At 38.7% G+C, this 115,343-nt stretch carries 106 protein-coding genes and 1 tRNA gene (2 of these 107 running past the window's edge); 49 read left to right on the forward strand and 58 right to left on the reverse strand.

Going from position 1 to position 115,343, the window contains the following annotated elements; translation table 11 throughout:
• The 5 genes in view from EHQ70_RS02105 to gshAB are tightly spaced (at most 3 nt apart) and all read left to right on the forward strand, a layout consistent with a single transcriptional unit that may run on beyond the window.
• On the forward strand, positions 1-80 hold the final stretch of the coding sequence (locus tag EHQ70_RS02105; RefSeq protein ID WP_135583299.1) for an iron-sulfur cluster assembly scaffold protein. 343 nt of this gene lie to the left of the window's left edge; 80 of the gene's 423 nt are visible here — the last part of the coding sequence; its start codon lies beyond the left edge, outside the window; its stop codon occupies positions 78-80.
• Positions 77-400 (forward strand): metal-sulfur cluster assembly factor, encoded by a 324-nt coding sequence (locus EHQ70_RS02110; protein WP_015679894.1) that lies wholly within the window; start codon positions 77-79, stop codon positions 398-400. Before EHQ70_RS02105 ends, EHQ70_RS02110 begins: the two co-directional genes overlap by 4 nt.
• Complete coding sequence (gene ggt / locus EHQ70_RS02115; RefSeq protein ID WP_135583300.1) at positions 397-2,154, forward strand: gamma-glutamyltransferase; 1,758 nt, start codon at positions 397-399, stop codon at positions 2,152-2,154. Before EHQ70_RS02110 ends, ggt begins: the two co-directional genes overlap by 4 nt.
• Before the next feature lie 3 nt (positions 2,155-2,157).
• Positions 2,158-3,750 (forward strand): glutamate--cysteine ligase, encoded by a 1,593-nt coding sequence (gshA, locus tag EHQ70_RS02120; protein WP_135583301.1) that lies wholly within the window; start codon positions 2,158-2,160, stop codon positions 3,748-3,750.
• Position 3,751: 1 nt separating this feature from the next.
• Positions 3,752-4,759: a bifunctional glutamate--cysteine ligase GshA/glutathione synthetase GshB gene (gene gshAB / locus EHQ70_RS02125; RefSeq protein WP_135583302.1), complete on the forward strand. Its 1,008-nt coding sequence runs from the start codon at positions 3,752-3,754 to the stop codon at positions 4,757-4,759.
• Positions 4,760-4,891: 132 nt separating this feature from the next.
• Here gshAB and EHQ70_RS02130 read toward each other — a convergent pair whose 3' ends face one another.
• The 12 genes from EHQ70_RS02130 to EHQ70_RS02185 form a co-directional block, all read right to left on the reverse strand.
• Complete coding sequence (locus EHQ70_RS02130; RefSeq protein ID WP_135583303.1) at positions 4,892-5,134, reverse strand: glutathione S-transferase N-terminal domain-containing protein; 243 nt, start codon at positions 5,132-5,134, stop codon at positions 4,892-4,894.
• A gap of 6 nt (positions 5,135-5,140) precedes the next feature.
• Positions 5,141-5,449, reverse strand: a complete 309-nt coding sequence (grxD, locus tag EHQ70_RS02135) for a Grx4 family monothiol glutaredoxin (protein ID WP_002982746.1) — start codon at positions 5,447-5,449, stop codon at positions 5,141-5,143.
• 2 nt (positions 5,450-5,451) lie between these two features.
• A complete protein-coding gene (locus EHQ70_RS02140; RefSeq protein ID WP_100743087.1) occupies positions 5,452-5,676 on the reverse strand; it encodes a BolA/IbaG family iron-sulfur metabolism protein in 225 nt (74 codons plus the stop codon).
• A 1-nt stretch (position 5,677) separates the two neighbouring features.
• The gene (locus tag EHQ70_RS02145) at positions 5,678-6,349 is read right to left on the reverse strand and encodes a glutathione S-transferase family protein (RefSeq protein WP_135583304.1); all 672 of its coding nucleotides are present in this window, start codon (positions 6,347-6,349) and stop codon (positions 5,678-5,680) included.
• 15 nt (positions 6,350-6,364) lie between these two features.
• Positions 6,365-6,646 carry a BolA family protein gene (locus EHQ70_RS02150; protein WP_135583305.1) on the reverse strand — a complete coding sequence of 94 codons (282 nt, stop codon included), beginning with the start codon at positions 6,644-6,646 and terminating at the stop codon, positions 6,365-6,367.
• Entirely contained in the window at positions 6,630-7,400 is a 771-nt protein-coding gene (locus EHQ70_RS02155; protein WP_135583306.1) for an ABC transporter permease, read from the reverse strand. Before EHQ70_RS02155 ends, EHQ70_RS02150 begins: the two co-directional genes overlap by 17 nt.
• Before the next feature lie 2 nt (positions 7,401-7,402).
• Positions 7,403-8,320, reverse strand: a complete 918-nt coding sequence (locus EHQ70_RS02160) for an ABC transporter ATP-binding protein (protein ID WP_135583307.1) — start codon at positions 8,318-8,320, stop codon at positions 7,403-7,405.
• On the reverse strand, positions 8,321-9,352 hold the full coding sequence (trhO, locus tag EHQ70_RS02165) for an oxygen-dependent tRNA uridine(34) hydroxylase TrhO (RefSeq protein WP_135583308.1): 1,032 nt from the start codon (positions 9,350-9,352) through the stop codon (positions 8,321-8,323). It lies immediately after the preceding gene.
• The gene (locus tag EHQ70_RS02170; protein WP_135583309.1) at positions 9,349-10,731 is read right to left on the reverse strand and encodes a dihydrolipoyl dehydrogenase; all 1,383 of its coding nucleotides are present in this window, start codon (positions 10,729-10,731) and stop codon (positions 9,349-9,351) included. The genes trhO and EHQ70_RS02170 overlap by 4 nt, the downstream gene beginning before the upstream one ends.
• Positions 10,732-10,823: 92 nt before the next feature.
• Complete coding sequence (locus EHQ70_RS02175; protein ID WP_135583310.1) at positions 10,824-11,615, reverse strand: SDR family NAD(P)-dependent oxidoreductase; 792 nt, start codon at positions 11,613-11,615, stop codon at positions 10,824-10,826.
• Entirely contained in the window at positions 11,612-12,622 is a 1,011-nt protein-coding gene (locus EHQ70_RS02180) for a zinc-binding alcohol dehydrogenase family protein (RefSeq protein WP_135583311.1), read from the reverse strand. Before EHQ70_RS02180 ends, EHQ70_RS02175 begins: the two co-directional genes overlap by 4 nt.
• Positions 12,619-13,044, reverse strand: a complete 426-nt coding sequence (locus tag EHQ70_RS02185) for a MauE/DoxX family redox-associated membrane protein (protein WP_135583312.1) — start codon at positions 13,042-13,044, stop codon at positions 12,619-12,621. The genes EHQ70_RS02180 and EHQ70_RS02185 overlap by 4 nt, the downstream gene beginning before the upstream one ends.
• A 97-nt stretch (positions 13,045-13,141) precedes the next feature.
• On the opposite strand from EHQ70_RS02185, the gene EHQ70_RS02190 reads away from it, so the two are divergent.
• Complete coding sequence (locus tag EHQ70_RS02190) at positions 13,142-14,044, forward strand: LysR family transcriptional regulator (RefSeq protein WP_135583313.1); 903 nt, start codon at positions 13,142-13,144, stop codon at positions 14,042-14,044.
• Here EHQ70_RS02190 and EHQ70_RS02195 read toward each other — a convergent pair.
• From EHQ70_RS02195 to serA, 3 genes are read right to left on the reverse strand one after another with little or no spacing between them, the layout of a single operon-like run.
• A complete protein-coding gene (locus EHQ70_RS02195) occupies positions 14,034-14,834 on the reverse strand; it encodes an endonuclease (protein WP_135583314.1) in 801 nt (266 codons plus the stop codon). The two genes, EHQ70_RS02190 and EHQ70_RS02195, sit on opposite strands and share 11 nt — an antisense overlap.
• A gap of 7 nt (positions 14,835-14,841) precedes the next feature.
• Positions 14,842-15,618 (reverse strand): hydroxyacylglutathione hydrolase, encoded by a 777-nt coding sequence (locus tag EHQ70_RS02200; protein WP_135583315.1) that lies wholly within the window; start codon positions 15,616-15,618, stop codon positions 14,842-14,844.
• A 22-nt stretch (positions 15,619-15,640) separates the two neighbouring features.
• Positions 15,641-16,864, reverse strand: coding sequence for a phosphoglycerate dehydrogenase (serA, locus tag EHQ70_RS02205; RefSeq protein ID WP_135583316.1), 1,224 nt, complete (start codon positions 16,862-16,864; stop codon positions 15,641-15,643).
• 57 nt (positions 16,865-16,921) lie between these two features.
• Between serA and EHQ70_RS02210 the strand changes: the two genes are divergently transcribed.
• On the forward strand, positions 16,922-17,470 hold the full coding sequence (locus EHQ70_RS02210) for a hypothetical protein (RefSeq protein ID WP_135583317.1): 549 nt from the start codon (positions 16,922-16,924) through the stop codon (positions 17,468-17,470).
• Between the two features lie 134 nt (positions 17,471-17,604).
• On the opposite strand, the gene lysS is transcribed toward EHQ70_RS02210, so the two are convergent.
• Positions 17,605-19,089 carry a lysine--tRNA ligase gene (gene lysS / locus EHQ70_RS02215; RefSeq protein WP_208729499.1) on the reverse strand — a complete coding sequence of 495 codons (1,485 nt, stop codon included), beginning with the start codon at positions 19,087-19,089 and terminating at the stop codon, positions 17,605-17,607.
• A gap of 9 nt (positions 19,090-19,098) precedes the next feature.
• Complete coding sequence (locus EHQ70_RS02220) at positions 19,099-19,737, reverse strand: hypothetical protein (protein WP_135583319.1); 639 nt, start codon at positions 19,735-19,737, stop codon at positions 19,099-19,101.
• Positions 19,738-19,843: 106 nt separating this feature from the next.
• On the opposite strand from EHQ70_RS02220, the gene EHQ70_RS02225 reads away from it, so the two are divergent.
• Positions 19,844-19,925 (forward strand) — tRNA-Leu (locus EHQ70_RS02225).
• Between the two features lie 291 nt (positions 19,926-20,216).
• Here EHQ70_RS02225 and EHQ70_RS02230 read toward each other — a convergent pair.
• Both EHQ70_RS02230 and EHQ70_RS02235 read right to left on the reverse strand, forming a co-directional pair.
• Positions 20,217-20,915, reverse strand: coding sequence for a hypothetical protein (locus EHQ70_RS02230; protein WP_135583320.1), 699 nt, complete (start codon positions 20,913-20,915; stop codon positions 20,217-20,219).
• A gap of 162 nt (positions 20,916-21,077) precedes the next feature.
• Positions 21,078-21,962: an alpha/beta hydrolase gene (locus EHQ70_RS02235; protein WP_135583321.1), complete on the reverse strand. Its 885-nt coding sequence runs from the start codon at positions 21,960-21,962 to the stop codon at positions 21,078-21,080.
• 70 nt (positions 21,963-22,032) lie between these two features.
• Here EHQ70_RS02235 and EHQ70_RS02240 point away from each other — a divergent pair, with 70 nt between their 5' ends.
• Entirely contained in the window at positions 22,033-22,473 is a 441-nt protein-coding gene (locus EHQ70_RS02240; RefSeq protein ID WP_135583322.1) for a DUF1499 domain-containing protein, read from the forward strand.
• On the opposite strand, the gene EHQ70_RS02245 is transcribed toward EHQ70_RS02240, so the two are convergent.
• Positions 22,465-23,559, reverse strand: coding sequence for an FAD-dependent oxidoreductase (locus EHQ70_RS02245; RefSeq protein ID WP_244288192.1), 1,095 nt, complete (start codon positions 23,557-23,559; stop codon positions 22,465-22,467). The genes EHQ70_RS02240 and EHQ70_RS02245 overlap by 9 nt on opposite strands.
• Before the next feature lie 30 nt (positions 23,560-23,589).
• Positions 23,590-23,829: a hypothetical protein gene (locus EHQ70_RS02250; protein ID WP_135583323.1), complete on the reverse strand. Its 240-nt coding sequence runs from the start codon at positions 23,827-23,829 to the stop codon at positions 23,590-23,592.
• 11 nt (positions 23,830-23,840) lie between these two features.
• Between EHQ70_RS02250 and EHQ70_RS02255 the strand changes: the two genes are divergently transcribed.
• The gene (locus EHQ70_RS02255) at positions 23,841-24,464 is read left to right on the forward strand and encodes a methyltransferase (protein ID WP_135583324.1); all 624 of its coding nucleotides are present in this window, start codon (positions 23,841-23,843) and stop codon (positions 24,462-24,464) included.
• Between the two features lie 61 nt (positions 24,465-24,525).
• Here EHQ70_RS02255 and EHQ70_RS02260 read toward each other — a convergent pair whose 3' ends face one another.
• Entirely contained in the window at positions 24,526-25,962 is a 1,437-nt protein-coding gene (locus EHQ70_RS02260; protein WP_135583325.1) for an APC family permease, read from the reverse strand.
• 136 nt (positions 25,963-26,098) lie between these two features.
• On the opposite strand from EHQ70_RS02260, the gene EHQ70_RS02265 reads away from it, so the two are divergent.
• Positions 26,099-26,353: a hypothetical protein gene (locus tag EHQ70_RS02265; RefSeq protein ID WP_135583326.1), complete on the forward strand. Its 255-nt coding sequence runs from the start codon at positions 26,099-26,101 to the stop codon at positions 26,351-26,353.
• Positions 26,354-26,476: 123 nt separating this feature from the next.
• Here EHQ70_RS02265 and EHQ70_RS02270 read toward each other — a convergent pair whose 3' ends face one another.
• Positions 26,477-28,147 carry an EAL domain-containing response regulator gene (locus EHQ70_RS02270; protein ID WP_135583327.1) on the reverse strand — a complete coding sequence of 557 codons (1,671 nt, stop codon included), beginning with the start codon at positions 28,145-28,147 and terminating at the stop codon, positions 26,477-26,479.
• Positions 28,148-28,291: 144 nt separating this feature from the next.
• On the opposite strand from EHQ70_RS02270, the gene EHQ70_RS02275 reads away from it, so the two are divergent.
• Both EHQ70_RS02275 and pepN read left to right on the forward strand, forming a co-directional pair.
• Positions 28,292-28,561 (forward strand): RNA recognition motif domain-containing protein, encoded by a 270-nt coding sequence (locus EHQ70_RS02275; RefSeq protein WP_135583328.1) that lies wholly within the window; start codon positions 28,292-28,294, stop codon positions 28,559-28,561.
• Between the two features lie 41 nt (positions 28,562-28,602).
• Entirely contained in the window at positions 28,603-31,179 is a 2,577-nt protein-coding gene (gene pepN, locus EHQ70_RS02280) for an aminopeptidase N (RefSeq protein ID WP_135583329.1), read from the forward strand.
• Here pepN and EHQ70_RS02285 read toward each other — a convergent pair.
• From EHQ70_RS02285 to EHQ70_RS02295, 3 genes are read right to left on the reverse strand one after another with little or no spacing between them, the layout of a single operon-like run.
• Positions 31,176-33,050 (reverse strand): AMP-dependent synthetase/ligase, encoded by a 1,875-nt coding sequence (locus EHQ70_RS02285; RefSeq protein WP_135583330.1) that lies wholly within the window; start codon positions 33,048-33,050, stop codon positions 31,176-31,178. The two genes, pepN and EHQ70_RS02285, sit on opposite strands and share 4 nt — an antisense overlap.
• A 31-nt stretch (positions 33,051-33,081) precedes the next feature.
• A complete protein-coding gene (locus EHQ70_RS02290) occupies positions 33,082-34,560 on the reverse strand; it encodes a tetratricopeptide repeat protein (protein WP_135583331.1) in 1,479 nt (492 codons plus the stop codon).
• Positions 34,557-34,937, reverse strand: a complete 381-nt coding sequence (locus EHQ70_RS02295) for a YopX family protein (protein WP_135583332.1) — start codon at positions 34,935-34,937, stop codon at positions 34,557-34,559. The genes EHQ70_RS02290 and EHQ70_RS02295 overlap by 4 nt, the downstream gene beginning before the upstream one ends.
• Before the next feature lie 95 nt (positions 34,938-35,032).
• Here EHQ70_RS02295 and EHQ70_RS02300 point away from each other — a divergent pair, with 95 nt between their 5' ends.
• Positions 35,033-35,806: a ParA family protein gene (locus EHQ70_RS02300; protein WP_135584297.1), complete on the forward strand. Its 774-nt coding sequence runs from the start codon at positions 35,033-35,035 to the stop codon at positions 35,804-35,806.
• Between the two features lie 16 nt (positions 35,807-35,822).
• On the opposite strand, the gene EHQ70_RS02305 is transcribed toward EHQ70_RS02300, so the two are convergent.
• Positions 35,823-37,211, reverse strand: a complete 1,389-nt coding sequence (locus EHQ70_RS02305; RefSeq protein ID WP_135583333.1) for a cyclic nucleotide-binding domain-containing protein — start codon at positions 37,209-37,211, stop codon at positions 35,823-35,825.
• A 79-nt stretch (positions 37,212-37,290) separates the two neighbouring features.
• Between EHQ70_RS02305 and EHQ70_RS02310 the strand changes: the two genes are divergently transcribed.
• On the forward strand, positions 37,291-37,611 hold the full coding sequence (locus EHQ70_RS02310) for a YbaB/EbfC family nucleoid-associated protein (protein ID WP_002982683.1): 321 nt from the start codon (positions 37,291-37,293) through the stop codon (positions 37,609-37,611).
• A gap of 104 nt (positions 37,612-37,715) precedes the next feature.
• Here EHQ70_RS02310 and EHQ70_RS02315 read toward each other — a convergent pair whose 3' ends face one another.
• Both EHQ70_RS02315 and EHQ70_RS02320 read right to left on the reverse strand, forming a co-directional pair.
• Positions 37,716-38,447 (reverse strand): OmpA family protein, encoded by a 732-nt coding sequence (locus EHQ70_RS02315; protein WP_135583334.1) that lies wholly within the window; start codon positions 38,445-38,447, stop codon positions 37,716-37,718.
• Between the two features lie 99 nt (positions 38,448-38,546).
• A complete protein-coding gene (locus tag EHQ70_RS02320; protein WP_135584299.1) occupies positions 38,547-39,395 on the reverse strand; it encodes a flagellin N-terminal helical domain-containing protein in 849 nt (282 codons plus the stop codon).
• A 203-nt stretch (positions 39,396-39,598) separates the two neighbouring features.
• Between EHQ70_RS02320 and EHQ70_RS02325 the strand changes: the two genes are divergently transcribed.
• Both EHQ70_RS02325 and EHQ70_RS02330 read left to right on the forward strand, forming a co-directional pair.
• Complete coding sequence (locus EHQ70_RS02325) at positions 39,599-40,165, forward strand: cob(I)yrinic acid a,c-diamide adenosyltransferase (protein WP_135583335.1); 567 nt, start codon at positions 39,599-39,601, stop codon at positions 40,163-40,165.
• Positions 40,144-41,484 carry a peptide MFS transporter gene (locus tag EHQ70_RS02330; protein ID WP_135583336.1) on the forward strand — a complete coding sequence of 447 codons (1,341 nt, stop codon included), beginning with the start codon at positions 40,144-40,146 and terminating at the stop codon, positions 41,482-41,484. Before EHQ70_RS02325 ends, EHQ70_RS02330 begins: the two co-directional genes overlap by 22 nt.
• A gap of 93 nt (positions 41,485-41,577) precedes the next feature.
• On the opposite strand, the gene ptsP is transcribed toward EHQ70_RS02330, so the two are convergent.
• From ptsP to EHQ70_RS02360, 6 genes are all read right to left on the reverse strand, one after another.
• The gene (gene ptsP / locus EHQ70_RS02335; protein WP_135583337.1) at positions 41,578-43,305 is read right to left on the reverse strand and encodes a phosphoenolpyruvate--protein phosphotransferase; all 1,728 of its coding nucleotides are present in this window, start codon (positions 43,303-43,305) and stop codon (positions 41,578-41,580) included.
• A gap of 62 nt (positions 43,306-43,367) precedes the next feature.
• A complete protein-coding gene (lpxC, locus tag EHQ70_RS02340; RefSeq protein WP_135583338.1) occupies positions 43,368-44,276 on the reverse strand; it encodes a UDP-3-O-acyl-N-acetylglucosamine deacetylase in 909 nt (302 codons plus the stop codon).
• A 178-nt stretch (positions 44,277-44,454) separates the two neighbouring features.
• Positions 44,455-45,228, reverse strand: a complete 774-nt coding sequence (gene mce / locus EHQ70_RS02345) for a mammalian cell entry protein Mce (RefSeq protein WP_135583339.1) — start codon at positions 45,226-45,228, stop codon at positions 44,455-44,457.
• A 32-nt stretch (positions 45,229-45,260) separates the two neighbouring features.
• Positions 45,261-46,049 carry an ABC transporter ATP-binding protein gene (locus EHQ70_RS02350; RefSeq protein WP_135583340.1) on the reverse strand — a complete coding sequence of 263 codons (789 nt, stop codon included), beginning with the start codon at positions 46,047-46,049 and terminating at the stop codon, positions 45,261-45,263.
• Between the two features lie 8 nt (positions 46,050-46,057).
• Entirely contained in the window at positions 46,058-46,834 is a 777-nt protein-coding gene (locus EHQ70_RS02355; RefSeq protein WP_135583341.1) for an MlaE family ABC transporter permease, read from the reverse strand.
• Positions 46,831-48,240, reverse strand: coding sequence for a hypothetical protein (locus tag EHQ70_RS02360; RefSeq protein WP_135583342.1), 1,410 nt, complete (start codon positions 48,238-48,240; stop codon positions 46,831-46,833). Before EHQ70_RS02360 ends, EHQ70_RS02355 begins: the two co-directional genes overlap by 4 nt.
• A gap of 47 nt (positions 48,241-48,287) precedes the next feature.
• On the opposite strand from EHQ70_RS02360, the gene EHQ70_RS02365 reads away from it, so the two are divergent.
• Positions 48,288-49,337 (forward strand): D-alanine--D-alanine ligase, encoded by a 1,050-nt coding sequence (locus EHQ70_RS02365; protein WP_135583343.1) that lies wholly within the window; start codon positions 48,288-48,290, stop codon positions 49,335-49,337.
• Here the strand turns inward: EHQ70_RS02365 and EHQ70_RS02370 are convergent.
• Genes EHQ70_RS02370 through EHQ70_RS02390 form a run of 5 tightly spaced genes read right to left on the reverse strand, consistent with a single transcriptional unit; the run spans position 49,306 to position 53,814 of the window.
• A complete protein-coding gene (locus EHQ70_RS02370; protein WP_135583344.1) occupies positions 49,306-50,706 on the reverse strand; it encodes a high affinity choline transporter 1 in 1,401 nt (466 codons plus the stop codon). The two genes, EHQ70_RS02365 and EHQ70_RS02370, sit on opposite strands and share 32 nt — an antisense overlap.
• A 3-nt stretch (positions 50,707-50,709) precedes the next feature.
• Entirely contained in the window at positions 50,710-50,985 is a 276-nt protein-coding gene (locus tag EHQ70_RS02375) for an exodeoxyribonuclease VII small subunit (protein WP_135583345.1), read from the reverse strand.
• 8 nt (positions 50,986-50,993) lie between these two features.
• The gene (gene xseA, locus EHQ70_RS02380) at positions 50,994-52,271 is read right to left on the reverse strand and encodes an exodeoxyribonuclease VII large subunit (protein WP_135583346.1); all 1,278 of its coding nucleotides are present in this window, start codon (positions 52,269-52,271) and stop codon (positions 50,994-50,996) included.
• Entirely contained in the window at positions 52,271-53,380 is a 1,110-nt protein-coding gene (locus tag EHQ70_RS02385; RefSeq protein ID WP_135583347.1) for an AI-2E family transporter, read from the reverse strand. The genes xseA and EHQ70_RS02385 overlap by 1 nt, the downstream gene beginning before the upstream one ends.
• 2 nt (positions 53,381-53,382) lie before the next feature.
• Positions 53,383-53,814 carry a hypothetical protein gene (locus EHQ70_RS02390; RefSeq protein WP_135584301.1) on the reverse strand — a complete coding sequence of 144 codons (432 nt, stop codon included), beginning with the start codon at positions 53,812-53,814 and terminating at the stop codon, positions 53,383-53,385.
• 91 nt (positions 53,815-53,905) lie between these two features.
• On the opposite strand from EHQ70_RS02390, the gene EHQ70_RS02395 reads away from it, so the two are divergent.
• From EHQ70_RS02395 to clpA, 5 genes are read left to right on the forward strand one after another with little or no spacing between them, the layout of a single operon-like run.
• A complete protein-coding gene (locus EHQ70_RS02395) occupies positions 53,906-54,547 on the forward strand; it encodes a DedA family protein (RefSeq protein WP_135583348.1) in 642 nt (213 codons plus the stop codon).
• A gap of 27 nt (positions 54,548-54,574) precedes the next feature.
• Positions 54,575-57,724: a SpoIIE family protein phosphatase gene (locus tag EHQ70_RS02400; RefSeq protein ID WP_135583349.1), complete on the forward strand. Its 3,150-nt coding sequence runs from the start codon at positions 54,575-54,577 to the stop codon at positions 57,722-57,724.
• Positions 57,725-57,739: 15 nt separating this feature from the next.
• Positions 57,740-58,903 carry a GNAT family N-acetyltransferase gene (locus tag EHQ70_RS02405; RefSeq protein WP_135583350.1) on the forward strand — a complete coding sequence of 388 codons (1,164 nt, stop codon included), beginning with the start codon at positions 57,740-57,742 and terminating at the stop codon, positions 58,901-58,903.
• A complete protein-coding gene (gene clpS, locus EHQ70_RS02410) occupies positions 58,903-59,244 on the forward strand; it encodes an ATP-dependent Clp protease adapter ClpS (protein ID WP_004788539.1) in 342 nt (113 codons plus the stop codon). The genes EHQ70_RS02405 and clpS overlap by 1 nt, the downstream gene beginning before the upstream one ends.
• Positions 59,241-61,508 carry an ATP-dependent Clp protease ATP-binding subunit ClpA gene (gene clpA / locus EHQ70_RS02415; RefSeq protein ID WP_135583351.1) on the forward strand — a complete coding sequence of 756 codons (2,268 nt, stop codon included), beginning with the start codon at positions 59,241-59,243 and terminating at the stop codon, positions 61,506-61,508. The genes clpS and clpA overlap by 4 nt, the downstream gene beginning before the upstream one ends.
• A 105-nt stretch (positions 61,509-61,613) precedes the next feature.
• Here the strand turns inward: clpA and EHQ70_RS02420 are convergent, their stop codons facing one another.
• Complete coding sequence (locus EHQ70_RS02420) at positions 61,614-62,162, reverse strand: hypothetical protein (protein WP_135583352.1); 549 nt, start codon at positions 62,160-62,162, stop codon at positions 61,614-61,616.
• Positions 62,159-62,617 carry a RidA family protein gene (locus EHQ70_RS02425; protein WP_135583353.1) on the reverse strand — a complete coding sequence of 153 codons (459 nt, stop codon included), beginning with the start codon at positions 62,615-62,617 and terminating at the stop codon, positions 62,159-62,161. The genes EHQ70_RS02420 and EHQ70_RS02425 overlap by 4 nt, the downstream gene beginning before the upstream one ends.
• 155 nt (positions 62,618-62,772) lie before the next feature.
• On the opposite strand from EHQ70_RS02425, the gene EHQ70_RS02430 reads away from it, so the two are divergent.
• Together EHQ70_RS02430 and EHQ70_RS02435 are read left to right on the forward strand one after the other, a co-directional pair.
• Positions 62,773-63,216 (forward strand): Hsp20/alpha crystallin family protein, encoded by a 444-nt coding sequence (locus EHQ70_RS02430; RefSeq protein WP_135584303.1) that lies wholly within the window; start codon positions 62,773-62,775, stop codon positions 63,214-63,216.
• Positions 63,217-63,226: 10 nt separating this feature from the next.
• Positions 63,227-63,625, forward strand: coding sequence for an Hsp20/alpha crystallin family protein (locus EHQ70_RS02435; RefSeq protein ID WP_135583354.1), 399 nt, complete (start codon positions 63,227-63,229; stop codon positions 63,623-63,625).
• Between the two features lie 82 nt (positions 63,626-63,707).
• On the opposite strand, the gene hisC is transcribed toward EHQ70_RS02435, so the two are convergent.
• The 3 genes from hisC to EHQ70_RS02450 are packed head-to-tail and all read right to left on the reverse strand — an operon-like array spanning position 63,708 to position 67,695.
• A complete protein-coding gene (gene hisC / locus EHQ70_RS02440) occupies positions 63,708-64,802 on the reverse strand; it encodes a histidinol-phosphate transaminase (protein ID WP_135583355.1) in 1,095 nt (364 codons plus the stop codon).
• Positions 64,803-64,806: 4 nt separating this feature from the next.
• A complete protein-coding gene (locus tag EHQ70_RS02445) occupies positions 64,807-66,309 on the reverse strand; it encodes a 2-isopropylmalate synthase (RefSeq protein WP_135583356.1) in 1,503 nt (500 codons plus the stop codon).
• A gap of 24 nt (positions 66,310-66,333) precedes the next feature.
• Positions 66,334-67,695: a hypothetical protein gene (locus EHQ70_RS02450; protein WP_135583357.1), complete on the reverse strand. Its 1,362-nt coding sequence runs from the start codon at positions 67,693-67,695 to the stop codon at positions 66,334-66,336.
• Here EHQ70_RS02450 and EHQ70_RS02455 point away from each other — a divergent pair.
• Positions 67,677-68,033 (forward strand): VOC family protein, encoded by a 357-nt coding sequence (locus EHQ70_RS02455; protein WP_135583358.1) that lies wholly within the window; start codon positions 67,677-67,679, stop codon positions 68,031-68,033. The genes EHQ70_RS02450 and EHQ70_RS02455 overlap by 19 nt on opposite strands.
• On the opposite strand, the gene EHQ70_RS02460 is transcribed toward EHQ70_RS02455, so the two are convergent.
• Both EHQ70_RS02460 and EHQ70_RS02465 read right to left on the reverse strand, forming a co-directional pair.
• Positions 68,012-68,782, reverse strand: a complete 771-nt coding sequence (locus tag EHQ70_RS02460) for a glycerophosphodiester phosphodiesterase (RefSeq protein WP_135583359.1) — start codon at positions 68,780-68,782, stop codon at positions 68,012-68,014. The genes EHQ70_RS02455 and EHQ70_RS02460 overlap by 22 nt on opposite strands.
• 9 nt (positions 68,783-68,791) lie before the next feature.
• The gene (locus tag EHQ70_RS02465; protein WP_135583360.1) at positions 68,792-69,502 is read right to left on the reverse strand and encodes a queuosine precursor transporter; all 711 of its coding nucleotides are present in this window, start codon (positions 69,500-69,502) and stop codon (positions 68,792-68,794) included.
• Between the two features lie 144 nt (positions 69,503-69,646).
• Here EHQ70_RS02465 and EHQ70_RS02470 point away from each other — a divergent pair, with 144 nt between their 5' ends.
• Together EHQ70_RS02470 and EHQ70_RS02475 are read left to right on the forward strand one after the other, a co-directional pair.
• Complete coding sequence (locus EHQ70_RS02470) at positions 69,647-71,209, forward strand: glycosyl hydrolase family 18 protein (RefSeq protein WP_135583361.1); 1,563 nt, start codon at positions 69,647-69,649, stop codon at positions 71,207-71,209.
• Between the two features lies 1 nt (position 71,210).
• The gene (locus EHQ70_RS02475; RefSeq protein WP_135583362.1) at positions 71,211-72,242 is read left to right on the forward strand and encodes an L-threonylcarbamoyladenylate synthase; all 1,032 of its coding nucleotides are present in this window, start codon (positions 71,211-71,213) and stop codon (positions 72,240-72,242) included.
• A gap of 8 nt (positions 72,243-72,250) precedes the next feature.
• On the opposite strand, the gene EHQ70_RS02480 is transcribed toward EHQ70_RS02475, so the two are convergent.
• Positions 72,251-73,885 carry a S49 family peptidase gene (locus EHQ70_RS02480; RefSeq protein WP_135583363.1) on the reverse strand — a complete coding sequence of 545 codons (1,635 nt, stop codon included), beginning with the start codon at positions 73,883-73,885 and terminating at the stop codon, positions 72,251-72,253.
• A gap of 40 nt (positions 73,886-73,925) precedes the next feature.
• Here EHQ70_RS02480 and uvrA point away from each other — a divergent pair, with 40 nt between their 5' ends.
• Positions 73,926-76,817 (forward strand): excinuclease ABC subunit UvrA, encoded by a 2,892-nt coding sequence (uvrA, locus tag EHQ70_RS02485; protein WP_135583364.1) that lies wholly within the window; start codon positions 73,926-73,928, stop codon positions 76,815-76,817.
• A 6-nt stretch (positions 76,818-76,823) separates the two neighbouring features.
• The gene (locus EHQ70_RS02490; RefSeq protein WP_135583365.1) at positions 76,824-77,897 is read left to right on the forward strand and encodes an acyl-CoA dehydrogenase family protein; all 1,074 of its coding nucleotides are present in this window, start codon (positions 76,824-76,826) and stop codon (positions 77,895-77,897) included.
• 1 nt (position 77,898) lies between these two features.
• On the opposite strand, the gene EHQ70_RS02495 is transcribed toward EHQ70_RS02490, so the two are convergent.
• From EHQ70_RS02495 to EHQ70_RS02505, 3 genes are read right to left on the reverse strand one after another with little or no spacing between them, the layout of a single operon-like run.
• Complete coding sequence (locus EHQ70_RS02495; protein ID WP_135583366.1) at positions 77,899-78,858, reverse strand: cation diffusion facilitator family transporter; 960 nt, start codon at positions 78,856-78,858, stop codon at positions 77,899-77,901.
• Positions 78,851-79,900 carry an OmpA/MotB family protein gene (locus EHQ70_RS02500; protein WP_135583367.1) on the reverse strand — a complete coding sequence of 350 codons (1,050 nt, stop codon included), beginning with the start codon at positions 79,898-79,900 and terminating at the stop codon, positions 78,851-78,853. The genes EHQ70_RS02495 and EHQ70_RS02500 overlap by 8 nt, the downstream gene beginning before the upstream one ends.
• Entirely contained in the window at positions 79,890-80,582 is a 693-nt protein-coding gene (locus EHQ70_RS02505; RefSeq protein WP_135583368.1) for a hypothetical protein, read from the reverse strand. Before EHQ70_RS02505 ends, EHQ70_RS02500 begins: the two co-directional genes overlap by 11 nt.
• A gap of 65 nt (positions 80,583-80,647) precedes the next feature.
• Between EHQ70_RS02505 and mgtE the strand changes: the two genes are divergently transcribed.
• Together mgtE and EHQ70_RS02515 are read left to right on the forward strand one after the other, a co-directional pair.
• Positions 80,648-82,051 (forward strand): magnesium transporter, encoded by a 1,404-nt coding sequence (gene mgtE, locus EHQ70_RS02510; protein WP_135583369.1) that lies wholly within the window; start codon positions 80,648-80,650, stop codon positions 82,049-82,051.
• Between the two features lie 62 nt (positions 82,052-82,113).
• Positions 82,114-82,749 carry a hypothetical protein gene (locus EHQ70_RS02515; RefSeq protein WP_135583370.1) on the forward strand — a complete coding sequence of 212 codons (636 nt, stop codon included), beginning with the start codon at positions 82,114-82,116 and terminating at the stop codon, positions 82,747-82,749.
• 46 nt (positions 82,750-82,795) lie between these two features.
• Here EHQ70_RS02515 and EHQ70_RS02520 read toward each other — a convergent pair whose 3' ends face one another.
• Entirely contained in the window at positions 82,796-83,767 is a 972-nt protein-coding gene (locus tag EHQ70_RS02520; protein WP_135583371.1) for an LEA/WHy family protein, read from the reverse strand.
• Positions 83,768-83,798: 31 nt separating this feature from the next.
• Entirely contained in the window at positions 83,799-84,569 is a 771-nt protein-coding gene (locus EHQ70_RS02525; RefSeq protein WP_135583372.1) for an exodeoxyribonuclease III, read from the reverse strand.
• A 50-nt stretch (positions 84,570-84,619) separates the two neighbouring features.
• Between EHQ70_RS02525 and EHQ70_RS02530 the strand changes: the two genes are divergently transcribed.
• The 8 genes from EHQ70_RS02530 (at position 84,620) to EHQ70_RS02565 (ending at position 97,896) form a co-directional block, all read left to right on the forward strand.
• On the forward strand, positions 84,620-87,361 hold the full coding sequence (locus EHQ70_RS02530) for an adenylate/guanylate cyclase domain-containing protein (RefSeq protein ID WP_135583373.1): 2,742 nt from the start codon (positions 84,620-84,622) through the stop codon (positions 87,359-87,361).
• A 5-nt stretch (positions 87,362-87,366) separates the two neighbouring features.
• Positions 87,367-89,490: a FecR domain-containing protein gene (locus tag EHQ70_RS02535; RefSeq protein WP_135583374.1), complete on the forward strand. Its 2,124-nt coding sequence runs from the start codon at positions 87,367-87,369 to the stop codon at positions 89,488-89,490.
• Positions 89,480-90,661, forward strand: a complete 1,182-nt coding sequence (locus EHQ70_RS02540) for an LIC11435 family protein (RefSeq protein ID WP_135583375.1) — start codon at positions 89,480-89,482, stop codon at positions 90,659-90,661. The genes EHQ70_RS02535 and EHQ70_RS02540 overlap by 11 nt, the downstream gene beginning before the upstream one ends.
• 43 nt (positions 90,662-90,704) lie before the next feature.
• A complete protein-coding gene (hisD, locus tag EHQ70_RS02545; RefSeq protein ID WP_135583376.1) occupies positions 90,705-91,997 on the forward strand; it encodes a histidinol dehydrogenase in 1,293 nt (430 codons plus the stop codon).
• On the forward strand, positions 91,994-92,848 hold the full coding sequence (panC, locus tag EHQ70_RS02550; RefSeq protein ID WP_135583377.1) for a pantoate--beta-alanine ligase: 855 nt from the start codon (positions 91,994-91,996) through the stop codon (positions 92,846-92,848). Before hisD ends, panC begins: the two co-directional genes overlap by 4 nt.
• Positions 92,849-92,854: 6 nt before the next feature.
• Positions 92,855-96,277: a transcription-repair coupling factor gene (gene mfd, locus EHQ70_RS02555; RefSeq protein ID WP_135583378.1), complete on the forward strand. Its 3,423-nt coding sequence runs from the start codon at positions 92,855-92,857 to the stop codon at positions 96,275-96,277.
• Between the two features lie 101 nt (positions 96,278-96,378).
• A complete protein-coding gene (locus EHQ70_RS02560; RefSeq protein ID WP_135583379.1) occupies positions 96,379-97,050 on the forward strand; it encodes a lipoprotein LipL31 in 672 nt (223 codons plus the stop codon).
• A 6-nt stretch (positions 97,051-97,056) separates the two neighbouring features.
• Entirely contained in the window at positions 97,057-97,896 is an 840-nt protein-coding gene (locus tag EHQ70_RS02565; protein ID WP_135583380.1) for an undecaprenyl-diphosphate phosphatase, read from the forward strand.
• Here the strand turns inward: EHQ70_RS02565 and EHQ70_RS02570 are convergent.
• Positions 97,876-100,395, reverse strand: coding sequence for a SpoIIE family protein phosphatase (locus tag EHQ70_RS02570; protein WP_208729487.1), 2,520 nt, complete (start codon positions 100,393-100,395; stop codon positions 97,876-97,878). The two genes, EHQ70_RS02565 and EHQ70_RS02570, sit on opposite strands and share 21 nt — an antisense overlap.
• Before the next feature lie 54 nt (positions 100,396-100,449).
• Between EHQ70_RS02570 and EHQ70_RS02575 the strand changes: the two genes are divergently transcribed.
• The 3 genes from EHQ70_RS02575 to EHQ70_RS02585 are packed head-to-tail and all read left to right on the forward strand — an operon-like array spanning position 100,450 to position 104,219.
• Positions 100,450-101,631, forward strand: coding sequence for a class I SAM-dependent rRNA methyltransferase (locus tag EHQ70_RS02575; RefSeq protein ID WP_135583382.1), 1,182 nt, complete (start codon positions 100,450-100,452; stop codon positions 101,629-101,631).
• 25 nt (positions 101,632-101,656) lie between these two features.
• Entirely contained in the window at positions 101,657-103,081 is a 1,425-nt protein-coding gene (locus EHQ70_RS02580; protein ID WP_135583383.1) for an MBOAT family O-acyltransferase, read from the forward strand.
• Between the two features lies 1 nt (position 103,082).
• Positions 103,083-104,219 (forward strand): DUF1574 domain-containing protein, encoded by a 1,137-nt coding sequence (locus tag EHQ70_RS02585; protein WP_135583384.1) that lies wholly within the window; start codon positions 103,083-103,085, stop codon positions 104,217-104,219.
• Here EHQ70_RS02585 and EHQ70_RS02590 read toward each other — a convergent pair.
• Positions 104,216-104,815 carry a J domain-containing protein gene (locus tag EHQ70_RS02590; RefSeq protein ID WP_135583385.1) on the reverse strand — a complete coding sequence of 200 codons (600 nt, stop codon included), beginning with the start codon at positions 104,813-104,815 and terminating at the stop codon, positions 104,216-104,218. The two genes, EHQ70_RS02585 and EHQ70_RS02590, sit on opposite strands and share 4 nt — an antisense overlap.
• A gap of 63 nt (positions 104,816-104,878) precedes the next feature.
• Between EHQ70_RS02590 and miaB the strand changes: the two genes are divergently transcribed.
• The 3 genes from miaB (at position 104,879) to EHQ70_RS02605 (ending at position 108,741) form a co-directional block, all read left to right on the forward strand.
• A complete protein-coding gene (gene miaB, locus EHQ70_RS02595) occupies positions 104,879-106,255 on the forward strand; it encodes a tRNA (N6-isopentenyl adenosine(37)-C2)-methylthiotransferase MiaB (protein ID WP_135583386.1) in 1,377 nt (458 codons plus the stop codon).
• Positions 106,248-107,840, forward strand: a complete 1,593-nt coding sequence (locus tag EHQ70_RS02600; RefSeq protein ID WP_135583387.1) for an LptF/LptG family permease — start codon at positions 106,248-106,250, stop codon at positions 107,838-107,840. Before miaB ends, EHQ70_RS02600 begins: the two co-directional genes overlap by 8 nt.
• Before the next feature lie 70 nt (positions 107,841-107,910).
• Positions 107,911-108,741: a hypothetical protein gene (locus tag EHQ70_RS02605; RefSeq protein ID WP_135583388.1), complete on the forward strand. Its 831-nt coding sequence runs from the start codon at positions 107,911-107,913 to the stop codon at positions 108,739-108,741.
• Here EHQ70_RS02605 and EHQ70_RS02610 read toward each other — a convergent pair.
• Positions 108,738-109,544 (reverse strand): FcpA-related putative periplasmic flagellar protein, encoded by an 807-nt coding sequence (locus tag EHQ70_RS02610; protein ID WP_135583389.1) that lies wholly within the window; start codon positions 109,542-109,544, stop codon positions 108,738-108,740. The genes EHQ70_RS02605 and EHQ70_RS02610 overlap by 4 nt on opposite strands.
• Before the next feature lie 72 nt (positions 109,545-109,616).
• Here EHQ70_RS02610 and EHQ70_RS02615 point away from each other — a divergent pair, with 72 nt between their 5' ends.
• Positions 109,617-110,051, forward strand: coding sequence for a methylglyoxal synthase (locus EHQ70_RS02615; RefSeq protein ID WP_135584305.1), 435 nt, complete (start codon positions 109,617-109,619; stop codon positions 110,049-110,051).
• 16 nt (positions 110,052-110,067) lie between these two features.
• Positions 110,068-110,628, forward strand: a complete 561-nt coding sequence (locus EHQ70_RS02620; protein ID WP_135583390.1) for a hypothetical protein — start codon at positions 110,068-110,070, stop codon at positions 110,626-110,628.
• On the opposite strand, the gene EHQ70_RS02625 is transcribed toward EHQ70_RS02620, so the two are convergent.
• Both EHQ70_RS02625 and EHQ70_RS02630 read right to left on the reverse strand, forming a co-directional pair.
• The gene (locus EHQ70_RS02625) at positions 110,585-112,621 is read right to left on the reverse strand and encodes a tetratricopeptide repeat protein (protein WP_135583391.1); all 2,037 of its coding nucleotides are present in this window, start codon (positions 112,619-112,621) and stop codon (positions 110,585-110,587) included. The two genes, EHQ70_RS02620 and EHQ70_RS02625, sit on opposite strands and share 44 nt — an antisense overlap.
• Positions 112,602-114,635 (reverse strand): 6-bladed beta-propeller, encoded by a 2,034-nt coding sequence (locus EHQ70_RS02630; RefSeq protein WP_135583392.1) that lies wholly within the window; start codon positions 114,633-114,635, stop codon positions 112,602-112,604. Before EHQ70_RS02630 ends, EHQ70_RS02625 begins: the two co-directional genes overlap by 20 nt.
• 129 nt (positions 114,636-114,764) lie before the next feature.
• On the opposite strand from EHQ70_RS02630, the gene EHQ70_RS02635 reads away from it, so the two are divergent.
• Positions 114,765-115,343, forward strand: partial view of a peptide chain release factor 3 gene (locus EHQ70_RS02635; protein WP_135583393.1) — the start only. Its footprint extends 1,011 nt past the window's final position; the window shows 579 of its 1,590 coding nt (coding positions 1-579); it begins with the start codon at positions 114,765-114,767; its stop codon lies off the right edge, out of view.

Raw genomic sequence — 115,343 nt, forward strand, 5'->3', positions numbered from 1 at the left:
TTCGCAATCATCCCGGTCGTTATCGTTGTGGTCTTTTGCCTTGGCAGACCTTAGTAAAATTAAGTGAGGAAATTTTATGATTCGTGATCCTGAAACAGAAAAGGAATGGGAAGTGTTCCATAGTGTACGTATGGTGGAGGATCCCGAAATTGGAATTTCACTCATCGAACTTGGTTTGATTTATGATATCAAAGTGGAAGGGGAAAAGGCAGACATTACCATGACCTACACTTCACTTGCTTGCCCTGCAGGTCCGCAAATGAAACAGGACATTGAAAATCACGCACTTCGTGTGGACGGAATTAGTGAAGCCGTTGTTCATGTCGTTTGGAATCCGAAATGGGAACCTCGTGCCATGGCGAGCGAAGAAGCCAAAATGCAAATGGGGATCTTCGATTGAAGTTTCTTTTGAAAACTCGGTTTTTATTTCTCCTTCTGATATTTAACGGTTGTGAGACGATCCCATTTTTACAAGATTCCTTTCGCGGGAAAGGGGAAATATTTGTAAACCTCCCACAAATCGAAGGTTCGGCCGACAAACGAAGTCGGTATGAATTTTCAGGGAAAGAGATTATCATTTCTTCTGACCATCCCTTAGCTTCGCAAGCCGGAATGGAAGTTTGGAAACAAGGTGGGAATGTGGTGGATGTTTTTACTGCTTCCAGTTTTGCCATTTCCGTGCTTCGTCCTCAGTCGACCGGTTTATTCGGAGGTGGATTTGCTGTAGTTCATCTTCCTTCCAAAGGGAAATGGGCTTATGACTTTCGGGAACGTTCTCCTAAAAAAGGTATTGCTTCTGTTTATAAAAACTCCGATGGTTCCGTCATTCCAGAGAAAACATTAAAGGGTGCCTTTAGCGCTGGAGTTCCTGGAACCGTGCAAGGGATTTTGCAAATCCAAAAACAACATGGAAAACTACCCCTCAGTGTGATAGTAGCGCCAGCACTGCGTTATGCGAGAAATGGATACTCTGTGTATGGTGATTTAGCAAATGCCGTCACAAAAACTTGGACCCAGATGAATCCAACCATGAAAAAGGCATTTGGAATTGATAACCGAGCGATTCGGGAAGGGGAACTTCTCATCCAAGAAGATTTTGCTAAAACTTTGGAGAGAATCGTTGAAAATGCAGAGAAAGAGTTTTTGGATGGGGAAACTGTTCAACTTGTTTCAAAGTATTATTCGGAATATGAAAACTTCATCACGGAAGAGGATTTTAAAAACTATAAAGTAAAGGTCAGCGATCCTTTGGTTAGTTCCGTTTGGGGACATACCATTCTCACCATGCCACCTCCTAGTTCTGGAGTTCATTTAATCACTATGATGAATTTGTATTCGGAAATGCAAAAACGAAATACATTTCCAAAAGGAGACGTTGGAGAGATTGTTCGCATTACAGAAGCTATGCGAGTTTCTTACAGGGACCGCGCGGAGTTTGGGGGAGATCCTGAGTTTACGAATGTTCCTGTATCTAAATTGATTTCGGCAGATTATACTAAAGAAGAAACAAATGAAATTGAGAGAAAAGTAGTTTCAGGAAGTTGGCCCGTTCCGAAAGACGAAACCAAAAAACAAGAATCATACAATACCACCCATATTTCCATTATGGATAAGGATGGAAATGCAGTCTCCACAACCCAATCGGTGAACGGAATTTTTGGAGCAGGCCAGATGGTTCCGGGAACTGGCCTTGTTCTAAACAATACCATGGACGACTTTGCTGTAGCACCAGGTGTTCCGAATCTCTATGGACTTGTGGGTTCCAAGGCCAATGCCATAGAACCTGGGAAAACTCCACTTTCTAGTATGAGCCCGACCATCCTTCTGGACGGTGCAGGCAAAACCAAAATGGTGATTGGGGCCCCCGGTGGTTCCCAAATCCCAACCTCTATTTTTAATACTCTTTACCGGTATTTGATTCAGAAAGAAAGCCTCTACGAAAGTGTAGCTTATCCTAGGATCCACCACCAATTCCAACCCGATCGGATTTTTTTAGATCCAGAAATAAAAGACTCCTTTCCGCAATCGGAATTACCATTTTATCAAGTCCAATATATTAGGCATCGTGCGAAAGTATTTGCCGTTGTGAGAGAGGGTGACCGTCTTATAGGCGTGTCAGATCCCAAAGGGGAAGGAGTCCCTTTAGGTTTTTAAACCATGAAATCAAAGTTATTAACATCGACTAAAAAAAATTCAACACGTGCATTATTATCAGAAGAATACAGAGCTTGTTTACTAAGCGCCAAACATGGGTTAGAAAGAGAAAGTGCCAGGGTGGATGGAAAGTCGCAGCTTGCGTCCACTCCTCATCCCAAATCACTTGGAGCAAGTCTGACCCACCCTTTGATTAAAACAGATTTTGCCGAAGCACAAATTGAATATGCCACGAATGTGCATAAATCCATTCCTGATGCTTTACGAGAGCTGACTGAGTTACATGCCTTTACGGCAAGCCGCTTGGGTTCTGAATACCTTTGGCCTTTTAGTATGCCGCCGGTTTTGCCAGCAGAGAACAAAATTGAAGTAGGAAACTATGGAACGTCAATAGAAGGTCGAAAAAAAACCATCTATCGAAATGGACTGGGCCATAGGTATGGAAAAAAGATGCAAACCATTTCGGGAGTGCATTACAATGTTTCCTTCGACACTTGTATGTTGTCTGTCGTCTCTGAAAAACGTTTTAAAAAACCTTTAACCCCTGCGACGAAGTCACAAATTTATTTTGATACCATTCGTAACTTTTATAGAATTTCCCCAGCCTTATTGTATTTATTTGGATCATCTAGTTTAACGGACGTTACTTTTACGGAAGAGTCCAAACAAATCAAAAAGAGAGATTCCAAAACTCTAAAATCGGATTTTGCTACAACCCTTCGTCTTTCTAGTATTGGTTATACAAGTAAAGTACAAGGAAAATATCCGATCTCCGTAAATTCGTTAGAAGAGTATGCTTCTGATATGTGTCAGGTGGTTTCCAAATCCTACACTCCTTACAAAGCGTTCAATGGAAAAGCTACTAACCAATTGAATGACCATATTTTACAATTGGAAAACGAATACTATTCTCTTGTTCGACCAAAACAGGTTCCAAAAGGTGATGAACGCGTTGTGGATGCTCTTGTGGAACGTGGTGTGGAGTATTTAGAAATTAGACTTCTTGATTTGGATCCATTTTCTGCTATTGGTGTTGAAGAAAATAGACTCTATTTTTTACATATGGTTCTTCTTTATTGTATGTTGAATGAATCACCTAAAGCTGATTTGGTGGAAATGGCCGATTGGAGAAAAAACCAAGAAGTCACCACTTGGTTCGGTAGAAAAGAAGAAACTAAAATTAAATTTCTCGGAGAAGAGATGAGCCTTCGGGATTTGACATACCAACTTTTTGTCGAAATCCAACCCATTGCGGATCTTTTGGATGAAAATGATGCAAATGGCCCTTATAGCAAAGCCTGGGAAAGTCTTTGGGAAAAATGGAATGATCCTAGCCAACTTGGTTCTACTATGTCTGAACTTGATTTAGAAATTCATAAATCGAATTTTAGAGAGTTTGGGCTAACCCTTGCTAAATTGCATAAAGAAGAACTTCTGAATTACCCACTTCCACCGAACTTGGTAAAATATTATGAAGACTTAAGTGTTCAGTCCATTTACGAACAACAAAAGATAGAAAACTTAGAAGGCAGCCATTTAAAGAAAAATCAAAAACCCATTCAAATCAAACCCTTAAAACTTTGTAGCGGGGTTTGAAGTGACGGATACAAAACCATTACCTTCTGGCTTTGAAGATTTAGAAATTTCCACACAAATCATCATTCGAGATGCCCTAACTCGTGGGATTACAATTGAGATGGTAGACCGAAAGGAAAATTTCCTTCGGCTCATACAAGGAAATCATTCCGAATTTGTCAAAGAGGCAAGTAAAACAAGACTCGATAGTTTGATGACTTACCTCGTTATGGAGAATAAAATCGCCTCTAAACTCGTGTTAGAGGAAAATGGGATTCGTGTTCCAGTTGGTAGAAATTATTCGAACTTAGAAACAGCCCTTGCCGACTATACTTTCTTTTTAGATAAAAAGAAAGTGATAAAGCCTGTGACAACCAACTTTGGACTGGGAATAGGAATCTCCGAACCGGGAGATAGTTTAGATAAGTTTACATCTTTTGTCAACATTGCTCTTGGACTTTCTAACTCCATCATCATTGAAGAATTCATCGAAGGGCCTGAGTATCGATTTTTAGTTCTTGGGGATGAAGTGATCGCCGTTTGTAACCGAGTGCCAGCAAACGTAACAGGGGATGGAAAAAGTTCAATTCGGGATTTGATTTTAAAAAAGAATGAAGACCCGAGACGGGGAGAAGGCCATAAAACCGCATTGGAAAAAATTCAAATGTCGGAAGTGGAATTACAAATTCTAAAAGACCAAGGTCTTAATTTTGAATCGGTTCCTGATTTAGGGAAACAGGTTTTCATAAGAAAGAACTCCAACATTTCTACCGGCGGGGATTCATTAGATGTTACGGACAATGTGCATCCGGATTTTAAAACCATTGCTGTTTCCGCGGCCAAAGCGGCTGGGGCTGTGATTTGTGGGATCGATATCATCTCTTCTCAGATTGAATCAAAACCGAATGTAAAAACCTACGCCATTCTAGAAATCAATTTCAATCCAGTGCTTTATATCCATGAGTTTCCGTACTCCGGCAAACCAAGGTTTGTTGGGAATAAGATTTTAGATTTACTGGGCTTCCAGTGATCGATAGATCCTTTTATCAATGGTTTGATTTTAGGAATATTAGACTATATTTGTTGTAAGATCTGTGTAAAGAAGGACTTCGTCAGAAATGTAAGCAGATTCTTTCGAACTGAAATATTTAATTAAGATATTTTAAGAATATTTAGACCTTAAGTATGCGATGATGTCAGCAGATTCATACATCTGGACATTGCCATCCACAAGGAATGGGACTTGGGATTGCCCTCCTAGCCTGACTACTTCGGCTCGACCAGGAGTTCCTTGAAAAGCCTCTACGTATTCTATGTCTTTTCCCACGACAAGCCCAAGGGATTCCGCAGCGCGAATCACTCTTTGGCAGTAGGGGCAAGTATCATATTGGTAGAGGCGAATCATTCGAAATTATCCTGCTTTTTTTGTCAGTTCACCGGACTGAGCCATTTGTATGGTGATGTCATGACCACCCACAAATTCACCCTTGATATAGAGTTGTGGAATGGTAGGCCAGTTTGTGAATTCTTTGATTCCTTCTCTGATTTTCATATCAGAAAGAACATTAAATGATCCAAAAGGGATTCCGAGTTGTTTGAGAGTTGTGACAACTCCTGCAGAAAATCCACATTGTGGCATTTCCGGTGTTCCTTTCATAAATAGAAACACGTTTTCTGATTTGATTAAGGATTCAATTTTATCCTTTAACTCTTGTTCCATGGTTATTCGCTCCTAGTTTCCAATGCCAATGCATGGATTTCTTCTTTTAATTCATCTTTCAAAGTGGCATACACCATACGGTGTTGTTCAATGAGACCTTTGCCGGAAAAACCAGAAAAGGTAACCACAGCCTTGATATGGACTCCGTCCCGATAGGGATCAAGAATTTCAACTTTAGAGCCGGGTAGGCCATCTTCAATTTTCTTTTGGATTTCTGGGATTGTCATCCTATAGTATTCCTCCCATCCACGAATGGTGGGCTTTGATAAATTCAAGATATTCTTTAGGCACTTCTGGTAAAACAGAATTCTTTACCGATGGCAGTGAAAGTAGAGTTTCACTCCATTTCGTAATTTTAGGAAAATCTTTTAGTAAGTAAAGTTCTGGTTTGTGATCTGCCAAAAACTGTAACCTCATAAAAAATGGGGCAAAAGCAGTGTCCACTAAGTGCATTTTCTCTCCGGCAAAATACAGTGTTTTGCCTTCCAACGCAGGTAGACCGGCTTCTAGAATTTTGAATTTGGAAAGGAGCTCTTCACGTTTTTTATCGGAGTCCGATTTTTCTTTGGCCATGGTCCAACCGTATTGGTCCACGAGAAGGGCACTTGCAAATTCTGTCCAGGAGCGATGTTTTGCTTTCTTAATGGGGTCCTTGGGATGAAGGGCAGGTGCACTTGTTTCGTCTAGGTATTCATTGATGACTGCGGATTCGAAAATCACATCGTCTCCTACTTGTAAGACGGGAACTTTTCCAAAAGGAGATATCTTTAAAAACCAATCGGGTTTGTTTGCGAGGTCAATGTATTTGATATCGTAATCCACTTTCTTTTCCAGAAGGTTGATGACGGAACGTTGGACAAAAGGGCAAAGTTTAAAGCTGATGAGAACTGGTTTGGTCATATTCATTAGACTGGGTTATGGGGCAGAAAGATCCATTTCCAAAGCATGGAGTCCTTTCTTAAATTCTTCTCCAAGTGTCGCGTAGACCAATCGGTGGTTTTCGACAGTGGATTTTCCGGAAAATAACGAGGACACCATTTGCAGACGGAAATGGGTTTCTTTCGAATCCTTGGTCATTCCTGGATGACCCGCATGTTCGAGGGAAACATCCCGAAGGGAAAGGGAACTTGGTTGGAATTTTTCCTTGAGGATTTTTTCCATCCTGCTGAGTCTTGATTCTTTAGTTTCTGATGCCATAACCAATTTTCATTAACCTCACATTGATCCAAAAAAGAAGTCCTGAAAGTAGAGTGATGAATCCAAAAGAAAAGTATAAATTTACATCGGTAACACCAATAAACCCATACCGAAATAAGTTCACCATATATAGGATTGGATTACAATAAGAAACGGTTTGCCAAAATTCAGGTAAGTTCTTTATCGAATAAAACACACCACCAAGGTAAGTGAGAGGGGTGAGTATAAAAGTGGGAATGATGGTCACATCATCAAACTTTTTTGCAAAAAGGGCGTTGGCAAACCCACCAAGAGAAAACAAAATTGAAGTCATAAGAATGGTAATGACGATCACAAAAGGATTATGGAATCTAAGGTTTGTAAAAAACAGGGAAGTGAGAGTGACTAAAATTCCCACAAAGATACCTCGAACCACTCCACCAAACGTATAACCAATGACGATTGTATAAGGTGATGTAGGGGATACGAGTAACTCTTCAATGTTTCTTTGGAACTTACTTGAGAAAAATGAAGATACCACATTGTTATAGGAATTGGTGATGACACTCATCATAATGAGTCCCGGCACAATGAATTCAATATAAGTAAACTCTCCAATTTTTCCAATTTGGCGTCCGACGAGTTCTCCAAAGATTAAAAAATATAAGGCCATTGTAATGACTGGTGGGATGAGAGTTTGCACCCAAATCCGAATGATTCGAATCCATTCTCTTCTCACAATGGTATGTAAGGCTGTGAAGTTTTGTTTCCACATAATTAGTTTTTTCCTGTTAATGATAAGAATAGTTCTTCCAAACGATTGGATTTGTTTCTAAGACTTAAAACTTCTAATTTTAGTTTTGTCAGTTCCGTAAATAGCTGGTTTACCGATTCTTTTTTGTCCAATTGCACTTCTAAACTATGATCGTCTAACCATTCCCAGTTAAATTTTTTTGACATAGGTTTGGATTTGATGGATTTTTTCAAATCGATGATAAAGGTTTCTTTGTCCAAACGGTGGAGGAGTTTTTTCATCGATGTATTTTCGACAATTTCCCCTTTGTCAATGATTGCGATGTTTTTACAAAGAGATTCAGCCTCTTCTAGGTAATGAGTTGTGAGAATGATGGTTTTACCTGCTTGGTTCAGTTCCTTTAAAAAATCCCACATGGATCTACGGATTTCTATGTCTACACCTGCTGTAGGTTCATCCAAAATTAGAAGTTTTGGATCGTGGACAAGGGCACGCGCGATCATAAGCCTTCGTTTCATTCCCCCGCTGAGTTGGCCAGCGGCTGACTTCCGTTTGTCGATGAGTGAAAGTTTTTCTAGATAGTATTCTACTTTTTCTTTGGCTTCTTTGTAAGGGATTCCGTAAAAACCAGCTTGGTTGATGAGAATCTGCTCTACTGCCTCAAAGATTCCAAAGTTAAATTCTTGGGGAACAATTCCGAGAAAGGTTTTGGCAAGGTCAGGTTGAGTGTCAATGTCGGTTCCGAAGATTTTGACTTTCCCTCCTGATTTGCCTATGAGAGAACTTAAAATTCCAATACTTGTGGATTTTCCGGCTCCATTGGGTCCAAGTAAGGCAAAAAAATCTCCAGCTTCCACTTTTAAGTCGATGGAACGAAGGGCTTTGACTCCGTTCGGATAGGTTTTTTCTAAACCTTCGAGTTCTATTGCATATTTTTGCATTTATTTTCCTACTAGTTTTCTTGTTAGGTGGTGTGTTGGGTATTTTTTGTTTTTGATGTTTTCTTTTCTTAGGTTTTTTTGTGTTTCTTCGGGAAGTAAGATGATGTTTTTACACTCTTCAGAACAACAACCTAGAAGTTCTTTGGAACAATCCTCACATTGTATGAGAAGGACATGGCAACCAAGGTTCGCACAGTTTGTATGGCGGTCACTTGGTTTCCCACAAACATAACAAACGGTCAGGATATCGTCCGTTACCCTTTCTCCTAATCTGTCATCAAAAACAAAATTTTTACCTTTGAACTTTGAAGGGACCCCTGCATCTTGGACAGCTTTGGCATAATTGATGATTCCACCTTGTAATTGGTGCACCTTCGAATAACCTTTATACTTTAAGTAAGCACTTGCTTTTTCGCAGCGTATTCCACCGGTGCAGTAGAGTAGGATTTTTTTGTCCTTATCCTCTTTTAAAAGATCTTCGACAAGGGGTAGTTCTTCTCTAAATGTTCCTACGTCAGGTAGAATTGCATTTTCAAAATGCCCCACTTCGGATTCATAGTTGTTCCGAAGATCCACAACGATGACTCCAGGTTCTTGTAACGCTTCATGAAACTCTAATGGTGTTAGGTGGGTTCCCACATCGGAAGGATCAAACTGGGAATCATCCAAACCATCTGCGACAATTTTCTTTCGAACTTTGATGGCCAGTTTGATAAAACTTTCCTTTTTGTCTTCTACTGCATCGTTAAAATAAATTTTGTTTAGTTCGGGTATCGAATCCACTGCCGTCCGGAGAAGATGATAGTTTTCAGTGGGAATCGAAAATTGGGCATTGATTCCTTCTTTTGCTAAATAAATTCTCCCCAAAATTCCTAAATCCTCGAAGGCATCATAAAGGTGATCTCGAAATTGAAGAGGGTCTTCGATTTTTACATATCGGTAGAAGGAAATGACTCGGCGTTCCCTTGTGTCACTTTCCACGCGTTTTTTTAAGGTTTCTTTATCGTAACGATTGAATAAAAACTTTTTCATTTTGTCCCTTTTAGTTTTTCTTCTTTTACTTTACGGAATGCATTTCTTGTAATTTCAGAAATGGCGGGATGGATGTAGATCATTCCTAAATAATCATCCAACTTTGCCTTTAGATGCATACCAAGAAGGATTTGGTGGATGAGGTTTGCTGCTTCCTCCCCAATGATATGGGCACCTATCACTTGTTCTGTTTCCTTGGAAACAAGAACCTTCACAAATCCAGAATCGGACATTCTCGCCATTCCCGTGGCACTGGAAGAATAGGGGTTTACTCCTTTGTAATAAGGAATTTGTTTTTGGATGAGTTCTTCTTCTGTAAAACCCACACTGGCAATTTGTGGGTGAGTGAAGACAGCTTCAGGCATCGGTGGGTAATTGATGGGAAGATTGGTTTTTGTTCCATACAGATGGTCAAAGAGATACTCCCCTTCAAAGTTGGCACTATGCCTGAAAAAATAACGACCAATCACATCACCAAAGGCATAAATTCCAGATTCTGTGGTTTCTAAGGTATCACTCACTTGGATATACCCACTCGCGTTAGTTTGGATCTTTGTATGTTCTAATCCTAAGTCATCGGTGTTCGGTCGGATTCCTGTTGCTACTAGCAGTCGTTCTGCGGAATGGAGGGTAGATTTTCCCTCTGCTGTTTTTCCTGTTACGGTAAAGAATCCATCTTTGAATTCTACTTTTTCAATTTGGTAATGAGATTCAATTGGAAAGGGTAAATGTTTGTTTAATTCGTTTTTGATCTCGCCATCGGCTGACCGCAAAACATCTGTTCTTGTAAGTCCTGTCACTTGGCAACCGTAAGCCTGATAAGCAGCTCCGAGTTCCAAAGATATAAATCCAGCACCGATGATGATCAGTGATTTCGGAAACTTGTCCGGTGATAGAGCTTCTCTCGATGTCCAAAAGGGAGTTTCCTTTAATCCGGGAATTTCTGGGATATTGGGTCTTGTCCCTGTAACAATGAATATATGTTTGGCGGTATAAGTTTCTTCGCCATCGGATAGAATCCGTTTGTCTATGAACCGAACTTGTTTTGGATAATAATCAATATTTGGATTTTTGTCGTAGGCCACAGGAATGGAATCGGAATCTTGTTTTACCGTTTCGTTCACTCGTCGGAATATTTGAGTCACATCGGCTACGGGTTTTTCTTTGAAAAATACAGGAAACTTTTCCGTTCCCTCTGAGAGACGAATGAGTTCCGAAGGGTAAATCACCATTTTCGACGGGATACAACCTCGGTTGAGACAAGTCCCACCAGGAGTTTCCTTTTCAAACACAGCCACTCGTTTGCCAATTTTGGAGGGTGGGGTGACAAGTTTGGTTCCCGCACCAGCACCAATGACAATGATGTCATATTCTTTCATACAGGTTCCAGCATCGAAATTCGGCAGTTTTCTGTAAATGAAGCAAAATCTCTTTTCCTAAATTTAGAAAGAACTGCCGCCTCCCGTCCATTTTAAATCGATTTATAAACCCCACCATCAGCTCTGACGGAGGCTCCGTTGATCATGGAAGCAAGGTCACTGGCCAGAAAAACAATTACGTTTGCGATCTCTTCCGGTTTTGCAAATCTTCCCGCGAGGGACGAGGGTCTATTTTCACGAATGAAATCATTTGCCATTTCTTCTTTCGATTTTCCCTTTTCCTTGGCTAGGGCATCAATGAATTCTTCTACCCCTTCGGAAAGTGTGGGACCTGGTAGAACAGAATTGACTGTAACATTTGTTCCCTTACAAACTTCAGCACTTCCCCTAGAGATGGAAAGTTGTGCGGTTTTACTCATCCCGTAATGGACCATCTCTACCGGAATGTTGAGTGCTGATTCACTTGAAACAAAAACAATTCGGCCGTAGTTTCTTTTTAACATTCCTTTCAAATAGTTTTGTGTGAGTTCCGCGCCACTTAAGACGTTGGTCTCATACATTTTTTTCCAATCCTCTCTCGAAATTTCGAAAAAAGGTTTTGGTTCGAAGTATCCTGCATTGTTGATTAAGACATCAAGATCCGGAATTTGTTTGGTTAGCTTTTGGATTCCTTCTTCTGTTGCCAAATCTGCCGAAACACCACCTAACTTTGCACTGGGTAAGATGGATTTAATTTCGGCCTTGGCTGCCTCCACCGCACTATCCGACCGACCATGAAGGAAAACTTCTGCTCCTTCTTTTGCAAAACTGAGGGCGGTTTGAAATCCAATCCCTTTTGTAGATCCTGTCACTAATACTTTTTTATCTTTTAAACCTGTATTCATTTTCTCATTCCTCCGAGTACAATTTTACCAATTGTTTTTCCTGTTTGTAAAAGTTCGTGTGCTTTGTTTAGACTCTCTTCCGTCATCTCACCCAAGTCCACTTGGTTGGTAGGAATGATTTTTCCTTTTTCCACAAGTCCTGCAATTTCTTCTAACAATTGTTTTTGTCTGATACGATCTTCTGTTTGGAACATAGACCTTGTAAACATAAACTCATTCAAATACCCGTTACTTTTGGATTTAAGAAGATTCATATTGAGAGGAGAAGCCGATTCTACAATGGAACAAATATTTCCAAAGGGAAGGAGCACCTTAGCCAAATTTTCAAAATGATCTATCGGATCACTAAAGAGAAGGACTTCGTTTACACCATTTTGTCCCAAGGATTGGATTTGTTCCAGATAATCTTTCTTTGGATTCACAACTAAATCCGCACCGAGTGATTTCACCCAAGCAATCGATTCTTCCCTGGAAGCTGTGGCGATGACCTTGGCCTTTGTCATTTGTTTTAAGATTTGGATCGCGATACTTCCCACTCCACCCGCACCAGCAACAATGAGAATATTCTTTTTTGTTAGAGGCTCTAACTTTAATTTATCAAAAATGGATTCGTAGGCTGTAATCGTTGTTAACGGGAGGGATGCCGCCTCTTTAAAATTTAAGTTTTTTGGTTTTTTCCCAACGATCCACTCGTCCACTACTTGAAATTCTGTATTACTGCCTGGTCGTTTGATGTCTCCCGCGTAGAAAACTTCGTCTCCTAGTTTCAAAGTGGATACTTTTGCACCAAGTTCTGTAACAACACCCGCTGCATCCCATCCTAAAATTCTAGGTCCAGGATTTTCTGATGAGATCGAATTTCGAACCTTATAGTCCACCGGATTGACTGAGACCGCCATCACTTGGACACGAACATCATGATCTCCCAGTGGTTCCATTGGAATCTCTAACGACCGTAATACGGATTTCTTTTCTTTGGGATCATAAACACAACCGATTGCTTTCATAAATTCCTCGTTTTAAAATAGGAGTCAAGAGAAAGGATTTGATTGTCTATAGAACTAAGTGCTAAAAAATAACACACCATGTAAATCATTTGGATTCCAACAATTTCCCATTTTTCCAACAAACACATTCCAAAAATTAAAGAACACATCAGAAGGCTTCCTATTAACAAACTCCATTTAGTATTCCAACCGATAAGGATGAGAACACCTAATATTAATTCCATGGGCGGGATGATATACCCCATGGTGTTTACGAGAACAGATGGAAGTGGTGTATCGGAAAACAGAGTTTTGATCCATTCTCTAAAAACTTCATATTTGTTTCCCATTCGAACAAGGCCATGTCCCAAAAGGTTGGCTCCAATGGCGATTCGTAATACCAGACTGGCTAATGTGATTCCGCTCGTTTCTATTGCATTCATAGAACTTGGTCTTTCCTTATGTCGATTTTTGTAAATAAAAAAGATTCAATGCGCTACTTGCTTGACTTATTGTATATTTTTAGTTTACAATTGGGAAATGATTCCCTCCATTCGTGACCTCGATGATCTAAAAACCTTTGTTTTGGTAGTACAAGAACGGAGTTTTACACAAGTGGCTTCTCGGATGGGAGTGACGAAGGCAGCCGTCGCCAAAAGAATCCAAGGGTTAGAGAAGGTTTGGAATACCCAGTTGTTTTATCGGAACACAAGGAAAGTGATTCCTACAAGAGATGCCGATCTGATTTTCCAAAAAGTAATCACAGTTCTTGAAAACGTAAAGGATTTGGAAAACTCGATAACTAAAAAGGATGAGTTAGAGGGAACCCTTCGAGTCACTTGCGTAAGTTCTATGTCTAACAATTTTGTATCCGAAATCATAGATAAGTTTCAAAAACAGAATCCTAAAATTACCATCCAACTCATCGTCACTGATAGTTTGCTCGATCTTATGGAAGACTCCATCGATATCGGAATTCGTGTCGGAATGGAAGTTCCTTCTGGTTTACTGGGAACGGAGTTATTTAAAAATCGAATCTCTATTGTAGCTAGTCCCTCGTATATCAAAGCTCATAAACCAATCCTTTCACCAAAAGATTTAGAAACCCATAATCTTTTGTATTTGGATTTACATAAGGTTCTTCGTTTTTCCGGGACCAATCTTAGTTTGAATGATGTGAGTCGAATAAGAAATTTTTTATCAAACGATGCGGCAAGTTTGGTGCAAATGGGGCTCAAGGGAAAAGGAGTTCTTATCAGATCTTTTTGGGACATAGAGGAGGCAGTGCAAAGTGGAAAACTAATTCCTATTCTCGGTTCGTTTCCTTTGGAAAATTTTGGTCGTGTTTGGGTGGTTCATCCGAACAATAGAACGCCTTCTCGGAGGATGATGGTCTTTCGTAATTTTTTAGAATCGGAGTGTAGTTTCAAATTCAATCAATAAAGGGGTTTTTTACTTTTTGGATCTTTTCGATGATTTCATTTTTCCTAATTTCAAATGTATCGGGTGGATCCAGTTTGTCCCAGGACTCATAGAGTTTTCTTCTCGATTCAGGAATTGCAATTCCATATTTCCATTCCATATAAAAATAGGTTCGGGCAATGTCTCCGCGAATGTTTGGTTTTGGTTCTGCTGTTTGTTCTTTGAAATTGATTTCAAAATCGCAAAGACCATACATCCTTTCTTCTCCTTCGATTTCCCCATAAGAGAAGATTCCTCGATCCGCATTGATTTCACCAGGAACTGGGACAATATTGTGTAAGTCCGCCTCAATTTTGTTAAACTCTGGATCGGTAACCTGACAACATTTACGTCCCCGCACCAGTTTTCCATTGGATTCACAATCTTTTTTAGTCCAACATTCGCGGGTACTACCAAAACTATGAGCAGGGACTATATGTTCCCATTCAATCCATGTTTGGCGGTGGTTGTCTTTTCGGCTACTTAGACCACAGGACTCAAAGTCAATTTTCAGTCTTCCATGGACTTCCGAATCTTCGGAGAACTTACAACCGCAGTAAAAATCGGTTCCTACTTTTTTATAAAATCGTTTCAAAACACGTTTGGCTTTTTGAAAATCAAAATCTCTTTGTGGTATTGATCCCTCGGTAAACTTTTCTTCTGAATCAGAATATAAATAAACACTAACAAAGGATAATAACAAAATACTAGTTGTTATGAGTAGGGCATTCTTCCAAAAAGACTGGGAATTTGAAAATTTTCCTTCCGACATAAATGAATTACCAGTTGTCCCTTAACTTTCGTAAGGTTAAAAATACAGAACGATCATCGGATACTTTTTCCTGCAATTCTTCCAGTCTATTTTTGACAGAACTTGTATGCCTTCTGAAAAATGGATTCAGTTTCTTTTCTGTTCCTATTTCTGAAACTTGATAGGGTTGTAGGGACGTTTGAAATTCTTCGCGGAACTTGTTTTCAGGATCTATATGTTCTGCAAATTTCAAATTGTTTTCCCAATAATCATGTCCGGGATACAATAAACAAGAGTCAGGAAGGGTTTCATATCGTGATCGTATTGTATCGTACAAAACATTGGGATCTCCGCCGCGAAAACAGTTTCCCACTCCCACGTTAAATAAAGTATCACCCGAAAAAATTCCTAAAACTGTTTTTGGATTTTTATGAACAAAACTTAGGTGAGAAAATGTATGACCAGGTGTGTCCCAAACAGCTAACGATTCTTCTTCTACAGAAAATACAATATCACTTTCCGCTAAAATTTGGTCCATCCCTGGAATTTTATGTTTGGCATCTTTATGTCCGTAGATGATCGCTTTTGTTTCTTCTTTTAGTTCTAAATTCCCTTGGGTATGGTCCCCATGTTCATGGGTATTTAAAATTCCTTTGATTTTGACTCCTAACTTTCTGGCATAACCAAGAACTATCTTTGCATCAAAGGGATCAATACAGTATGCCTCGCCTGTTCTATTGGAATAAACGAGGTAACTAAAGTTTCTAAGAGGAGAGTTTGTAAAAATGGGAAGGATTTGAATCATTTTGATATTCCTTCCCAAGTTTCTAATACAGGATTCGAGTGCGAATGGAATGTTTATGGGCTTTGATTTTATCTTTTAGTTCATCACCCAAATTTTTATCAATTTCCATGCTCAAATAACCAATATTAGATGAGGTACTTAAGTTTTGTGTTAAAATGTTCCCACCTAAATCAGAAATGATCGAGTTGATATCTCTTAAAAATCCTGGTTGGTTTTGGTGGATGTTTAAAATCCGGTGGTATCCCGATTTTAAATTCCCCAATTCAATGTTTGGAAAATTAACAGAGAAGGTAGTGGATCCATTGTTCACATATTTTAAAAGTTTTTCAGCAACTTCTGTTCCAATATTTTTTTGTGCCTCTTCCGTAGAACCACCGATATGTGGTGTTAAGATTAGGTTTGGTAATCCTTGGAGTGGGCTAACAAATGGATCGTCATTGGATTTTGGTTCCTCAGGGAATACGTCCACACCTGCACCAGCGAGTTTCCCGGATTTTAATCCTTCCACAAGTGCATCAATTTCTAATACTTTTCCACGAGAAAGGTTTAACAAATAAGATCCAGGTTTGACTAGATTCAAATGTTCTTTGCGGAATAGATTTTTGGTTTCATCTGTTTCGGGAACATGGAAGGTAATAAAGTCAGATTGTTGGAGCAGTTCTTCATAACTGTGGACAGAAGATGCATTTCCAAGAGGAAGTTTTGAAATGATATCGTAAAAAACAACCTTCATTCCCATAGATTCTGCAAGAACGGAAACTTGAGATCCAATATGTCCGTAACCTATGATTCCGAGTGTTTTTCCCCGAACTTCAAAACAACCCTTTGCAATTTTATTCCATTTGCCTAAATGTACATCACGCGACTGGTCGCTAGCTTTTCTCGCAAGCATAATGATCTCAGCGATGACAAGTTCTGCCACCGATCTTGTATTGCTATAAGGCGCATTGAATACGGGGACCGCACGTTTTTCTGCTTCCTCAAGTTCTACTTGGTTGGTTCCAATACAGAAACAACCAATGGTCATTAATTTTTTAGCATTCTGAAGAGCTTTGGTTGTAACATTTGTTTTGCTACGAATGCCTAAAACATGTACATCGGAAATTCTTTCGATGAGTTCCGCTTCTTCCATCGCATCTTTGACGAGGGTCACGTCAAAACCGTCTCGGTGGAAAAGTTCGTAAGCATCCTTGTGGACGTTTTCCAGAAGTAGGACTTTTATTTTTCCTTTGGGATAAGATACCATAGGAACAGGATTTTTTCCTTTGCCAAACCTTGCACCTCGAAAAAGGTTGAGCTTACCATGGAAAGAATCTTCTCCCTCACCCGAATTTCCTCCATTTTTCTCAGTTTTCTGGTTGTTGTTTCCTGCTCTGGAACCAAAGCCTATGTGGTCACACCAGAACCAACCTTAGAGCAACAAACGGCTATTTCTAAAGATCTTTGTTTACAACGATTTCTTTGGGTGTTCCCGGGGAAACGTCCTTGTGTGTATTTCAAAGCAGAAAGGGACAATGGCACGGGTCTTGTGCAGTATTTCCTGCTTTATGAAATTGGAACCTTTGACGTCGACATTCCCATTGGAGTCTCCCTAAAGTTAGGGGAAACTTGGTACAACCTCAAACGCACCAATACCGATTATTCTGATACAATCGTAATCAGTTCAGCTATTTCTTCAGAACTCATTCCTAAAATTGGCGAAAGTCAATCGATTGCCATCAGTTATACAAACAGAAAAGAAACCATCAACTTCAACTTAAGTTCTGATAAAACGGCTACCTTTCAATCTAACTTATCGAAACTCATCCGCACAATCGAATCAGAACCAAAACTCAATATCAATAAAAAGTAAAGTTTTCTGTTTTGATAAAAAAGAAAAGCCTCTTAGGATCGTATCCTTCGGAGGCTTTTTTTATGTTTCGAACTTTTCTTTAAAATTTTTTAAAACAAACCAGGAAACTAGTTTTGTATTTTTGAATTTTAAATTCATTCAGGTCGCATTAGCGGGAATAGGATGGTATCACGGATGGAGTGAGAATCTGTGAGTAACATCACCAAACGATCAATTCCAATCCCCAAACCACCTGTTGGTGGAAGTCCATATTCAAGTGCGCGGATATAATCATCGTCCATCATAAAGGCTTCATCGTCACCAGCTTCTCTTTGTTTCACTTGTTCTTCAAATCGTTCTCTTTGGTCGAAAGGATCGTTTAACTCAGTGAAGGCGTTTCCAATTTCGCGTCCAGCAACATAAGGTTCAAACCGTTCCACATATTTTGGATCGTCTTCTCCAGATTTTGCCAGTGGTGAAAGTTCTTTGGGAAAATCAGTGATAAAGATAGGTTGGATCAGGTGTGGTTCGACAAGGGAACTAAAAACATCATCACATACTTTCCAAATGGAAACAGAATCAGAGGAATCCACACCTTTGGCTTTTGCCTGTGCGATGGCATCTTTTAGATCTGTGATTTTGCTAAAATCAATTCCAGAATATTCTTTAATGATATCAATGTATTTTGCACGTTTCCATGGAGCCGACAAATCAATTTGGTCTTTTCCATAAGGAAACTTTAAACCTTTACCAATGGACTCTGCCACAGAAACAATCATTCTCTCTGTAAGAGACAACATGGTTTCCATATCACCGAATGCCATATAGGCTTCCATCATTGTGAATTCAGGATTGTGTTTTGTGGAGATCCCTTCGTTACGAAAGTTACGATTGAGTTCAAACACTCTATCCATTCCACCAACGATAAGCCGTTTTAAATATAATTCTGGTGCAATTCGTAAAAATAACTCCATATCGAGAGTGTTGTGGTGGGTCACAAAAGGGCGAGCTGCGGCACCACCAGCAATCGGTTGCATCATGGGAGTTTCTACTTCCAAAAATCCTTCATTTGTCAAAAATTTACGAATTTCGGAAATGATTTTAGAACGCATTTTAAATGTTTCTCTTACATTGTCGTTCACAACTAAATCCACATAACGCATGCGGTATCTTTGTTCTACGTCAGAGAAAGCATCAAAGACAACTCCGTCTTTTTCTTTGACAACAGGAAGAGGGCGGATACATTTTGCCAGAAGTTGGACACTTGTTAGGTGAAGGGTTGTTTCCCCTTTTTGTGTTTGGAATAGCCATCCTTCGATTCCAATCCAATCTCCTAAATCCAAAGATTTGAAAAGAGAATAGTTTTCTTCCCCTAAATCATCCCGAGTGGCATAAAGTTGAATCAGACCTTCTGCATCCTTTAGGTGAGCAAAACTTGCTTTTCCCATCACACGTTTGGCATGCAATCGACCACCAAGTTTGAAGGATTTTTTTTCTGTTTGGTTTGGATCAAATCCGGCAATCAATGATTTTGAATTGGCATTGGGAAAAAAACGAAGTGGGTAGGGGTTGATTCCTTTCGTTTTTAAATCGTTAATTTTTTGAATGCGTTGTTCAATCAGTTCGTTGGAATCTTTAATTTCATCCATTTATAGGACACCTCTAATATAAGAATACAGATAACGTACAAATTCGCCGGTGATTTCTCTGACCCCATCTTCCGTTAAGAACCAATTCGACCCGGAGAATTCCGATGGAAATCCGTAAGCGGTTACCTTGATGGGCAAACTGGCTAAGGTTTTGCGGTAGGTTCCTAAAACTCGTTTGGTTTCATATTCCCGAGAGAGGAGTAAAATGCTCCCAAGATTGTCAGAAACGGCTATTTTTAATAGGTTTTTGGATGCCTCGTCTGTGTCACCCATTTTGGATACAGGAATGATCAGAGACGATACAAGACTCGCACTCAGACCTATCGAATTCAATGCGTCTTTAATTTTTGACTCTTTTTCCTGGGGTGAATACAAAAGGTTCTGTGTTTTATCTTCACGAATAACAAGAATTAGTTTTTTGAAATCCCCACGTTCCGACAAAGTGGCAACCGCTTTTAATATCTTTTTAGAAGGAAGCTGGTTTGTAATTTCGAGAACTGCCAGATCGGATTTTTGGTAGGTTTCAGAAGACTTTAGCCAATAAGGGGAAGAAAGAGTAAGACCAACCAAAACTAATATAGGGGAAATAAATCCGGTAAGGAGCAGTTTGAGTCGAAACGTAAGATCAGATACTTGCATACTTGTGACCCCTACAACCTACCGAAAGGTAAGTGCAAGTGACAAGAGAAAATTCATCTCCTTGACGAAAGAACCCGTTTTCCTAACCTGTCCTACATACACGCCCGCTCGGATGGTGGAATTGGTAGACACGCTACTTTGAGGTGGTAGTGCCGCAAGGTGTGGGGGTTCGAGTCCCCCTTCGAGCAAAATCCTAATCATCACAAAACATTTATTAAATACAATCAAGATCGACTCGAACAGTTTTGTGAGCATTAATATCACGACCCATCGGGAGTGATATTAATGACAAGCCGACCCGGAAGGGAGGCGACGAACAATACCGTGCCTCGAAGCGTGGTTCGGACAGGAAGTCCGAACAGCGGAGAGGTCGAGTCCCCCTTCGAGCAGTGGTTACCACTCTCTCACGCAAATTTATAATATCCTAAAAACTTTACAAACGTGAGCGAAAATAATAGTCTTAGTTAGTTTACATTCTGTTATACGGTATTTTGTAGTGTTTCCATCCAAGTTTTATCCATCACTTTTAATCTGTTTTTCTTTAAATTCTCTTTTACAATCCATTGGATCTGTTTGTTTTTGTTTTTTACAAATTTTTCAAAAATAGTTTTGCCTTCTTTTGGAAGAGAAACAATGGCAACGCTCCATCCATACCCAAGTGTTTTTCTTAAAGAATTTTGGTTTTCGGATAGTTTTCCGTCAATCTTAGCAAAGGACATAGTAACCTGTTTTAGGATTTCTAATAATTTCAAGACAAACGATCTTTCTTTTAAGAGTTTGGGTTCGCATAGAGCTGCAACAACGGCCCTTTTTTCTAAATCATTTCCATCGATCCAAACTTTTAAATTTTCCAATATTTCTTCTGTATTATTTTCTGTAATTTCCTGAATGCCAATCGCAACAGCTTCCCTAATTCTCCAACTGCTATGAGATGCATATTTTCTAATGGTCGAGAGTGTTTTCTTTATATGATTATTATTTTTTATACAAAATCCAACGATTCCGCACATGACTACAAATTCTTCTGGAGAATTATGTAAATCGTCATGGCAATAGGATAAACATTCAGATATATCCTTTGCAGATGCAGTTTTTGAAAAGGAATAAAGAAGTTCCAAATTTCCCCTTGGGCCAGGGAGGCGGGAATTCTTTAAAAGATTTTCAATTGTTTGGGACATCGATTTTAAATTGATTTTTTTGGTTCAAACCATTGTTTCGATCATGGATCAATGATTTTACACTGCCTTTATCAATTCTTTTCATAAAATTAAAAAATATGGATTCAGGCTGAATGAAGACTTTGGTCCATTGACTCATCAGAACGAACCGAACCATAAAACCTATTTCAAATACTTTTGAAAAAATCCTACTGCTCTAGACTCCGCTTCCTTGGGAGCAAAATTCCAAAGGCGCTCATGCCGATTGCATTCGGGAGACCAAAGAGATTTTGGTTCTCCCGCTTTTGCAAACAAATCTTTTGCGTGATGGTAATCTACATAATCATCCTTTGTACAGTGAAAGATGGCAATGGGTCTTGGACTGATGGATGCAATTTTATCAATGGGTCTTACTGAATCAATGTCCATATCGCCGCGTAAGTTGAGCGCTAGTTTGACTACCGGAATCAGTGGGTAGTATGGGATTCCAAAATCACGTTTTGCTGATTCTACAAGAACATCAATGGCACTTCCATAACCACTGCTAAAAATACCCGCCTGGATTTCTGGATGGTTTGCCATTGCTATGATACTTGTGGCAGAACCCATGGAGAATCCAAAGATTCCAATTTTTTCATAGCCTTTTGATTTTAAAAATTCAATGGCTGCATCCACGTCTTTTTGTTCATGAAATCCCATGGATGCAAATCCTCCATGGTTACGACGTAAACTAAGTAGGAGTAAATTGTATCCGGCATCGTGAAGGCTTTTCGCAAACCGAATTCCCTCATTTCTTTGTCCTCCATGTCCATGGACAAGAATGATTGTACCTTTGGATTGTTTGGCGGGAATCCAGTAATTAACAAGGTTCAAATTGTCCGCTGTTTTGATTTCGACTTCTTCATATTCTAATCCAACTTCACTAGGTCCGTTGCAGAAAACATGGTGGTCTAAATTACACTTTACATTTGGATAAAGAACTAAACTGGAAAAATAATAGGCGATAGCACTTAGTAAAATGATACTGAAAATCAATCCAGAAATTGTGTATTTTTTGATCTTGTTCATGAGCCGATAAAAATATGAAAAATTTGAAATTCTGCAAGTAAAAAAACATAAGGCTTTGAATTTCGGAGATATGGAATCTGCGCTAACGGTATTTTTTATTTGTTGTATGAGTGTTCTGAGTCCTCTTTCTGGGGTGAGTGATGGCGAACTGAGAGGTTGTCCACCTTCACCTAACTGCGTTTCTAGTCAAAGTATGCAGTACAACATTGTTCATAAAGTGGATCCAATCACGTATACAACATCAAGGCAGGTTGCCTATGAAAGAATTTCCAAATACTTCCACGACTCCGAGAACATTTGGATCAGTGAAGAGAAGGAAGGCGAATACATTCGAGTGATTTTTTTCACAAAGGTTTTTCGATTTCCTGACAGAGTCGAAGTATATTTTCCCGAGGGAAAACAAGAAGCACAGGTTCGTTCTCAGTCCATCTTTGGTTTTTGGGATATTTTTGCCAACAGAAGGCGGGTGAATCAGTTTAGAGAGTTACTCGCGAAAGAAGAATCACAATAACGCATTGTGGTTCAAAAAATAAATTCCCCCAACTATCCTTTCTATTTTCGATCCGAACAACCAATCACCAAGAATGGTGATTCTTGTTTCTTTACAAAGTTTTTTCCATTCTTCAAAGTTTGCGCCGTCAAGCTGTAATGGGCCTTCCCGACCCAGGAGTGGGAGTTGAGCCTGTGCATATTTCCATCTATGGTTCCAAATTATATTAGGTGGAGGGGCACCAAACTTTGTTTTCAATTCTTGGATGAAATACTCTTCGTACTTTGCTTTTGGTTTTTTGTTTTCCTCCATCCAATCTTCAAAATGGGATTCTGAAAAAATGGCTCCAAATTGAACGAGAAGGGCAGAACCTTCTTTAAATTCGTTTGGATATTTGAGACTTTCCCAACTTTGATACTCCCAGTCGGAACCTCGATCTAAACTGGTTGTAATTGGTATGATAGAAAAAGGATCCAGACCAAGTGATTTCCAATCCGGTTTCCATTGATCCCAATAAAAATAGCTAACCAATGTTTTGCGGTAATCGTTGAATGGTTCTAAAAAATCAATCCAACTTTGGATTTTTGAATTTTTTTCTGACCTTTCAAAAATTTCCAAAATTTGTGGTATAGGAAGGGTCAGGATGACTGAGTGGGAACAAACTGTATTTGATTCTTTTGTTTCAGAGTTTTCAAATTCTAAATTCCAAGTTTCTTCGCCAGCAACCTCTATCTTTTTTAAAATCTGCCTTTGGATAGGTTTTACATTGCCGATCATTGCTGAGACAATTTCTGCCATCCCATTTATCGGATAAAAATGGGATCCGTCATAGATTGGTTTTACTTGTAATTGGATATGTTTTGATTTCCAAATTTCTATAATGGAATATTTTGTTTCCCCGCCTAACCAGTGGACTTCCATTATATCTCGAAACATTGTGGCTCCAAAATCATAGGAAAAAGAATCTTTTGATTTGCCTGAGACTCGACCTCCAAGAGATCTTCCCTTATCATAAATAACCACATCGGGATTCATCATGGCCACAGCTCCGCCAGAAACTCCAGAACCTACTACAATTGGAACCTGGTAACAAAAAATTGGTTTCACTGTTAAACCCGCTCCCTAGAGCAGATTGAATTATAACTGTTTGATAAGAGCTTTCAAATCATTTATGACTGAAAAAGGAACAGGTTTGATTTCTTCTGCTAGTTTGATTGTATCTTGGATGGTGCGAGTGAGAACTTGTTTTTCAGCGGTATAAGCAGTTTGAGGCAATTGGGACTTGTTTTTCTTAAAAATCGTGACTTTATTATCAATGATTTCAATCATTTGGTTCAAATACTGAATCTTCTGGTCCATAGGCAAATGGTGTAACATAATGAATCAAAATGAGAAACCAATTTTTGGATAAACAAAAGAAAATCGTCGTAGGGGATCCAATGACAGATGCGATTTGGGATTCTTTCCTTCCTCAGAAATTCCAAATACTATCACCTTACCAATGGACACCTATTTCTGTGATTGAAAGAACTTGGAAATTTCTTTCAGAAGATGAAGTAAAGTCGGTTGTAGATTTAGGTTCCGGAGTGGGAAAGTTTTGTATTTATTTATCTTTAGTTTCAGGTAAGTCTTTTCCCATTTTTGGTTTGGAAGACAGAGAAGAATTGGTTTTAGTTTCAAAATCTATTGCGGACCATTGGGGTACAGAAAATGTCCAATGGAAAACAACTAATTTCCTAAAACAATTTCCCTTTGGTCATTCTCATTATTATTGTTTTAATCCTTTGTATGAAACGATGAAAGGTCATCATTCAATTGATGATTCAAAAGAAAAATCCGCAGGTCAATTTGTAAAAGATCTACAAACTTTTAAACAAAATTTAGTTTTGTTGCCATCAAAAACGAAACTAATCACCTTCCATGGGTTTGGTGGAAGTTATTTGCCAGGGTTTCGAACTATATTAAAAGAAGAAATTGCGGGAGGAGAATTCAGAGTTTGGGAAAAAGAATGAATTTTTTCCCAAACTAAAATCAGCAAGTACTCTCCATGAATCGCTTAATGGAAGCTTTGCCCTATTTTTTCCTTTGCAAATGTGGTTTAGCGATCAGTAAATAAACGATACCAGTAGAGATGACAACAAGAGTTGTAAAGATCATTCCATAATTGATGTACCAAGGTTCTTCCGGAGTTCTTGGCCAAATCATATTGGCAACTGCTGTGATCCCATAAAATAGTGCCAGACCATTGATCCAAACTCCCAGTTTTCCTAAGGTAAAGGATCCAGAAGGTTTCCAGCCCTTTACCCTTGCATATAAAGCTGCAAGAACCACCATTTGAAAGGCAACGTAAATTCCCGCTGAGGCAAAACTAATGATGGTGGTGACAGCATCTTGTAGCCAGTATCCCATACCAGTGATGATGATGGGAATGAGCCCAGTGATTAGAAGTGCATTGACTGGAACTTTTTTTATTTTAGATAATTGGTTTAAATGTTTACTACCAAAGATCATTCCATCGCGCGCAAAAGAAAACAATAGGCGACTTGCAGCTGCTTGTAAACTAAGGAGACAGGATAAAAAAGAAACCATAACTACAACGATCACCATTCGGTAACCGACAAGTCCCATTGCGGAGACAAGAGTGGTTGTGACAGGATCCTGGTCCTCTCCCGAAATGGCTTTGTCTATATTGGGAAGGGCGAGTAATAACGCCAAACAAACAAATGTTGCCGCACCACCTCCAATATAAATGGTCATCCGCATTGATTTTGGAATCGAAGAACCGGCATTTGGTGTTTCTTCCGCAACATCTCCACAAGCCTCAAATCCGTAATAACAAAACATAGCCGCCACTGAAGAAGCAAGAAATGCAGGAAAATAATTTGTACCTTCGCCAAAGGAAAAGGTATTCCAAAGTATAGAAATAGAATTTACTTTTGCAAAGAGGAGAAGGTATCCACCAACAGCTATGGCTCCCACAAGTTCGCATAAAAATCCAAAAAAAGCAACTTTGGCCAAAAGTTTTGTTCCGCTTAAATTTAAGATGGTGGAGATTATAATCATAATGATCGCAATCCAAATAAACCCAGAGTTACCAAGTTCTACTCCCAAAAGTTGCGTCAAAAAAGGAGCTCCACCAACGGCTACAGCAGCCACAGTTGTAAAGAGGGCCCAGGCATAAACCCAGGCTGACATCCAAGCCCAACGTTCTCCCACCAAACGCAGAGACCATGGGTAGATCCCTCCCGAGATTGGATACTGGGAAACAATTTCACCAAAAACCAAACAAACGAGAAACTGTCCTAAGCCGACTAAAAGATAATTCCAAATCATGGGTGGGCCACCCGCTTGGATGGCTAGTGCAAATACGGAATAAACACCAACAACGGGGGAAAGGTAAGTGAACCCAAGGGAAAAATTTTCCCAAAAACTCATACTACGGTCAAATTCTGATTTCAGTCCGAGCGCTTCTAATTGTGCTGAATCTTTATCGAGAGCTTTTTGATTCATGAAAGATGATTATCCTTTTTGGTGGTAGGTTAGGATTGGTTTTAGAGGTAGGCTCGTTTTCTACAAACGATTTTGTTTTTCCATTGACTGAAAAGCCATTTAACAATCTAATTTTTCACAAGTACGGATACTCTATATGAAACAAACACTTTTTTTAGCAATGATGCTATCACTCTCAATCAGTTGTGCAAGTTCGCAACCTAGTGACGGAAGCTCTGAAGAACCAGGCCTTATGAACAAAATCATCGAAAAGGCCAATTCGGAAGAAGGGCAAAAGGCCATCCAAATGGGTAAGGAAAAATTACAAGATCCTGCCACTCAAGAAAAACTAAAAGGGCTGTTCACTAAGGAAAAAAAGAAAAAAGAAATTCCTGGCGTTCCTGTTCAATAAAACTTTCAACCAGTCGCAAACAAAACTCACTCTATCCCTTCTGATTTTTAGAATGGGTAGAGTGTTTTTAGTCCAACCAAAATCTACTTAAATCTTTGTTTTAAACAGATATATACTTTCATCTTACAGCTGTAAACTGGCTTGGTCGGGAATACTTGGTGACGGTTTCATAAACAAATATCCTTGCGAATACTCGATGCCTAAGGTTTCTATCATATCTTGAATGGCAGGTCTGTCGACAAACTCTGCCACAACCTTGGCTCCAATTCCCCTTGCTAGTTCCACAATCCCTTGTACAAGAAGGTAAGCGGTTTTGTTTTCCGGTAAGTTTTTAATAAACTGACCATCAATTTTTAGATAATCTGGATCCACTTCTAGTAACCTAGCAAGGTTGGAATACTGAACTCCAAAATCATCAATTGCAATTTGGCAACCAATTGTTTTTAAATCACGAATGGTATAGAGGCTATTTTTGTTTTCGGAAAAACTAATGTCTTCTAAGATTTCAAAGGTTACCCTTTTGGCATCAATTTTGTAGTGAAATAATCGGGCTTCTACCCATTTGCTAAAACTTTTATATTCTAGTTCTGATTCTGTAAGGTTGATGGAAAAGTCATAAGGTTTGTCAGAAAAATAACTCATTGACTCATCTATCATCTGTAAGCCGATCATTCGAATGCTTCCCGTAACTTTTGCTAGTTTTAAAAAAACATCGGGTGTTAAAATGGAATCCCTATCTTTGATTCTGGCTAAACATTCGAATTTTTGGATTTGTTTTGTTTTGTTGTCTAAAATCCCTTGAAAGTACGGAACAATTTGTTTGTTTGTAATGGCCGTTTGGATTTTTTGACTCCACTGGAAATTTTGGAGATGGTGGTCTGTTGACAAGTCATCCGTATAACTGACAAAATCAGCAGACCCTTGTGTTTCTGCCCGAAACAAAGCGAGTTTTGCTTTGTAATAACAATCTTCTTGGCCATTTGCAGAAGAATACCGGCATTCTAAATGAAATCCAACATCATCTAAAATCAAATCGTCGGATTTTAAAACCATCCGAAAACTTCGCATCTTTTCTACTAGTTCTCCTTCCGATAGATGGGAGAGGACAGCGATTTCATCCGAGTAAATATGAAAGACTTTTTCTTCGTTTTGTAAATGAACGGTAAGGAGTTGTAATAGTTTTTTAAAGACCTTCCGGTACACTTCAATCCCAAAGGTTTTGATGATACTAGGGAAACTCATAATTTTTATGAGTAAAATGGAGTGTTGGATTTTTGAAGTTCCATCACCTTTTAGTTGTTTCACTAAAGATTCAAAGTTTGGATATTTGGAATCTCTGTGAAAGTATAAGTTGTCCGCTAATTCTTTGTTTTTTTCCTCTAATGATTTCTCTTGGAAGTAGGCGTCAATGGCTTGTTTGATGGTCAGCTCCAAATCATGAGCATCCCAAGGTTTGGAAAGATACCGATACAAACAACCATGGTTTAGAGCATTCCCTATTGCTTGTGCAGGGGCTTGCCCAGTTAACATGATTTTTTTCGTCCGAGGGTGCGTTTCCTGCATCTCGATTAAAAATTCATCACCCTTTTGGCCAGGCATTACGTGATCGCAAATGACAACTGCTAAATCTGCGGACGAATCCGCAATTTCTTTCATAATTTCTTTTGCTGTCTCCGCACTTTCTGCAGTTTCAATCGTGAAATTTGATCCAAACACTTTTTTTAATTGTTCTTTAAGGTTCCAGAGGATAAAGAATTCGTCATCGATGCAAAGAATATAGGGTTTTTCGTTCAAAGCGGTACCTAGAGAAGAGATACAAATAATCCCTATATTTCAGAATATGCAAGAAATATTTGATGTTGACATTTTCTTCAAATTGGATCTAATCGACCCGTTCCAAGGACTTTGGAACATGCATTTGGTTTTACGAGGACAGGAATGGTTTCTAACAAAATATATGTGGGAAATTTGAAATTTTCCCTTAAGGAAGAAAATATACGGCAGATTTTCTCCGTTTACGGAGTAATCCAAGATCTGAAAATGATTCATGATCGGGAAACTGGTAATTTTAGAGGGTTTGCATTTATCACTTACGGCAATCCGGAAGAGGCGGAAGAAGCCGTCACCCAAATGAATGGCCAGCCAATCGACGGAAGGAATCTAAAAGTTACCTTTGCCGAGGATAAAAGAAAAGAGAAACAGAACTAAAATTCACTTTTCTAGGATCACCTATCCAATAAAGAAGGAGGATGACTCCATCCTCCTCTCCTATCCACAAACTGGAAGATTATAAACCGAACCCATGGTTAACACCTAGGGTGAATTTGCGTTTTGACTTAGATTTGCACCTGACAGTTGTCAGAGCAGACTATGAAGTAGTTCTGAATGGAAACCAAATAGAACCTCTTTTTTTACATGGTGAATCTGTAGATTTTTTATCCATCCGCATTGACGGAGCCATTCTCGATCCAAACGATTACCAAGTAACTTCTTTAGGGATTCTCATTCCCGATCCTCCTAAAAAGGAGTTTCGACTAACAGTAGAAAATGGTATCAATCCCGCTAAAAATACATCCCTGGAGGGATTGTACAAATCTGGTTCCATGTTGTGTACGCAAAATGAACCCGAAGGTTTTCGTAAAATAATTTATTCCATCGATAGACCTGACAACATGATGCGTTTTCGAGTGACCATCTCTGGTGATAAAACTCTTTTTCCTGTGATGTTATCCAACGGAAACCTCGTAGGCGAAAATCAATTAGTTGATGGCAAAAGAGAAGTCATTTGGGAAGATCCCTATCCAAAACCATCTTATTTATTTGCTTTGGTAGCCGGTGAATTAGAAGAAACAAAAGATTCTTTTGTCACAAAATCAGGAAGAGAAATCACCTTAAAAATTTTTGTAGAAAAGGGAAATGAAGAGAAGGTTGGTTTTGCTTTTGATTCCTTAAAAAAAGCAATGAAGTGGGACGAGGATACATTTGGCCTAGAATACGATTTAGATCTGTTTATGATTGTTGCTGTAGAAGATTTTAATATGGGGGCGATGGAGAACAAAGGATTAAATCTATTTAACGCCAAACTAGTGCTTGCTGATAAAAAATCAGCAACGGACGAAAGTTTTGAAGCAATCCTTGCTGTGATTGCACACGAATACTTTCATAACTGGACAGGAAACCGAGTGACACTCCGAAATTGGTTCAACCTCACTTTAAAAGAAGGACTGACAGTATTTCGAGACCAATGGTTTACAGAAGATATGACAGACCCTGCTGTCAAACGAATCAAAGATGTTCTGTTTTTAAAGGAATATCAATTCCCCGAAGACCAAGGACCCATGTCCCATCCTATTTTACCAAAATCATATAAGGAGATGAATAATTTTTATACAGTCACTGTGTATGAAAAGGGTGCAGAGGTAATTCGATTGGTATCGGAACTAATTGGTCGGGAAAATTTTAAAAAAGGATTAAAACATTATCTTTCAAAATATGACGGCCAAGGTGTTACTTTTGAAGAATTTGTTTCTTCGATGGAAGAGGTTGTTGGTCATTCCATTCCTAATCTCAGAAACTGGTATCATCGGAGCGGAACACCGGTCATATCGGTAAAAGAATCCTATGTAAAAGATTCGAATGAATGGATTATCGATTTGGTTGATGCGGGATCTAACAAATATCCATTAGTATATTCTAATTCTTTGGCAATATTCAATCGTGAAGGTTCTCTGTTAAAAGAAGAAAAAAGAATTATGACAGGGGAAAGAGATCAAATTCGATTGTCCGCTCTCGATGGAAATGGAACCAAACCAATTGTATCCTTTTTTAGGTCTCTTTCCAGTCCAGTGCGTTTGGAGTATAGTCAGTCGGAAGAAGAAACTAAAATACTAGCCAAAATGGAAACCGACGGTGTAACTCGGTTTTTTGCTTTTCAAAATCTTATTTTTGATTGGTTTCGTAAATCGTTAGTTTCCGATCAGGAAGAGAACTTTGATCCTATTTTGGATACCATTAGAGATTCTTTTGGGAGAGGTTGGGATAAAACATACCATAGTTTTTATCTTTCCTTTCCTGGTTTGACACAGATTAGCGAGAGTTTGGGTTGTTATGAATATGTAAAACTCAGCCATTTAAGAACTTCTGCGGTTCAGAAAATATCAACTCACTTTACAAACCAATTCCAATTGTTATTCGAAGAAAATCGAAAAACAATTCCCGTTCAAACTAAAGAAGAAATAGGGAAACGAAGATTAAAAAATATTTGTTTATATTACCTACTTTATGATCCCGGAAAAAAGTTTGAAAAACTTGCGGTTATGGAACAGAGAGAAGCGAAACATATGAGTGAAGAAGTTTCTCCTCTGAAATTTTTATTAGAAGTTAATTCGAAAGAACAAGAAAATGCTGTCAGTTTGTTTTTTGAGAAGTGGAAACATGATGGATTGGTTTTGGATGTTTGGTTTGCGGCCCAAGTGGCATCGGGAGAAGATCGATCTAAGGTTGCTGAAAAACTGGAAAATCATCCTCAGTTTAACATCCGTAATCCGAATAAGGTAAGGTCGTTGTATTTTAGTTTAGCAAGAAACCCACTCTCGTTTCACAAAGAAGATGGGAGTGGTTATCGGTTTATTGCCGAGAGGATCAAACGTCTAAATGAAATCAATCCGCAGATGGCAGCCGCTCTCACAAAACTATTTTCGCCAGTCTCTAAACAGAAGGGAGAACTCCCAAAGATTGCAAAGAAAGAGCTAGAATCCATAGCAACCCTCCCCAATCTTTCGAAAGAATTAGGGGAGGTTGTGGGAACAATTCTAAACTCTCTTTAGTTATACATAGATTTGATGAGATCTTTGTATTTATCATGAATGACATTTCTTTTCATTTTGAAAAGATTTGTCAGTTCATCACCCACTTCCATGGCTTTCGGTAAAAAGCGAAAGTCAGATAGTTTTTCAAAAGATTTAAAACCATTTTCAGAGGAGATTTGTTTTTTAATTATATTTTGGAAATACAATCTGACCTCTTTGTTTTGATTTAGATCTTCACCGTCTTTAGGATTTAGGCCTGCTTCTTTCATCCGATCGTTATCTGGCCAAACAAGTGCTGTGAGGGATTTTTGATCCTGACCCACTACAATCACTTGGTTGATGAGAGCATTTTCCAGGAGCAAATTCTCGATAGGAACAGGTTCTACGTTTTCACCACCTAATAAAACTATGGTGTCTTTTACCCGACCTCGTACTGAAAGTGTATCATTAAAAGAGATAAATCCTAAATCTCCGGTATTCATCCAACCATCAGTGATAGTTTTGGAAGTGGCTTCTTCGTTTTTATAATAACCTTTCATGACCTGAGGTCCTTTGATATGAATGACTCCCATTTTTCCCTTAGGAACGGATTCGCCTTGTTCATTCACAATTTTAACAATGGTTCCTTCTGGCCATTTTCCAACAGAACCCTGAACCACTTGCCCCACAGCGCGCACTGATATAATGGGTGCGCATTCGGTCATTCCATACCCTTCATAGACTGGAATTCCAATAACATTGAAGAATTCGTCCACATGGGCAGGGAGTGCTCCTCCACCGGATATAGTGCCTGTTAGATGGCCACCTAAAACTTCTCGAATTTTAGAAAAAACAAGGCCGTCTAGTACCTTTGCAAGTAAAAACAAATTGAGAACATAACCGATGGATATGGTTGTGTTTTTGGCTCGTTCGAAGGGAGATTCTTCCTTTGTGAGAAGTCTGTTGCCTGCTAGGTAGTCCTGGCCATCTTTGAATTTTTTACAAATATCATAAGCAAAATCAAAAAGTTTCCGTTTGTTCTCTGGAGCCTTCTCTAACTTTTGTTTGATGCCAAGATACAAATTTTCCCAAAGCCTTGGGGCAGAAGCCATAAAACTTGGTTTTATTTTTTGGAAATCATCTCGTAAATCTCGAATGTTGGTATAAGCAATGGAAGCACCTTCGGCGATGATGGCATAGTCAATCGCACGTTCAAAGATATGCCAAACGGGCAAAATAGACAAAGTCCTGTCCGAACTTTTTAATCCCACACGAGGAGGAACTTTTACCACATTGTAGACCATGTTTTGGTGAGTGAGCATCACACCCTTTGGCATCCCTGTGGTTCCAGAGGTATAGATGATGGTAAATAGATCATCTGGTTTGACTTGTTTGGATCTAAGTTCTAAAGAGGGGAGATTTTTACGTAGAGATTCACCCTCGGTGATGAGTGTTTCCATCGGTATGGATAGGGAATCCGTCGATTTGTAACCAGGGTCCAAAATGATTACTTTTTCTACTTTTGTATTTGATAGAATGGGTTTTAGGGAATCGTAAAGTTTTTCATGTTCGACAAAACAATATTTGCTTTCTGAGTGAGTGAGAATGTATTCAATTTCTTGTGGAGTGGAATCTGATCCTCTTGGAACATTGACAGCTCCATTTAACAGAGTTGCGATGTCAGCAATAGCCCATTCGGTTCTGTTGTCTGCCATAAGGCCTATTTTTTCGCCGGGTTTGAGTCCCATTTGTAAAAGAGAGAGAGCCAAGTTTTCTGCTTTATGAAATATATCTGAAAAAGTACGACCCTTAAAGTTTTTTCCCGCATCCTTTCCAAAGAACATTTCTTTGGAGCCATAAGCTCTATTAGCATAATAAAAAACATCATTCAGCGTCGTAAAATTTTTCATTGATCGTTTTAGTCTCCGTAGGAGCTGAATATCATTGTTTTTTTTGTTTATTCAAGTAATATTTTCTTTTATGCGATTTCCCGTTAGGAGAAATAAAGAATTGTTCAAAAAGAGGATCTGATTCCATTTTTTCGATCAATTCAAAATCGTTTAACAAAGCCTGATGAGTCCAAAGATTTCCTTCTTCTTCTCTGTTTGTGGCGAAAGAGGCTCTACCTAATTTATAATATACAACAGGTAAAAATTCTTTTTCTCCTCCCAGGATTTGTGCTCTTTTTAGATTTGTGTAAGCATCTTCATAACGTCCAAGACTGAGTTCACAGGATCCTCTGTAATAAAAGAGAAAAAAACGAGGATAGGCAGTTAGTCTTCTACTATTTAATTTTTCTAAACTGGACAAACAAGCATTAGGGTTCTTATCCATAAATTGGGAATAAGCCAAATTTAATAAGATTTCTGGACTAATTTCGCCATGTGTTTTTCGGTAAATTTCCGCCGTTTTTTGATAACTATCTTTTGCAGCCTTGTAATCACCTAAAACATAAAGATAATAATAAGATCGATAAATCAAAACATCGAGTGAATCAGACTCACAAACGCGGTAGGAAAAAAATTCATCTAATGTTTTTGTGAAAGAAGTAAAATCTCTTTCATTGTATTCAATATTTGCAATTTTTTTGAGGAGGGAACAAGTTCTGGAAGTACCAATGGAAACTTCCTTTTTGTATTCTGATAGAGATTTTCGGTAAAACTTTAATGCTTCTGGAAACTTTTGATTGGATTCTAATTGGATGGCTTCTCTTTCCTCTTTTTCTCCCACTCCTTCACAATAAGATTCTTTTTCATTTTCATAGTGGCAGATCCGTTCTCGAAATCCATTTTCGTTGGAATCATATTCAATCCGAACAAGTTGGCAATTTTTATAATACCACCATTCGTCCATGGCTCCAAAGTCATTTTTATCTTTTGTGATTTCTTTGGGACAACCAGCACTAGAGTAATAAGTAAAACTATCTTTTTTACCGTTTTTGGTTTCATCTTCTTCTGTTAAAAAAAGTTGTCCTTTAGAATCATAATAATCCCAACGATAAGGAAAGAACTCATCTTCATTCAAAAAGAAAAAAAGTTTTAGAAGGGAACTTCCTTCTTTCCAACCGGAAAAACAAGAAAAGGAAAGTTTTCCACTTAAAAAATTTTGAGCGGAATCTCCGTATAAATCTGTTAGGTGAGACCTGATGTCTTGTTTAAATCTGGGGTATGGATAATTTGTATGATACTTATCTAGGTACTTTTGACAAAACCAAAAGATTTCATGGTTCAGAGCTTCTTTGTGTAGAACAGCTGGAATTTCACCCCCAAACCGAAAGCTAAACCTTTTGGGACTATGATCTGAAATTTCGAATTTATCTTTTGTATTTTGAAGAGCTTTCCAATAATCCTCTAAGAGGTTGGCACTTAGAGGAAAACTGAGTAAAAATAGGGAGGTTGTGAATGAAAATAGAAATCTCAAGACTTACTTTTTAGATACAAATCAAATAAAATGGGATTTTCATAGGGATTACCAACTTTTCTGATCGAAAAAAGTTGTAATAGAGGTGGCCCGTTTTCCAAATAAAAAGCCCCGTGTTCATTATTGTATCGTATAATGCCTGTATGTTGAGTGAGGTTTCCCCCTTTGGCAACAGTATGTTCTATAATATCTTCTTCAAAAAGGTCTTTGTCGTATTTGTCTTTTAGGCCTGTAAAACTATTAACAATATAATTGTCTTCGCTTGCGATGGGTTGTCCAAATTTCAAAAGTTTCCCATCGAGGGTTAAACTGAAGCCTTTTTGAGAGAATTCTTTTTCTTGTTTGTCCCAAACTCGGAACCGAATTGTGAATGCCATAACTGAACCCAAATTAAGTACTACGAAGTCCTTTCCAAGGAAAATTCAAAAAAAAATCGGTGGTCAACGAGTGAAATATGAGAATTCTATGCCCCATGAAGGTGATCTCAGTTTCCAATATTAAGGGAGGGAGTGGTAAATCCACCACAGCCGCTCATTTGGCCTGCGCCCTGGCAAGGCGTGGAAAAACCCTCGTTGTGGATATGGACATGCAAGGGGATTTGACAGACTATTGTTTGCCCGATTTGGATCTAAGTTCTTTGGATGAATCCAATGTAATGACCGTGCTACTCGGAATGAAACGAATGACTGATTGTATTCGCGAGACCAAACAATTTGATGTACTACCTTCAACTTTAAGTTTAGCCAAACTCACCAAATACAATCCTGATTCCAGCAGTCTTTGTCTACAATTCAAACGTGCTTTGGATGAAGTTCGAAACACCTATAAGTTTGTGATCATTGATACACCCGGATCTGCGAAACATGAATTAACAACGGCAATTTATAATTCAGAACTGATTTTAATTCCTGTAACACCGAGTAAATGGACCATCCGTGCAGTGAATTTATTATTAGATGAAATCACACAAACAGAAACTATATTTAGCCAAAAGAAAAAAACTGCTTTTGTTCCTTCCTGGTTTGGGCCATCCAAAAAACATAGGGAACTTCTTGAAAAATTAAAACAAATCGAAGAAATTCCCACACTCGGTGAAATTCCCAAATCAGAAACAATCAAATCCAAAACAGAAAAACAAGAATCCTTAAAGAAAGATAGCAATGCTTGGCATGCCTTTGACAGGCTTGCTGACGAGTCCATTGCTCTCGTGGATCCAGAACATTCGATATTTTCTTTAAAACCGTAAGGAGGGGAATGAAAAACTACTGGTTACGTATGTGTGGGAATTTTGATTTTTTTGTTTTCTTTTGACTAGTGGTTTGCGTTTTCCTGCGTTCTTTGGCAATGGTTTCGATATGTTTTGCAAATCCAGGATGGTGTTTTAAAATTTCAGCGAACCGATCTTTCCCTAAGGTATACACATCACAATAAGATCCTGCTTTAATGGTTGCGGTTCGTAAGGAATCGTCAATCAAACTCATCTCTCCAAAAAAAGAGCCAGAGTTGAGTGTTGCGAGTAAATCTCCCGTTTTTTCTTTAATCACTTCTACATGACCTTTTGATAAAAAGTACATATTGTGCGGAACATCACCTTCCTTAAAGATGATATCTCCTTTCATATAAAAAGCAGGTTTTAATTCTAAAACTACTTCTCGTTTTAATTCCTCTGGTGCATTTTTGAAAAAGGGAACTACGGAAATCAAATGACTATGTAAAAACATGGATACATCAATTTTAATTCCAGAAGGAAGATTCTCCCAAATTTCGGTTTCATCTATCCCATGTTTATTTTCCCAAAGATTCACATAATAGGATCGAATGCGATTGGCGAGATTGGGTGGTAGTTTTTTGTATTTAATAAAACTGTTAATTGTATTTAGTTTTTCTTGGAAGGTAACTCGTGATACATCTAAATTAGATAATAAAGTGGCTATATTACCAATGACGTATCCATAAATACCGACACCTAAAATCATAACACCCATTGTATAAATGGTTTGGCCATTGGTTATAGGAGTGATGTCTCCATAACCAATGGTAGTGAGTGTGGTTACTGACCAGTAAAGTGCTCTAATGTATCTTGTTGCCATATCCTTATCTGGCAAAAATTCAGGGCCTAGATGGATCCATCCGCAGGCGACCCAATGTGCAAAAAGACTTGTCCAATACACAAAGAAAATCAATCGAAAACTCATAGGATTGATTACTTCTATGAGTTTGAACCTGTCATCTGAATCGGCACCAAGGGCCAAAAGGCGAAGGGATTTAAAAAGTTCAAATACTCGAACCGAACGTAATAGTCTCAGAATTTTTAAACTATCCGTGATTCCAAAGTATTGGAAAAAAAATCCACCAAAAAGATCAAAAGGAAAGGCTGATAAAAAATCGACGAGAAACCAAGAAGACAAATAGGATTTTGTAACAATCTTACGATTGTGAATGAGAATTCGGTCTTTTAAAATCGCGGTATTAAAATTCAAAATGACATCGATTCCAAATACCACCTGGATGGCCCTTTCAAAATAATTCACCCCAGCTGTTAGTTTATAGTGAAAGACCAATCTTATCGGGACTTCGATGGCAAAGTAGGTAATACAAATAAAAACAAAAAGATCCCAAATTCGTTTGTAAGGAGAATTGGGATGGATCATACTATGAGTATCGACAAAGAAATGTTTTATATTTGCCTTCTTTTACAGAAAAATAATCCTGAAAGGAAAAGAGGTGATTATGTTCGGTGGAGCAGGCGGAAACAAGTTTGATATGCTCAAACAGATGAAAAAGATGCGATCGCAAGTAAAAACCATGGAAAAGGAACTTGCCGGTCTCAATTTTGTAGGAATTTCTAAAAACAAACTTCTATCTGTGACTTTGGATGGAAAATTTCAGATGAAATCTATTCAAATCGAAGATGAATTGATTGATAAAAAAGATAAAAATCTTCTAGAAAAATCCATTCAAGAAGCTTATACCAAAGCCTTACAGGATGCACAAGCGGGTGCCGCCAAACAAATGCAAGCTATGGGTGGATTTCCAGGTTTAGGGATGTAGATTGAATTCTCCTGGTTTCAAATAAAAAAGCCTACAATGATATGTAGGCTTTGGTTCGAAAAAGAAAAGGGACAAACAGTCCCTTTTTTTATGTCGTTCTAGTTTTAGGAAGCCGGAACGATTTCTACTTCTACGCGACGGTTGGATCCATCTTTTGGATCAACATTTTTAAGAGGAGTAGAAGAACCTAGACCTTGAACAGCTCCAATTCGTTTGCCTTCCACACCGTTGGAAGTAAGAGCATTTTTTGCAGTCACAGCACGGTCTTGAGAAAGGCGTAGATTTAGATCTTCTGCACCAGTTCTGTTGGCATGTCCAGAGATATTGATTTTAGTTTCTGGGTAAGCAGCAAGAGCTTCTGCTAACTTATCAATATTTTCTTTACCTTTACCTTTAAGGTCAGCCTTTCCATCTTCGAAAGCGATTCCCCCGTCCATAGTGGCAGTAAGACCAACTGTTTCTCCACCTCTTTCCGTTTTCTCAAGATTGATTCCTTGTTTTTTCATTTCTTCCGCCATGTTGTCATACATAGTGTTGAGATAGAATCCAGTTCCAAGACCAGCCAAACAACCGGCACCAAGACCAACAATCTTACCTTTGTTTTGCGGTTTCTTTTTTTCCTGTGCCAAAGATTCTTTGATTTGTCTTTGGAAATCGTTCTTTTTGTTTTTAGAATCTTTTTTTCTTTGTGCTTCATCATAAACGGCACCGAGAGCAAGTCCCACTCCGCAGCCAATGGAAGTACTAAGAATTAGCCTTTTTGTGTTTTCTGATAACCCACAAGAGATTGTGGAAAGTAATGATAGGGAAAGAAGTCCCGAGATGATTTGTTTCAACGTAATGTCCTCGCTTACACAGCTAGTGAAGTATAAGGACAAAGTTTGAAGAAATCCTCCCTGTTTGCAAGGAGGATTTCCATTTCTTTTTCGATCGGATTAGTATCTGTCCGTGAGGAGTTTTACTACGGATTCCGGTCGGAGGTTTGCTTGCGCGAGCATAGCCACACCTGATTTGGTAAGGATTTGGTTTTTGGAATACTCCACCATTTCCGTTGCCATATCAGCGTCTCTTACTTGCGATTCAGACGAAACAATGTTCACATAGTTGTTACTCAGTGATTTCAATGTTAAATCCAATCGGTTGTAATAGGCTCCGAGGTCAGATCTAAGTTGGTTGACCTTGGTGATCGCCTCATCCAAAACTTGGAGTGAATCGGAAGCTTTGTTTGGAGTTGAAAGAGTCAACTTATTTCCAGCTGTTTTCAGTTTGAGGGAAGAACTTGTCATCGTGTTGATGTAGAGTTCTATTTTCTCTGAACCGTTTGCACCCACTTGCAAAGTCATTGGATTTTTGGAAGCACGAGAAAACCTTCCATCCAATGGTTTGATTTTGTTAAACTCAGCAGAAGTTCCGATTCTTTCCACTTCTTCCACAAGTTGAGATACTTCTAACTGAACCAGTTTTCTGTCTTCGTTAGAGTAAATCCCGTTTGAGGATTGAACGGAAAGTTCGCGTAACCTCTGTAAGATCGAGTTTACTTGGTCTAAAGATCCTTCGGTAACTTGGATGAACGACATACCATCCTGGGTATTTCGTTCTGCTTGGCCAAGGCCCCGAATTTGTGATCTTAGTTTTTCTGACACTGCAAATCCCAGAGAGTCATCTCCTGCTCTGTTGATTCGCATACCTGTTGCTAGGTGCTCCATGGATTTGTCCATGTCACGGCTAGTGTTTGTGAGCGCCCGTTTCGCAACTAGCGCGCTGATGTTGTGATTGATAATCATTGTCACACCCTCCTGTGTGTCCATGACCCGCTTGTTTCCCTACATGCGGAGAAAAGTAAAAACCACTGCCCAGAGTATCCGTACCCATCGGGAAGAGAAGGGGTTGCCTGTCCTCGGTTCTTCCGTGAATTTTGCCTTTCCAGAATATTCTATACCAAAAAACTTATGTCTGTAAAGAAATTTTAGCGGGCAGGAGCAGGAAATTGAAAATCTACACCAAATTTGGCGATGGTGGCCAGACCTACCTTGCATCGGGAATTAAGGTTTCCAAAACAGATCGTAGGGTTGACCTCTACGGAAGTTGCGACGAATTGAATAGTACAATTGGTCTTGCTCTTTCTTTTGCCAAAGACCTAAACTTAGAACCTGAATTCGTAAATTTTATTAAAAGCATACAAAGTTTCCTTTTTGAAATTGGATCCGAACTTGCGGGTTATGTGCCAAGAGATTCAAAAGAGGGAACTGTGGTTCACGCCTCCGACGTAGAAAGTTTAGAAATAGAAATTGATCGTTTGATGGAGGTTCTACCGGAAATTAAATTTTTTATTTTGCCGGGAGGATCATCCATGGCTAGTGCCCTTCATATAGGTCGTACCATTTGTCGGCGTCTGGAAAGAGACCTACTCGTGTACATTGAATCCGGTGGAGAGATCCATTCTGACTTACGAATTTATATCAATCGTTTATCCGACTATTTATTTGCGGCGGCCCGTTTTGCGAATTTTTCTATCGGACAAGAGGAAACCATTTGGAAAAGCCGAACCAAATAGACCCAATAGAATCTCACATCCATCCCAAGGGGATCACTCCACTTTTTCTCACAGAAATGTGGGAAAGACTCAGCTATTATGGAATGAGGGCACTTCTAGTTTTGTATTTGGTAAAGTCACTTGGATTTTCTGATGCCGATGCTGGGGCTGTGTATGCATTTTATACTAGTTTTGTTTACCTAACACCTGTTCTTGGTGGGTATTTAACAGATAGATTCCTTAGTTATCAATTTTCTATTTATTTAGGAAGTTTTTTAATGTTGTGTGGGCATATCTCTTTGGCGTTTTCTGATTTGTCTTTTTTTTATTTGGGTCTTGTTTTGTTAGCCTTAGGGAACGGTTTTTTTAAACCCAATATGTCCACCATCTTTGGTAGGTTATATGATGGAAAGCCGGGTCTACGAGACAGTGGATTTACCATTTTTTATATGGGAATCAATTTGGGTGGCCTTATCGGTCCTATCATCTGTGGAAGTTTAGGCGAACGAGTGGATTGGCATTTGGGTTTTTTATCTGCCGGTGTAGGAATGGCCATAGGAATGGTAGTTTTTTATTTCGGAAGCAAACGATTGCCTGCTTCCGTTTGGCAAAAAGAAAGATACCAGGTAACGGCTGTAAATTCGAGTTTGGATGACCACCAAACTAGGCCTAAAATTTTACTCATAATCCTTCTTTCTTTTTTTAGTATCTTCTTTTGGATGGCCTTCGAACAAATGGGATCCTCACTGAATCTATTTGCTTTAAGGAATACGGATCGGTTTCTTTTTGGATTCGAAATTCCTGCCTCCGTTTTACAATCCATCAATCCCTTGTTTATCTTAATTTTTGGTCCTCTCGTTTCTATTCTTTGGTCGGTACTTGCCAAAAGAAATCAGAACCCAAATCCAGTTATTAAATTTGTCTTAAGCCTAGTGTTACTTGGGATTGGATTTTTAGTGATGGTGGTGGCAGCAAAGTATGCAGAAACAGGAGTTGCTGTATCGATTCTCTTTTTAGTGTTTGTTTATTTTTGGAATACCTTAAGTGAACTTTGCCTTTCTCCTGTCGGACTTTCCTTTGTTAGTTTTATGGCTCCGACAAAATATGCCTCAGTTCTTATGGGAATTTGGTTTTTGTCGAATGCCTTCGGGCATTATGCTGCAGGGATTTTGTCCGGATACCAAAACCAGTGGGGGAGTATGGCGAACTTCTATGGATTCTTCGTGATCTGTTCCTTTTTTGGTGCTTTTCTTTTGTATGGAATCTATCACCTAAAAAAGAAATCCATCTTAGTTTTGTTAACAGGAAAAGAAGTTCAAAATCCAATCGGAACAAATTAAGGAAAAATAAAAAGATAAGCGGTTAAAATGGAAGGAAGAATTGGAACGAATCATCTCGTAGATTCGAAAAATTTAATTCATTAAAGAATGATCTTACCCTTTTGTTTCTAAAACGAGTGCCTCAATTTCTTCATATTTTTCTTCGCCGGCAAGACCAATTACTTGTTCGGCGAGAAGTTTCGCTTTCCAAGTGGATATTTCCTGAACTTTTTCACCGACTTCTTTCATCAGTGGCAAAGCGGAACTCAAATCCCGAAACCCGAGTCCAATGAGGACAGCCGTGAACATGGGATCACTTCCAATTTCTCCGCAAATGCTAATTGGTTTTTTTTGGGAATTGGCCACATCGGCTATGTTCTTTAACAGTAGTAAAAAGACTACTTGCCAGGGATTATACAAATCTCCCACCAAATGGTTGTTACGCTCTACTGCGAGTAGGTATTGCAAAAGGTCATTGGTTCCCACGCTATAAAAATCCACATGATTTCCAAGAAAAGGTAAGTTTAAGGCACAGGCCGGGGTTTCTACCATAATACCAATAGGAATTTTTTTGGTAATCACAAGCCCTGCTGCTTTTAGTTCCTCTAAACTTTCGGAAACCAGTGCCTTGGTCTGTAAAATTTCAGAAAGAGTTGTGATCATAGGAAGCATGATCCGCATGGTTCCAAATTCACTCGCACGGAGTAGGGCTCTTAGTTGTTCTTTGAAAAAATGAGGGTGCCTGAGGAGGTAACGAATCCCACGATTCCCAAGAAACGGATTGGCTTCTTCATATCCATTTTCCATTTTATCGGCACCAATATCCCAAACTCGGAAAGTCACTGGGCGACCTACCATCTTGAGTAAAATTCGTTTGTAGACAGCAAATTGTTCTTCTTCCGTGGGTTTGAATTCTACGTATCGTATGAATAAAATTTCGGTTCGAACAAGACCAATCCCGTCAGCTCCTTGTTCAAATGCCAAATCCACTTCGTCTTCAGAATCAATATTGGCACGAAGGGAAAATTTTTTTCCGTCTTTGGTTTTGACTTCTTTCGGGCCGTCGCTGATTTCGCGGATTGGTTGGACTTTATGGATTTCGCTTCTGATCCCAGCAAGTTTGATTTCATCGATTCCTGGCGAACGGTTTAAAATTCCCTTTGTTGCATCTAACAGAATGTAGTCGTCGTCTTCTACGTGTGAGGTGATATTTTTCAAACCCACAATGGTTGGGATTCCATAGTTTCTGGCAATGATGGCAGTGTGTCCCGTTTTCCCACCAAAGTCTGTGGCAATCCCTCGAAGCCGGCATTTGCCAAGTTGGATCATTTCGGAAGGAGTGATTTCTTTGGCAATGAGGATGACATCATCAGGGATTTTGGTTTGGTCGGCTGCTTTGTCTGGATACAGGTTGGATTCTATCCTTTTTCCTATATCTAAAATATGGTCGGCACGTTCCCTAAAAAATTCGTCGGGGATAGATTGGAATTCATCATATAAGGAACTAACAGCTGTTTCTAGGGCAAGACCCGCCGATTCATTGTTTTGTGCAATCCTCTCAAAGACACGAGCGCGGAAAAGGGGATCATTTAAAAATACAATTTGTGATTCTAGAATTTCAGAAAGTTCTATGTTTGATTTGGATTTTTGGACTAGGTCACTTAAGTCTTCTTCGGTTTTGAGTAGACCTTTTTTCAGTAGGTCTACTTCTTCTTTGATTTCGTCTGGGGATAAGTCTGTACGGTCTTCCCGTTTCCGTTTGAATTGTTTCCACCGGAAAACTTTGCCATAAACCGTACCTGGATAGGCTGAAATGCCTTTGAATGTGGTTTTTTCTTCCATCCGTCCCCTTGGCAAAAATACTTTTGGAAAGGGACTGTTTGGAAAGTAAAAAAAGCCGGATTCTAGCGAACGGCTTGTTTTTTAGAGAAAAGTGGGACTCGTTTGCTTTTGAACTGGGTGAGTTCGTTTCCTGTGACCTGGCTCATAATGCACTTAGCAAGGGAGATGTCTAGGGCATGACCCGCTTTGGATGCAATGAGGTGTCCGCGGAAAGGTCTTCCCATCACAGCCAAATCCCCGATGAGATCCAGAATTTTGTGACGGACACATTCATTGTCATAACGTAAGGTTTCGTTCAAATACCCGTCATCTGTGAGAACTACCGCATTGTCGAGGGATCCACCCATAGCAAGTCCTCTCGCTTGGAGGGCTTCCACATCTTTCAAGAACCCAAAAGTTCGGGCAGGAAGGATGTCTGTTCCTAAAATGGATTCGTCAAGGGTTGTGGTGTAAGATTGTCCTCTGAGGAGGGGGTGGTTGAAATCTATGCTGTAAGTGACTTTGAGTTCGTCGGAAGGTAACATGACGAGGTATTTGTCCCCGTCCACAACCCAAATCGGGTTGGAAATGGTAATGGGTTCGATGGTTTCCTCTAGAACCCGGATTCCTGCAGAGCGGATTCCTTCCCAAAACGGCAGGGAGGATCCATCCATAATCGGAACTTCTACGGAATCAATTTCAAAAATACAATCAGTAATGCCTAAGGTATGAACTGCAGCGAGAAGGTGCTCGATGGTTTGCACTCGGTTGGAACTTCCATCTCCAATGGTGGTGGCGTTGCTTGTGTCGACTACATGGTCGAGGGAGATGGGAATGCGGATTTTTTGGGTTCCTTTGTAGAGATAAAAAATCAGTCCTGTATTTGCTTCCGCTGGATGGAGCCGTAAAGTCACCATTTTCCCGGAATGGACCCCAATTCCACGCAATGTGATGGAGTTTTGGATCGTTTTTCTGTGTATCGCCGTTACCATAATCAGTTCCTACTTACAAATTTGTAGAAATGGGGGTAGGGACAATTCCAAAACCGGAAGCCCAAGTCAAAAAAATGTCTCCTTTTTACAACAGTGTGGTGGGAATGTGACGGGCCCATTTTGTGCGTCAAACTAAAGAATTTAACTACAAATGGAACCGTATTTTACGTGTTAGTTCTTAAAATGCACTGAGTGCGGAACGAATGAAACTGGTAACGGGAGCTTGTTCTCTAGTATCTTCCAGACCTTCCCTCAGTTCTTTCAAAACCACTTGGGCATCGCCCAGCGTTGTGTTGACCGACTTGTGGACATCGCTTTCGTTGATCAGTTTTCCAAGAGTTCCTTGGCCTTCATTGATCTTTCCTGTAATGTTTGCGATATTTTGGACAGTTTTACGGATATCAGAGCGGTTTTCCGCAATCAGTTCCGAAAGAGAAACCAGTGGGTCTTGGGTTACTTTTCCTTGGATGGGCATGAGTTTTCCCGAACGAGGAGAGATCTCCACCTTGGTGAGGGCGGGTTCTGTCATCAGGTATTCTTTGGTTTTGGGATCCACAGGAAACTTGGAGCCTGGATCTAGAGATACCACGCGTCCTGAAAGGAGACTCTCGTTTTTGATATTGATTTCGTAATTGGAGAAAAGTTGTACCTTTCCCTTGAGTAATAAGGTGAGTTCTACCTTGGTTCCAATTCCCGTTTCTCCATCGGGGAGAAGGTTTCCGTATTCATCGATTTGCACCAGACGAATTTTAGAAACATATCCAAAGGGCACACCATGGATGGTGACCTTGTTTCCGATTTTGATCCCTTCTGCATCTGGAAAATAGACGGGGAGTTGGTATCCCGATTTTTGAAAAGGGCCACCTTCTGTGACAATAGTAAAATAACCTACAGCCACTAGTGAAAAGATAAAAAGAAGACCGACGATGAGAGCACGACCTATAGTAGGCATTCCCTAAAGTTCTCCTGGACTTAGAAGCAAAGTCAATTGGATTTTCCTTTTTTTAATTCAGAATGATCCAGAATCATTGGACCTACTGTGTTTCCATGAATGAACTGTTGGATGACTGGGTTCGGTGATTTTTGAATTTCTTCTGAGGTCCCGCAAAACAGGACTTTGCCTTCGTAGAGAAAACTAATCCGATCCGCAATCCGATAAGCAGAACTCATATCATGTGTAACAACAACGGAGGTAAGTCCCAGTTCCTTTTGTAAGCGAATCACCAGATCATTGATGACATTGGACATAACGGGATCAAGACCCGATGTGGGTTCATCGTATAACACGATTTTAGGTTGGGAAGTGAGGGCACGAGCTAGACCCACACGTTTTTTCATCCCACCTGAGATATTACTGGGTAACGTGTCTTTGGCGGGAACAAGATCCAGCCACTTTAATTTTTCCATCACAATCCGATCCAGTTCGGCCCCGCTCGCAATTTTATGTTCTCGTAAGGGGAGTGCCACATTTTCATAGACGGTGAGCCAGTTGATGAGCGCCCCCGATTGGAAAAGGACTCCGAGTTTGGATCTTAGTTCTTCTCTTTTTTTTTCACTGGCAGTGACAATGGATTCTCCAAAAATTTGGCAATCCCCTTCATCAGGATCGAGGAGTCCTGTGATATGTTTGAGACTGACCGATTTTCCTGTACCAGAGGGACCAAGGATGACCATCGTCTCTCCTTGTTTGACGGTAAGATTCATCCCTTGTAAGATCTTTCGTTTGCCGAAAGTTTTATGGACGTTTTTCATTTCAATGGCAAAGGTTTCCATAATTTCCTTCATTTATAAAATAAGGCAGTCAGCACATAACCAGAAAATATGACCATAAGAAAAGAAGTGACTACGGCTTGCCTTGTGGTTTGACCCACGCCGATGGCACCACCTTCTGTTCGGAGTCCCTGGCTACAAGAAATGGTAGAGATGGCAATGCCAAATACATATCCTTTTAAAAGCCCTACATATAAATCTTTCAAACCTGGAACAGAAGAAATACGATAATAGACATCTTGGAAATAACTAATCATATCAATTCCCAGTTGGAAATGACCAACAATTCCTCCACCTAAGATTCCTAATGCGGCAGAATAGACACAAAGTACAGGGACCATAAGAGAAAATCCCACAATCCTTGGCATCACAAGATACCGGATGGGATTGATCGACATGACTTCTAATGCGTCAATTTCTTCGGAAACTTTCATGGTTCCAATTTCAGCGGCCATTGCAGAACCCACAGAAGCTGCCAAGATCAGAGATGTCATAAAGGGGGACATCTCCCTTGTGAGGGTGATGGTGAGTAAAAGTCCAATTTGGCCCTCAGCTCCAAAGTCCCTGAGTCCAAGGCCGGTGTTCAGTCCAAGGATCATTCCTGTAAAAATAGAAACGATAGAAACAACAAATAGAGACCCAACACCAGCAATAAACATTTGTTCCAGAATTTCTCGGCGTTTGAAATAGAGATGATGAGACTGGCCTATGGAACGGAAAAGAAGTAATACGGTGTAACCAATGGCATAGAGTAAAGGTTCCAAGGTTTTGGAATAAATGCGTTTCATATTTCCCACCAAAGGATTTTGTATTTGTTTTTTATATCTCTAGTATCAATGCCAAGAAGCCCATAAGCAAAGTCATAACGAAAACCAGTGGGTGATTTTGAATATTCTGCTAAAACGGGAATATGGATATGTGTTTCATCCTCTGTCCACCGGTGTGAGTATAACCTTGTGATTAAGTGCAAACGTTTCTCTCCATTGGATGACCTTTTGTATTCAATGATGGAAAAAATTGGTTCCCAAACATCTTCCATCACTTCAAAACGAACGGGAATGATGGCAAGGGTATTCCATCCAAAATTTCCATCGCTGTCTTTGTGGTAACGAAATAAGGGCCAAAGTTTCCAATAGTAATCTTCTCTACCAGTTTGGACATATTCACTTTTCATATGGGAATAAAAAGGTAATAAAAAATGAGAGGTGGCTTTTAAGTGTGAGGTATTTTGCGACAAACGGATGTAAAATGGAGTGACAAACTCAGCTTCTTTATTTGCAAAATAGGAATATCCGTAAAAAGGAAAAAATACAAGTTTCTCCGTATCTTTTTTTTCAGAGGTAGTGTATTGGAAAAAGATAAATAGGGCAGTGTAATTGGTTTGTCCCGTTTTTTTGTCATACCCATAAGAGAATAAAGAATTTAAAATCGGAAACCAAAGATAGGCCCTGCTTTTCATATTCCCATCTTTTGAATCCTTACTGTTATAAAAGGGGAAAAAAATGGAATAGGAGGTTGGTTCCTTTTTATCTAACCTTTCTTCCCCCCATTGGAAAAAAGGCCAAAGTAAAGATTGGCGTTTGTACTTTCCTTCGTGTTCTTTTTTGGAATAGAATGGAAAGATTCTAAAATCACTTCTAGTTTCAGATCCACCCCACATCACCAAGGGCCAAAGGATGGATTTTGCTTCGTAAGTTTTGTATTTCCATTCCGAATACACAGGAAATAAAACATAACCTAACTCTTGGTAAGAAAGTTTGTTTCTGATTTTTCCATAGATGGGAAAAACACTGAAATAGTTTTCTCTTTGTGATTCTCCCTTACCCCAAATAAAAAGTGGGGTGAAAAGAATGTCCTCATCTTCGTCACCTTCCTCATGTTTGAATCCCGTCCCACTAAAGAAAAACAAGGAGGACCAAGTATACCAGTAATTGGTTTCTTCTTTATAGTAAAAAGGTGAGAGATAACTTTTAAAACGGAAGGCATAGGTTTTGTCTTGGAAACCCATGTAAAAGGGGCGAAAGGCTAAATAACTTTGGCGTCCTCTTTTTTCCGATTCATATAAAAACCAAAATTGGTGGTAATCGGATTTGATATCTTCTGTAAAGGAACTTGGAAGTTTGGCAAAAACTCCGGAACTGAGAAAGAAGAGACAAAAAACAATTCCGAATTGAATTTTAAAGCGGGAATCCACGTAATTTCAATATCTTCAAGTTTCAAGAAAAGGAATCAAGTGATTTCATGATCCAAACCAAAATCGCACTGCTTTTCGGGGGCATCTCCGGGGAACATATCATCTCCATTCGTTCTTCTCATTTCATTTTCAATACAATAGATCGGGAAAAATACCAAGTTTGTCCGGTTTATATTGACCAAACAGGAAAATTTTGGATTGCCGATGGAAAAGATCCTATTTATCCAGATCCGACTGGAAAAACGGAGTCCGATTTTTTAACTGAATTTTCTACTACAAACCAAATCACAAAATCCACATCTGGTGCGGGATTATTAGAACATGGATTTTCGGCCGCCTTTCTCGGATTACACGGTGGGCCTGGTGAAGATGGAAGGATCCAAGGATTTTTAGATACATTAGGAATTCCGCATACAGGATCCGGTGTTTTGGCCTCTGCTCTTGCTATGGACAAATACAGAGCCAATCTTTTGTTCCAAACCATGGGAATTCCCGTGGCACCCTTTGTGGATTTAGAAAAAGGAAAATCGGATGCCAGGAAAATTGTTTTAAACTTACCTTTTGAATTCCCAGTCTTCATCAAACCAACGCTTGGTGGTTCCAGTGTCAATACAGGAATGGCAAAAACTCCTGAAGAAGCAATGCTTCTTGTGGATAAAATTTTTGTTTCAGAAGATAGGGTCCTCATCCAAAAACTAATTTCGGGAACGGAAGTTTCCATTGGAGTTCTTGAAAAAAAAGAAGGGGAAAAACGAATTCCATTTGCTCTTGTTCCAACTGAGATTCGTCCCAAATCAGAGTTTTTTGATTTTGAAGCCAAGTATACAAAAGGTGGAAGCGAAGAAATCACTCCGGCACCTGTAGGTGATGCAATTACCAAAAAACTCCAAGAGTATACTTTGGTATGCCATGAAGTGCTTGGTTGTAAAGGTTACTCTCGAACCGATTTTATCATCAGCGATGGAGTGCCTTATGTTTTGGAAACGAATACACTTCCTGGAATGACAGGAACCAGTCTCATCCCCCAACAAGCAAAAGCCCTGGGGATTGAAATGAAGGAAGTTTTTACTTGGCTTTTGCGAATTGCTCTTTCTTAGGAAAAAAGTACATTCCCAGAAGTATAGCGATAAGGCTTGCTATGGTTCCATAAAAATGGCTAGTCATATCGTCACCGTAAACTTCTAGAATAAGCCAAGTGGTGATTCCTACAAATAAAGAAAAAAGGGCGGATCTTTCATCTGCCTTTTGACTCATGAGTCCAAACACCATAGGGATAAATAAAGTCACAAGAGAAATTCCACCAGAATCTTCCACGAGAGCATAGATCGAAGGTTTTCCGACTGCTAGTAAAAAGGAAATCCCTGCTATGATAAGAACAGAAGTTCTAGAAAGTAGTAGTAACTTTTTATCATTCATATCCTTAAATGCGTATTTTAGAATATTCTCCGATAATATAGAAGAGGGTGCAAGGATAGCCCCCGATGCCGTGGATAGAATGGCAGAGATAAGAGCAGAAAAAAATAAAACTTGGATCCAAGGACTTGAAAACTTAGAGATCATTGTTGGAATGAGAAGTTGTCCTGTTTCCGAATTTAAGTCAAAATCAGGAATTAAACTTTTGGCATGAAGACCTAAAAACAATGGGATGAGGGCAAATAGTAAATACAAAATAGAAGAAAGATAAGAGGCTCGAATCGCTACTTTTTCTGATTTGGCAGACATCACTCTTTGGAAAATATCTTGTTGGGGCAAAGATCCAAAACCAACAACCATCCAAGCTGATAAATATAATGTCCAAGCATGATAATTGGATTCTGGAAAAAAATTAAAAAATCCATCTGGTTTTTCCTGGATGCTTGACCATATGGATTTAACACCATTTAACTCATAGATCACAAAAACAAGACCAATGATGATGGAGATGGATTGGAAAAAATCGGTCATGGAAACGGACCACATTCCTCCGAGATAAGTATAAAAAACAACAAGACAGGCTCCAATCACAATGGCCGTGAATTGGTTGATTCCAAATAGAATCTGCACCATAATTCCGAGTGCCACAAACTGGGCAGCGACCCAACCAAAATAGGAAAAGATAAGGCAGATCCCTGCAATAAACTCCATTTTTTTCCCATAGCGGTTTCTATAGAAGTCCCCGAAGGTAAGTATTTGCATTCGGTAGAGATACTTTGCAAAAACAAGTCCGAGTAAAAATAAACAAAGCGCACCACCAAACGGGTCTTGGATGACGGCTAAAAATCCTCCTTTGGCAAATTCCACGGAGGAACCGAGAATGGTTTCACTTCCGAACCAAGTGGCAAATAAAGCAGCCGTGGAGATTGGGAGGGGCAAACTTCTACCTGCTAAGATAAAGTCTTTTGAGTTTTTTACTCTTTTTGCCGCATACACTCCAATGGCAATCGTGATGAGAAGGTAACCAATGATGAAAGCCGCTTGGAAATTCATTCTCTAAAATAAATCTTCTTCCACTGGTTTAGAAGGAGTTTCATCCTTCTTTTTTTTGACAGTTGTTTTTACAATTTCACCACTTGGAGCTTTAGATAAAAATTCAATTTTTGCTTCTGCATCCACAAGTCTTTCGGAACAAATTTTTTTGAGTTCCATTCCTCTTTCATAGGCTTTGATGGAATCTTCTAAAGAAAGAGTTCCTCTTTCTAATTTTTCTGCAATGTCTTCTAATTCCCGAAGAGCTTCTTCGAAACTTGTTGATTTTTTCTCTACCATGGGGATTCCTATATTTTTTCTTTTACTTCCACTAGAAGTTTTCCATCAGAAAGAAAAACCTCTAAACTTTCATTGTCTTTGATTTTATGAATGGATGATATCACTTGTTTGTCCTTGTTTCTGACCACTGAATAACCACGTTTTAAAGTTCCCAGTGGGGAAAAATGAACTAATCTCTGTTCTGCGAGCGTGAATTTGTTTTGAATTCTTTCTAAGTAAGATTTCCAATTACTACTCAACGTATCAAATTTTTGAAATTCACTTTGTTTGCGAACCAAATAGTTTTTTCCAAGAAGAGAAATCTTTGTCATGAGTTCTTCTAAATCCGCAGTTCTTGTTTCCAAAAGTGTTTTCGGATTTTGGAATACAGGCCTTCCGGTAATCCCCGCCCATTTTTCTTTTCCCAAACGAACCACAGCCTTTAGAGCCGATTTAATCCTGTCTTCCATTTCATCCAAACGAATGAGTGTGTCTGAAACATTCGGAACGGCGAGTTTTGCTGCAGCCGTTGGTGTGGGAGTTGTGGCATCAGCAGCAAGGTCAGTCAGCACACGATCAATTTCGTGGCCTACAGCTGAGATGATTGGGATTTTGGAATGATAATAAGCCATCACCACTGCTTCTTGGTTGAAGGCCATAAGATCTTCAAAAGAACCACCACCACGACCCGCAATGATCACATCCACTTCCCATTTGGGATCATTGATTTCTTTTATGGCTTCGATGATAGAAACTTCTGCTCCGTCTCCTTGCACAAGGCAAGGTGAAACTAAAATTTGTATGGAGGGATTTAGGTCAGTGGCAATCCGAATGATATCTTCGACGGCCGCTCCTTTTGGCGAAGTCACAATGCCTAGGCGTTTCGGAAATTTTGGAAGAGGGCGTTTGTGGTTCACATCAAAAATTCCCTTTTCATGGAGAGCCTTTTTTAGTTTTTCAATTTTTAAAAGGATATCTCCTTCCCCGATTTCCTCTATCTTCTGCACCGTAATGCTATAATACCCACCTGGTTCATATACAGAGACAGAACCATAAACCAAAATCTCCATTCCATTCCGAAGGGGTGTGCCGCGATAGTTTTTTGCCTGAAAAGAAAAAAAAGCACATTTGATCACACTTGTCTGATCTTTCAGAGAAAAATACATATGCCCAGAACTATTGGTTTGGGAATGGTTGGAGATCTCTCCCCGAATCCAAATGTTTTTAAATTCAGGAGAGTCCTGGAGTTTGGATTTGATGAGGCGATTGACCTCACTGACACTGAGAGATGAATCTATTGTTTCCATTAGGTATTTTGAAAACGAGTTTCTCTAAAAATTTTCCAAAAGTCCCAAAGGATGATGACCAGAGTTAAGGCCATAGGACCAATGATGATCCCTGCAACACCAAACTCCTGTAATCCGCCAATCAAAGAGAGAAAAATAAGAAAGGGATGTGTTTTTAGTTTTTTATCTAAGATTTTGGGTTTCACGAAGTTTTCTAAAATAAGATAACTTGCCCCACCAGCGATCATAAAAAGAACGCTACCCGTCCAGTTCTCTTGTACAAGGCCAATGTAAAGTCCAATCGGCAACCAAACCACAGAAGTTCCCACAACAGGAATGAGAGAAAAAATTGTGGCGATACTCGAAAGTAAGAACTTATTTGAAACAGAGGTAAAGAGTAACAGAACATAGATGAGGGCACCTTGTAATAAGGAAATAAAAAGATTTCCCATCATCACTGTACGAATGGCTTCCTCAATACGCCGTCCTAGTCTTTCCTCAATTTCTGTGGGAAAAGGGAGTAAAACAAAAAGTGCATGTTCCATTCGGCTTCCTTCTTTGTATAAAAAGAAAAGCAAAATAAAGGTAAAAAATGCATTAAAGATAATGGCACCTGGAACTTCAAAAGAACCGAGTAAAAATCCCGAGGAGTTTTTGAGCAAACTATAAATGGAATCTAAATTGAGAATGTCCATATGTTGGCCCACATATTCGCGGTACATCAGAGGAAGTTTGATCCAAAAAAATTCGTTCTCCGTAAAAAAGTCAGTAAGCATCGGACTATTTAATAATAGAGAAACAATTGATTCTTCTGTGAGTTGGTTCCGGATATAACTCACTAAATTTAAAGATTCTCTAATTAAGGTAGAAAGAATTAAATAGGAGGGAACGAAGACTCCCGCAAGCATCAGGATCACCATGATGTAGGGCGAGAGTCCATGAAATTTGACACCTAAAACATTCTTTAGTTTTTTATGGATTTTCCTTGTTGTGAGATAAAATAACAAGGCTAGAAAACTTGCCCAAAGGAAAGGTTTGAAAACAAAAAATAAAGTAAGACAAGTCCCTAAAAAAATCGCACCGAGTAGTAGGTAGACGATGGTTTCGTTTTTATTTTTAATCCAACTCATGATTAGTAACTAGAATGTTTTCTAAAATAGAAGCGAATGTAATTGGTATTGCCTCCTGTTTCAGAGACAATGATAGAAAGGGATTTTTTAATAAAACCTTCGAGTAAATAAGTAACCTCTCCGTTTTTTTCCATTTTGTCGATGAGTTTCCAATCCCCTTGGGCAGCTCTCGTTTCGATTCTTTTTTGAATCGCTTGAAAACTTTCCTCTGATTCCAAAAGGAGAGAAGCTTCCTTGGTATGGATATGGCTTGTTTTGAATTCACTAGACTGAAGTAAGTTTACTTTATCAGGAAAAAATGACTGAGGGAAGGCTGGTGGTGCGTTCGTTGGGTATTTGGTAACTACAATATTATCGAAGCGATAGATTTCGGTTTGGTGAATCGGTTGGCATCCCCAGAGAATCAGAAGAAAAATAGGCAAAAATCGAAGCATTACGGAAAGCAAACGGTGGAGTATCGATTCCTTCCATTCATTTTTTTAAATCTTTGTTGCCAACTGGTTTGTAGGCATTTCATTTTCTCCTGTGCTCGATTTCCTACAGTTTGATGCTTTTTTGGCTCGGATCTTAGAGTTACCGCCCCTTGTTCTTTGGATTTTTTTCTGTTTCTCTAATTTTTTAGAGAATGTTTTTCCCCCTTGGCCAGGGGATACGGTGACCGTGTTTTCCGGATTTTTATCTTCCAGTCCAGGCTCGCCACTTTCATTTATTTCTGTTGTAGCAGCTACTTACTTAGGGAACCTTTTGGGTGCTCTCGTAATGTATTTTTTTGGGGAGAGATTTCTCTATTTTCTAAAACGATCACGGTTCCTTTTTTTGTCCACATTCTACCAAGAAGAAAACTTACACAAAACTTTAGATTGGTTTCGTAAATATGAGATTGTAGTGGTTCTTTTGTCTCGGTTCTCAGCAGGAATTCGTTTTTTCGTATCCATTGTTGCTGGTATGTCCAAAATGAACGTTATTAAATTTATTACTTTATATTCGATTGCGATTTCTTTATGGTGTGGACTCCTTCTTTTTGGCGGTTCTCTTCTTGGATCCAATTGGAACCAAATCATTGTTATGCTATCATATTATAACCAAACGATTGGAATTGTTCTCATTTGTATATTTTTGTACTTTCTATACCAAATTTGGAAGAAAAGAAATACAAAGTTGACATGATTTCCTTATATGTTAGGGTTTTCTCGCATGAACTCTTGGGGAAATATAGCGTTTGATTTTTATACATTCGGTTCACTCGTCGGTGTCATTTTTACTTTTTACAATGCACAATTTTTTTTGACGGTTAAAGAAAAATCCGAGGCAACATACAGGCTGGGAATGGGAACCCTTTGGTTAGGTATATTCCATTTTGGTTATATGATTAATTTTTCCTTTATGGGACCTGCCGCCGCATACATGCGATGGCTTGTGATTATAGGAGCCATGGCCGGTGCCTCTTACCTAACAAGCTTTTTCTTAAGTTATCCCGAGGTTTACTTTCCCAGGTTAAAAAAATACCTATTTTGGTTTATGAATTTCATCGTTGTCACAGTCACTGGATACTTTGTTTATATAAGCTTAACAGCTGGTAGGTTATTTTTCTTTAGTGGGCACTATTGGGATTTTCCGGTACCAGTTTTTTATAAAGCTTATGCGCTAATAGTTTTGGTTTTTTTTGTAACTTTTTCCTTTGTTGGGATCATTCAGATTTTTAAAATGCCAAAAGAATCTCGGTTTGCAACGGCAAGCATTCTGATAGCGTTCATACTTGTTACCATCATTCCAGGGATTATGAATGCTCAATCAAGGGATGGAGCCATCGGGCGTGGGCTCTACCAAACGATTACTGATCTTATTCTGGTGGTTGGATTATTTCTGGCAAACGTTGTTTATATCAACAATACAAAAGACAAAACTACAATCATCTCTCGAATCATTGGAATCTCCCTTGCATCCTTCTTACTTGTGTTGCAACTCGTTGCATATTCCGTAATCCAACAATCTGAATCTAATTACGATATGGTACATACAGCAAGGGCCAAAAACTTTATCGCAGGACTTGAAACTGACCAAACCCCAAGTTTTCATTATACCTATGATTTAAACCAAAAAGAATTTGTCCGAAAAAAAGGAATGGATGAAACCTCTGTGGATCCATTCAGTTATGAATCCGAATATTGGAATTCCTGGGCATTAGAAACCATTCTTTCTTTTAAAACAAAAACCGATTGGAAAGCAAAAACAGAGAATTTATTACCGAAATTGCCTGAAACAAGCAAAGGTTATGCGGCAGAAATCAAACAACTTCTGTCTTCTGATAAAATTACAAATCCAGAAGCTCTCATTCATGAACTAGAATCTGAAAAACGTAAAATTCTTTACACAAGAAACAAATTAAGAGAAATTCCCACAAAGAATTTTTCCGATAGTGCAGAGTCTCTTGTCTCAAAAACAGAAGGACCACTTTCTGGATTTTATGGTGCGGCTCGTTCTGTCCTTAGCTCAGATCTTCCTGAGGAAAAAAAGGCAGAAGTCCTAGACCAAATGTTTTCTCCCATGCCAAACCATGGAGACCGAAACTATAGAGGCCGTGTTAAATTTGCGGAAAACAATCCCGAATATTCGTTTTATGTAAGTTATCTAATCGTAGATAAAGAAAAGGGTCTTATCCATGAAGTAGGTTATCCTTATTTAGATTATAGGGAATTTCAAGAAGAGGTCACTCTCCCCTGGATCATCGGTGTTTTGTCACTGGCAGTACTTGTGATTTTTGGATACCGTTTGTTTTTCCTCATCGCACTTTTACGGCCTATCGAACAAATCATAGAAGGTTTGACAGAGGTAAACTCTGGGAACTTAGAACATAGGCTGACGGTTCATGTGGAAGATGATATTGGATTTATGGCCCGTTCCTTTAACCGAATGGTGCGTTCCATCCAAGCGGCCCGTAAAAAATTGGAACAATACGCAGACCAATTGGAAGTAAAAGTACAAGAACGTACGAAAGAATTGGAAAATTCCTTAAAAGAAGTCCAATCCCTGAAACACCAACAAGATGGGGATTATTTTTTAACCTCTTTGCTCTTACAGCCATTTAACGCAAATAATGCGAATCATGACAATGTCCAAGTGGATTTTTTATTAGAACAAAAGAAAAAATTTACCTTCCGCCAATATGAAAAAGAAATTGGTGGGGACTTGAATATCGCAAACCAAATTTTTCTAAACAATCGTTCTTATACTGTATTTTTAAATGCAGATGCTATGGGTAAGTCCATGCAAGGAGCTGGAGGGGCTCTTGTTCTTGGTTCTGTTTTTGAGTCCATCATCACAAGGACTAGACTCCTAAGTGAAGCAAGGAATACGTACCCCGAACGTTGGATCAAAAATACATTTTTAGAACTGCATAAAATCTTTGAAGGTTTTGACGGATCCATGCTTGTTTCGCTAGTGCTTGGGCTCATTGATAACGAAACAGGGCTTTTGTACTTCATCAATGCAGAACATCCTTGGATGGTTTTATACCGAGACGGAATTGCTAGTTTTATCGAAAACGAACTGATGTTTCGAAAATTGGGAACTTCGGGAGTCCAAGGAAATTTATACATCAAAACCTTCCAGTTAGAAGTTGGAGATGTCCTTCTTGCGGGCTCTGATGGAAGGGATGATTTACTCATCTCTCATACCGAAGATGGGAAACGAGTGATCAATGAAGATGAAAGATTATTCCTTCGAGTTGTCGAATCTGGAAAAGGAGAACTGGACGGAATTTATGAAGAACTTCGAAAGTATGGAAGTTTGACAGATGATCTATCGATTTTACGAGTTTCCTTTATTGAAGAAAAAGAACGGTATAAAATTGAAAGAGAAAAACTGAAAGAAATCCAATCGCTTCTACACAAAGCAAAGGAAGCGAGTGAATCGGCGGACCTCCAAGAAGCCGTTTCGTATTTGGAACAGGCTAATTCTTTGGAAGAAAACATTCCAGAGATCAAAAAGAAATTCATCCAACTCTATTTAAAACTCAAAGACTATGGGAATGCCAAAAAAATGGCCAAAGACTATAGTTTGTTAAAACCGATGGACACAGAGATTATGTACATCACTGCTTTTTGTGCAAGAAAAGTGGCTGATATCAAAACGGCCATTGATTTTGGGGAAAGGGTGCGCCTTCGTGATCCAAACCATGTCAAAAACTTGATCAATTTGGGGCAGACCTATTTAGCAGATAAAAACCTGTCTCGGGCGGAAAACATTCTCAGTTCAGCTCTAGAACTTGACCCAGAAAATCCTAGTTTACAAAGGCTTCTTGACCATATCCGCAAAAAACAAAACAAACAAGATGTCGTAAATTAGAGTCTAAGGTCTACATTGAGTGAAACGTTTGCGATAAAAATTTCCGAGACCTTTCGGGACTTTAGAAAGGAAGAATGGAATCTTTTGGTACCACCAGATTCCGTCTTCCAGGAATATGAATTCCTTTCTGGTTTGGAAAATACAGGTTGTATCGGAAATTCAGATTGGATACCAATATTAATCTCTGCTAGGCGAGAGGGCGTTTTGTTTGGGGTTCTTCCTGCTTATCTTAGAAGTGATTCTTACGGCGAATATATTTTTGATTTCCAATGGGCCAATGCCTTTCATCGGGCCGGGATTCCTTACTATCCAAAACTGACTGTAGCTGTGCCTTTTAGTCCCGTCACGGGGAGTCGGATTTTACTCCATCCGGATTTAAAACCAGAAGAAAGAGAGTCTCTTGGTTCTGTTCTTCTCCAAACTCTTTTAGAATTTGGAAAAGAAAAAGATACTTCTTCGGTTCATATTTTATTTTGCAAAGAGGAAGAACAAAGTTTAGGAATTACAAATTCTTTTGCACCTAGACTTTCTCATCAGTATCACTGGTTTAACAAAGGTTTTGCGAATTTTCAAGAATTTTTATCCACCCTTGTCAAAGACCGGAGAAAAACCATCCGCCAGGAAAGAAGGAAAATTTCCGAGTCGGGCCTTACCCTCCAAACCCTTACGGGTGACGAGATCACAGAAGACCACGCCCATATCTTTTATCAGTTTTATCAAGACACCCATTCTAAAAAATGGGGGCAGCCTTATTTGAATCGGAAATTCTTTTTGGAGATGCATCAGAACTTTCGCCATCGTTTGGTTCTTGTTTTGGCAACAGATCCTTCTGGGAAACCTGTGGGTGGAAGTTGGAATGTTTTTCGAGACGGGTTTCTATTTGGAAGATACTGGGGAGCCTTGGAACATGTCCCCAACTTACATTTTGAATGTTGTTATTACAGATTGATTGATTTTGCAATCGAACATAAAATGGAACGAGTGGAGGCAGGTGCCCAAGGAGAACATAAATTCCTTAGGGGGTATGAAGCTGTTCCCATGTATAGTTTACATCATATTTACAATGAACAGGGCAGAGCGGCTATCGAGTCCTATTTGGAACGAGAGATTGTGATGGAAAGGGAAAATATTTCCGCTTACAATTCACAGTCACCTATCAAATCGCTCCGGGAGGGATAATGTCAGATCCAAAAAGAAAATCTTATACAGATATGAATGTGGAACTTCTCGAAAGAGAAAAACAGAAAAAGAAACTTAAAAAACCTGATCGCTATAAGGTGATTCTGATCAATGATGATTACACTCCTCAGGAATTTGTAGTCTATGTACTAGCCAATGTTTTTAGGAAATCAATGGAAGAATCTCGTCAAATAATGTGGAAGGCACATACTTCTGGATCAGCCGTTTGTGGGGTATATTCTTTGGACATTGCGAGAACAAAAGTAGCAGAAGTGCATAAACTTGCGGATGACGCAGGGCATCCATTACAATGTCAATTGGCAAAAGAGGAGGACGAATGAACCTTTCCCTAGACTTAGAAAATACCTTAGAACTTGCTGGTAAAGAAGCAAGTAAATACCATCATGAATTTATCACTTTAGAACATTTGTTATATGGTCTTACTTATAACGAAAAAACAAAAGAAGTTTTGGTCAATGTCGGTTGTGATTTGGATCTACTCAGAAAAGAACTGACCGAATATTTTGAAGAAGATCTTTCCACTATAGCAGTTCCCGATTTAAAAATCCAACCACGTTATACCGTGGGTGTCCAGTTTGTGATTCAGTTTGCCGCCTTTCATGTCCAAAATTCAGGGAAAGAAGAAGTGGATGGAAACAATGTACTTGTGGCCCTCTTCAGAGAAGAAGACAGCCAAGCTTATTATCTACTCGCCAAACAAGAAGTAAACCGTCTAGACGTGATCAAATACATGTCTCATGGAATCAAAAAAGAAGTTGAACCTGAAGAGCCAAATTTTTCGGAAGAAGCAGATCCAGAAGAAGCGGAAAGCGGGTCTCGTAAATCAGCTCTAGAAAAATTTTGTGTCAACCTTACCGAAAGAGCAAGGTTAGGAAAACTCGATCCTTGTATTGGTCGCGAAGTCGAAATTGAAAGAACCATTCATATCCTATCTCGTCGTCGTAAAAACAATCCCATTTTTGTGGGAGAGGCAGGGGTCGGAAAAACTTCCATTGTGGAAGGAATCGCTGAACGAGTTGTTAAGGGTCTCGTTCCCAAAAGTTTACTGGGTTTGGAGATTTATTCTTTGGATATGGGTCTTGTGATGGCGGGAACCAAATTCCGTGGTGAATTTGAGGAACGTTTGAAGGCCATCTTACAAGAAGTAGTTGGGAAACCAGAACGAATCATCTTTGTAGACGAAATCCATACCATTGTGGGTGCTGGGGCCGTATCTGGTGGAAGTTTGGATGCTTCTAATTTGATGAAACCAGCCCTTGCCAATGGAGAACTCAAATGCATTGGAACGACCACTTACAAAGAGTATAAATCGATTTTTGAAAAAGATCATGCCCTTTCGAGAAGGTTCCAAAAGATTGAAGTGGCAGAACCTTCCAGAGAAGATGCGATCGAAATTTTAAAAGGTCTCAAACCCAAATACGAATCCTTTCACGGAGTCACCTATAGTGCCAAAGCCATTGAGGCTTGTGTGGATTTATCCAGTTTGCATCTTAGAGATCGTTTTTTACCGGACAAAGCCATTGATTTGATGGACGAATCCGGCGCCTTTGTAAAGTTACGCGATGAGAAAAAAGAAAAGGCCAAAAAACAGGTAGGGATTTTAGAAATCGAATCACTCGTTGCCAAAATTGCCAAAATTCCAGAAAAAACGGTAAAGGCAGATGATAAAAAGAAATTAGAAAATCTAGATTCCGAAATCAAATCCATTGTTTTTGGACAAGATCATGCCATTGAACAAGTGGTAGACGCCATCCATTATTCAAGGTCAGGCCTCAGTGATGAAGGAAAACCAATTGGTAGTTTTCTTTTTGTTGGTCCTACTGGTGTGGGTAAAACCGAAGTGGCAAAAACTTTGGCAGAAAAGATGGGAGTGGAATTTCTTCGATTTGATATGAGTGAATACATGGAAAAACATTCTGTATCACGTCTGATTGGAAGTCCGCCAGGATATGTAGGTTATGACCAAGGTGGCCAACTCACCGATGCCATAAGCAAAAATCCACATTGTGTTTTGTTGTTCGATGAAATCGAAAAGGCACATGAAGATATTTATAATATCCTTTTGCAAGTGATGGATCATGCCACACTTACCGATAGCACGGGGAAAAAAGCTGATTTTCGTAATGTCATTCTCATTTTAACGACTAATACCGGAGCCCAAGAAAGTTCGAAGCCACTGCTTGGTTTTGATACCGATAGATATGATGACCGCTCACTCAAAGCCATTGAGAGAACATTCACTCCGGAATTTCGAAACCGACTCACTGCCGTAGTGGAATTTGGTGCTCTATCGATTCAGGTAGTGGAGTTAGTGGTCAAACGGATGTTCCGCACTTTGCAAGCAAAAGCAAATGAAAAAGGAATCCAATTGGAATTGTCTGAAAAAGCGGTAAGGCATTTGGCAGAAACTGGTTATGACAAAACCATGGGAGCAAGGCCCATCCAAAGAATCCTCAATTCAGAAATCGGAAAACCTCTTTCCAAAAAGATCTTATTCCAAAAAGACAAAGGATCTAAGTATCTTGTGGATGTCGTTGAGAAAGAGGGAAAAAATGTTTTGGAAATTTTGGATGTGAATGTTTGAAAAAAGCGATCTCGTATATGATTCGGAAAAGTAGTTCGAGTTGCAGATCGTGAATCAGAACAAAGGAACTAGATTCATCTTTTAGTTCCTTGTTCATTGGTAGAGTTATATCCTTCCTAAAACCTCATCTTCTTTTTTGAAGGTGAGGAATCCAAAAACAAAGGCTCCGAATACCGAACCTAAAAATAAATAGAAAGAAAGTCCCAGATTCACTTCTTCTGGTTTGACAAAGTCATAAAAATAACGTTTGGGATCCAGATACCCCCAAATTACAAATACAATCGCAATCATTTGACCTGTAAAAAACCAAATCCTTGTCCAAGATGATTTCCAAAATCCCAAAAAGAAAAAATTGAGAAGGCTTAGTAAAATAAAAATGGAATTTAACTTAGGGCCGAGAGAGATGGATTCTTCCGTTTCAAAAAAACGAATTTGGTAGGAAAACCAAGGAAGGACTGAGAAGAGAAGTTGTAAAAATAAAAAAATAAAAAATATTTTATCAAATATAAGTTTTGTATTCCAATAACGATACAAAGCCAAAAATATTCTCTTTGTTAGATGCCACCAAGCAAAAATTAATTCAGGGATCAGTAAAAACGATTCTTTAATAAATTGAATCAAGTCGAAACTTTTTGAAAGAAGGGAATTGATCATTCTACTTCTGCTACCATTTCCAATTCCACACTGGCATCAAGTGGAAGAGAACTCACACCAATTGCAAAACGCGCATGTTTTCCTTTATCTCCAAAAATAGCCGCCAGTAGTTCTGAAGCTCCATTGGCAACTAAGTGTTGTTCGGTGAATTCGGGTGTTCCTGCAACAAAAACCCCAAGTTTGACTATGGATTTGATTTTTTCAAGTGATTCAATATGGAGTAAGGTTGCCGCAAGTGCATTCAGAACACATTGTTTGGCCTCTTCTTTGGCTTCTTCCAGACTTACGTCTTTGCCAACCTTTCCTGTTTTTCTTAGTTTCCCTGCGACGAGAGGAAGTTGCCCTGAGGTAAAGATCAGGTTCCCGGATCTTTCGGAAGGGATATAAGCCGCAAGGGCTGCAGGAACAGGGGGGATTTCTAAACCCAGTTGTTTCAAGGTATCTTGGATAGGCATTGGATTCCAGGCTAGTGAGGGCTACCGTATGGGACAAAATTTTTTTTCCAAAATTCTATAAAATAGAAAACATTCTTGACGATTGGCAGTCAAACATGTAGATTGCCAATAGAAATAGCAGTCGTAATTAATGAGTGCTAAAGAGGAGAATGAGCATGTTGTTCCGAATTCTAGACCCACAAACCAAAGCAAATCAGTTCTGGAGAGATTTTGACAGACTGAACGATGAGTTGACTCGTTCCATTTTGGACAGCCAATTTGGATCTTCTTCCAATTTCCCTCCTGTGAATGTTTACACCAAGGAAGACGAAGCCCTTGTGACTTGTTTACTTCCTGGACTCGAACCAGACCAAATCGAAATCAACGTAAAAGACAACCTATTGTCGATTCACGGAAAGAAAAAAGCAGAAGACCTCGCAGAAGGTACAGAAGTCCTTCGCCGTGAGATTTTTAATGGGGAATTTCGCAGAACCTTGGAACTTCCTTTCCGAGTGGATGCGGAACATGTCCTCGCAAAATTCACAAATGGAATTTTAAACATCCATCTTCCTCGTAGAGAAGAAGATAAACCTAAAAAAGTATCCATCGTTGCAGGGTAAGGAGAAAGTTATGAATACACTAACAAAAGAAAACAAACAAGACGTAACAGAATCTGTAGAAACAAAAGAAGGAAAACCCGCCGTTCGCGTTTATTCACCTAACGTGGATGTATTGGAAACAGAAGAAGCCATTCTTTTCCATGTGGAAATGCCTGGGGTAGACCAATCTTCTGTAGAGATATCCATTGAAAAAGACCAATTGATTTTGGAAGGAAAGTTTGTTTTGCCTGAGGAATCTCGTGGTCAAGTGAGACTTGCGGAATATAGAGAAGGAAACTATTTCCGTAAATTCACAATTGGAAAAGCGATCCATTCGGATAAAGCCGTAGCCAAAATGAAAAATGGAATTTTGGAATTAACCATTCCGAAAATGGAACCTAAAAAAACAAAAATCGAAATTCAGAAATAAACTCTCTTTGGTGTTTGGTAAATCTAAAGTGAATTTAATTTCGAACCCGGGTACCTGCTGAAGGGTGCGCCGGGTTGTTTTTTTAGAGGAGTTCGCGAATGGTCGCAAGTAGTTTTCCATTTTCTTCTGGGGTTCCAATGGTGATACGCACGTAATCTTTGGAGATTCCGTTTGAAAAATAACGGATCAAAATATTTTTATCTTTCAATTGCAAATACAAACTCTCTGGTGAAACACCTAACTTTGGTTTGCAGAATAAAAAATTGGTAGAGGAGTCTGGGATCAAAAAACCAAGAGATTCCAATTCTTTTTTTAGTTTTGTCCTTTCTGAAATGACTAGAGTTCGTTTTTCCAAAAAGTATTCTTTGTCTGCATAAGAGGCTTCCGCCACAACTTGTTCCAAAATTCCTACATTATAAGAATCCTTTAGTTTGCGAATCCAAGAGATCACTTCAAGAGATCCTACAAGATAACCCACACGGAGTCCAGCCAAAGCATAGGATTTAGAAAAAGTACGAGAGACTACTAAGTTCGGATGGTTTCCTATCTCAGACATCAAACTAGAGTTTGGTTCTGTGAAATCTATGTAGGCTTCATCGGATAAAACAATACCGTGAAAATTTTTGACCAAGTTAAGAAGTTTTTCTTTTGGTTCTTCTACACCTGTCGGAGCATTGGGGTGAGCAAAACAAAGTAACTTTCCCTGTTCTTTTCCTAAAGCCTCAAAATCAAAATGTAAGTCGGACTTTAGTGGAACTGCTTTGTACGTAGCACCCACCATCATCTGTTCTGTTAGAACCGGATAGAAGGAATAAGTCGGGTCAGGCGCCACAACCACATCGTTTGGGCCAATTAGGGCTTGAAATAACAAACGTAAGGCTTCATCAGACCCGTTTGTCACCAAAATTTGATCTGGATCTAAATCATAATCTTTTGCGATGAGTTCTTGTAACTTCCTTCCATGGTAGTTGGGATACTTTCGCAAAACACCTGTTTCTAAAACTTTTTCTACGGCTTCTTTAATTTTAGGAGAAGGTGGGTAGGGGTTTTCGTTGGTATTGAGTTTGATAGTGGAGGTAGAAAGCCCTGGTTGTTCTCCTGGAGTATAAGGTTTGAAGGCAGGTAGTTCCTTACGTACCAGTGATTTCATCGAAAATAGATTGGTTTGTGTTGTCATTGGATTACAACCGGTTCAAGGCATTGATATAGGCTTTGGCACAGGCTTCAATGATGTCTGTGGAATCACCTTTCCCAACCACTCGGCGTTCTCCGTCTTCTAAGGTAACAGAAGCCTCTGCCATCGCATCCGTTCCTTCGGTTACCGGTGAAATCACAAGTCTAGAGAGAAGTGGAGAAAGGCCAGTGACTTGGCCTATTGCTTTAAAGATACTATCCACTGGGCCATCACCATGTGCTTCGCCTTGTTTCACTTCTCCCTTGATTTGGAGAGAGATTTTGGAATTTGGAGTTTGGTTGGATCCTGTATTTTGTTCAAAAGACAAGAGTCGATATTTTTCGTCTACTTGGGATCTACTGATTTCTGCTTGGAAAAGGGCTGCGATGTCCTCATCAAAGACTTCCTTTTTTTTATCAGCAATCTCGAGGAATCTGTTATAGGCATTGTCGATTTCTTCTGGTTTGGGATCGAAACCCATACGAATGACACGGTCTTTAAAACCCGCGCGACCGGAGTGGCGTCCAAGAACCATACGATTGGATTTGAGTCCCACGGATTCGGGGGTCATAATTTCATAGGTTTGTCTGTTTTTGATCACACCATCTTGGTGGATTCCTGATTCATGTGCAAAGGCATTGGCACCCACAATGGCTTTGTTAGGTTGAACTACCATTCCTGTGATGGTTTTTACCAAATGAGAACCACGAGTAATGAGAGTGGAATCAATTTTTGTTTCCACACCGAAAGCATCCTTTCTTGTTTTGAGAGCCATGACCACTTCTTCCATGGCTGTGTTTCCAGCTCGCTCACCGATTCCGTTGATGGTACATTCAATTTGACGACCGCCCGCAAGGACAGTGGCGAGTGAGTTGGCAACAGCAAGTCCTAGATCGTTATGGCAGTGCGCCGAAAAAATGACCTTGTCGGCTCCTTTCACTTCTTTTTTTAAGAAACGAAATAGATCCATATATTCTTGTGGAGTGGTATAACCTACTGTATCTGGAATGTTGATGGTAGTAGCACCTTCTTCAATCACAGCTTCGACTAACTCTCGTAAGAATTTCCATTCAGAGCGAGTTGCATCTTCCGGTGAAAATTCTACATCAGTCACAAAGTCCCTTGCCATTTTTACGGCAAGTCTTGCCATCTCTAACACTTCTGATGGAGACTTACCCAATTTATGTTTCATATGGATGGGAGAGGAGGCAATGAAGGTATGAATTCGTTTTTGTTTGGCTGGTTTTAATGCATCACGTGCTGCTTCCAAATCCGGACGAAGGGCACGAGCCAGTCCGCAAATGATGGGACCTTCAATTTCCCGAGAAATCCGTTCTACCGCTTTGAATTGTACAGGGGAAGAAACTGGGAATCCAGCTTCGATGATATCCACTTTCATACGGGCTAGGTGTTGGGCAATTTCCACCTTTTCATCTTCGCTCATAGCGGCCCCGGGGCATTGTTCCCCGTCCCTTAGTGTGGTATCAAATATGCGTACGTAATCTTCCATCTACTTCCAGATCATACGTTCGCTTCACTCTGTCAAGTGCGTATGGAACGCACCTGTGATCCAGTGGTAGGGTTTCCCATCTTTGTCGACAGGAATCGGAGCCCGTCTGCCTTCTGTCCAAAACCGGATGGGTTTTTCTAAGTCATAAGATACTTCTGTTTGGAGGATTCCTGAAAAATAAACCTTGGTTTTCTCTCTGGGAAATGGCAACGACCAAAGAATCCCCGTAAGTAAAAAAAGGAGGGTTGTGAGAACTTTGGGATTTAGGATTTTCGTGTGAGTACCGAGAGCCCAGGTGATTCCTAGAAGACCAAAAAACAGAAGGGGAAACAAATACCGGATCGGGTAAGGATGGAGGTAAGTGAATCTTCCTACAAGGAGGAGGAGGCCTAAGAGAACTGGAAAAAACACAATAAGCAAATGGCGATTCAGTTTGGGAAACTTGGTAAAACTAATGAAGACGAAACCAAGTAAGAGAAGAATGGATTTTCCTTGGTAAAAAATATGTTTCGAAAAATCCCAGAGATAAGTCCCCGAAAGTTGTAAGATTTCTGAGGCTTCCAGTCCTTCCAGATAGGCAAACAAAATCTGAAAGCTACTGGGAATGGATACGACTGTCCGTAGCCCGAATGATATAAGTTCAGAAAGCAGAAGAAAAAAGAAAGTCAGGATCCAAAACTTCTGATTCCGAAAGTATGAAATTCTTTCGGCGAATGGTAAGTCTCCATCCCAAATGCGAACCACAAAAAAAGAAATCACCCCGACGAGAAAAGAAAATCGATCTGAAATATAAAGTAATACAAAACTAAAGAAAAAAAAGAAAACCATGGGTAGTGGTAAAAAGGAATTTGGATAACGATTTTTTTTATCTTTATCGATTAACAAGGAGTAAAGATAAAGAGTGAGTAGGAGTGAAAAAAAGAAACCAGTACTATGATGAGCCCCCGCTAAAAAATAAACCAAGGGGAGAGGTTTGTCTTCTGCAAAATATCCGCAAAGAGAGAAAAAAATAAAAAGGATTTCTAAGAGATAAAGAAATTGGAATGACCTTGTTTGGTTCGTATACTTCGATAGAAAAATAAAAATTCCAAAGAAAACCAAAAACATTTGGATGGTTCCGTAAACACTGGGAAGATACAAAAAGGGAAACACTGGATAAAGAATTAGATAGATAAAAAGATCAGGAAAAAAATAGGGAGATGGGGGCAAATACCAATGTCCAATCCCAAGCCCTGTGACTATATCCTTTAGAAACAATGGAAGATACAATTGGTCTGCTGAATGAAGTGGTTCGAAATAAATAGTTTCGCATAACGTAAAATTGGCGACGCTAGAGATGAAAAAAAATATAAAATAGGAAAGAATCGATGGAGAACGGGGAAACATTGGATTTACAATTTTACTCTATCAACTTAGACGGAGGGGAAAATACTAGCCTTCCCGCTCGGTTTTACCAATCGTTTTTAGGGGGGACTCTCCTAAAAGAAAGTTTTGGCCACTCGGAGTTACAATTGGCTTCTGGAGAAAGGATTGTATTCTCTAAAAACACAGAACATTGTCCGGTACACCCAGGAACCATCACCATTCGTTGTGATCACTCAACCGCAACGCACCCGAAAGTTTCCTCTTTGAAACTAGTCCAATCAATCCCTAAGAAAAATTATTCTTTATATGAGGATCCTTGGGGGAATTGGGTTTGGATTTATTTTTTGGATTCTAAATAAGATGCCAATTGGTCGGGAAAATCGGTGATGAGACCGGCCACTCCTGCATTCAGTAACTCTTTCCATTCCACTTCCGTATTGGTCGTGTAAGGAATCACTAGAAGGGATTTTTCTTTTAAACCTTCCACAAACTCTTTGGAACAAGCGGACAAGTGTGGGAGGATCAAATCCGGCTCATAGTCCATATAATTCTTGTTTAGCGAATCTCCCTTTTCGATGAGAAGACCTCGTAAAACTTCTGGTTCTTCCTGTCTGATGAGATCCACAAGGTCCCAGTCAAAACTACTCACCCAAATACGATTGGTTAGTTTGTATTTCCGAATCAGTTTCACAAGAGCGAGGGCGAGAGCCTTTCTTTCTTCTGGATTTCCTTCGCTCTTCATTTCAATATCGAAGACTGTGGTTTCGGGGAGGGTTTGGATGATTTGGGAGAGTGTGGGAATTTGTTCTCCTTCAAAGGCTTCATCAAAAAAACTCCCCGCATCGAGTTCTGCTAAATCGCGATATTTATATTCAGAGACTTTTCCTTCACCATCAGTCGTACGATCCACCGTAAAGTCGTGGATGACAACAAGTTCACCCGAAGCACAAAGCATGGTATCCAATTCAAAAAAACTTGTGGATTCCGCTCCCACAAGAAAAGACACAAGTGTGTTCTCGGGTGCAAGCCCACGTGCACCACGGTGTCCAATATTTGCCGGTTTATTTCCTAAAATGGATTTTAATCTTTCGATTCGTGGTTGGAACATAGTTTTTACCTACCCTGGTTGGATGGTCGATTCCAACCCTTCTTCTTCCATAGCCGAACGAAACATTTGGTTTTTCAATGTTTCCCCTAAATAACGATCAATATAGATATGAATGGCATAGAGAAGTGGTGTGATGAGGATGGCCACTCCCAATTTATAAAGAAAGTTGGTATTGGCAATAGAGATGAGTTTGGATACTGGATGGTATTTACCAAGCGCAATGAAGATCACCACATAAGAGTCAATGAGTTGAGAAATGATGGTGGAACCTGTGGCACGAAGCCAAATATGTTTTCCTCCCGTTTTTTTACGAAGGAAATGAAAGGTATGGAGGTCGATCATCTGACCAATCACATAAGCGATGATGGAACCAAGGATCACAAGGCCGGAATTGGCAAACACGCGTTCGAAGGAAGCATCATCAATGGGCGACTCAGGGCTTGCGGGAATTTGGATATCGATCACAATGAGGAGATAAGCAAACCCAAGCATTACCATTCCCAGAAAGGTTGTGGCCCGTACAACTTTGCGACCATAATACTCATTCAAAAGATCGGTGATGATAAAGGTAACTGGAAAAGGGATAACCCCCATAGTCATCGTGAATCCGAAGGCAAAAAATAATTTACTACCGGTAAGTTCGGCTAAAAGGAGAAAGGTGAGAAAAAAACTGAGAAGAACCGTATAAAGAATCACCGGTTTTTGTTTGAGAACATGCATAGATATCTTTTTCCTTTCTTTTTAATTTCGACTAGGAGAGAATCCCTCCTAAAAAATTATGGGATGAGAAATAGGTAGTGAGTGATCCCAATATTCTCTACTCTTTTTTTATCATACGATCGATAATCATACTAGAAGTAATTTATGTCCGAATCAGAAAACCCATCCACACCCAAACGTCCGCTGTCCAATGCAGCTAAATATACACTATTATTTGCCTCTTGGGTATTCCTTTCTGCTATCTCCTTTTATTTAGGAATGAATTTGATCCAAAATGATGGAACTGCTCTTGTTTTAAAAGATACTGCCAAAGCAGGAAATGCCAATCCTAGTGTTGTGGAAGCATCCACGCCTTCTCTTGGTACCCCATCTGAGATGGAAACCAAAGAGAGTGGAGAGAACCAAACCATAGAAGAATCGGCGGAATTACCTAATTTTCTTCCCGACGAAAATGTTTCGTTTCGTTCTTCTGCTTGGTCTACCGATTGGACCGCCATGAAAAAAACGGTTCATCTTTATAATGAAATCCATCCGTTTATTTATACAATGAAAGGTGGACTTTCCAATAATGGAGAGTTGATTTCTAGTTGGTCGAGTACTTCTAGAAAAGAAAGAGTCCAGGAACTTCGTGTTTTAAACCCAAATGTGAAAATCATACCGACCATCTTTCGTTGGGAAAATCCAAAAGAAAAAATCCAAGAAAACATTGGAATGGGCGGAAGGAACGACATTCGTGACCACCACATCCAAGTGATTGTAAACGAAATTATGACTTATGGTTATGATGGGATTGATATCGATTACGAAGGAATGTCTTGTGAGAAAAAGGAAAAGTTTGAAGAATTTTTTGTCCTTCTAGCTCGGGAAGTCCATAAAAAGGGAAAACTCATTTCGGTAGCGGTTCATCCTAAAACTCCTGCAGAAAAGAGTAAAAAGAAAGAACTGAATTGCCGTGGTCTTTCCAAACCAATCGCTCTTGATTTCCGAGAAAATTGGAGAGGTCCTACCACTCATGATTATGCTTTTCTCGCCAAACATGCGGACCGCGTAAAAATTATGGCTTACGAACTGCATCCAAGAAAATACCACAACCCGGGTCCTGGCCCGCAAGCTCCCAATGTTTGGTTAAAAGACATCATCACGTATGCTAAAAAAAGAGTGCCAACCCATAAACTCTATATGGCGATTCCCACTTATGGATATGACTGGGCTCTCAATTGTAAAGCATCCGCCAAAGCCATTTATCATTCCGATGCTCAAAGAATCAAAGCAGGGACACATAAAAATCGCCAACCAACGGATATCAATCGTATCTTAAACGAAGAGAACAAAGTGGCAAATTGGAAAAACTTATCTAAGTTTGCTGACATCCATAAAAATCGTGCTTATGAAGATCCTTCCCTTTGGTATACAAGTGGTGGATGTGACCGTGTTGCCTTTTATATGAACCGTAAAGCCTTCGAAGAGAAAATGACTCTCCTTCGTAAATATGATTTAGGTGGATTCTCTTTTTGGCAGCTTGTGACTGACAATGATCCAGAAATCAATGTGTATTTGAGTAAACTCGTCCAAGGCCAACTTCCTCCAGTAGAAAAAGCAAAAGAGGAAGAAGAACCAAAAGAAGAAACAACTCAAGCTGTTTCTGATACAAAAGAAAATCTAAAAGTTTCCGATTCTAAATCGAAAACCAAAACAAAAAAGTTTTAAAATGAAGACCTTAATCTCTTCGGATGTACGTTTGCTTGCGAACCTCATCCAAGAGGGAAAGGTGGTCATCTTTCCAACAGAAACCGTATATGGGATTGGGGCATCCACAAGAATGGAAGAGGCCTGTCGACGTGTTTATGAAATCAAAGGAAGACCGAAAGACAATCCCCTGATTGCCCATTTCCATTCTATTGAAGCCATTGAAGAGGTTTGTGTTTTAGGTGAACTTGGTCGGAAGTTATTCAAAAAATTTTCACCGGGGCCTCTCACTCTCATCCTTCCTAAAAAAGACAAATCACTTTTTCCAAAAGAATTGGACACTCTGGCAGTACGGATTCCCAAAAACCCCGTGATTCGCCATTGGATTGAACTATCTGGTGGGCCCATCTCAGCTCCCTCGGCCAATCTATCTGGTCGGCCCTCTCTTACAAAACTAACTGATGTTGTGCGATACTTCGAAGGTAAGGTGGATGGGATTCTCATCGCAGAAGAACCAAGTTATGGAATCGAGTCCACCGTAGTAAGCCTTGTGGGAGAAAATCCAACTCTCCTTCGCCCAGGTTCCATTGAATCGGAAGAACTAAAAAAATTGATCCCTGGCCTCGTTGTCCCCCATCTTTCCCAAACTTCTCCTGTTACTTCTGTTCCCTCTGTACCTTTAAGTCCAGGAACGAAATACAAACATTACGCACCGACAGCTATAGTGATTTTGGCATCTAGGGAGGAGTTTCTCCATAGTTTGGAAAAAGGGTTTGATCCCAAAGATACGGCTTGGATTGGTTTTTCCTTACAAGGTAAAGATAGAGAATATTCTTTGGCAAAAGAGATTCAACCAAATCAAGGAGATCGATCTGCTGACAATGAACATTTTTGTTTTGTTACAACTAATGAAGATTATGCGTCAAAACTTTATGCTTTTTTTGAAGCCTGTGATCTTGCCAAAATCCAAACCATCATTTGTGAAGTTCCAAAACTTGGGACTGGATGGGAAGGATTAATCAATCGTTTAGAAAAGGCATCCCTTAGAAAATAAAACAAAGTTTACTTTCGGTTTTTCCAAGCAAGGCGTACGGGACTTAAGAGAGAAACTTCGTTTAAAGACTCTAGAAATTTTAGTTCTGTCATAAGTCCCCCAAGAATAGGGATTTTGTTTTTTAAATTATAAGCAGGGAGTTCTTCCGTGAGTATAATTGGCTTTCCACCTAACCGTTCTTTTACTTCGTGAACGGCATCCAAAAGTCCCCCAAGGGAATCCACAATTTTGTTTTCTATTGTAGGCAAATACACTCGGCCCATTCCAATCTTTGGTAAATCTTCCAAAGGAATCTTTCGGCCTTCCGCAACTCGTCTGTAGAATAATCCTTCAATTTTTTTGATTTGGGATTCTAAATACTGGACACTTTGTTTGGAGAGAGGTTGGAATTCAGAATGGATGTCTCGAAAAGGATAAAATCCTACAGCCTCTTTATTCAATTGGAATCTTTTGTATAATTTCTGTAAGTTGGCGCGAATACTAACGGCTCCAATGGAACCTGTAATACAAACTGGCGAAGCTGTGATATGATCCACCGCCGAACCGATGTAATACCCACCACTGGCAACCGTATCTTTAAAATAGGCAGTGACAATTTTTGTTTTTTTAAGTTCCATAATTTCTTGGTGGATTTGTTCGGAATAGAAGGCGGACCCACCCGGAGAGGAGATTTCTAAAATAACGGCTTTTATTTTTTTATCTTCTGCAAGAGCTTTCAAATTTGGAATCAGAGAGAAGGCTTCGATTTTTCCGTTTTCTCTATTTTTATGCAAATAATCGCCACCCTCAATTCCTCCTTCTAAAGGAAGGACTACCACTTCCACCTTTCGTTTGGGGAAAATTCGAAATTCTTTAATAGAATGGTGGAGGGAAGGATAGTTTCCGGAAAATACCTTTCGGTCTTCTGAGAAAAATTCATTTTCTGTTTTGATCCCTGTAATGACTCCAGCAGACAAAAGTTCATCTGCTGATAACATTGGTTTGTAGAATAATGGTTCTAAGGATTTGTTTCCATTGGTAAGGGCGGTCAGTAAAACTTTTCTTAAATCTAAAATGAGTGTTTCTAAATTCTTTTTAGCCTCTTTGGAAAATTCTCCTCTTGTGAAACTTTCGGCAAAGGATTTGTATGGGCCAGAGGCAAAGGCTTGGACCTCGATTCCCCAGGCTTTTAAAAATTTACCAAAAAACATGGGTTCGGCGCTGGGAAGTAAAACCGTAAATTCAGATTCGGGTCCCAAAAACTTTTCAGTAGCTGCTGTTAATAGGAGTAATGTTCCAACGCCGCCTTCCTTGGCAAAGATCCGCACTTTTTTTCCGGATTCCCGAATTGCTAAAATTTGGTTTCTGACTTCATAAAACTCGGAGAGAGTCCATTCGAGTGGTGGTAACGAAATATCGAGGGTTTTGATTTTCCCATTTTTTTGAATGAGTTTTAAGAGGATGAGGAGTTCGAGTCTAGTGACTGTTTCTTCTTTGCCTTGAAATTTTTTGACAAAATAGGACTTGTAGGAATCTTCGAAAACAGCGGGAAATTCGATTTCATACACTTCTCGGCGTGATTGGAAGGCGAGGCTTAGACGTAGGTAAATCTGGTACAGAAGCCGGAAGGGTAGAAAAATTACCAAAAAAAGAATTCGAAACACGTGAGATCCTCTTCCGTCATTTCTTAAAATTCTTTCCAGAATGAAAGAGGAAAACAACCTATCCGTTGTGGATTCCTTTATTCGTATTCGCGGCGCCAGAGAACATAACCTTAAAAACGTAAACCTTGACATCCCTCGGGATAAACTTGTGGTCATCACTGGACTTTCGGGTTCTGGGAAATCATCCCTTGCCTTTGATACCATCTATGCGGAAGGGCAAAGAAGGTATGTGGAATCTCTATCCAGCTATGCTCGTCAATTTCTGGGGCAAATGGAAAAACCTGAGGTGGACCAAATTGAGGGACTAAGCCCCGCCATCTCTATCGAACAAAAAACAACCCATAGAAACCCACGTTCAACGGTGGGAACTGTTACAGAAATTTATGACTATTTACGACTGTTATATGCCCGCGTAGGAAAACCTCATTGTCCGAAATGTGGGACGGCAATTTCCAGTCTCTCCGTGGACCAAATCACCGACAGGATCAATTTATTTCCGGAGGGAACCAAACTCCAAATCATGGCCCCTGTCATCCAAGGGAAAAAAGGGGAACACAAAGAAGTCCTCGAACGTTATAAAAAAGAAGGATTCAATCGGGTGCGAGTGAATGGGGAAGTGTATTCCCTAGAAGATGAAATTCCTTTAAAGAAAAACTTCAAAGCGGATATCGACATCGTTGTGGACCGGATTGTCATGAAACCAGGGATCCAATCTAGATTGTCGGATTCTGTGGAAACTGCCTTAAAAACAGCGGAAGGGATCGTGGTTGTAGAAGACGGGGAGAAAGACCATTTATTCTCTCAAAAACTATCCTGTCCGAAATGTGATGATGTCAGCATTCCAGAACTCACTCCCAGACTATTTTCCTTTAACTCTCCGTTTGGTGCTTGTTCCAATTGTGATGGTCTTGGTGCCCTCTTGGAATTTGATGAATCCCTTCTTGTCACAGATCGTGAAGCTTCTTTGGCTGAAGGTTGTATTGAAGCTTGGGGAGGATCCAAATCCAATTCCTATTGGTATATGGCCACCATACAAGCGTTATCCAAAAAATTAAAATTCAATTTGAATACCGCTTGGAAAGATTTACCGGAGAAAGTTCGGAATACCATTTTACATGGAGATTCTTCCATTCATATTGATTATGATTTTCGTGGTGCCAATTCCCATTATGAATTTTCCAAAAACTATGAAGGTGTGATTCCTAACCTCAAACGTAGGTACAAAGAAACCAAATCAGATTCTATGCGCCAGTGGTTTGAGTCCTTTATGACCAATCACGATTGTGATGAATGTAATGGGAAACGCCTTCGTCCAGAAGCATTGGCTGTCAAAGTCCAAGGGATCGGAATTGATGCCTATACCGGATTTTCTATTGAAAAGGCCTTAAATTTTACCAAGTCCTCTGAATACAAAGGGGCAGAAGATACCATCTCCAAACCCATCTTAAAGGAGATTTTACAACGACTTCATTTTTTAAACGATGTGGGTGTTGGGTATTTGAATTTAAGTCGGGCCGCTGGAACTCTTTCCGGTGGTGAGATGCAAAGGATTCGCCTTGCAACTCAAATAGGTTCTCGCCTAATGGGTGTTTTGTATATTTTAGATGAACCATCCATTGGTCTCCACCAAAGAGACAATACCAAACTTGTCCAAACCTTAAAAGGCCTCCGTAACTTAGGAAATACTGTCCTTGTGGTAGAACACGACAAGGAAACCATGGAAGAGGCTGATTTTATTGTGGATATGGGCCCTGGGGCTGGAGTCCACGGTGGAGAAATTGTATCCTTCGGAACACCGGAACAAATCAAAAAAGACAAACATTCAGTCACAGGAAAATACCTTTCTGGGGAAAAGCGGATTTCTATGCCGGAAACTCGCCGGGTAGGAAACGGGAAGTTTTTAAAGATCACAGGAGCGACACATAACAACCTAAAGAATGTGGAAGTATCCATTCCGCTAGGGACACTAACGGTGGTTACTGGGGTTTCCGGTTCTGGGAAATCCACTCTTATCAATGAAATTCTTTATAAGGAACTCGCAAGTTCTGTGATGGGTATGAAGGTAGTTCCCGGAAAACACAAAAAGATTCTGGGTAAAGATCAAATTGATAAGGTCATCAATATTGACCAATCTGCGATTGGTAGGACTCCTCGTTCCAACCCTGCAACTTACACTGGTTTGTTTACATTTGTCAGAGATTTATTTAGTGGTTTGGAAGAAGCCAAGGTAAGGGGATATGGCCCGGGACGGTTTAGTTTCAACGTGGCTGGGGGACGCTGCGAAAAATGTGAAGGGGATGGAATCTTAAAAATTGAAATGCATTTCCTTCCAGATATTTATGTGGAATGCGAAGTTTGTAAGGGAAAAAGATACAACCGCGAAACCTTAGAAGTAAAATACAAGGGAAAACATATTTCTGATATTTTGGATATGACTGTAGAAGAGGCTGTAGTTTTCTTCGAAAATATTCCGAACCTCAAACGAAAACTAGATACCCTGATGGATGTGGGTCTTGGTTATATCAAACTGGGACAGGCTGCCACTACTTTTTCCGGTGGGGAAGCACAAAGGATCAAACTTTCCACAGAACTTTCCAAAAGACCCACAGGCAAAACTCTCTATATTTTAGATGAACCGACAACAGGCCTTCATTTTGAAGACATTGAAAAACTTCTCTCTGTTTTGCAAGTGCTTGTGGACAAAGGTAACTCCATGGTCATCATCGAACATAACTTAGATGTGATCAAAGCAGCAGACTATATCATAGACATAGGACCTGAGGGTGGAGACGGAGGTGGTGAGGTGATTGCTACAGGAACTCCCGAAGAGGTTGTTGCCGTCAAACGTTCGTTCACCGGCCAATACTTAAAAAAAGTTTTAGAAGAAGAAAAGGCTCTCGATGCCAAATTCTCCAAAAAGAAATCTAAGTAAGTTTTCGTGAATCCGACAAATGAGAATTTGATTTTAAAGTATGGGGAACCTGGTTCAATATACCCTAAAAATTTTACTCAAAGTGGATCCGTCGGATTTTATCGGAGCTGGAAACCCATCCTCATCCAGGAAGGTTACTACCATTTCCTTCTTGGTTTTGAATCCTATTTAGAATTCCAAAAAAAACTCTCAAGTCTTGCAGAAGAGCCGGTTGGAGTTTCCGTAAGCCTTTCTTGTATGGTAGAAGTGAATGTGGCCGGAGGAATCCTTGTCCATGCGAGCCGAATCCATCAGGAAAACCATAACCAAGATCAAAATCGGGATACGTTAACCCAAGAGGTTCTTCATTCCCTTTGGGATGGTTTCCGGGAAGGTAATTCCACCAAAATTTTTGCTGTGGGTGTGAGTGAACCGGGTTGGGAAACGAAACTCCGCAAGTTAAGTTCGGCCGTTAGAGAAGGAAAGTTATCCGGAACTAAATCCTTTATCACGAATGGAGCGGAAGCAGATACCATCTTTTGGGTGACTAAATCGGAAGAGGGAAATCCTGTTTATTTGGTCAAACGGAATCAAAATACAAAAAATCCAAACATAGAGGGTGAATCTAAGAGTTCTAATCAAACTAGTGAAGATTCCTTTCATACCGATTTCACTCCGTTAGTCACGCATCTCAAACTGACGTTATGCGAATATCCCATTTCTTCAGAAGATTTACTTTTAGAAAACTATGGAAAATTGGGAATGGAACTCCGACTCAAAGAACTCCTATCTCTTGTATCTTTACTGATTGGAAAATCAAAAAAAGTTTCTTTGGAAAATGGACTTGTGGCAGAGGAGAGAGAGAAACTCACCCTATGGCGAGACAATTTTTTATCTCAGTGCCAAGGAAATCCTGACACAGAATTTTTACTTTCTGGTTTTCCTTACCCGACACAAGGACTCCTTCTGGCCCTCAGCCAACATTGGGATTTAGCGTCGCCAAAAGACCTAAAGTCTGTGGATCCAGACTTTCAACTTTTTGTTTGGGAAGACCAGTTCACAGAGTATTTAATACAAAAGAAAAAACGAAAACTTTCTTAGCTTAATGATGGTGGTGGTCGTGTGCATGTCCATGACTATGCCCATGGTGGCCAAATTCACGTTCTGTTTCTCTGATAGAGATTTCTTCCAGTTTCCCTTTGAATGTTGCTGATAAGATTTCCACAGAAACAAAAGGAACTCCAAATTCGCTCTTAAGGACTTTATGGATTTCTAAAACAATTTTGTCCCTATCTGCATTTTTATCGACTAAGATCTGTAATTCGACAGAAAATACACCGGAAGTGAGTTTACGAACTGTAATTCCTGGAACAGATTCAATCCCAGGAAATACCCTGATATGCTCTAACAGATGTTCCTTGTCAAAATCGCTTGTGTCTGCTTCGATGAGAATCTCAATTGATTCTTTGACAATTCCGTAGGATGTTTTTAGGATAAAAATTCCAAGGATGATACTTAGGAAACTGTCCACTTCGCGAAATCCGGTGAAACGAATGATGAGAGCCCCAATGACAACAGCTAAGGTTCCCAAAAGATCAGTGAGAACATGTAAATAAGCTGACTTCAAATTTAAGCTAGTTTTACTCACTCCGACAAGTAGGCCTGCTGATATCAAATTGATTCCAAAACCGATCACAGCATAAACTAACATCGAATCGGCTTCGACATGAGTAGATCCTGAAAAACGCAAATAACTTTCATATAAAATAAAAATGGCAATTCCAATCAAAAGAATACCATTGAATAGGGCTGCCAGTACCTCAAAACGATGAAATCCAAAAGGGTATTTAGAGGTGGGTTTTTTAGAAGCAATGAGTAAGGCAAATAGGGAAATGATATGGGCAAAAACATCAGTAAAGATATGTCCCGCATCTGCAAATAGGGCTAGGCTTCCACTTTCTCTGGAACCAATCCATTCGATAAAAAATATGGCAATTGATAGAACACCGGATAGGCTTAAAAAAAATACCAACCGAGAACGTTTGGGTCTTGGTTTAGTCATTATTTGTGTTTAGTGACCCTGTGGCTCTTGGCACAACAACAATGTCAACTCGGCGATTGAGTGCTTTGTTTTCTTTAGTAGAATTGGGAACAATGGGTTGAAACTCACCATACCCAGCACTAGAAAAGTTTTTTGGGTTTAGGTTTTTGTTTTGTAACATGTATTCCAGAACAGATAATGCTCGTTCGCTGGAAAGGTGCCAGTTGTTTCTAAATTTTGTTTTGATAGGAACATTATCTGTATGTCCTTCTACAATAATATAGTTTTCAGGATAGGATGCGAGGATATCTCTGATTTTTTCGATTGCGGGAAGGATGGCTGGTTTTAATTCGGAAGATCCACTATCAAAGGAAATTTTATCATCGATATTAATGATAAGTTTGTTATGAAACCGTTTGAGACGGATTTGACCAGAGGTAATTTCCTTTGCCAATTTTTCTTCGAATTCTTTTGTTTGTTCCGCAAGTCGTTCCAATTCTCGCTTTTGTTCTTTGGTGAGTTTGCGAAGGGTTGCGAGCTCTTCTTCTAAATTACGAATCCTTTCTTTGAGTTCATCGATTTTGGATTCATAAGTTTCGCGAAGTTTTTGTTCTTTTTGCAAACATTCGCGTTCTTTATCTTCGAGTTTTTTCTTATAAGCATCTAAATCGGCCCGGTCTTTTTCCTCTCGTTTGCGGTTCTCGTCCGCGAGTAATCGTTCCTTGTCGGTTCCCTTTTTTTCAATACTACGAAGGCGCATATCATAATCGCGCATTTTGTCGGAATATTCATTTTGTTCTTTGGCACGGTTTCGTTTTTCAAGTTCCAAATCTTCTGTGAGATTTCGGTTTTGAGTTTGGAGGTCTTTTTTTTCCTCTTCCAAACGATTCAATTCGTTTTGGTGTTGTTTGCGAATGTCCGCAAGTTCCAATTCCAAAGCATATTTTTCTTTGTAGATTTGGTTGTATTCATAAGGGAAATAAATCCAATCCGCAGAAAGAGAGGATACGGATACAAATCCAAACAGGAAAAAAGCCTTCAGTGATGAGAATTTACTTCGCATCGTCAAAACTATCCTCTAAATTGACTTTTGGCAAACTTGGTGCTTCTGTTTTCACCCTTTCGAAATCGGAAACGCGGCGACGAGCATCTGATTTTTTCTCCGCGTATTGAGTTTCATAAATTTCTTTTTTGATATATTCTGGATCCGCAGGTGTTTTTCCTTGGGATTCTTGGAACTTAACTGCAATTTCAGAGCGAACTAATTCTAGTTCGGCGATGAGTTCCCCCAGGGCGGCTTCTTTCATTTCCAAATAAGCTTTGTCTTCTTTTTCTTTTTGGATCCAAGTTTTATAACGAGTTTCTTCTTTGGCCCTTTCTAACTCATGGGTTTGGCTTTCTTCCAAATATCGTTTGGAAGAGGCAGAATCCTCTTTCAAAACAAAATAGGTTTCTTTGGTACGAGACAAATCTCGTTGGGAGCCGTGTTTGTTGACTTTTGCCTGAGAGATTTTAATAGCTTGGCCTGTGAGAGCATTTGCCTTTCTCTGCGATGAGACTTCGTTGTTTAATTTGATGATTTTGTCTGTGAGAACTCTTGTGGCATTTTTCTGTTCTGAATTCATGACTTCGTCACGAACATAGGCATCCGGAACCTTACTGATTTTAGGTTCGAAGAGCACACATTGGGAAAAAACTAGGATAAGAAAAAGATTCGTTTTCAAAATTCGAACTCGTGCCGACATAGGATATAGCCTATGCTCCACGTGACATAACCGTCAATTGTAAATTTCAGGAAATCCGCTGATTTATGGAAGAAGAAAGAAAGAAAGAGTCCGAATTCCGTATCAAAATCGACAGAGAAAGCGATTCCTATGATGAGTTTGTCGCTGAGATCAAAAACCTCGTTTCATTAGAGGATTCCAAAAGACTGAAAGAAATGTTGGATGGAGCTCACCCTGCCGACATTGTCACTTTATTCCGTGATTTAGAAAGAGAAGAGGAATTATATCTTTTCCGCATCCTTCCCAAAGAAGACCAAGCCTATGCCCTCGTCAAAATGGAAGAGGAGACCTTAGAGTCTTTTTTAGAGGAACTTTCTGTTGATGAAATTTCAAATACTCTGGATCATATTGAAACGGATGAGACCACTTATCTTCTCTCCTATCTACCAAGCGCTAAACGTGAGTTAGTTTTAGCAAATTTAAGCAAAACCGATAGTTTTGAAATTCGTTCCCAGCTAGGGTTTCGTGAGTCTTCTGCCGGACGACTGATGTCCAAAGATTTTGCTACCGTTTCTATTAATGATAATGTCCGAAAAGGAATCATCAATGTTCGCAAAAAAGCCAAAGAAATCGAAGATATTTACCAAGTGTATGTAACTGATGAGGCAGGAGTTTTGGAAGGATTCATTCCTTTAAAAGATTTATTTCTCACTCCAATCAATACCAAAGTAGCAAAGATTACCAATTTTTCTGTCTTCGCATTTCATTACGATGTAGATCAGGAAGAGGTTGCTAATACCTTTAAAAAATATGATTTATTCAGTGCTGCAGTGACAGATGATTTGGGTAGGATCATTGGTCGGATCACGGTGGATGATGTTTTAGAAATCGTAGAAGAGGAAGCATCTGAGGATATCCTCCTCATGGCTGGGGTTTCGGAAGATGAAAGGTTGTCTACTCCCATTTTACAATCTGTGAAACGTCGTATCATATGGCTTAATGTCAATTTACTGACTGCTTTTGTGAGTTCTACTGTGGTTGCTTTTTTTGAAGATACCATTTCGCAAATTGTAGTACTTGCGACTCTTATGCCCATTGTTGCGGGACTTGGTGGGAATGCAGGAACACAATCCGTAACGGTCGTTATTCGGAATATTGCCACGGGAGACCTTTCTTTTTCCAATTGGTGGGAAGCTGTTCGTAAAGAATTTACTATTGGTGTTTTGAATGGACTTGTACTCGGAACCGTTACTGGCTGTATGATCTTTTTGGTGAAAGGGAATCTCGTACTTGGATTAGTGGTGGGAACTGCTATGTTTGTGAATATGATTGTGGCTTCATTGACGGGGTCTCTAGTTCCTATTTTTCTAAAAGCAATGCGAGTGGATCCAGCTATTGCTTCTTCTATCTTTGTCACCGCAACAACCGATGTTTGTGGATTTTTCTTTTTCCTCGGACTAGCCACAGTGTTTGCAAAATATTTAATTTAGGGATTCTCCTTTTCATTTTAAATTCTTGCCACGATGCGAAACTGCCAAAAACTGATGTCGAAATGAAATTTTTGCATTTGTTTTTATCGGCTGTATCAGTTTCCGTTTTCTTATTTTGCCAGTCTACTTCCCAAACCAAAACAAGTGCCGTTCCTGATGCCGAGCAGGAAGTCAAACAACAGAAAGACGTACTTCCGCCACCCGGTGGTGAAGGTGAAATCATTTTAAACGAACTGGGTGAGGAAGTGCAAAACCATTCGGGAGAGTTTCCTTTTTTCCAAAAAAAGAGCGATTTACCAACAGAACTTTTTCGAGTTTATATAGCCTCTGATTCTTATATGGTACGCCAAATTCGTCATACGGATAAGATCCGCAGAAAACCAGATCCAGGTGGAGATGAACTTTCTAAGGAAGAAATGAAGAAGTTTGATCTTCTTAGTTTTGTGGATGATGGAATGATCACCATTGGACTCAATACAATCACAGGAAAACTGGAATCCATTGCTTTTGATCGCCGTGTTCCAAGGATCAATGATGTGGCAAAGATCATTCAAAATGATGCTTCCCGTTTCAATTATGAACATTCCTCAAAAGATGGAACACCCATCATCACAAAGTTTTTAATCAGTTATCAAATTCGCCTATATCCGGGTAAAACCAGAGACGAAATCAAACAGATGTTACAAAAGAAAAAGTAAACCGAAAGTTTTCGGTTTACTTTTTTTACTTATTTATCCTTTTCGATTACCACTTAAAGTTTCCCTGTTTTTCATATTGAAAGGGAATGGTTTCTGCTATCAAAGGAACTTTTAGCCCAGAATTACCCTTTAAATCAAATTGTGCTGATTTGGATTGGATGGTTTTATACAAGGAAGAACTAATCGAAGTTATGGGAAACTTTGTTGCCACTTTGACTGTCGAAGTTTTTCCGGAATTGATGATTTCTTTTGGGGTTCCGTTTAAGAACTTTTCCCCACCTAGATTTAAATCATAGTTAAGGTTTGTTAGGTTTAAGTTGGAAGCTGCTTGGTTTGCAAAAACAAAATCAAACTCAGTATTCAAATCTAAATTAAGCCCCGAAAGTCCAGCTTTGGCAGCAGAAGTTGCTGTTTGTTTGGATCCACCAAGGAGTCCTTTTAGAAAACCAGTAGCAGTATCCGCCAAGGCGCCAGTATTGGAAGCACTAAGAATATCAGCTTCTGTAGGCATTAAAATTTTAAAATTTTGAATTTCGACATTGGGAAGGACGGCAGGGATTTCCTTTTTTTTCACAAAGGGAAAACTAAGAGAATCTTTTCCTAGAAGCTGCCATTGTTTTGGGATGGGAACTTTCATATTTCCTTCGGCACTAACTTCCAACACTGGTTTGTCTGGAAATTTTTTATAAAGATTGAGTAAATCTGTATATTTCAGTTTCACTTCTAATGGAAGTTGTTTGGTTTTTCTTCCTTCGATGGCACCAAGGTCTGTTTTGATTTGAGAGAGTTTTAATCCTTCAATTTTTATATCCATATCGAGTAAGGAACTTGGAATCGAAACTGGGTAAGGATTTTCCACTGAGGTGACTACGTTTAAAGTAATGTCTGTAAAGGTGATACTTTTGATTGATAGAGAATCAAATTCAAAAGCAGGCAATGGAATTTTATCCTGGATCACACCAAGAACAGAACATTGAAGGCTTAAGAGAGAAAGGATGAGTGGGAAAACCAATTTCATCCCAGAAATCTCTCCTGGAATGATTGCTTTGTCAAGTGAATTGGATTTTCATCACTACGGGAGCGTGGTCTGAAAGCACAGGTTCTTTCGCAATAGACACCGATTCAATTTTGTATTTAGGAGATTTTGTAATGAAAAAGTAATCAATCCTCCAACCCTTATTATTTTTCCGAGCTTGGAAGCGATAGGTCCACCACGAATAGTCATCTTTGGTTTCAGGTTGTACGACTCTGTAACAATCTAAAAATCCAGAATCCAATAACTTGGAAACCCAAGCTCTTTCCTCAGGAAGGAAACCTGAACTCTTTTGGTTTCCTTTGGGATTGTGGATGTCTAAATCCGTATGGGCAATGTTGACATCCCCACAGACAATCAGCGGTTTTTTCTTCTTGGTATAAGGCAAAGCTTGTTCAAAAAAGGAATCTAAAAATTGATATTTTACCTTTTGTCTTTCTTCGCCGCTGGTTCCAGAGGGAAAATAGAGATTCCATAGAAAAAAGTCAGGATATTCCGCAAGCAAAGACCTTCCTTCGCTCAAATAGATTCCATCTCCAAATCCTACAGCCACAGATTTTGGTTTGGGTTTTGTAAGGATAGCAGTTCCGCTATAACCCGGTTTGTCAGCAATACAAGTATGAACACTATATCCTAAATTTCTAAATTCTTCTCTGTCAATTTCAGCAATCGGGGCCTTCGTTTCTTGGAAACAAATAATGTCAGGATTTTCGTGACGTATAAATTCGAGTAAACCTTTGCTCAAACTGGAGCGAATTCCGTTGCAATTTAACGTAATGATTTTCATCTAGAATTGAGATCGATTGTATGGTGAAATAAGTCGATACTAAAACTGGCATGATAGAAATTTCCGCAGAAATTCCGTTCCTCCGAACGTCCAAACTCAGCTTTCTACTCTGGGATGAATCTCCTGGTAGTTTAGAAACATGGGATTGGAACGAGGGGATTACTATATTCTTTCAAACTCGGCGTGCCGGCGAACTGGAATTCCGATTTGGACCTCCGCTTTGGGGGATTCCCGCTGATACCAATCGTATTGAGTTTCCTTTTGTCTCCATCCATAATATTCCCACAAACAAATATTTGGCTTCCGAATTATCAAAGTTAGGGGAAGGTAAAACGATTTATGTTTTGATCCCTAGAGGATTAGAATTAGAAGCTCGTTCTGTTTTTGCTCGTTTGGAATACCTTTGGGATGATAAAATTTCACCCGATCGAATCACTCATAAATTTGGACTTACCGGAAAAACAAGTTCTGTTCCAGAAGTCACCGTAGTAAAATTAAATGGCAAAAAAAATGTCACCACACATCCACCTTTAGAGATTGTTGGAAAGTTTGGTAAAAAAAGAGAAAGTGTTCTCGTATCTGCCAATGGCCTTGGATATGATTCTATTGATGAAACTTCTGATCAAAGTTATGTAGAGAGAGAAGAAATATCTCCAGAGGATGAATCACCGAACCATCCCTATGACCTAATTGAATCTTCTTTTTCAGAAGAAGAAACTAAGGGGGACGAACCTCCTAAAACAGAAACGCTCGCAGAAACAGAAAAAGAAGAATCCAAAGAACTTCCCGAAGAGGTTGTGTTAGACGGATCCTCCAATACCAAGTTTTCTCTCCAATTAAAAATGATGGGAGTCATTAGTTTTCTTTTTGCTCTGTCGGTTGGTGTGATTATCTTTTTTGCTTCCTTTTATTTTAAAAGATCCATTGAACTTCAGTTACGTGCAAATAATATCCGAATTGCAGAAATCATTGGCTCCAAAGTTAAATCTGATATTTTAGGGGTTGTGGAAAAGGGTAGGCAAATTGCCATCACTCTTACAACCCAAGGTCTTCCTGAATCCGAAAGAAGATTACTCATCAAAACTTTTTTTCAAAATGACCAAGAGTTTATCTACTTAGGGATTTTTGAACGGAAAGAAAATACCCTCACTATGAAACGAGAGGTGTTTAACGAAGAGGAACTTAAAAAAAGTTCTGTTACTGAAGAAGATTTCCATAATGTTGTCAACCGCAACCGAGATGCCCTTGCCGAAGCGTTTAATGGACAAGCCGTACTTTTAAATTCAAGTCCAGGTTTCCAAGAACCATCTTTTGCCATCGCCATTCCTACGGCCGAAAACGGTGAACTGGACAATGCACTTGTGATGATTGTTAAGTTAAACAAAATCATCGGCGCATTTTCGAAAAAAGGAATTGAGACAACCTTTATGGTGAATGGAAATGGGATCGCCCTGGCTCACCCGAAAGAGGACTTAATCCTTGCAGCTACTGATCTCGCTTCTATGCCCATCGTGAAATCGATGTTAACCAATGCTTCCAATACGGGACAGATGAGTTATTTGGACGAAGAACTTGGTGGATCTTACCTAGGATCTTTTCAAAAGATTGGATTTGCTGATGCAGGAGTTGTTACCATTGTATCAGAAGAAAAGGCATTTGCAGATGTTTATAAAAGTCAAAAGACAAATCTTTATATAGCTGGGATTGGACTTTGTTCTGCCCTGATCTTTGTATTTTTCTTTTCAAAAACTATTACAAAACCAGTGTTACAACTTCTATCAGCCACTTTAGAAATTGCAAAGGGTAATTTTAAAATTGGAATCAAACCTACAACACAAGATGAGGTTGGCCTTCTCACCAAATACTTCATTGATATGGGACAAGGTTTGGAAGAAAGAGAAAAGGTAAAAAACATTCTGGGTAGTATGATTGATCCTGTTGTGGTGCAAGAAGCAATGGTTGATCTTGCAGCATTAAAACGAGGATCGGAAACTCATATCACTGCCTTCTTTTCTGACGTAGCCAGTTTTTCTACCATTTCTGAACAGTTAAAGTCCGCCGATCTTGCTGCTTTGTTAAATGAATACCTATCTGCAATGACCATCCTTCTGAAAAAACATGATGGAGTTTTGGATAAATACATTGGTGATGCCATTGTTGGAATTTTTAACGCACCCGTGCCAGTATCTGATCATGAATTGAAAGCAGCTCGTGCCAGTGTAGATATGGTGATGAAATTAGCCGAACTACGCGAGTATTGGACAACCAATAATCTTTATTCGAAAGAAGCACAAATGATGGATGCTCGGATCGGATTAAATTCAGGACCAGCTAAGGTTGGTTTTATGGGAACAGATGCCCTTGCTTCTTATACTATGATGGGAGATACAGTAAACCTTGCTGCCCGATTGGAAGCCGCAGGTAAAGACTATGGGGTAAACATTCTCATCACAGATCCTATTCGTGATTCCATCCAAGAAGAAATGGTCACTCGGTATTTGGATCTTGTTCGTGTGAAAGGTAAAAATGAACCAGTTAAAATTCACGAATTGATTGGTTATCGTTCCTTACTCACACCCAACCAACTAGAAGCGGCAGAAATTTACGAATCCGGATTTAATGCTTATTTGAATCGGGATTGGGATAAAGCGATCCAACTTTTTATCAATTCAGAAAAAGCTAAAGGCCAAAAAGATAAATCCAGTCGCATGTTAATAGAACGTTGCGAAGAATACCGACTAAACCCTCCTGATTCTAGTTGGGATGGTGTGTTTACGAGGACACATAAATAAATTTTATGAGATGGTTAAACGATACAAGATTTGTAGTTTCTTCTTTGGTTCTACTCATTCTTGTATTCTCATACCTTCTTTATCGAAATTTAAACAATCGGTTTTATGATACCACTAGCCCTACGATAGGCGTAATTACATTCAAAAACAAAACGGTTCTTCGCAAATACAATGATGCTGTTGTTTGGGATTTAATAGAATCCAAAACGGAGGTTAAAAATAGAGATACCATTCGTACTGAAGGTTTATCTGACGCAATACTTACGTTAAATGACGGAACAAAAATCAATATATCTGAAAACTCAATGATCCTTTTGGACATATCTGATAAAAATATTAATATCAATTTTGCCTATGGATCATTTGAAGCTGCTCGCGAAGGAACGGTGTCTGGTGACATCAAAATGAATATTACGGCAGGGGACAAAACTGTCCAGGTTGCCAGTGGCGATGTAAAACTTGATAAAACTAAGTCAGAACTAAATATAAAAGTGGATCAAGGGGAAGCAAAACTCACATCTAACGGAAAAGAAGAAACAATTGCCAAAGACCAAATCGCCAATGTAACGGAATCTGGAGTGAAAGTTGGGAAACCTGTTTATCGATTGGTAACTCCAGAGGATAGGAAGAATTTGTTGTCCGAGTCTGGGTCCGAAAAAATTCAATTTGCCATTTCTGGTTGGAAACCTGATTCCGCTAAACAAACAAATGCATTCATTGAAATTTCTTTATTCCCTGATTTTTCAAAATCATTCATTAAAGAAAAGTTAACTACAGCAAGTATTTCTAAAAAATTAAATTCTGGTTCTTATTACTGGCGTGTGTCCTATGAAGATCCAAATACTAAATCAAAAATTACTACAGAAGTATTCCAATTTAGAATCCTAAGTGATCCTGGTCTAAAAATTCTCAGTCCAAAACCAAACGAAGTTTTTACATATACAACAGAAAGTCCAGTGGTTCGGTTTGTTTGGAATCCTTTAGATTTGTATTCTTCGTATACCATTCAAATTGCTAAGGAAACCAATTTTTCGGATACTGTTATTTCCAAACAAACACAAAACCAATCCTTGGCTTTTGATTCATTAAAGGAAGGAAATTATTTTGCTAGAATCCAAGCAAAATCGAATCTTCCAGGAATACCGGAAAAAACTTCGGCTGTTGTGAGTTTTCAAATTTTGAAAAAAACAAACACAACTCCTCCTGAATTATTAGAACCTAATCGGGGTAAAACCTTTTCAGAAGAACAAATAAAATCACAACTTTTCTTTTCTTGGAAAGATGACAAAGACTTTAGCAATTATGAATGGGAGTTGAGTTCTGATCCTAATTTTCAATCAAAACTAAGATCCGAATCTACGAAGAATAATTTTCTAAAACTGACTGGTGGACTTGGTTTAGGAACTTATTTTTGGAGAGTGAAAGGGGTTGTTCCTTCCGGAAATTCACTGGAATCAAAATCGAATACTTTTACTGTTATTGCCAAAGAGGAATTGGAACTTGTAGCACCAGCCAATGGAGCGGAGGTCGAAGTAGATGAACGTTCTACTATTTTGCTCAAATGGAAAAAACTAACAGGCAAAACAAATTACGAAATAGAGATTTCCCGGGATTCTAATTTTCAGCCGCCTGTTACGAAAGAATCTGTAACGGGAAATTATTTTGAATTTAAGTCAAAAGATTTAGGAAAGTTCTTTTGGAGAGTACGTCCCGCAGGTTCTGAATCTGATACAAGTGCCACCCGTAGTTTCCAAATGATTTCTAACATGGAACCACCGACTCTTTCCACTCCGACAAGAAATGAAACCATCGATTTGTTTACGCGAAATTCCATTGTTTTTACTTGGAAACCGGTAGATAAAGTTTCTGGATATAAAATTCGTTTGATAGATATTTCTGGTATCAGAGAAAAACAAATCCTAAATGAGAGGGTTAATTCCACCAAACTACAGTTTGGCGAAATTATGAAACTAAACGTTGGTAGATTCCGATGGGAAGTAGCAGCATTATACAAACAATCGGATGGAACCGAACGAGAATCTGCATACAACAAACAGGATTTTTTTATTTCTGTACCTGAGCTGAAAGTTCCAAAGATCCTTACACCAGGGAAGATATATGTGGAATAAGTTTTTAACATTTTCAATTTTATTTTTCTTTTTTATACCCTCAATTTTTTCCCAAAATACAGGGGATGAGTCTACCCAATACCAATTGCGTTGGATGGATGTAGATGGAGCCACTGGCTATGTTTTGGAAATCAAAAATTCCAGTGGTTATCTTGTGCTTTCGGAACGAGTAAGCGGAACAAGTTATGACTTAGTGAATTATACTTCTGGAATTTACGAACATCGTGTTGCTGTTGTCAACAAACTGGGAAAAGTGGGAAGTTATTCGGATTGGGTGAAGTTTGAAGTAGTTGTTTCAAAAGTGCCAACACTCACCAAGGATTCAGTATATTCTGTTTCCAAAGAAGAAAAGGAAAAAGTATTTTTACTTGAGGGTAAAGATTTTATTTATCCCATGAAAGTTTATATGGTGACCGGTGGGAAAAGAATCCTCGCAAAGAAAGTCATCATTGAATCAGATTCTGTAGCAAAAGCAACTTTTGCTGTTGATGCGGATACAGACACAGGGATTTATGATTTAGTTTTAGAAAATCCTCGAAATAAAGTGCTCACTGCAAAACAAAGAGTCGTTTTGTCTGATTCCAAAGAAAAGGCTGCCATTTTTGCCGCAAGGCAAGAACGAATTGTTAAAAAAGAAATTCCTGAAGACTATTATGAGACTCCTTATTTTTCCACGCTTTGGCGTTCTACGGTGATACCAGGTTGGGGCCAAAAATACATTGATGGAAAAAATTGGAAACTTTATGTGTATCCTTTTGTTGCGGTATCTGCTGTAGCAGTGTATGCCAATTCTTATAATAAATTTATCTCTGCTCGTTCGGATTATCAATCGGCAGTTCTTTTAGGTGTTGTACTTGCCGACAGGCAAGATGCACAAATTTTATGGTTAGCGAATCGAACCAATGCAGAAGCAAAATTTAATTCCGCTAAGACTGAGTTAGGTGTGATCCAAGCCGGAGCCGGGGTTCTCGGTGTTTTTTTGCTCTATAATATTGTTGATTCGTACTTTTCTGCCAAACGTAATGTAGCGAACATAGAACCTGGGTTTCCATTAGGTGAATCAACAAAACGGATTCAAGCAAATGTTACTTCCGAAGCAGGTTGGAACCAATCAAAATTTGCCTATGAATACGGGTCACGTTACCAAATCGAATTCTCCTCACGTTTCTGACAAAAAGCTTGTTTAGGGAAGGACTTCCCTCCAAGCTGATTTTATGCCGATTCCTATTCTAGTTTGCGACAAAAACGAAAGTAAAACCTTTGATCGTTTTCTTTCTGGTGCGAAAGAAGACCTTAGTTCTGCCACAGAAAAAGTCCTTCCGATTTTAGAAGCTGTAAGAACCAAAGGGGACAAAGCACTTATCGAATTTACGGAAAAGTTTGACGGCATCAAACTTAGTTCTGTCACTTTAGATCCAAATTCCATCCAAACCAATTTGGATCCAAAAATCAAAGAATCCTTCCTTCGAGCTAAGGCAAACATTGAGGCTTTCCATGAAGCACAAAAAAGAGAGTCCTGGTCACGAACCATTGACGGGAATCGGTTAGGTGTTAAATACACTGCAATTCCTTCACTTTCCGTTTATGCACCAGGTGGTAAGGCATTGTATCCTTCGAGTGTTCTTATGGGAGTGATTCCCGCAAAAATTGCCGGAGTCAAAAATATCCAACTCATCACTCCGCCGCAAAAAGATGGGCTTCCTGAAATTCTCATCTGGCTTTGTCAAATTTTAGGAGTGAATCGAATCGTCACTGTTGGTGGTGCCCAAGGGATCGCTGCTGCAGCTTATGGAACAGAAAGTATTCCTAAATCGGAATTTATTGTAGGGCCAGGAAACTCTTACGTAGCTGCCGCCAAATCGTATTTAGCTGGTTGTGGTCTAATTGGGATCGATAGCCCAGCAGGACCAAGCGAGGTTTGTATCATTGCCGATTCGTCCGCCAATCCGAAATGGATCGCCTGCGATATGTTATCACAAGCGGAACATGGAGAAGATTCCTCTGCTATTTTACTCACAACAGAAGAAGAGTTTGCAAACAAAGTAAGAGAGGAATTGGAAAGAGCATTTGTCGAGCGCCCGAAACGTTTGGAAATGAAAAAAAATTCTATCTATAAAAATTCGGCGATATTGGTATTTAAAAGTTTAGAAGACTGTATTTGGTTCTCCAATGAATTAGCACCGGAACATTTAGAAATCCAAACAAAAGACAACGAATCCGTATTTTCCAAAATCGAACATGCCGGTAGTGTTTTTATTGGCCCATATTCTCCTGTTGCCATGGGAGATTATATTACTGGAACTAATCATATTCTTCCAACCGCCAGAGGAAGTAGAATTTATTCTTCGTTAGGTGTAGATACTTTTCTCAAACGAGTTACATTCCAAGAAGTCACAAAAGAGTCTTTAGAAAATTTATATCCTTTTGTTAAGCTTATGTCTGAATTAGAAGGTTTGGATGAGGAACATGGAACAAGTGTGAAGGTTCGGACTGAGGATTCTTTATGATTGTAGTATCCGATATCCTTGAATTAAAAAAACAAATTGGAGATTGGAAACGAGCAAACCTTTCGATTGGGTTTTGTCCTACTATGGGAAGTTTACACCAAGGACATATGGACTTGGTAGAGGTTTCCAAAAAACAAACAGACAAAACAATCGTATCCATTTTTGTAAATCCCACACAATTTAACGATCCAAAAGATTTCGAAAACTATCCAATTCATACGGAAACAGATCTAAAGTTATGCGAAGAGAAAGGAGTGGATTTGGTATTTTTACCGGATGTCAAAACCATGTATCCGGAAACAAAAACTCCCATTTTTTTAACTATTCCTGAATTACAAAAACATCTATGTGGTCGCACGAGGCCTGGCCATTTCGAAGGTGTTTTACAAATTGTTTCTAAACTTTTCCATTTAACAGAGCCAACTAAAGCTTTTTTTGGGCTGAAAGACTACCAACAGTTCCGAGTGATTTCGGCTATGGTGGAAAATTTGAATTTTCCCCTAGAGATGATAGGTGTGCCTACTAGACGAGAAGAAGACGGACTTGCCATGAGTTCCAGAAATGTTCGTCTCTCTACTAAAGAAAGAGAGACAGCTAGTTTGATTCCAAGAATGTTTGCTCTTGCAAAAAAGACAATCCTTGGAGGAGAAAAGGATATCCAACTGTTAAAAGAAATCCTTAGGGACTTTTTACTGACTGGAGTTTCTGTTCGTATTGATTATTTAGAAGTAGTCGATCCAATCGATCTAAATCCCAAAGAAACATTATCTGGTGAGGTATTACTGGCGTTAGCTGTTTTTGTTGGTGAGGTACGTCTCATTGATAATCAAATCATTACAATTCCTAATTAAACATTCATGACAAGAGAAATAGAAGACAGAAAATTTAGTCCCAAACAAGTACTCGCTGATTCCAAATCAACACTAGTCAATTTAAGTGGAATACCGGAATCGGCTCATTCTTTTGTAGTCGGATCTTTGTATGAAACACTTAGTTCTGATTCTACATTTTTGATAGTTCTTCCCACAAACCAAGATGCAGAAAGTTTTTCCCGTGAACTTTTGAGTTTTTTACCACAGGAAGAAATTTTCTATTTTCCAGGCCCTGAAAACATTCCTTATGAATATACTAAATGGCAAATGGAATGGAAAAGGGATAGAATTCTTACTATCAATCGCATTTTGTCAGCGAATCGATGTTTGGTGGTGACTTCTGTTTCTGCTCTTTTGCGAAAACTTCCCGTAAAGGATAGCCTAAAAGGAAAATCAATTTCTTTAAAATTAGGAAAAGATTTTCCTTTAGATAAATTATTATCCGAACTTGTGCATTTAGGTTACCATAGAGAAGAGGTTTGTGAACAATTTGGCCATTTTAGTTTGAAGGGTGGAATTCTTGATATTTACACTCCCTATTTGGCAAATCCTGTTCGGATTGATTTTTTTGGGGATACTGTTGATGAAATTCGAACCTTCGATCCCAATACACAAAAATCCATCGCAAAAATAGAAGAAATTATCATAACTGCCGCTAATGAAACTATTGTTAGCCGAGAGGAAAAAACTAAATACAAAGAAGAATTAGAATTACATTCGGATAGACGACTTCCGATTGATTCAGAATTGGAAATCATAGAAGAACATTTACCTTTGGTTCGTAAACATGAAGGATTCCTTAATTTTTTTACTAAAAAACCAGTGGTCATTTATCCTAGATTTTTTGATACCAAGGAACGTGCTTATGGAATGGAGAGAGAATACAACACCCTCTATGAGAAAAAGAAAGAAGAAACACTGTGTTTAAAACCAGAGGATTTGATTTCTTTTGGGGAAGAATGGAATACTCTTATCTCTGATGAAACACCTGGAATTCGTTTTTCTCTTTTGCCTGATAACCAGAGAAATTATTCTTATGAGCCTATAACAGAGGTTCGGGGATTTCGCGGTAAAATTCGTGAAGCCAAGGAACATTTTTTAGAATTACTTTCCGAAGACCCAAAAAACAAAATTTTTATCACATCTTCCTTCTCTGCTCAAATGATGCGATTAAAGGGATTGTTTTCCGAAAATGAAATCGAAACAATTCATTCCGACTCAGAAGATCCAACAACACTTCCTTTAAATTCAGTGAGTCCAGGAATTCATCTGGTGATTTCTGACCTCAAACGTGGGTTCCATGTATTAGAGGACAATGTTTATATTTTTACTGATAACGATTTATTCGGTCGTCAGTACAAAAGAAAAACTCGTTATAAAAAACAAGCCTCACAGATGATCGAATCTTTTATTGATTTGAAAGAAGGTGATTATGTTGTTCATGTCAATCATGGTGTAGGCCGATTTGTTAAAATTGAAAGAACAAAGGCTGATGGAAAGGAAAGAGATTTTTTAAAATTAGAATATGCTGGTGGGGATAGTTTATTTGTCCCTTTGGATCAGATTTCGCTTGTTCAAAAATACATTGGAGGGACTGATTCTCCGAAACTAGACACACTGGGAAAAAATTCTTGGAAAAAGGCAAAGGATCGCGTTCAAGAATCCGTTGATAAACTTGCCGAAGAACTAGTGTTACTCTACTCAAATCGTCTAAAACTAAATGGATTTGCCTTTCCAACGGACACCATTTGGCAGGAGGAATTTGAAGCTGCCTTTGAATTTGAAGAAACCCCAGATCAAATTTCAGCGATTGAAGCAGTCAAACAAGATTTAGAATCATCAAGACCCATGGACCGATTGGTTTGTGGAGATGTTGGTTATGGGAAAACAGAGGTTGCCATTCGCGCGGCTTTCAAAGTGATTATGGCAGGGAAACAAGTGATGTTACTCACACCCACAACCATTCTTTCCTTACAACATTTTAATACATTCAAACAGCGATATGAGAATTATCCGGTAAAAATTGCATTTGTTTCAAGGTTTCGTACAGCGGCAGAGATTCGTGAAGATTTAAAGAATTTTACCGATGGCAAAATTGATATGTTGATTGGAACCCATGCGATTCTTTCATCCAAGGTGAAACCAAAAAACCTAGGTTTACTGATTATTGACGAGGAACAAAAGTTTGGTGTCACTCACAAAGAGGCTATTAAAAAGTTTAAAAATCTTGTTGATGTTTTAACTCTTACCGCAACCCCGATTCCAAGAACTTTACATATGGCACTTACTGGAATTCGTGAACTTTCGATCATTTCCACTCCGCCTAAAAACAGACAAAGTGTAGAAACTTATGTATTAGAAGAAGACGATACTCTCATCCAAGAGGCCATTCGTAAAGAAATTCAAAGAGATGGACAAGTATTTTATCTCTATAATCGAGTGGAATCGATTGAAGAAGAAACGGCTTATATTCGATCCCTTGTTCCAGAAGTGTCTGTTGGAATTCTCCATGGACAATTGACGGAAGATGAAATTGAAGAAACGCTCGTTGATTTTTATGAACGGAAATATGATATTTTAGTTACTACCACAATCATTGAATCGGGAATTGATATGCCAAATGTCAATACTCTCATTGTGAAACGTGCGGATATGTTTGGGCTCTCTCAACTCTATCAAATTCGTGGACGGGTTGGTCGATCTGATAGAAAGGCATATGCTTATATGTTTTATCCTTCTAAAAAACTGATGACGGAACTTGCCGAAAAAAGGTTAAACACGATTTTCGAATATCAAGAGTTAGGTTCTGGTTTTAAAGTGGCTATGCGCGACTTAGAAATCCGAGGGGCAGGAAATCTTCTCGGCAAAGAACAATCTGGTGATATCATGGAAGTGGGATTTGATCTTTATGTCAAAATGTTGGAAGAAGCCATTTCTCGTATCAAAGGGGAAGAGGTGAGGGTGGAAGTTCGTACGGCGGTAAATCTAAAAACCAATTTTTATCTTCCTGATGACTACATTCCAGATACTAAACAAAAAATCGAATTTTACAAACGTTTCGAAGGATCTGCGAATTTGGACGAAATTGAGGAACTTTCTTTGGAGATGGAAGACCGGTTTGGTGAGCTCCCTCAGATTGCCAAAACCTTTGTGGAATTAGAGAAAATCCGCACTTTGGCCTCCAATTTAGGTTTCGAATTTGTAACCGAAAAACCAGAGGAAATTCTTTTCAAATGCGGAACTTATTTCCGAGGAAATCCTGACCGAGTGATCCAGGCGATGGTTAAATTTAAAGGTCTGATTATCTCCCCACAAGAGCCATCTGTATTGCGTTATACGATTCCGGAAAGGGAGGATTTGCAGAAAATCAAAAAACTGCTTTCTCTTCTGGAATTTTTGGCCGCCTAGTTTTTAAGCAGGTGGAATCAAGCTGGTTCACCCAAAAAAAGATAGACATTGCGGGAATTCACGAAACCATCATCACAAATCCTTTCAGGCACTAAAATAATATGACTAAAATCCTTCCTTTGTTTGTTTTTTTGGCATCCCTTTTCCTCGTTCAGTGTTCGGACTCTTCTCCGGTCATCGAAACTTTGGATAACCATAAAATTACCGTAAAAGACTTTGAAGCAGCTTACGATACGGCTCTTGATTCTATCAGCCGATTACAAAATATCGAAAAAAAGACTCTTTTAGAATTCATTGAAAAAGACATCAACGAAGTTCCACAAAACTTCCAAGATTTGAACTACCAACTCCAAAAGAAAAATTTCTACCAAACATATCGCCAAATGATTATGACTCGTCTTGTCGCTGAGAAAAACGGTTATATTTCTCGTCCCGATGTAGCTGAAGTAATCAAACAAGTTGAAATGCAAACCATTGCTCAAATGTATGTATCAGAACAAGTGGAGAAAAAAATCCAAATCACTGATGAACAAGCAAAAGCAGAATGTGAGAAACTTCGTGGTATGGATAGAAATATTGCAAACCTAACGATTGATAAATGCCTTACTTTTGCAAAAGCCCAAATCAAACAATTACAAACTAGAGAACAACTTCCTCTTGTTGTAGAAAGAATCAAAGAAGAAGTAACTATCAAACGTAATGATAAATTTGACTTGGATGCATACCTTGCTCCAAAGAAAAAAGTGGAAGAACCAGCTGACGAGAAAAAATAAGTCGGAATGGACAATACTCTAAATGCGTTTCTCCGTGGCATCATAGAAGCTGCCACGGAATTCCTGCCAGTTTCCTCAACGGGACATCTTTTCCTCTTTAGTTACTTTTTTCCTTTTGAAAATCTACAAGTAGATCACGAATCCTTTGAAGATTTGTTCGATATTTTCATCCAAACAGGCGCTATTCTGTCTGTTGTTGTTTTATACTTCCAACTTCTTTGGAAACAAACGAAGGGTGCGGTTCTTTTTCTCACAAAAAACTCGACCGATAAATCTGGTTTTGAGTTTTATCGAAACTTAATCATAGGAATCCTTCCTATTTTAATCCTGGGATTTGTTTTTAAAAACTTTTTAGACCAAATTAAAATGAGGTCAGATCTTCTTTTAATCCTTGGACTTTCTTGGTTGGTCGGTGGTCTCATTATGGTTTTTGTTGAATGGAAACATTATGATGAAGGAGAAGGGAAATCGATTGGAATCAAAGAATCTATTTTTGTTGGTATTTTTCAATGTTTTGCTTTGATCCCTGGTGTATCAAGATCAGCAGCAACGATCATCACTGCAAGGACACTTGGAGTTTCCAAAAAAGATTCAGCTGAATTTTCTTTTTTCTTAGCTATTCCTGTTCTAACTCTTGCTGGCCTCTATAAACTTTACAAACATAGATCTATATTAAATTCAGAAACTATTGGTCTTTTACTTTTCGGAAGTATTGTTTCTTTTATCATCTGTTATTTTATTATCAGATTGTTTATGGCTTTTATCCGTCGCAGAAGTTTTTTGTCTTTTGGGATTTATCGTATATTGCTTGGGGTTCTCGTAGTTTTATACTTTTTGCGATCCTAAGAATTCTAGATAAAAAGTTTTTTTATCTACATTGTTTGTTTTATCAAGCAGATACATTAATAACTTAGTATTCTGCTTATGAAATTTATTTCGTAAGAACAATCTTTCACACCAAATCACTGATTCTAAGTATTGTCTATTTTTGTATAAAGATCTTGCTGTCATATAGAGGTAGTCCTCATGATTAGGGTTTTGTTTGGAGGCAAGTTTTAGATTTTCTGCCGCTTCCTTCCAATTCTTTAGTTGGTATTGGAGTTTTCCAGCTAAAGCAGAGAATGTCGGATGTGAATAGTTCTCCATTAGAGAAATCAATTTCTCTAATGCTCCTTCATATTCTCCTTGTTTTGTTTTATCTTTGATTTCCAAATATTCTTTTCTTACAAAGTCAGGTAATGAATTCCTCTGATTTTTGGGATAAAATTCGATCCTTAAAAAGGAAAGATCATCGGTAATTTCCCCCGTATTCTCGATCTCATTTACTAAGTTGGAAAGGTTTGTTTCGGAACGTTCCACTAAACGTAAAATTAATGTTTCATCTTCGTTGATGGAACGAGATGACTCATTTTCAGATTTTAGGGCAATATCATCTCTTCCATCAGATCCAATGAGTAAAGTATCACCAGGTTCTAGAGAAAAGGTTTTGATTTGAAAATAGTGATCGTTTTTTGGAAAACCAAGTTTTCGCATAGAAAGTTCTGTTTCAATAAAAGAAGCAACCCCATCTCTATAAAGAATACTCCAAGGATGTTCCGCATTGATATAGTAAATAAAACCATCGTTTGCTACCATCCCAAGAACCACACTCGACAACATGGATCCATCAAAACTAGCAAACACAGATTGAAGTTCTACATAAAGATCTTTCAACCAAAGTTCTGGGGGTCTTGATTTGGTGTAACTGGATTTTGCTCGAGAAAGAACCGCTTGAAACACAACACCAAGTACTAAAGCTCCACCGGCTCCTTGGATGGATTTTCCCATGGCGTCCGCATTAGCAAATACGGTATAGTCTCCATATTCTAAATGGACCGTTCCAACAATGCAGATATCTCCACCGATTTCCCCGTCTTTGCCTCTAAAATGAAACTTTTTCTTTTGATTCACATAAGTTTCGATTTTAATCTCGGGTATTTTGTTTTCGATCCGGGCAAGTGGATGGATGAGTAGGGAAGTTAAAAAATAATCTCCATCTTGTTTTTCCTTCAAAATTTGTAACTGGCTTAACGATTCATTTAAAGCAACTGTTCTATCTTCTACTTTCCTTTCTAGATTTTTGTTTAAGTCTTCCACTTCTTCATTAAGTTTCACAAATGAATTGGCTAAGATGATGGCCAATGAGATATTAAATACAAGGAAAGTGTATCCCATAATTCTTGGAAACACCCAATAGTTACGATTCGTTGCTGAATCGATGATTGTGGCTATGAGAACAATCGTAATTCCTATTGTTATATAAACTGCTCTTCTTTCTTTTTTACGTAAATTTTTATACAGAATAACAAAGATCAAAATTACATAAAACAACCAAGTCGGTTGGATCAAAGTTGTAAGTAAAAAACTAAAAGTTTCTATATTTTGAGTGAATGCAAAAAATAGAAAAAATCCAAGTTGGACAGTATCTAAAATCTTTCCGAAAATATTATATCTTTCTTCAAACAAAGTTCTAAGAAAATGATACATAAATGGAATCAGAAGTAAAATTGTCATGTATTCCAGTTTTTTCATTTCTAAAAATGAAAAGTCAAATTCATACTTGAGTTGGTTTCTTAGAAAATTATAAACTACGAATGAAAAAGAAAATAATGCAAAAAATAAGTTCTCCCTATCCTTTCTACGACGAATGAATAAAAAGAGAAAATAACCACCTACAGTTGAATAAATGGTTAAAAAAAGTAATTTGATAAACTCATCTGTATAAAATCGGGAAGTAATTTTATCTGTAGGGCCTAAGATTGTTTCATCTTGTTCGATTCCACCTGAAGTACCAAAATAGGGTTGAATTTTTACAACGAGTAGATTGTTTTTTCCGTAATTGATGAAATTGGAGGGAATGTTGTAAATTCGTAGTCTGTCGTATGCTTGTGGATCCGTTGCATTCCAAACTCCCGTATTTCCAATTTGTTTTCCATTTAGGTAGGTAATGTCACGATCGTTGATGATTCCAAGGCGAAGAGAATATTGTGTCAGCTTGTCATTGGAAAACGGAATCCACTTTGCAAGTATTACGGTTTTTTTAGCAGCATAGTCCTCCTTTTTTGTATATAAACTACCTGGGATAGAAACTCGTTTCCATTCCTTTGGGGAAAAATTGGATTCTGTAATAGATTGGATTTCGGATTCACTAAAATCTCCTTCTTTCATAAACCAAAGGGATTCCGGATCCTTGTTATTGGAATCAAGTGAAACCATTTCTTTGGATTTTGTACTAGAATTTGGTAATGTTTGCGAATGCACTAGGGAAAAAGAAAAGACAAGAAAAATGAGAATGGATTTTATCATATATAAACGAACTCTTGCGTTCATAACCCTGTAATGTTTCCAAATGGATTCAAAATGGTCATTCGATTAAAAAAGAATAAAGAAAAAGCAATATTAAATTTTCATCCTTGGATCTTCTCCGGAGCAATTGCCTCAGAAGAAAAGGGACTGGTTCCTGGGTCCATAGTCCGAGTAGAATCCTCTTCTGGTGAATTCTTAGCATGGGGACATTATGATCCTAAAAGTCAAATCCGTGTGCGACTGTTCTCTTTTGATGAAAAGGTAGATGGATCGAAGGAAATCGATTGGACATCCAAATGGAACTCCATCTTTGAATCGAAAACAAAACTTTTACCAAAAGATACTACGGGATTTCGTTTATTTCATTCAGAGGGGGATGGTGTTCCCGGAATCATCGTTGATTGCTACCATAAAACGGCTGTTATGCAACTAAAAACACCAGGTGCCATCAGTTTACAAAAGTCACTCATCTCTTTTTTGGAAAGTAAAGGTTATGAAACCATTTTTGAAAAAGGAGAAAAACCCGATGGAAAAATAGGTATAGATTCTATTTTCCATAAGGGAAATGAAACCGAACCAGTTTTCCAAGAACATGGAATTCAATTTATAGCAGACATTACTAAAGGCCAAAAAACGGGATTTTTCCTAGACCAAAGAGACAACAGGGCTTTGGTTTCAAGATATGCTTCAGGAAAAAGAGTTTTAAATACTTTTTCTTATTCAGGGGCATTTTCTGTGTATGCATTGTTAGCAGGTGCTGAGTTTGTTCATAGTTTAGATATCTCCAAACAGGCAATCGAACTTTGTGAGCGGAATTTGAAACTCAATGGTATTAGTTCTGAAGGGAACCAATCCAAACATAAAGGATTGGTTCTAGATAGTTTTGATTATTTGAAAAGTATGGATTCAAATCTTTATGATTTGATCATTTTAGATCCTCCTGCCTTTACAAAGAGTATTTCCACTGTCAATCAGGCTAGTCGTGGTTATAAAGACATCAATATGCGGGCCATGGCAAAGATCCAAACGGGTGGCCTTATTTTTACCTTTTCATGTTCCCAACATATTTCTTTTGATTTGTTTAAAAAAATTGTATTCGGGGCAGCAAAAGATGCCAAAAAAAGAGTTAGAATTTTGCACCATCTAACCCAGAGTCCCGACCATGGTTATTCTGTCTTCCATCCAGAGGGAGAATACTTAAAAGGACTTGTGATTCAGGTTGATGGAGATACATGATCTCATACATTGGTGAAATCTTAGAATGAAATTTACATCCCTTAGTTTTCTTTTATTCTTCCTTGTTGTTTATTGTTTGCATTGGATTTTTCGTGGCAAACTTCGATTGGGATTTTTATTTTTGGCCTCGCTCGGATTTTATGCAGCTTGGTCGATTCCCTTTGCTTTCCACTTCCTTATCATCGTATTATTAAATCATATATTTAATAAACAAATCCTAAAAAACAAATCTAGTATTTGGTATCCGATTTCCCTTCTTTTCAATTTTGGAAACTTATTTCTTTTTAAATATTTCTATTTTCTCTGGGCAATTTTTTTCCAAATCACTGGTAGTGTCTTTTTTGCACCTGAATCCATCCAAAGTTTTTTGAATTCCCAATTTGGTGCTGATTCCATTACCTTACCGCTTGCCATTAGTTTTTATACATTTCAAATGGTAGCATATACCATCGATATCAAACGTGGGAATGCGGAAGAGAATCCCAGTTTTTTACAATTTGCACTGTTTATCTTTTTCTTTCCACAATTGGTTGCAGGACCTATTGTTCGGCACGGTGAATTTTTTTACCAATTAGAAGTTTGGAACGCAAAAAAAGAACAACTCTTTGAAGGATACTATTTAGTATTTTTAGGTCTTTTTAAAAAAGTAGTCATTGCAGATAATTTATCTCCTGTCATCGAACCTGTCTTTCAAAATCCAGACCATTATGATGGAGTCACAAACCTGATTGCTATCTTTGGTTATGCTGCGAGAGTTTTTTGTGATTTTAGTGGTTACACTGATTTAGCGCGAGGTCTTGGGAAATTACTCGGAATTAATTTACCAGAAAACTTTCATGCCCCTTATTTATCCGGTTCGGTTCGAGAACTTTGGACACGTTGGCATATGACCTTAGCCACATGGATTAAGGATTATATTTATTTCCCATTAGGTGGATCAAGGGTTTCAGAATACCGCGGTTATTTAAATTTAATTGTGACCTTTACTTTGGCTGGGTTTTGGCATGGTGCTAATTTTACCTTTATTCTCTGGGGGTTTTGGCACGGTTTGATGCTGAGCCTAGAAAGGAAAATTGAACTCATCCGTAAACCTGACAAAACCATCAAACCTCATGTTTGGAAAAGGGTTTTAGGAATCGTTTATACGTTTTTATTTTTTGTATTTACCATTCCGTTTTTTAATGCTCCATCCGTTCAGAATGCCCTTGCTATGTATGCAAATGTATTTACAGGAGCTTCTGGGGAAAGAACGAATAAGTCAGAACTAGTTCTTTATAGTTTGGTTCTAACCTTTTTACTTAACTATTTACAAACAAAACCAAGTTTTCCAAGAGAGAACTGGTCCACGAAAACCTCGATTGGTTTTCTATTGTTCTTTTCATTGGTCGTAACTATTTTGTTAGGTTATCTTGCACCGGGAGGAACGGAATTTATCTATTTCCAATTTTAATATGAATTCAAAATTTAAATTTCCTGTCGTTTTGTATCCTATCCTTTTGGCTGTATCACTTTTCCTTTTGGATAAAATTTTCTTTTTACCTGTAATTGTGGAAAACACTTATAGTTGGAAAAAAATCGAACGAAAGTTCTATGAACTAAAAGAAGATCTTTTTGAAGTGATGTTGGAAGAGATCAAAAAAAATCCCTCTAAACAAATAGGATTAATTCTCGGAAGTTCCAGGTCAGGTGAATTTGATTCCGAAATGTTGGAATTGTTTTTTCCAAATACAAACTCCTTTAATTTTGCTGCTCCCTTTGGTCCACCGAGTTTCCAAGCATACTGGTTAGAAAGATCCTTAGATGCCAAAATCCCTCTTCGTTATGTTTTGATTGAGGTGGATCCACTTTTATTTTCGCAGTCAGCCATTGACTATTCTTTGAATGGTTCATATGACAATGAATATGTTCTAAAACAAATTGATTTCTATCGTACAAGAACAAAAAATCCTTGGGTCGCGGATGCAAAAGGTTTTTCAACTGATGAAGTCGAAATTTATCTATTAAAGAAACTTTTTGCCTTATATAAATATCCATTAGATCCAACAGCGATCAAAGCCAATAATAAAGAAATCGAAGTAGGATTCTTTCCTGGAATGTCTGTGGGAATTACTGGTAAGGATCACAAAAGAAACTATGTTGATAAAATCAAACTTGTCAACCGTGTGAAATTTGGTGCATTGCCTAACGAAATCAAATTTGCGAACATGGATGTTTTTATCGAAAGAGATGCTGAGGCCATGTACAATCAGTACTTACGAGGACAAAGTCTTGCTCCCACACAGATCTATTTCTTTAAAAAAATGTTGGAACGATTGAAAGGAACAGGAATCCCTGTGATTATTTATTTTCCAGCTGTATCTGAGGCACTTCGGAAACGAATGTCTACAGATGGGCTTTTAGAAAAGTTTAATTTAGAAATTAAAAATGCAGTTTCTATTGCTTCCAAAACTCCGAATTCAAAATTTACTGTGGTCGATCCTAATATTGATCCAAGGTGGGTTTGTAAGGACTTTGTTGACTCTCTTCATTTGAGTGGAGCTTGTTTTCCAAATTTGTTGCCAATCCTTTTTCCAAAAGACATCCGTTAGGTTCTATTTTCCTTCCGCTTTGCTAATCCTTTTTTCAAAAAGCGGAATCGGAAAACAAGATAACCAATGGCACTACAAACTAAAAAGAGTCCCGATCCCCAAGTGGAATTGGTATCGATCCAATTCTTTTCCATTTCCGTATTTCCAGTCCAGAGGGAATGGACTAGGATTAAGGCAGAATACAATAAAAGGTTTAAAACCATATAGATAGTTGTTTTTTTGAGAATCCAAAGGGTGTCTCCCATCTCTTCTCGGAAACTAGTAAATTCGCTGATTACTTCCTGGTAGGTTTTGTTGTGCCCCAATCGGTAAACATCATAAGCTTCTTCCATTTCGGGATCCTTGGCTTTTCCATCCAGTAGGACAAAATCAAAGTCTAGCTGAGCATCATAATCCATCCGTTTTTTAGGATCGGTTAAGGTCAGGTAGGCTCGTGTTAGCTCTAGGATTTTTTCCTTTGCCTCCAAAATTCCTGCTCTCTCCAACCTTTCCCAAAATTCCATTTCTTTCAGGTAAATGGCCTCAATGGTCTCTGGAGTGGATTCTTTTGTGACTCCTAAGCTTCCGTAGTATGTTTCCCGTTTTGTCCAAGCCATATACCCCTTTTAGTACCTATCTTCTTTGCTTTACAAGGAAATTTTCTGGAAAAACATATCATTATGAACCCATCCTTGACTGAAAATCCAAACACAGAAACCCCCATCCAATTGGGAAAGGTCTATGTGGAGACCTATGGATGCCAAATGAACGAATACGATTCTGGGATTGTCAAGGAGTTGTTTCGCAAAGAGAATTACGAAACTGCTGAAACAATTGAAGACAGCGATATCATATTCTTGAATACCTGTGCCGTAAGGGAAAATGCACATGCGAAAATCTATGGTCGGTTGCAATCACTTGGTTATCTAAAGAAAAAGAATCCCAATCTTGTGATTGGTGTCCTTGGTTGTATGGCGCAAAACTTAGGGGAAGATTTATTCCACCAAGAACTTCCACTGGATCTCATCGTTGGACCTGATAACTATAGAACTTTACCAGAACTCATTCAAAAAATTAGAGAAGGGGAAAGAGACGTTCAACTAACGCGTCTTTCTCGGACAGAGACTTACGATGAATTAGAACCAAAAGTTGTAAATGGAATCCAAGCCTTTGTTACCATTATGCGCGGTTGTAATAACTTTTGTACTTTCTGTGTTGTACCTTATACCAGAGGTAGAGAACGAAGTCGAGAACCAGGTTCTATTGTTACAGAAATCCTTCAGTTGCAAGCGATGGGTGTCAGACAAGTCACATTACTTGGTCAAAACGTAAATAGTTATTCTTATGAGAGTATGGACTTTTGTGCGCTTGTCGAAAAAATTCTAAATGAAACAACGATCGAAAGAGTTCGGTTCACAAGTCCTCATCCAAAAGATTTTCCAGATCATTTGATTTCTCTTATGAGTAAAGAACCTCGTTTTTCTTCTCAAATTCATATGCCTCTCCAAGCGGGAAGTTCGAAAGTATTACGTGATATGAAACGAAGTTATACTAAAGAAGAGTATTTAGATTTGGTAGCCAGTATCCAAACTCGAATTCCGGATATTGGAATTACTTCAGATATAATTGTTGGTTTTCCGGGAGAAACGGAAGAAGAATTTCAAGAAACTTTAGAAGTCGTTAAAAAAGTTAAATTTGATATGTCTTATATGTTTAAATATTCTGAACGAGAAGGAACAATCGCAAAACGAAAGTTTATCGACGATGTATCAGAAGAAACAAAAAGCAAACGATTAATTGAACTTGTAGAACTTCAAACAAAAATTTCGCATGAAAAAAACCAATCTAAGATTGGACAAACTTTTTCTATACTCATTGAAAACACTTCTAAAAAATCAAAATTAGAATTATGCGGTCGTTCTCATTGCGGGCGTATGGTTGTTTTTCCCATCCCTGAAGGTTCCTCAACTGATCCAACGGATTGGATCGGAAAAACTGTCAATGTAAAGGTAGAATCAGCAACAAGTGCAACCTTAAAAGGAAAACTAGTTGTCTAAACCAGTTGATTTACGAACCGTTCGAGTTTTTTCGAAAGATGACTTACCACCAGGTTTTATGGTGGATACGGATCGTTTAGGTAGATGGAAACGTTTTAAACCATCCATTCTCCGCATTTACATTCTCAAAGAAATTTTGAGTCCATTCTTGGTGGCACTTTCCTTTTTCACAATGATTTATATGGCAGTAGCCATTCAGAAAATGATTGGTCTATTTGTTGGAAAGGGTGTCGATTTCTTCCGGCTTTTGGATTATATGGGATATGTTTTTGGAAATACGCTTCCCATGACAATTCCTATGGCTTGTCTTATGTCTGGAATTATGGCAGCAGGTCGTTTGTCTGGAGATTCTGAAATCACGGCTATGCGAGCTTCTGGAGTTTCTTTTCCTTATATCTACTCAAACTTTTTAGTTTTTGGATTTTTAATGACCCTGATTGTAGGGTATTTGAATTTTTATTTAGGACCAGAAAACACTCGTAAGATGAAGGATTTTGATAACTGGATTGCCACCTACAATCCGTTACTTGCCATTCAACCTGGTCAATTTTCGGGCGATAAAACCCAAGATTTCTTTTCGGAAAAGGGAAGGACAATGTATTCCGGAGGCACCGATGAGGATGGAAATTTAAGTAATGTCCAAATTCGTGAGTGGTCTATTTCTGCAGACGGAACCGATTTCATTATGGTAAATAATTTAGCGGTTCCTATGGGTGGATCCCGAATGTTACAAATCATCAATGCTAAAGAAGGTTACTTAGTTGAGAAAAAAAATCTAACTGGTGAATATGAAAAGTCCGTACGTCTTCGAAAAGGATATGTGATTGAGTGGGATCCTGAAACCAACGCCATTGGAATTACAAATTTTATGGATGGGGAAATGGATTATAATACCCCAGCTAAAAAAGAATCAAAAACTCTTAGCATCAATGTAAAACCTGATACTTTTTCTTTACCGATGTTAATCGAAATTAGAAATGCTATCGAATCGGAAGGTTTAGAAAATATACCTGGTTTAGAAATTCTAAAAGAATACGGACTATCGATTAAGGGTGTCGGTGGATTGAAACAAATGGTGGAGCAGTTTAAGTATGAAATACTTATGGGTGCAAGTAGCGGAAACCAAGAAGACATGGCACAGAAATTTGCACTCTTCACTCAATTATCCGAACTATTAAATGAATCCAAAAAAACTCTTACTGGCTTTAATGTAGAAATTCATAAGCGATTTGCGACTCCATTGTCTTGCCAGATATTTTTCTTTCTTTCTTTCCCTCTTGGTCTTGTCGTCAAAAGGTCGGGAAAAGGAATGAGTTTCACCCTAGCTGTTATTTTTCTCCTTATCTATTATACTTTTTTTATATTTGGATCGGGTATTTCCTATAAAGAGAATGTACCGGATTGGGTTGGACCATGGTCTGCAAATATTGTGATTGCAACCTTATCTATATACATTATGATTTCACGCACTGATGCTAAGCTCCCAGAGTCGATTAGAAGCCGGTTAGGATTTTATTTCCGGTTTCGGGATCGCCTTGAGGAACGAGTCGAATTGATAAAAAATCGCTTCCGAAAAGGCAAATAAGATAAAATTTGCTAGAAAATTCCTCTCACTACGGTCCTATAGAATCAGTTGAAAATACAGGAGATCTGGTTTGAAAACATCTTATATTTGGAATCTTTCGCATGGGCGCCCATTTCCGGTTGAGCTCTGGAAACATTCAAAAATCAAGATTCAAGTCAATCAAATGGACTTGAGTGAGATTGATCGCATTTCGATCACTCCTAATGACATTCATATTTTGTTTGTTCAAGTTTCACTTGCGGAATGGAAACAAATCCAACAAACCATAACTTCTTCATTTGAAGTAAGTCCTTATCTTTCTTTGATTCTAATTTCTTCGCCCGATGGTTCAGAACAAATCCAAGAATTAGTACAATCCCATCCCAAGTATTTGGTTTTGGAAAATCCACTTCATGTTCGTGAACTCAGAATGATTTTAGATAGAACCATCCAGTCGGAATCATATAAAGCAGCTGCCTTAGATATAGGTAATTCCTGTTTGGAAAACGTTGGATTCTTTGAAGGTGTTTTTTCTTTGGCCCATCAGGAATATGAAGAATCCAAAAAGGAAAACGAAGCTCTACGTTCTATTTTAAAATACGAAGAATTGGTCAAACGTTCTCAAGCTGGGATTAGTAATGCTTTAGAAAAAGTAAATGATATGAAAAATCAAGAGTTGATTGAACTTCATGAACGTGTGAAAGCAAGTCAACAATTGGATGAACTTCGTGAAAAAGAGCTAAAACAAGCTCTAGAATTACAAAAAGCAACAGAACAAGTTTTGAATTATTCGCGAATTGAGGAAATGAATTTGGATAAAATTTTGAGAGCTCAAGATCGACTTTTTGAATATACCGAACAAGAAATTAAAGAACTCGTTGAAGAAAATAGATCTTTAAAAAAGAAACTTGGTTTGATTTAAAAATCTTTTCCCACTTTTTCTTCTATGGCTGCGTATTCTTTGGAATCGCGTCCATAGTGAATTTCCGCAAATCGCAGTAAGTGTTTTTTCTTTAATCCTTTAAACTCGTAATACAACTCTTGATTTTTAGATTTAACGGCTGTTTGTTCCATTTTCTCATAAGATAATGCGAGGAGCCTATGTGGTTCAGCTTCTGTTTCATTTTTTGAAGTTAGTTCTATATACCGATGGGTAAAATCAATTACTTGTAAATAGTTTTTGAAGGCTTCTTGGTGTTTGATGTATTCTCTATAAATTCCAGATTTTAAATCCAAATAGGGTGCACTTTCTTTTACCTTTGGATTTTCAATTTTATCTAAAAAGTTCATTCCCTTAACTAATTTTCCTATGGTTTGAGTTCTTAAATCGAAAATTTGTTTTTGAAATTCCTTTTCTTTGTTATCTTTTCGAACTTGTTTTTGCCACTCATAACGATCTTCGTAATAAATTTCTTTTTTGGAGTCTTCTCGATTTTTTTCGACGATTTTTCTACCTAATTCAAAATGTTCGATAGCACTGGAATATTCTTTGTTTGCTTCTTGCCAACGTTTTTGAGAATTCTTTTCATCAATCAAATTAAGAATTGGGATTGTTTCCAGTTTCCGAGAATCTTCACCCCAAGGAGATCCTGATTCTGGTGTTGTTGGCAGAATGGATTCCACCCGATTTTCTGTAATTGCAGATGGTTTCGTTTCTTTGGAACTAAGGGAATAAAATCCTAGGAAAGTCAAAGAAATCCAAAAAAATAAACTAGGAAATTTCATTTACAGGGAAACTTTCCTTGAATCCTAGATATTGGCAAGAACTATCAATCTATGGTACTAATTCAAAGAAAAATGGAAATCACCAAAAAGATCGTTCTGATTGCTCATGATAACAGAAAAGAAGACTTACTCGATTGGGTAAAATACAATCGCGGCACTTTGAGCAAACACCATCTCTCCGCCACGGGAACTACTGGAAAGTTAATCCATGAACAAATTGGCCTTCCTGTCTTCCGATTCATCTCAGGACCTCTCGGTGGCGACCAACAGATTGGATCAAAAATTGTAGAAGATGGAATTGATTTTATGGTTTTTTTCTGGGATCCTCTATCTGCCCAACCACATGATCCAGACGTAAAAGCATTACTTCGTATTGCAGTATTGTATAATATTCCAATGGCTTGTAACAGATCCAGCGCCGATTTTTTAATTTCGTCACCTCTTATGGAAACTGAATACAATAGGCAGTTGATTGATTATGGATCAAGACTACCCGCAAAAGCATAAGCCTAAACTACACTAAATGAACTGGTTCCCGTTCCAAAAGAAAAGGCAAAGTATCCTAATTTCGAAAGATGTCATCACTAGAATTGAGGAAGAATCGATAAAACAAGGAAAACCTCAAGTTTTGTTTGTGGAACTCAAACGAAATCAAGATGGTTTGGGTAATGTTCTCGTTGGTTTTGCAGATAAAAATATTACAGACATTGGTTTTATACGATTTCCTAATAAAAAAATGGAATCTATTCTTTCGTTAGGTGAACTACGATTCGAATTTGGAAAATTCTATTTTTACCCTAATGTTGATTTAGAATGGAAAAATACACCAAAGCCAAACATCTACCAGATAACTTCAAATTATGAATTTTCATCGGAACCAATTTATCTGGAAGCCGAAAATTTTTTTCGGTTGCGTCGAGAGCTAAAAGAATGTTTTCAAAGGGAAGGCGTACATTCTGTATTTTTTAAAAAGAATATTTGCCAACTGGAAATTTCAAATTTGAATCAAACGATAGAAGAACGAATCTCTGAAGAGATTCTTACTTACCTTTCTTCTCTTTACCAGAGTCCGTGGGTAGAATGACATCATCTCCAGTAGCCAGTTCTTTTTCCCAACCTCGAACATTTGGTTTTACAGAAGAAATCGATTTCCCAAGTTCTGTGATGACTCCCTGAAATAGGGTATTTCCTTTTCTTTGAAACTCTAATTTAGAATCTTTTTTTAAGCCGTCATCTTTTCCGAGAGAAACAATCACTTCGTCTTTTTTAATTTTGAGAATTTTACCTTCTTTCGGAAGAATTTCTCTAATTCGTTCACCAATACGATGGATCACTGTAGGCAAACTATCTCTACCTCTCTGGTTTGTGGACCAAGTGGCAATGTCTCGTAAACTATCTCTATCATAAAGAGAAACATCTACGCGGATGTCCCCATCTTTAATCTGATACTTACCATGAACGATATATCGAATTTTAACAGCATTCCTGCGTTTGGTATCTAAAAGATGTAAGTCATCAATTGCAAAAGGAAGGGTTTGTGAGAATGGATGGAAACTTGATTCTTTCAAAAGCCCACGAATTTGGTTAAATTCATTCCCATCAATAACACGTACTGATTGTATTTGTTTTAAGTTATAACGAATCGCCTCTCCAAGTAATCTTCCCGCTTGTAAATGGTAAGGAAATGGCAAACTAGACTCCAAATCGAAAACATAAACTTCGGGACTGAAACGAACTGTATTTTCTTGGATTAAGTTTGGATCGATTTGGAGATAACCTTCTCTAAATTCAATAGACTCTTTAAGGTTTTTAATAGAAAATTCTAGTTTGTTTTGGAGTTTGAAGGAGTTTGGATCTTCTTCCCGTAATCTTAATAATAAATTTGTATATTTTACTGCTTCACCAGTTTGGTTATAAAACTCTAGTAACTCCTTTCGGATAACGGGAGTTTGTGGGCTTAGGTCTTTTGCTCTTTTCAAATGAAATAGTGAACTTTTGTGATAAAAGGAATATTTTTCGGAATAAAACCGATCTCTTCGGTAATCTCCAAGTTCTCTTCGAAGTTTTGATTCTTCTTTTTCTGAAGCAATCGAATATTCTTCTGCTTCAAAACGTAATAGTTCATCTAAGTCATCTAGTTGTAGGGCTCTACGGTAATGATAGGTTGCAAATTTTGTTTCTCCCAATTCCCAAGCTAAATTTGCTTCTAAGCTATGATAAAGTTGGTTGTCTGGAAATTCTCTAGCTAATTCGTATATGGTTCGAAATGCACGTCTTTTCATTTCTTTGTTAGATGTAAAATTTGACAAAATGATATCGTGATATACCGAATAGAAACGTGCCATTTCTCCCTTGGGATCAAGGTTTAGAGAATTTTGAAGGGTTTCTTCTACAATTGGCAATACCGATTTTAATTGATTCGGATGAAAATAGTTTTGATACAAAAGAACTTTTGCCTTAAATGCAAAACCTTCTGGATCGTTTGGTTCTTTTTTTGTATAAGAATCAATAGAATTATAAGAATCGTTAAAGTTCTGTTTGGTGAAGTAAAGTTCAGCCAACATTCGTAGTAAATCAGGAGGTTCTTCTAATTTTGTTCCTAAAGTTTTGATTTTATAAATTGCTGAATCCAGTTTCCCTTGTTTTTGTAGGGACTTTGCTTCTGTGATACGTAATGCTGTGTGGTTTGGATATTCGATAAGTAAAGGATCAATCAGTTTAGCGATTGCATTAAAATCAGAATCTAATAAATAAATTCCAGAAAGGCCAGTGACTGCTGGAATGTGTTTGGGTTCTCGATCTAAAATTTCTAAATAAAACTTTTTACTTTCACGAAAAGCTCCCAGTTTAAAACTACAATCAGCTACACCCAGTTTGGCATCTATGGAGTTGCGGTTCTTTTGTAAGGCAGATTGGTAAAACTGAATGGCTTTTCGGCAATTGTTTTCCGATTGGAGACGTTTGCCTTCACCTATATCTTCTAAAGCATTTGGTTCTGCCATGAGAAAGGAAACAGAGACAAAAAAAACAAATCCAAACAAACGGAAATAAATAGATTTAACGAGGTTCTGGAACAAAATATCCTCCTTCGTCTCTACCTTTAACACCTCGGTGTTCTACACCAATGGCAAGTTTAATGTATCTGTTGATTAATTCTGGATTTGTATCCGTTTTATAAGATAAAATATAACGGTAATCTATATGTGATTTTAGTTTTTTGTAAAGGTCTCGTTCTTCACCTTCGCCATCCAAAACAATATAGCGTCCGTTTGTTGGTCCCGTCATATCCGACCAAGATTCTTCTAAGCTGGGATTGGGATTTACAGTTAAAACATAAATCGGTATGGAATGTGCTTTGGAAAAAGCAACAATTCTCGATTTTTGATATTGTAAAAAACTATCCTCTCTACTTTCCCCTGAAACCAAATAAACTAGAGCTTTAGGGCCTGTTTCTAAAGATAACTTTTGTAAGGCTGCAATACTTGCTTTTCCGAAATTGTATTTTTCTTCTGAAACACTATCTCTAATTTTAGCAAGGATGTCTCGTAAGGATACCGTCTCTGGTAATACTAAATTGCTATCTTTCCCAGCTCTGTATAGGCTGATTTTGTCTGTATCGCGAAGAGATCGAAAGAAAGGGAAAAGTCCATCTTCTAAGGATAATTTTCCTTTTTTTAAACCATCACTATTTTCATAAACCATCGCTACAGATAGTTTATCATTTAATTTGTTTTTTCTAGCTAAGGAAAAAAGCGGTGTCATGTTATCATTTTCAAAAATTCGAAAACTCAAACGGTCGATTCCAACAATTTCTTTTCCGGCACGATTACGAACTCGAGTATAGATATGAATGTCCGGAAATCCAGATGTATCAATGGATTCAATTTTTAAATCTAAATTGGTGAGAAGGTTGTTTTTTTGCGAAAAAATATCAATTCTATGTTTTCCAAAGTCAACAAAATACAAACTTCCTGTGGAATCCATATTGGTGGAAAAGGGACGAAACAAAACTCGATAAACACCTTTTTTGTCTCGAAATTTGTTTTGTTGTTTCCATTCACCATGTAACAATGAATAGGTCCAAATTCCGGTTAACTCGTCTGTTAAAAAAATCTGATTATCAAGAATGCGAATGCTTCTTGGTTTTTTCCATTCAGGTTTTTCAATGGTATCTAAAGTGTTTCCATCTCCATCAAATACAATCACTCTTAGGTTTTCTTTATCTACAACATAAATCTTATTATCGTGAACGGTAATTCCAGATGGATTCGCCAGTTTGGAACGTCCCGATCCCTGTAGTTCTAAAATAAATTTTCCATTGGAGTTGAATTTTTGAATCCTTGCATTCCCAGAATCGGCTACATAAATGTTTCCATTGGGTTCAATAAAAATAGAGGAGGGGCCTCTAAACTGTCCTTGTCCTTTTCCGGAACCGCCGAAGGAGGAAATGAAACTTCCAGACAAATCAAAAATTAAGATCTCATCGCGGACAAAGTCTGCTACATAAACTTTTTCGTTATAGTAGGCTAAGGAAACAGGACGATCTAACTTTCGAGTGATTCCACCTCTCCAATTGGAGATTGGTGTACCTGCCGCATTGAACTTAATAATATTTGAAGTATCAAATCCTGCTACGTAGAAATTCCCATCTTCATCAAAAGTAATATCTACTGGATTACGAAATCTATATCCTCGAATTGAATCACCTTCAATAGTTTTAAAATATACTTTTTCTTTATCTGTGACCCCACCGGCAATGGCGAGGCGAAGTGCTTCAATTTTGTTTACGATTAATAGATCATTTTTGGCTTTTGAAGTTAGAATTTCTAATTCATCCAGTGCTTCTTCCCATTCGCCTAACAAATAGTAATTGTTGGCAAGTTCTAACCTAGCCAAATGGAAATCTTTCTTTAAATTAACAGCTTTTTGAAATCGTTCTTTCGCTGCGGAATACTCTCTTAAATTTTTATAAGTGAGGCCGCGTTTGAATTCTTCCTTGGCATTCTCTTCCCCCAAGGAAAAGTTGGGAAAGTCCAGAGGGAAAATTTGTGTGCTCACCAATAGAAAGACAAACGATAGTAACTTTCTCAAAGACACTCCCTCCACCCCCAATCTAATGGGACATAATCTACAAGTCAACACCTTCCTTAGGATTTGGAGCCTAAGTTTCCTCTTTATTCTCGACAGAATCTTAAATTTAAACAGCATGGAACTCAAGTTATGTCTCCTGAACTCATAGAACGCGAAGTCCGCCGCCGGAAGACTTTTGCCATCATTGCTCACCCCGATGCGGGAAAAACTACCCTCACTGAAAAGCTCCTTCTTTATGGAGGTGCGATCCAACTTGCTGGTGCGGTAAAAGCCAAAAAGGAAGGAAAATCCGCAACATCCGATTGGATGGCCATGGAAAAGGAAAGGGGGATTTCGATCACCTCCGCTGCCTTACAATTTGAGTATAAAAATAGTATTCTAAACCTTCTCGATACTCCTGGACACGAGGACTTCTCGGAAGACACGTACCGAACCTTAATGGCAGCCGATACTGCTGTGATGGTGCTTGATGCCGGTAAAGGGGTCGAACCCCAAACCATTAAACTTTTCCGAGTTTGTCGAGAACGTGGAATTCCCATCATCACCTTTATCAACAAAATGGATCGTCCGACTAAGGACCTTTATGCGCTTCTCGATGAAATTGAAAAAGTTCTTGGGATCAAGGCAGTTCCTGATGTTTGGCCACTAGGAACGGGTTTTGATTTTAAAGGAGTTTATGACTTAAGGGACCAACAATTGTATTTGTTC

This window comes from Leptospira congkakensis, from assembly GCF_004770265.1.
GTDB lineage: Bacteria > Spirochaetota > Leptospiria > Leptospirales > Leptospiraceae > Leptospira_A > Leptospira_A congkakensis.

What these genes read in the sequence shown, in the direction of transcription:
- EHQ70_RS02110 (WP_015679894.1), top strand. Translation starts at nt 77, where the DNA reads ATGATTCGTGATCCTGAAACAGAAAAGGAATGGGAAGTGTTCCATAGT.
- gshA (WP_135583301.1), top strand. Translation starts at nt 2,158, where the DNA reads ATGAAATCAAAGTTATTAACATCGACTAAAAAAAATTCAACACGTGCA.
- EHQ70_RS02130 (WP_135583303.1), bottom strand. Translation starts at nt 5,134, where the DNA reads ATGATTCGCCTCTACCAATATGATACTTGCCCCTACTGCCAAAGAGTG.
- grxD (WP_002982746.1), bottom strand. Translation starts at nt 5,449, where the DNA reads ATGGAACAAGAGTTAAAGGATAAAATTGAATCCTTAATCAAATCAGAA.
- EHQ70_RS02140 (WP_100743087.1), bottom strand. Translation starts at nt 5,676, where the DNA reads ATGACAATCCCAGAAATCCAAAAGAAAATTGAAGATGGCCTACCCGGC.
- EHQ70_RS02145 (WP_135583304.1), bottom strand. Translation starts at nt 6,349, where the DNA reads ATGACCAAACCAGTTCTCATCAGCTTTAAACTTTGCCCTTTTGTCCAA.
- EHQ70_RS02150 (WP_135583305.1), bottom strand. Translation starts at nt 6,646, where the DNA reads ATGGCATCAGAAACTAAAGAATCAAGACTCAGCAGGATGGAAAAAATC.
- EHQ70_RS02155 (WP_135583306.1), bottom strand. Translation starts at nt 7,400, where the DNA reads ATGTGGAAACAAAACTTCACAGCCTTACATACCATTGTGAGAAGAGAA.
- EHQ70_RS02160 (WP_135583307.1), bottom strand. Translation starts at nt 8,320, where the DNA reads ATGCAAAAATATGCAATAGAACTCGAAGGTTTAGAAAAAACCTATCCG.
- trhO (WP_135583308.1), bottom strand. Translation starts at nt 9,352, where the DNA reads ATGAAAAAGTTTTTATTCAATCGTTACGATAAAGAAACCTTAAAAAAA.
- EHQ70_RS02170 (WP_135583309.1), bottom strand. Translation starts at nt 10,731, where the DNA reads ATGAAAGAATATGACATCATTGTCATTGGTGCTGGTGCGGGAACCAAA.
- EHQ70_RS02175 (WP_135583310.1), bottom strand. Translation starts at nt 11,615, where the DNA reads ATGAATACAGGTTTAAAAGATAAAAAAGTATTAGTGACAGGATCTACA.
- EHQ70_RS02180 (WP_135583311.1), bottom strand. Translation starts at nt 12,622, where the DNA reads ATGAAAGCAATCGGTTGTGTTTATGATCCCAAAGAAAAGAAATCCGTA.
- EHQ70_RS02185 (WP_135583312.1), bottom strand. Translation starts at nt 13,044, where the DNA reads ATGAATGCAATAGAAACGAGCGGAATCACATTAGCCAGTCTGGTATTA.
- EHQ70_RS02190 (WP_135583313.1), top strand. Translation starts at nt 13,142, where the DNA reads ATGATTCCCTCCATTCGTGACCTCGATGATCTAAAAACCTTTGTTTTG.
- EHQ70_RS02195 (WP_135583314.1), bottom strand. Translation starts at nt 14,834, where the DNA reads ATGTCGGAAGGAAAATTTTCAAATTCCCAGTCTTTTTGGAAGAATGCC.
- EHQ70_RS02200 (WP_135583315.1), bottom strand. Translation starts at nt 15,618, where the DNA reads ATGATTCAAATCCTTCCCATTTTTACAAACTCTCCTCTTAGAAACTTT.
- serA (WP_135583316.1), bottom strand. Translation starts at nt 16,864, where the DNA reads ATGGTATCTTATCCCAAAGGAAAAATAAAAGTCCTACTTCTGGAAAAC.
- EHQ70_RS02210 (WP_135583317.1), top strand. Translation starts at nt 16,922, where the DNA reads ATGGAAAGAATCTTCTCCCTCACCCGAATTTCCTCCATTTTTCTCAGT.
- EHQ70_RS02220 (WP_135583319.1), bottom strand. Translation starts at nt 19,737, where the DNA reads ATGCAAGTATCTGATCTTACGTTTCGACTCAAACTGCTCCTTACCGGA.
- EHQ70_RS02230 (WP_135583320.1), bottom strand. Translation starts at nt 20,915, where the DNA reads ATGTCCCAAACAATTGAAAATCTTTTAAAGAATTCCCGCCTCCCTGGC.
- EHQ70_RS02235 (WP_135583321.1), bottom strand. Translation starts at nt 21,962, where the DNA reads ATGAACAAGATCAAAAAATACACAATTTCTGGATTGATTTTCAGTATC.
- EHQ70_RS02240 (WP_135583322.1), top strand. Translation starts at nt 22,033, where the DNA reads ATGGAATCTGCGCTAACGGTATTTTTTATTTGTTGTATGAGTGTTCTG.
- EHQ70_RS02250 (WP_135583323.1), bottom strand. Translation starts at nt 23,829, where the DNA reads ATGTTACACCATTTGCCTATGGACCAGAAGATTCAGTATTTGAACCAA.
- EHQ70_RS02255 (WP_135583324.1), top strand. Translation starts at nt 23,841, where the DNA reads ATGAGAAACCAATTTTTGGATAAACAAAAGAAAATCGTCGTAGGGGAT.
- EHQ70_RS02260 (WP_135583325.1), bottom strand. Translation starts at nt 25,962, where the DNA reads ATGAATCAAAAAGCTCTCGATAAAGATTCAGCACAATTAGAAGCGCTC.
- EHQ70_RS02265 (WP_135583326.1), top strand. Translation starts at nt 26,099, where the DNA reads ATGAAACAAACACTTTTTTTAGCAATGATGCTATCACTCTCAATCAGT.
- EHQ70_RS02275 (WP_135583328.1), top strand. Translation starts at nt 28,292, where the DNA reads ATGGTTTCTAACAAAATATATGTGGGAAATTTGAAATTTTCCCTTAAG.
- pepN (WP_135583329.1), top strand. Translation starts at nt 28,603, where the DNA reads ATGACTCCATCCTCCTCTCCTATCCACAAACTGGAAGATTATAAACCG.
- EHQ70_RS02285 (WP_135583330.1), bottom strand. Translation starts at nt 33,050, where the DNA reads ATGAAAAATTTTACGACGCTGAATGATGTTTTTTATTATGCTAATAGA.
- EHQ70_RS02295 (WP_135583332.1), bottom strand. Translation starts at nt 34,937, where the DNA reads ATGGCATTCACAATTCGGTTCCGAGTTTGGGACAAACAAGAAAAAGAA.
- EHQ70_RS02300 (WP_135584297.1), top strand. Translation starts at nt 35,033, where the DNA reads ATGAAGGTGATCTCAGTTTCCAATATTAAGGGAGGGAGTGGTAAATCC.
- EHQ70_RS02305 (WP_135583333.1), bottom strand. Translation starts at nt 37,211, where the DNA reads ATGATCCATCCCAATTCTCCTTACAAACGAATTTGGGATCTTTTTGTT.
- EHQ70_RS02310 (WP_002982683.1), top strand. Translation starts at nt 37,291, where the DNA reads ATGTTCGGTGGAGCAGGCGGAAACAAGTTTGATATGCTCAAACAGATG.
- EHQ70_RS02320 (WP_135584299.1), bottom strand. Translation starts at nt 39,395, where the DNA reads ATGATTATCAATCACAACATCAGCGCGCTAGTTGCGAAACGGGCGCTC.
- ptsP (WP_135583337.1), bottom strand. Translation starts at nt 43,305, where the DNA reads ATGGAAGAAAAAACCACATTCAAAGGCATTTCAGCCTATCCAGGTACG.
- lpxC (WP_135583338.1), bottom strand. Translation starts at nt 44,276, where the DNA reads ATGGTAACGGCGATACACAGAAAAACGATCCAAAACTCCATCACATTG.
- mce (WP_135583339.1), bottom strand. Translation starts at nt 45,228, where the DNA reads ATGCCTACTATAGGTCGTGCTCTCATCGTCGGTCTTCTTTTTATCTTT.
- EHQ70_RS02350 (WP_135583340.1), bottom strand. Translation starts at nt 46,049, where the DNA reads ATGGAAACCTTTGCCATTGAAATGAAAAACGTCCATAAAACTTTCGGC.
- EHQ70_RS02355 (WP_135583341.1), bottom strand. Translation starts at nt 46,834, where the DNA reads ATGAAACGCATTTATTCCAAAACCTTGGAACCTTTACTCTATGCCATT.
- EHQ70_RS02365 (WP_135583343.1), top strand. Translation starts at nt 48,288, where the DNA reads ATGATCCAAACCAAAATCGCACTGCTTTTCGGGGGCATCTCCGGGGAA.
- EHQ70_RS02370 (WP_135583344.1), bottom strand. Translation starts at nt 50,706, where the DNA reads ATGAATTTCCAAGCGGCTTTCATCATTGGTTACCTTCTCATCACGATT.
- EHQ70_RS02375 (WP_135583345.1), bottom strand. Translation starts at nt 50,985, where the DNA reads ATGGTAGAGAAAAAATCAACAAGTTTCGAAGAAGCTCTTCGGGAATTA.
- xseA (WP_135583346.1), bottom strand. Translation starts at nt 52,271, where the DNA reads ATGGAAACAATAGATTCATCTCTCAGTGTCAGTGAGGTCAATCGCCTC.
- EHQ70_RS02385 (WP_135583347.1), bottom strand. Translation starts at nt 53,380, where the DNA reads ATGAGTTGGATTAAAAATAAAAACGAAACCATCGTCTACCTACTACTC.
- EHQ70_RS02390 (WP_135584301.1), bottom strand. Translation starts at nt 53,814, where the DNA reads ATGCTTCGATTTTTGCCTATTTTTCTTCTGATTCTCTGGGGATGCCAA.
- EHQ70_RS02400 (WP_135583349.1), top strand. Translation starts at nt 54,575, where the DNA reads ATGAACTCTTGGGGAAATATAGCGTTTGATTTTTATACATTCGGTTCA.
- clpS (WP_004788539.1), top strand. Translation starts at nt 58,903, where the DNA reads ATGTCAGATCCAAAAAGAAAATCTTATACAGATATGAATGTGGAACTT.
- clpA (WP_135583351.1), top strand. Translation starts at nt 59,241, where the DNA reads ATGAACCTTTCCCTAGACTTAGAAAATACCTTAGAACTTGCTGGTAAA.
- EHQ70_RS02420 (WP_135583352.1), bottom strand. Translation starts at nt 62,162, where the DNA reads ATGATCAATTCCCTTCTTTCAAAAAGTTTCGACTTGATTCAATTTATT.
- EHQ70_RS02425 (WP_135583353.1), bottom strand. Translation starts at nt 62,617, where the DNA reads ATGCCTATCCAAGATACCTTGAAACAACTGGGTTTAGAAATCCCCCCT.
- EHQ70_RS02430 (WP_135584303.1), top strand. Translation starts at nt 62,773, where the DNA reads ATGTTGTTCCGAATTCTAGACCCACAAACCAAAGCAAATCAGTTCTGG.
- EHQ70_RS02435 (WP_135583354.1), top strand. Translation starts at nt 63,227, where the DNA reads ATGAATACACTAACAAAAGAAAACAAACAAGACGTAACAGAATCTGTA.
- hisC (WP_135583355.1), bottom strand. Translation starts at nt 64,802, where the DNA reads ATGACAACACAAACCAATCTATTTTCGATGAAATCACTGGTACGTAAG.
- EHQ70_RS02445 (WP_135583356.1), bottom strand. Translation starts at nt 66,309, where the DNA reads ATGGAAGATTACGTACGCATATTTGATACCACACTAAGGGACGGGGAA.
- EHQ70_RS02455 (WP_135583358.1), top strand. Translation starts at nt 67,677, where the DNA reads ATGGAGAACGGGGAAACATTGGATTTACAATTTTACTCTATCAACTTA.
- EHQ70_RS02450 (WP_135583357.1), bottom strand. Translation starts at nt 67,695, where the DNA reads ATGTTTCCCCGTTCTCCATCGATTCTTTCCTATTTTATATTTTTTTTC.
- EHQ70_RS02460 (WP_135583359.1), bottom strand. Translation starts at nt 68,782, where the DNA reads ATGTTCCAACCACGAATCGAAAGATTAAAATCCATTTTAGGAAATAAA.
- EHQ70_RS02465 (WP_135583360.1), bottom strand. Translation starts at nt 69,502, where the DNA reads ATGCATGTTCTCAAACAAAAACCGGTGATTCTTTATACGGTTCTTCTC.
- EHQ70_RS02470 (WP_135583361.1), top strand. Translation starts at nt 69,647, where the DNA reads ATGTCCGAATCAGAAAACCCATCCACACCCAAACGTCCGCTGTCCAAT.
- EHQ70_RS02475 (WP_135583362.1), top strand. Translation starts at nt 71,211, where the DNA reads ATGAAGACCTTAATCTCTTCGGATGTACGTTTGCTTGCGAACCTCATC.
- uvrA (WP_135583364.1), top strand. Translation starts at nt 73,926, where the DNA reads ATGAAAGAGGAAAACAACCTATCCGTTGTGGATTCCTTTATTCGTATT.
- EHQ70_RS02495 (WP_135583366.1), bottom strand. Translation starts at nt 78,858, where the DNA reads ATGACTAAACCAAGACCCAAACGTTCTCGGTTGGTATTTTTTTTAAGC.
- EHQ70_RS02500 (WP_135583367.1), bottom strand. Translation starts at nt 79,900, where the DNA reads ATGCGAAGTAAATTCTCATCACTGAAGGCTTTTTTCCTGTTTGGATTT.
- EHQ70_RS02505 (WP_135583368.1), bottom strand. Translation starts at nt 80,582, where the DNA reads ATGTCGGCACGAGTTCGAATTTTGAAAACGAATCTTTTTCTTATCCTA.
- mgtE (WP_135583369.1), top strand. Translation starts at nt 80,648, where the DNA reads ATGGAAGAAGAAAGAAAGAAAGAGTCCGAATTCCGTATCAAAATCGAC.
- EHQ70_RS02515 (WP_135583370.1), top strand. Translation starts at nt 82,114, where the DNA reads ATGAAATTTTTGCATTTGTTTTTATCGGCTGTATCAGTTTCCGTTTTC.
- EHQ70_RS02520 (WP_135583371.1), bottom strand. Translation starts at nt 83,767, where the DNA reads ATGAAATTGGTTTTCCCACTCATCCTTTCTCTCTTAAGCCTTCAATGT.
- EHQ70_RS02525 (WP_135583372.1), bottom strand. Translation starts at nt 84,569, where the DNA reads ATGAAAATCATTACGTTAAATTGCAACGGAATTCGCTCCAGTTTGAGC.
- EHQ70_RS02530 (WP_135583373.1), top strand. Translation starts at nt 84,620, where the DNA reads ATGATAGAAATTTCCGCAGAAATTCCGTTCCTCCGAACGTCCAAACTC.
- EHQ70_RS02535 (WP_135583374.1), top strand. Translation starts at nt 87,367, where the DNA reads ATGAGATGGTTAAACGATACAAGATTTGTAGTTTCTTCTTTGGTTCTA.
- EHQ70_RS02540 (WP_135583375.1), top strand. Translation starts at nt 89,480, where the DNA reads ATGTGGAATAAGTTTTTAACATTTTCAATTTTATTTTTCTTTTTTATA.
- hisD (WP_135583376.1), top strand. Translation starts at nt 90,705, where the DNA reads ATGCCGATTCCTATTCTAGTTTGCGACAAAAACGAAAGTAAAACCTTT.
- panC (WP_135583377.1), top strand. Translation starts at nt 91,994, where the DNA reads ATGATTGTAGTATCCGATATCCTTGAATTAAAAAAACAAATTGGAGAT.
- mfd (WP_135583378.1), top strand. Translation starts at nt 92,855, where the DNA reads ATGACAAGAGAAATAGAAGACAGAAAATTTAGTCCCAAACAAGTACTC.
- EHQ70_RS02560 (WP_135583379.1), top strand. Translation starts at nt 96,379, where the DNA reads ATGACTAAAATCCTTCCTTTGTTTGTTTTTTTGGCATCCCTTTTCCTC.
- EHQ70_RS02565 (WP_135583380.1), top strand. Translation starts at nt 97,057, where the DNA reads ATGGACAATACTCTAAATGCGTTTCTCCGTGGCATCATAGAAGCTGCC.
- EHQ70_RS02570 (WP_208729487.1), bottom strand. Translation starts at nt 100,395, where the DNA reads ATGATAAAATCCATTCTCATTTTTCTTGTCTTTTCTTTTTCCCTAGTG.
- EHQ70_RS02575 (WP_135583382.1), top strand. Translation starts at nt 100,450, where the DNA reads ATGGTCATTCGATTAAAAAAGAATAAAGAAAAAGCAATATTAAATTTT.
- EHQ70_RS02580 (WP_135583383.1), top strand. Translation starts at nt 101,657, where the DNA reads ATGAAATTTACATCCCTTAGTTTTCTTTTATTCTTCCTTGTTGTTTAT.
- EHQ70_RS02585 (WP_135583384.1), top strand. Translation starts at nt 103,083, where the DNA reads ATGAATTCAAAATTTAAATTTCCTGTCGTTTTGTATCCTATCCTTTTG.
- EHQ70_RS02590 (WP_135583385.1), bottom strand. Translation starts at nt 104,815, where the DNA reads ATGGCTTGGACAAAACGGGAAACATACTACGGAAGCTTAGGAGTCACA.
- miaB (WP_135583386.1), top strand. Translation starts at nt 104,879, where the DNA reads ATGAACCCATCCTTGACTGAAAATCCAAACACAGAAACCCCCATCCAA.
- EHQ70_RS02610 (WP_135583389.1), bottom strand. Translation starts at nt 109,544, where the DNA reads ATGAAATTTCCTAGTTTATTTTTTTGGATTTCTTTGACTTTCCTAGGA.
- EHQ70_RS02615 (WP_135584305.1), top strand. Translation starts at nt 109,617, where the DNA reads ATGGAAATCACCAAAAAGATCGTTCTGATTGCTCATGATAACAGAAAA.
- EHQ70_RS02620 (WP_135583390.1), top strand. Translation starts at nt 110,068, where the DNA reads ATGAACTGGTTCCCGTTCCAAAAGAAAAGGCAAAGTATCCTAATTTCG.